Source organism: Azospirillum sp. 11R-A (assembly GCF_049472615.1).
Lineage (GTDB): Bacteria > Pseudomonadota > Alphaproteobacteria > Azospirillales > Azospirillaceae > Azospirillum > Azospirillum palustre.
Window position 1 is genome coordinate 1 of record NZ_JBCEBL010000006.1, and the last position, 115,343, is coordinate 115,343.

General features: G+C 65.8%; 97 protein-coding genes, 1 tRNA gene and 2 pseudogenes (1 of these 100 running past the window's edge). 41 read left to right on the forward strand and 59 right to left on the reverse strand.

The genetic code is table 11. From position 1 onward, the window contains the following. From VH569_RS10870 to VH569_RS10935, 14 genes are all read right to left on the reverse strand, one after another. Positions 1-5,227, reverse strand: a 5,227-nt coding sequence (locus tag VH569_RS10870; RefSeq protein WP_423315344.1) for an amino acid adenylation domain-containing protein, incomplete at its 3' end; no start/stop codon positions are given. Next, positions 5,224-11,997, reverse strand: a complete 6,774-nt coding sequence (locus VH569_RS10875; RefSeq protein WP_423315345.1) for an amino acid adenylation domain-containing protein — start codon at positions 11,995-11,997, stop codon at positions 5,224-5,226. The genes VH569_RS10875 and VH569_RS10870, both read right to left, overlap by 4 nt. Positions 11,998-12,127: 130 nt before the next feature. Next, the gene (locus tag VH569_RS10880) at positions 12,128-13,138 is read right to left on the reverse strand and encodes a TauD/TfdA family dioxygenase (RefSeq protein ID WP_423315346.1); all 1,011 of its coding nucleotides are present in this window, start codon (positions 13,136-13,138) and stop codon (positions 12,128-12,130) included. A 15-nt stretch (positions 13,139-13,153) separates the two neighbouring features. Further along, positions 13,154-13,903, reverse strand: coding sequence for a thioesterase II family protein (locus VH569_RS10885; RefSeq protein ID WP_423315347.1), 750 nt, complete (start codon positions 13,901-13,903; stop codon positions 13,154-13,156). Continuing rightward, entirely contained in the window at positions 13,900-14,115 is a 216-nt protein-coding gene (locus VH569_RS10890; protein WP_423315348.1) for an MbtH family protein, read from the reverse strand. The genes VH569_RS10885 and VH569_RS10890 overlap by 4 nt, the downstream gene beginning before the upstream one ends. Before the next feature lie 164 nt (positions 14,116-14,279). Next, positions 14,280-15,017 (reverse strand): ATP-binding cassette domain-containing protein, encoded by a 738-nt coding sequence (locus VH569_RS10895; RefSeq protein ID WP_395456408.1) that lies wholly within the window; start codon positions 15,015-15,017, stop codon positions 14,280-14,282. A gap of 71 nt (positions 15,018-15,088) precedes the next feature. Beyond that, positions 15,089-16,186, reverse strand: coding sequence for an SIP domain-containing protein (locus VH569_RS10900; protein ID WP_423315349.1), 1,098 nt, complete (start codon positions 16,184-16,186; stop codon positions 15,089-15,091). Continuing rightward, positions 16,186-18,180: a Fe(3+)-hydroxamate ABC transporter permease FhuB gene (gene fhuB, locus VH569_RS10905; protein WP_423315350.1), complete on the reverse strand. Its 1,995-nt coding sequence runs from the start codon at positions 18,178-18,180 to the stop codon at positions 16,186-16,188. Before fhuB ends, VH569_RS10900 begins: the two co-directional genes overlap by 1 nt. Positions 18,181-18,184: 4 nt before the next feature. Further along, the gene (locus VH569_RS10910; protein ID WP_423315351.1) at positions 18,185-19,108 is read right to left on the reverse strand and encodes an ABC transporter substrate-binding protein; all 924 of its coding nucleotides are present in this window, start codon (positions 19,106-19,108) and stop codon (positions 18,185-18,187) included. A gap of 19 nt (positions 19,109-19,127) precedes the next feature. Continuing rightward, a complete protein-coding gene (locus tag VH569_RS10915; protein WP_423315352.1) occupies positions 19,128-21,395 on the reverse strand; it encodes a TonB-dependent siderophore receptor in 2,268 nt (755 codons plus the stop codon). 105 nt (positions 21,396-21,500) lie between these two features. Next, positions 21,501-22,553 carry a GNAT family N-acetyltransferase gene (locus tag VH569_RS10920; protein ID WP_423315353.1) on the reverse strand — a complete coding sequence of 351 codons (1,053 nt, stop codon included), beginning with the start codon at positions 22,551-22,553 and terminating at the stop codon, positions 21,501-21,503. Positions 22,554-22,595: 42 nt separating this feature from the next. Continuing rightward, a complete protein-coding gene (locus tag VH569_RS10925; protein ID WP_423315355.1) occupies positions 22,596-23,903 on the reverse strand; it encodes a lipase family protein in 1,308 nt (435 codons plus the stop codon). Then, the gene (locus tag VH569_RS10930; protein ID WP_423315356.1) at positions 23,903-25,261 is read right to left on the reverse strand and encodes a lysine N(6)-hydroxylase/L-ornithine N(5)-oxygenase family protein; all 1,359 of its coding nucleotides are present in this window, start codon (positions 25,259-25,261) and stop codon (positions 23,903-23,905) included. The genes VH569_RS10925 and VH569_RS10930 overlap by 1 nt, the downstream gene beginning before the upstream one ends. Continuing rightward, positions 25,258-25,584 carry a hypothetical protein gene (locus VH569_RS10935; protein ID WP_423315357.1) on the reverse strand — a complete coding sequence of 109 codons (327 nt, stop codon included), beginning with the start codon at positions 25,582-25,584 and terminating at the stop codon, positions 25,258-25,260. The genes VH569_RS10930 and VH569_RS10935 overlap by 4 nt, the downstream gene beginning before the upstream one ends. A 140-nt stretch (positions 25,585-25,724) precedes the next feature. Between VH569_RS10935 and VH569_RS10940 the strand changes: the two are divergent. Together VH569_RS10940 and VH569_RS10945 are read left to right on the forward strand one after the other, a co-directional pair. Then, a pseudogene (locus tag VH569_RS10940) lies at positions 25,725-25,946 on the forward strand (IS3 family transposase); the annotation flags it as partial. 606 nt (positions 25,947-26,552) lie between these two features. Then, positions 26,553-27,059 (forward strand): MarR family winged helix-turn-helix transcriptional regulator, encoded by a 507-nt coding sequence (locus VH569_RS10945; RefSeq protein ID WP_423315358.1) that lies wholly within the window; start codon positions 26,553-26,555, stop codon positions 27,057-27,059. Between the two features lie 42 nt (positions 27,060-27,101). Here VH569_RS10945 and VH569_RS10950 read toward each other — a convergent pair whose 3' ends face one another. After that, a complete protein-coding gene (locus VH569_RS10950; RefSeq protein ID WP_423315359.1) occupies positions 27,102-28,877 on the reverse strand; it encodes a cytochrome c biogenesis protein DipZ in 1,776 nt (591 codons plus the stop codon). 51 nt (positions 28,878-28,928) lie between these two features. Next, on the reverse strand, positions 28,929-29,699 hold the full coding sequence (locus tag VH569_RS10955) for an alpha/beta fold hydrolase (RefSeq protein WP_423315360.1): 771 nt from the start codon (positions 29,697-29,699) through the stop codon (positions 28,929-28,931). Between the two features lie 226 nt (positions 29,700-29,925). Between VH569_RS10955 and VH569_RS10960 the strand changes: the two genes are divergently transcribed. Beyond that, positions 29,926-30,666: a response regulator gene (locus tag VH569_RS10960; RefSeq protein WP_423315361.1), complete on the forward strand. Its 741-nt coding sequence runs from the start codon at positions 29,926-29,928 to the stop codon at positions 30,664-30,666. Positions 30,667-30,692: 26 nt separating this feature from the next. Next, the gene (locus VH569_RS10965) at positions 30,693-32,015 is read left to right on the forward strand and encodes a sensor histidine kinase (RefSeq protein WP_423315362.1); all 1,323 of its coding nucleotides are present in this window, start codon (positions 30,693-30,695) and stop codon (positions 32,013-32,015) included. A gap of 8 nt (positions 32,016-32,023) precedes the next feature. On the opposite strand, the gene VH569_RS10970 is transcribed toward VH569_RS10965, so the two are convergent. Further along, positions 32,024-32,785, reverse strand: a complete 762-nt coding sequence (locus VH569_RS10970; RefSeq protein ID WP_423315363.1) for a TetR/AcrR family transcriptional regulator — start codon at positions 32,783-32,785, stop codon at positions 32,024-32,026. Here VH569_RS10970 and VH569_RS10975 point away from each other — a divergent pair. Then, complete coding sequence (locus VH569_RS10975) at positions 32,784-34,382, forward strand: ABC-F family ATP-binding cassette domain-containing protein (RefSeq protein WP_423315364.1); 1,599 nt, start codon at positions 32,784-32,786, stop codon at positions 34,380-34,382. The genes VH569_RS10970 and VH569_RS10975 overlap by 2 nt on opposite strands. 186 nt (positions 34,383-34,568) lie before the next feature. Next, positions 34,569-35,642: an alpha/beta fold hydrolase gene (locus VH569_RS10980; RefSeq protein WP_423315366.1), complete on the forward strand. Its 1,074-nt coding sequence runs from the start codon at positions 34,569-34,571 to the stop codon at positions 35,640-35,642. A 488-nt stretch (positions 35,643-36,130) separates the two neighbouring features. Here the strand turns inward: VH569_RS10980 and VH569_RS10985 are convergent, their stop codons facing one another. The 10 genes from VH569_RS10985 to VH569_RS11030 all read right to left on the reverse strand — a co-directional run bounded on the left by VH569_RS10985 (position 36,131) and on the right by VH569_RS11030 (position 46,280). Next, positions 36,131-37,132 carry a zinc-binding dehydrogenase gene (locus VH569_RS10985; RefSeq protein ID WP_423315367.1) on the reverse strand — a complete coding sequence of 334 codons (1,002 nt, stop codon included), beginning with the start codon at positions 37,130-37,132 and terminating at the stop codon, positions 36,131-36,133. Positions 37,133-37,179: 47 nt separating this feature from the next. Beyond that, positions 37,180-37,935, reverse strand: a complete 756-nt coding sequence (locus VH569_RS10990) for an SDR family NAD(P)-dependent oxidoreductase (protein WP_423315369.1) — start codon at positions 37,933-37,935, stop codon at positions 37,180-37,182. A 170-nt stretch (positions 37,936-38,105) separates the two neighbouring features. Continuing rightward, on the reverse strand, positions 38,106-39,047 hold the full coding sequence (locus tag VH569_RS10995; RefSeq protein ID WP_423315370.1) for a LysR substrate-binding domain-containing protein: 942 nt from the start codon (positions 39,045-39,047) through the stop codon (positions 38,106-38,108). Positions 39,048-39,206: 159 nt separating this feature from the next. Then, the gene (locus VH569_RS11000) at positions 39,207-40,661 is read right to left on the reverse strand and encodes a hypothetical protein (RefSeq protein WP_423315371.1); all 1,455 of its coding nucleotides are present in this window, start codon (positions 40,659-40,661) and stop codon (positions 39,207-39,209) included. An 18-nt stretch (positions 40,662-40,679) separates the two neighbouring features. Then, a complete protein-coding gene (locus VH569_RS11005) occupies positions 40,680-41,165 on the reverse strand; it encodes a DUF305 domain-containing protein (protein ID WP_423315372.1) in 486 nt (161 codons plus the stop codon). Between the two features lie 93 nt (positions 41,166-41,258). Further along, positions 41,259-41,702 (reverse strand): nuclear transport factor 2 family protein, encoded by a 444-nt coding sequence (locus tag VH569_RS11010; RefSeq protein WP_423315373.1) that lies wholly within the window; start codon positions 41,700-41,702, stop codon positions 41,259-41,261. 28 nt (positions 41,703-41,730) lie between these two features. Further along, a complete protein-coding gene (locus VH569_RS11015; protein WP_423315374.1) occupies positions 41,731-42,996 on the reverse strand; it encodes an epoxide hydrolase family protein in 1,266 nt (421 codons plus the stop codon). 22 nt (positions 42,997-43,018) lie between these two features. Next, positions 43,019-44,032, reverse strand: a complete 1,014-nt coding sequence (locus VH569_RS11020; RefSeq protein ID WP_423315375.1) for an alpha/beta fold hydrolase — start codon at positions 44,030-44,032, stop codon at positions 43,019-43,021. A gap of 1 nt (position 44,033) precedes the next feature. Continuing rightward, complete coding sequence (locus VH569_RS11025; protein ID WP_423315376.1) at positions 44,034-45,218, reverse strand: MFS transporter; 1,185 nt, start codon at positions 45,216-45,218, stop codon at positions 44,034-44,036. Between the two features lie 219 nt (positions 45,219-45,437). Then, positions 45,438-46,280, reverse strand: a complete 843-nt coding sequence (locus VH569_RS11030; protein ID WP_423315377.1) for an alpha/beta fold hydrolase — start codon at positions 46,278-46,280, stop codon at positions 45,438-45,440. A gap of 365 nt (positions 46,281-46,645) precedes the next feature. Here VH569_RS11030 and VH569_RS11035 point away from each other — a divergent pair, with 365 nt between their 5' ends. Beyond that, positions 46,646-47,515 (forward strand): helix-turn-helix transcriptional regulator, encoded by an 870-nt coding sequence (locus tag VH569_RS11035; protein WP_423315378.1) that lies wholly within the window; start codon positions 46,646-46,648, stop codon positions 47,513-47,515. A 104-nt stretch (positions 47,516-47,619) separates the two neighbouring features. After that, positions 47,620-48,498: a helix-turn-helix domain-containing protein gene (locus VH569_RS11040; RefSeq protein WP_423315379.1), complete on the forward strand. Its 879-nt coding sequence runs from the start codon at positions 47,620-47,622 to the stop codon at positions 48,496-48,498. Between the two features lie 272 nt (positions 48,499-48,770). Here the strand turns inward: VH569_RS11040 and VH569_RS11045 are convergent, their stop codons facing one another. Continuing rightward, positions 48,771-49,847 carry an IS5 family transposase gene (locus VH569_RS11045; protein ID WP_423315576.1) on the reverse strand — a complete coding sequence of 359 codons (1,077 nt, stop codon included), beginning with the start codon at positions 49,845-49,847 and terminating at the stop codon, positions 48,771-48,773. Between the two features lie 472 nt (positions 49,848-50,319). On the opposite strand from VH569_RS11045, the gene VH569_RS11050 reads away from it, so the two are divergent. The 4 genes from VH569_RS11050 to VH569_RS11065 all read left to right on the forward strand — a co-directional run bounded on the left by VH569_RS11050 (position 50,320) and on the right by VH569_RS11065 (position 53,908). Then, positions 50,320-50,889 (forward strand): SLATT domain-containing protein, encoded by a 570-nt coding sequence (locus VH569_RS11050; protein WP_423315380.1) that lies wholly within the window; start codon positions 50,320-50,322, stop codon positions 50,887-50,889. A 3-nt stretch (positions 50,890-50,892) separates the two neighbouring features. Next, positions 50,893-52,233, forward strand: coding sequence for a reverse transcriptase domain-containing protein (locus VH569_RS11055; protein ID WP_423315381.1), 1,341 nt, complete (start codon positions 50,893-50,895; stop codon positions 52,231-52,233). Between the two features lie 29 nt (positions 52,234-52,262). Continuing rightward, positions 52,263-53,159 carry a 3'-5' exonuclease gene (locus VH569_RS11060; protein ID WP_423315382.1) on the forward strand — a complete coding sequence of 299 codons (897 nt, stop codon included), beginning with the start codon at positions 52,263-52,265 and terminating at the stop codon, positions 53,157-53,159. A 191-nt stretch (positions 53,160-53,350) separates the two neighbouring features. Further along, positions 53,351-53,908 (forward strand): recombinase family protein, encoded by a 558-nt coding sequence (locus VH569_RS11065; protein ID WP_111066588.1) that lies wholly within the window; start codon positions 53,351-53,353, stop codon positions 53,906-53,908. 169 nt (positions 53,909-54,077) lie between these two features. Here VH569_RS11065 and VH569_RS11070 read toward each other — a convergent pair whose 3' ends face one another. From VH569_RS11070 to VH569_RS11080, 3 genes and pseudogenes are all read right to left on the reverse strand, one after another. Beyond that, complete coding sequence (locus VH569_RS11070; protein WP_423315383.1) at positions 54,078-54,629, reverse strand: site-specific integrase; 552 nt, start codon at positions 54,627-54,629, stop codon at positions 54,078-54,080. A gap of 100 nt (positions 54,630-54,729) precedes the next feature. Then, a pseudogene (locus VH569_RS11075) lies at positions 54,730-55,535 on the reverse strand (IS5 family transposase). Between the two features lie 699 nt (positions 55,536-56,234). Next, positions 56,235-57,110, reverse strand: coding sequence for an HNH endonuclease (locus tag VH569_RS11080; protein WP_423315578.1), 876 nt, complete (start codon positions 57,108-57,110; stop codon positions 56,235-56,237). Between the two features lie 781 nt (positions 57,111-57,891). On the opposite strand from VH569_RS11080, the gene VH569_RS11085 reads away from it, so the two are divergent. The 7 genes from VH569_RS11085 to VH569_RS11115 all read left to right on the forward strand — a co-directional run bounded on the left by VH569_RS11085 (position 57,892) and on the right by VH569_RS11115 (position 69,337). Then, positions 57,892-60,069, forward strand: coding sequence for an ATP-dependent nuclease (locus tag VH569_RS11085; protein WP_423315384.1), 2,178 nt, complete (start codon positions 57,892-57,894; stop codon positions 60,067-60,069). Further along, on the forward strand, positions 60,066-62,141 hold the full coding sequence (locus VH569_RS11090; protein WP_423315385.1) for a UvrD-helicase domain-containing protein: 2,076 nt from the start codon (positions 60,066-60,068) through the stop codon (positions 62,139-62,141). Before VH569_RS11085 ends, VH569_RS11090 begins: the two co-directional genes overlap by 4 nt. A 378-nt stretch (positions 62,142-62,519) precedes the next feature. Beyond that, positions 62,520-62,912 (forward strand): hypothetical protein, encoded by a 393-nt coding sequence (locus tag VH569_RS11095; protein ID WP_395458784.1) that lies wholly within the window; start codon positions 62,520-62,522, stop codon positions 62,910-62,912. 392 nt (positions 62,913-63,304) lie between these two features. Beyond that, positions 63,305-64,249 carry a hypothetical protein gene (locus tag VH569_RS11100; RefSeq protein WP_423315387.1) on the forward strand — a complete coding sequence of 315 codons (945 nt, stop codon included), beginning with the start codon at positions 63,305-63,307 and terminating at the stop codon, positions 64,247-64,249. Continuing rightward, entirely contained in the window at positions 64,249-66,417 is a 2,169-nt protein-coding gene (locus VH569_RS11105) for a Mu transposase C-terminal domain-containing protein (RefSeq protein WP_423315388.1), read from the forward strand. The genes VH569_RS11100 and VH569_RS11105 overlap by 1 nt, the downstream gene beginning before the upstream one ends. Next, positions 66,414-67,493, forward strand: a complete 1,080-nt coding sequence (locus tag VH569_RS11110) for a TniB family NTP-binding protein (protein WP_423315389.1) — start codon at positions 66,414-66,416, stop codon at positions 67,491-67,493. The genes VH569_RS11105 and VH569_RS11110 overlap by 4 nt, the downstream gene beginning before the upstream one ends. Positions 67,494-67,504: 11 nt before the next feature. Then, positions 67,505-69,337: a TniQ family protein gene (locus tag VH569_RS11115; protein WP_423315390.1), complete on the forward strand. Its 1,833-nt coding sequence runs from the start codon at positions 67,505-67,507 to the stop codon at positions 69,335-69,337. A gap of 196 nt (positions 69,338-69,533) precedes the next feature. On the opposite strand, the gene VH569_RS11120 is transcribed toward VH569_RS11115, so the two are convergent. Both VH569_RS11120 and VH569_RS11125 read right to left on the reverse strand, forming a co-directional pair. Then, a complete protein-coding gene (locus VH569_RS11120) occupies positions 69,534-70,322 on the reverse strand; it encodes a TniQ family protein (protein ID WP_423315391.1) in 789 nt (262 codons plus the stop codon). 333 nt (positions 70,323-70,655) lie between these two features. Beyond that, positions 70,656-71,033 carry a helix-turn-helix domain-containing protein gene (locus tag VH569_RS11125; RefSeq protein ID WP_423315392.1) on the reverse strand — a complete coding sequence of 126 codons (378 nt, stop codon included), beginning with the start codon at positions 71,031-71,033 and terminating at the stop codon, positions 70,656-70,658. 271 nt (positions 71,034-71,304) lie between these two features. Here VH569_RS11125 and VH569_RS11130 point away from each other — a divergent pair, with 271 nt between their 5' ends. Continuing rightward, positions 71,305-71,553, forward strand: a complete 249-nt coding sequence (locus tag VH569_RS11130) for a hypothetical protein (RefSeq protein WP_423315393.1) — start codon at positions 71,305-71,307, stop codon at positions 71,551-71,553. A gap of 612 nt (positions 71,554-72,165) precedes the next feature. On the opposite strand, the gene VH569_RS11135 is transcribed toward VH569_RS11130, so the two are convergent. Next, complete coding sequence (locus VH569_RS11135; protein ID WP_423315394.1) at positions 72,166-72,426, reverse strand: hypothetical protein; 261 nt, start codon at positions 72,424-72,426, stop codon at positions 72,166-72,168. Positions 72,427-72,579: 153 nt separating this feature from the next. On the opposite strand from VH569_RS11135, the gene VH569_RS11140 reads away from it, so the two are divergent. From VH569_RS11140 to VH569_RS11155, 4 genes are all read left to right on the forward strand, one after another. Continuing rightward, entirely contained in the window at positions 72,580-72,933 is a 354-nt protein-coding gene (locus VH569_RS11140) for a helix-turn-helix domain-containing protein (RefSeq protein ID WP_423315395.1), read from the forward strand. Positions 72,934-73,083: 150 nt separating this feature from the next. Continuing rightward, positions 73,084-73,416: a HigA family addiction module antitoxin gene (locus tag VH569_RS11145; RefSeq protein ID WP_423315396.1), complete on the forward strand. Its 333-nt coding sequence runs from the start codon at positions 73,084-73,086 to the stop codon at positions 73,414-73,416. Positions 73,417-74,060: 644 nt separating this feature from the next. Beyond that, entirely contained in the window at positions 74,061-74,534 is a 474-nt protein-coding gene (locus VH569_RS11150) for a YchJ family protein (protein ID WP_423315397.1), read from the forward strand. Positions 74,535-74,550: 16 nt separating this feature from the next. After that, on the forward strand, positions 74,551-75,318 hold the full coding sequence (locus tag VH569_RS11155) for a YkgJ family cysteine cluster protein (protein ID WP_423315398.1): 768 nt from the start codon (positions 74,551-74,553) through the stop codon (positions 75,316-75,318). 78 nt (positions 75,319-75,396) lie between these two features. Here VH569_RS11155 and VH569_RS11160 read toward each other — a convergent pair whose 3' ends face one another. Beyond that, on the reverse strand, positions 75,397-76,167 hold the full coding sequence (locus VH569_RS11160) for an SDR family oxidoreductase (protein WP_423315399.1): 771 nt from the start codon (positions 76,165-76,167) through the stop codon (positions 75,397-75,399). Positions 76,168-76,269: 102 nt separating this feature from the next. Here VH569_RS11160 and VH569_RS11165 point away from each other — a divergent pair, with 102 nt between their 5' ends. From VH569_RS11165 to VH569_RS11175, 3 genes are all read left to right on the forward strand, one after another. After that, positions 76,270-76,713 carry a winged helix-turn-helix transcriptional regulator gene (locus VH569_RS11165; RefSeq protein ID WP_423315400.1) on the forward strand — a complete coding sequence of 148 codons (444 nt, stop codon included), beginning with the start codon at positions 76,270-76,272 and terminating at the stop codon, positions 76,711-76,713. Between the two features lie 569 nt (positions 76,714-77,282). Next, the gene (locus VH569_RS11170) at positions 77,283-77,510 is read left to right on the forward strand and encodes a hypothetical protein (protein WP_423315401.1); all 228 of its coding nucleotides are present in this window, start codon (positions 77,283-77,285) and stop codon (positions 77,508-77,510) included. A gap of 109 nt (positions 77,511-77,619) precedes the next feature. Next, the gene (locus VH569_RS11175; protein WP_423315402.1) at positions 77,620-77,967 is read left to right on the forward strand and encodes a hypothetical protein; all 348 of its coding nucleotides are present in this window, start codon (positions 77,620-77,622) and stop codon (positions 77,965-77,967) included. A gap of 69 nt (positions 77,968-78,036) precedes the next feature. Here the strand turns inward: VH569_RS11175 and VH569_RS11180 are convergent, their stop codons facing one another. From VH569_RS11180 to VH569_RS11195, 4 genes are all read right to left on the reverse strand, one after another. Then, positions 78,037-78,846, reverse strand: a complete 810-nt coding sequence (locus VH569_RS11180) for a transglutaminase-like domain-containing protein (protein WP_423315403.1) — start codon at positions 78,844-78,846, stop codon at positions 78,037-78,039. Positions 78,847-79,078: 232 nt separating this feature from the next. Continuing rightward, positions 79,079-81,397: a phosphoenolpyruvate--protein phosphotransferase gene (gene ptsP, locus VH569_RS11185; protein ID WP_423315404.1), complete on the reverse strand. Its 2,319-nt coding sequence runs from the start codon at positions 81,395-81,397 to the stop codon at positions 79,079-79,081. A 2-nt stretch (positions 81,398-81,399) separates the two neighbouring features. After that, positions 81,400-82,485 carry an NAD(P)H-dependent flavin oxidoreductase gene (locus tag VH569_RS11190; RefSeq protein WP_423315405.1) on the reverse strand — a complete coding sequence of 362 codons (1,086 nt, stop codon included), beginning with the start codon at positions 82,483-82,485 and terminating at the stop codon, positions 81,400-81,402. Between the two features lie 52 nt (positions 82,486-82,537). Next, complete coding sequence (locus tag VH569_RS11195) at positions 82,538-83,773, reverse strand: aspartate kinase (RefSeq protein ID WP_098740796.1); 1,236 nt, start codon at positions 83,771-83,773, stop codon at positions 82,538-82,540. A gap of 183 nt (positions 83,774-83,956) precedes the next feature. Here VH569_RS11195 and ubiG point away from each other — a divergent pair, with 183 nt between their 5' ends. Then, complete coding sequence (gene ubiG / locus VH569_RS11200) at positions 83,957-84,751, forward strand: bifunctional 2-polyprenyl-6-hydroxyphenol methylase/3-demethylubiquinol 3-O-methyltransferase UbiG (protein WP_423315406.1); 795 nt, start codon at positions 83,957-83,959, stop codon at positions 84,749-84,751. A 104-nt stretch (positions 84,752-84,855) separates the two neighbouring features. Here ubiG and VH569_RS11205 read toward each other — a convergent pair whose 3' ends face one another. The 10 genes from VH569_RS11205 to VH569_RS11250 all read right to left on the reverse strand — a co-directional run bounded on the left by VH569_RS11205 (position 84,856) and on the right by VH569_RS11250 (position 93,006). Continuing rightward, complete coding sequence (locus VH569_RS11205; RefSeq protein WP_423315408.1) at positions 84,856-85,398, reverse strand: Uma2 family endonuclease; 543 nt, start codon at positions 85,396-85,398, stop codon at positions 84,856-84,858. 147 nt (positions 85,399-85,545) lie between these two features. Beyond that, positions 85,546-86,004 (reverse strand): PTS IIA-like nitrogen regulatory protein PtsN, encoded by a 459-nt coding sequence (gene ptsN / locus VH569_RS11210; protein WP_109095955.1) that lies wholly within the window; start codon positions 86,002-86,004, stop codon positions 85,546-85,548. Positions 86,005-86,038: 34 nt separating this feature from the next. Further along, positions 86,039-86,629 (reverse strand): ribosome hibernation-promoting factor, HPF/YfiA family, encoded by a 591-nt coding sequence (hpf, locus tag VH569_RS11215; RefSeq protein WP_098740800.1) that lies wholly within the window; start codon positions 86,627-86,629, stop codon positions 86,039-86,041. A gap of 152 nt (positions 86,630-86,781) precedes the next feature. Beyond that, a complete protein-coding gene (rpoN, locus tag VH569_RS11220) occupies positions 86,782-88,398 on the reverse strand; it encodes an RNA polymerase factor sigma-54 (RefSeq protein ID WP_423315409.1) in 1,617 nt (538 codons plus the stop codon). Between the two features lie 33 nt (positions 88,399-88,431). Beyond that, positions 88,432-89,223, reverse strand: a complete 792-nt coding sequence (lptB, locus tag VH569_RS11225; RefSeq protein ID WP_377808187.1) for an LPS export ABC transporter ATP-binding protein — start codon at positions 89,221-89,223, stop codon at positions 88,432-88,434. Further along, complete coding sequence (locus tag VH569_RS11230; RefSeq protein WP_377808188.1) at positions 89,220-89,966, reverse strand: LptA/OstA family protein; 747 nt, start codon at positions 89,964-89,966, stop codon at positions 89,220-89,222. The genes lptB and VH569_RS11230 overlap by 4 nt, the downstream gene beginning before the upstream one ends. 146 nt (positions 89,967-90,112) lie before the next feature. Beyond that, a complete protein-coding gene (lptC, locus tag VH569_RS11235) occupies positions 90,113-90,880 on the reverse strand; it encodes an LPS export ABC transporter periplasmic protein LptC (protein ID WP_423315410.1) in 768 nt (255 codons plus the stop codon). A gap of 52 nt (positions 90,881-90,932) precedes the next feature. Continuing rightward, positions 90,933-91,994 carry a KpsF/GutQ family sugar-phosphate isomerase gene (locus VH569_RS11240; protein WP_423315411.1) on the reverse strand — a complete coding sequence of 354 codons (1,062 nt, stop codon included), beginning with the start codon at positions 91,992-91,994 and terminating at the stop codon, positions 90,933-90,935. A 177-nt stretch (positions 91,995-92,171) separates the two neighbouring features. Continuing rightward, entirely contained in the window at positions 92,172-92,798 is a 627-nt protein-coding gene (locus tag VH569_RS11245) for a ribonuclease D (RefSeq protein ID WP_109490480.1), read from the reverse strand. A 121-nt stretch (positions 92,799-92,919) separates the two neighbouring features. Further along, positions 92,920-93,006: transfer RNA gene (locus VH569_RS11250), tRNA-Leu, on the reverse strand. Positions 93,007-93,294: 288 nt separating this feature from the next. Here VH569_RS11250 and VH569_RS11255 point away from each other — a divergent pair. Together VH569_RS11255 and VH569_RS11260 are read left to right on the forward strand one after the other, a co-directional pair. Next, the gene (locus tag VH569_RS11255) at positions 93,295-94,266 is read left to right on the forward strand and encodes a complex I NDUFA9 subunit family protein (protein ID WP_423315412.1); all 972 of its coding nucleotides are present in this window, start codon (positions 93,295-93,297) and stop codon (positions 94,264-94,266) included. A 187-nt stretch (positions 94,267-94,453) separates the two neighbouring features. After that, positions 94,454-95,641: an MFS transporter gene (locus VH569_RS11260; RefSeq protein ID WP_423315414.1), complete on the forward strand. Its 1,188-nt coding sequence runs from the start codon at positions 94,454-94,456 to the stop codon at positions 95,639-95,641. An 83-nt stretch (positions 95,642-95,724) separates the two neighbouring features. Here VH569_RS11260 and VH569_RS11265 read toward each other — a convergent pair whose 3' ends face one another. After that, positions 95,725-96,525 (reverse strand): undecaprenyl-diphosphate phosphatase, encoded by an 801-nt coding sequence (locus VH569_RS11265; RefSeq protein ID WP_109490477.1) that lies wholly within the window; start codon positions 96,523-96,525, stop codon positions 95,725-95,727. A gap of 385 nt (positions 96,526-96,910) precedes the next feature. Between VH569_RS11265 and VH569_RS11270 the strand changes: the two genes are divergently transcribed. Both VH569_RS11270 and gltB read left to right on the forward strand, forming a co-directional pair. After that, positions 96,911-98,359, forward strand: a complete 1,449-nt coding sequence (locus VH569_RS11270) for an NAD(P)-dependent oxidoreductase (RefSeq protein ID WP_423315415.1) — start codon at positions 96,911-96,913, stop codon at positions 98,357-98,359. A gap of 96 nt (positions 98,360-98,455) precedes the next feature. Further along, the gene (gene gltB / locus VH569_RS11275; protein ID WP_423315416.1) at positions 98,456-103,003 is read left to right on the forward strand and encodes a glutamate synthase large subunit; all 4,548 of its coding nucleotides are present in this window, start codon (positions 98,456-98,458) and stop codon (positions 103,001-103,003) included. A 110-nt stretch (positions 103,004-103,113) separates the two neighbouring features. Here the strand turns inward: gltB and VH569_RS11280 are convergent, their stop codons facing one another. Continuing rightward, positions 103,114-103,620 (reverse strand): GNAT family N-acetyltransferase, encoded by a 507-nt coding sequence (locus VH569_RS11280; protein WP_423315418.1) that lies wholly within the window; start codon positions 103,618-103,620, stop codon positions 103,114-103,116. Beyond that, positions 103,617-104,267, reverse strand: a complete 651-nt coding sequence (locus VH569_RS11285; protein ID WP_423315419.1) for a glutathione S-transferase family protein — start codon at positions 104,265-104,267, stop codon at positions 103,617-103,619. Before VH569_RS11285 ends, VH569_RS11280 begins: the two co-directional genes overlap by 4 nt. A 222-nt stretch (positions 104,268-104,489) precedes the next feature. On the opposite strand from VH569_RS11285, the gene VH569_RS11290 reads away from it, so the two are divergent. Next, positions 104,490-105,167 carry an alanyl-tRNA editing protein gene (locus tag VH569_RS11290; protein ID WP_423315421.1) on the forward strand — a complete coding sequence of 226 codons (678 nt, stop codon included), beginning with the start codon at positions 104,490-104,492 and terminating at the stop codon, positions 105,165-105,167. Between the two features lie 330 nt (positions 105,168-105,497). Here the strand turns inward: VH569_RS11290 and VH569_RS11295 are convergent, their stop codons facing one another. Beyond that, positions 105,498-106,010: a hypothetical protein gene (locus VH569_RS11295; protein ID WP_423315422.1), complete on the reverse strand. Its 513-nt coding sequence runs from the start codon at positions 106,008-106,010 to the stop codon at positions 105,498-105,500. Between the two features lie 29 nt (positions 106,011-106,039). Here VH569_RS11295 and VH569_RS11300 point away from each other — a divergent pair, with 29 nt between their 5' ends. Further along, entirely contained in the window at positions 106,040-106,171 is a 132-nt protein-coding gene (locus VH569_RS11300) for a hypothetical protein (RefSeq protein WP_423315423.1), read from the forward strand. A gap of 122 nt (positions 106,172-106,293) precedes the next feature. Here VH569_RS11300 and VH569_RS11305 read toward each other — a convergent pair whose 3' ends face one another. Further along, the gene (locus VH569_RS11305; RefSeq protein ID WP_423315424.1) at positions 106,294-106,416 is read right to left on the reverse strand and encodes a hypothetical protein; all 123 of its coding nucleotides are present in this window, start codon (positions 106,414-106,416) and stop codon (positions 106,294-106,296) included. Between the two features lie 243 nt (positions 106,417-106,659). Here VH569_RS11305 and VH569_RS11310 point away from each other — a divergent pair, with 243 nt between their 5' ends. From VH569_RS11310 to VH569_RS11320, 3 genes are all read left to right on the forward strand, one after another. Further along, a complete protein-coding gene (locus VH569_RS11310; protein ID WP_423315425.1) occupies positions 106,660-108,039 on the forward strand; it encodes a leucyl aminopeptidase family protein in 1,380 nt (459 codons plus the stop codon). A 78-nt stretch (positions 108,040-108,117) separates the two neighbouring features. Next, entirely contained in the window at positions 108,118-108,984 is an 867-nt protein-coding gene (locus tag VH569_RS11315; RefSeq protein WP_423315426.1) for an AraC family ligand binding domain-containing protein, read from the forward strand. Positions 108,985-109,028: 44 nt separating this feature from the next. Beyond that, a complete protein-coding gene (locus VH569_RS11320; protein WP_423315427.1) occupies positions 109,029-109,499 on the forward strand; it encodes a DUF2000 family protein in 471 nt (156 codons plus the stop codon). Between the two features lie 53 nt (positions 109,500-109,552). On the opposite strand, the gene VH569_RS11325 is transcribed toward VH569_RS11320, so the two are convergent. Further along, the gene (locus VH569_RS11325; protein ID WP_423315428.1) at positions 109,553-110,749 is read right to left on the reverse strand and encodes a sensor histidine kinase; all 1,197 of its coding nucleotides are present in this window, start codon (positions 110,747-110,749) and stop codon (positions 109,553-109,555) included. Positions 110,750-110,818: 69 nt separating this feature from the next. Beyond that, positions 110,819-111,316, reverse strand: coding sequence for a low molecular weight protein-tyrosine-phosphatase (locus tag VH569_RS11330; RefSeq protein ID WP_423315580.1), 498 nt, complete (start codon positions 111,314-111,316; stop codon positions 110,819-110,821). A gap of 109 nt (positions 111,317-111,425) precedes the next feature. Here VH569_RS11330 and cobB point away from each other — a divergent pair, with 109 nt between their 5' ends. Further along, positions 111,426-112,166, forward strand: coding sequence for a Sir2 family NAD+-dependent deacetylase (gene cobB, locus VH569_RS11335; protein WP_423315429.1), 741 nt, complete (start codon positions 111,426-111,428; stop codon positions 112,164-112,166). Beyond that, a complete protein-coding gene (locus VH569_RS11340; RefSeq protein ID WP_423315431.1) occupies positions 112,159-112,770 on the forward strand; it encodes a uracil-DNA glycosylase family protein in 612 nt (203 codons plus the stop codon). The genes cobB and VH569_RS11340 overlap by 8 nt, the downstream gene beginning before the upstream one ends. A gap of 25 nt (positions 112,771-112,795) precedes the next feature. Here VH569_RS11340 and VH569_RS11345 read toward each other — a convergent pair whose 3' ends face one another. After that, the gene (locus VH569_RS11345) at positions 112,796-113,146 is read right to left on the reverse strand and encodes a metallopeptidase family protein (protein WP_423315432.1); all 351 of its coding nucleotides are present in this window, start codon (positions 113,144-113,146) and stop codon (positions 112,796-112,798) included. A 142-nt stretch (positions 113,147-113,288) separates the two neighbouring features. Between VH569_RS11345 and VH569_RS11350 the strand changes: the two genes are divergently transcribed. Both VH569_RS11350 and VH569_RS11355 read left to right on the forward strand, forming a co-directional pair. Further along, entirely contained in the window at positions 113,289-113,591 is a 303-nt protein-coding gene (locus tag VH569_RS11350) for a 4a-hydroxytetrahydrobiopterin dehydratase (RefSeq protein WP_098740824.1), read from the forward strand. Positions 113,592-113,714: 123 nt separating this feature from the next. After that, a complete protein-coding gene (locus VH569_RS11355; protein ID WP_098740825.1) occupies positions 113,715-114,026 on the forward strand; it encodes a polyhydroxyalkanoic acid system family protein in 312 nt (103 codons plus the stop codon). A gap of 66 nt (positions 114,027-114,092) precedes the next feature. Here the strand turns inward: VH569_RS11355 and VH569_RS11360 are convergent, their stop codons facing one another. Both VH569_RS11360 and VH569_RS11365 read right to left on the reverse strand, forming a co-directional pair. Beyond that, positions 114,093-115,115: a site-specific tyrosine recombinase XerD gene (locus VH569_RS11360; protein ID WP_423315433.1), complete on the reverse strand. Its 1,023-nt coding sequence runs from the start codon at positions 115,113-115,115 to the stop codon at positions 114,093-114,095. 43 nt (positions 115,116-115,158) lie between these two features. After that, positions 115,159-115,343: the 3' portion of a hypothetical protein gene (locus VH569_RS11365; RefSeq protein ID WP_423315434.1), read on the reverse strand. The gene runs 1,621 nt beyond the window's last position; the window shows 185 of its 1,806 coding nt (coding positions 1,622-1,806); its start codon lies off the right edge, out of view; its stop codon occupies positions 115,159-115,161.

Sequence of the window (115,343 nt, forward strand, 5' to 3'; positions counted from 1 at the left end):
CGGCCCCCTTGGGCGTGCCGGTGGAGCCGGAGGTGTAGATCAGGTAGGCGAGGTTCTCCGGCCGCAGCCCGGCCGCGGGCGGCGTGTCCGGCAGTCCCCCGATGTTCTCGGCGTCGGTGTCCTCGGCGTCGAGCAGCAGCAGGCGGACAGCCTCGGGCAGCACCTCGCCGCCCAGCCTGCCGGCAAGATGGGACTGGGTGAGCAGCAGGGCGATGCCGCCGTCCGCGGCCATGGCGGCAAGGCGGGCGGGCGGCAGCTCCGGGTCGAGGGGCAGATAGGCGCCGCCCGCCTTCATCACCGCCAGCAGGCCGACGACCAGTTCCAGCGAGCGTTCGGCGGCGACGCCGACCGTCACCTCCGGGCCGACGCCCAGCGCCTGCAGCCGGTGGGCCAGCCGGTTCGCCTGCGCCTCCAGCTCGGCATAGCTCAGCGTCCGGCCGCCGAAGCTCACCGCGGGACACCCGCCATGCAGACCCGCCTGCTCCGAGATAAGCTCCGGCACCAGGGGACCGGCGGGATGGCTGGCACGGGGCAGCACATCCGGCCAGTCGGCGGCGTCGAGGATCGGCAGATAGCCCAGCGTGACCGTGGGCGCCTGCGCCACCCCGTGGAGGATACGTTCCAAATGGCTGCGGAAGCGCTGGACCGTGTCCTCGTCGAACAGGTCGGTGGCATAGATCAGGGTGGCGCGCAGCGAGCCGTCGGCCTGCTCCTCGCTGTGCAGCGACAGGTCAAACTGGGCGGCGTGGTGCAGCCGCGGATGCTCGGCGATGTCCAGGCCGGGCAGGCGGCGCAGCGCGTCGGAGCGCGGACGGCTGTGGCTGGCCATCACCTGGAACAGCGGGTTGCGGTCGAGGCTGCGGTCGGGCTGCAAGGCCTCCACCAGGGCGTCGAAAGGCAGTTCCTGGTTGCCCTGGGCCGCCAGAACCTCGTCACGCACCAGCGCCAGGAAGCGGTCGAAGGGCAGACGCCCATCGGGTTCGATGCGCAGGACCTGGGTGTTGGCGAAGAAGCCGACCAGCCCCTCCAGCTCGACCCGGCCGCGGTTGGCGGTCGGCACGCCGATCCGCAGGTCCCGCTGGCCGCTGTGCCGGTGCAGCAGGGCGGCGAAGGCGGCGAGCAGGACCATGAACAGGCTCGCCCCCTGCTCCCGCCCGACGGCAGCCAGCCCGGCGACCAGCGATGCGTCCAGCTCGAACTCCACCGCCGCACCGCGATGGCTCTGCATCGGCGGGCGCGGACGGTCGGCCGGCAGGTCGAGCGCCGGCTGCTCGCCTCCCAGGCGCCCCTGCCAATAATCGAGCTGCCGGCGCGCCTCGGCCGACTCCATCCACCGCTCCTGCCATGCGGCATAGTCCGCATACTGGAGCGGCAGCGGCGGCAGTGCAGCCGGCAAACCGGCCGACAACAGCGCATAGGCACGGGCGATCTCATCCACCAGGACGTTCATCGACCAGCCGTCGGAGATGATGTGGTGCATCGCCAGGGAAAGCGCGTGCCCGTCCCCGTCCGGCAGACGGAACAGGCGAAGGCGCAGCAACGGCCCCCGCTCCAGGTCGAAGGGGCGGGCGGCCTCGCCGCGCAGCCGGCCATCCAGCAGACCGGCATCCTCCAGCGTCTCGACCGTCCAATCGACGGCGGCATCGGCGTCGATGACCTGCCGGGGTTCGCCGCCCCGCTCGACGAAGCGGGTGCGCAGGGTTTCGTGCCGCCCGGACACCAGCGCGAAGGCCCGCCGCAGGCTTTCGGGTTCGAGCCGGCCGCGCAGGCGGAGCGCCGTGGAGATGGTATAGGCCGTGCTGACGGGATCGAGGCGCCACAGGAACCACAGGCGGCGCTGGGTGGAGGACAAGGGCAGGCTCTCGCCGCTCGGCACTGCGGGAATCGCCGCCTCCTCCGGTCCGGCCTGTGGCCCCGCCACCGATACCGGGAGCGATACCGGGGCCGGCGACAGGACCGGAGCGGTTTCTTGCGGCCGTGCTTGCGGCCGTCCGTCCAGCAGAGCGGCGAGCGCGCGGATGCTCTGGGCCTCGAACAGCTGCTTCGGGGTGAATTTCAGCCCCTGCTTGCGGGCGCGGGCGATCAGCTGGAGGCTGAGGATCGAATCCCCGCCCATGGCGAAGAAACTGGCGCCGGCATCCACCGTCTCGCGCTTCAGGACCTCGGCCCAGATTTGGGCGAGCCGTTGCTCCGTCTCCGTCATCGCCGTCTGGGATGCCGGTTCGGCGGCGGCCGGCACCGGCAGCGCCTTGCGGTCCGGCTTGCCGTTGGCGGTCAGCGGCAGCCGGTCCAGCACCAGCCAATGAGCCGGAACCATATGGTCCGGCAGCAGGCCGGCGGCGGCCTCGCGCAGGGCCGCGATATCGGGCGCGTCGGCGGACGGCACGCAGTAGGCGATCAGTTGCCCGGCGGCCGGACCATGAACGGCGGTGCCGGCGATCACCAGCACGTCCGCCAGTCCGGGCAGGGATTTGAGGACGCGGGCGACCTCTCCCGGCTCGACACGATGGCCGCGGATCTTCACCTGATCGTCGAGGCGGCCGACGAACTCCAGCAGCCCGTCCCGGCGCAGGCGGACCCGGTCGCCGGTACGGTAGAGCCGGTCGCCCGGCCGGCGCGGTTGCGGATCGGGAACGAAGCGGGCCGCCGTCACCGCCGGCTGGCCGAGATAGCCATCGGCCAGGCTGTCGCCACCGACATAAAGCTCGCCGGCGGCACCGGCGAGCACCGGCTCGAGGTCCGGGTCGAGCACGCAGGCGCGCACGTTGGCCAGGGGGGAACCGAGCGGAATGACGGCGGGGAAAGCGGGCGGAACCTCGTGGGTGAGAACGCCGACCGTCGTCTCGGTCGGGCCATAATGGTTGAGCACGCGCAGGCCCGGCCGCAGCCGCCGCAGCCGCTCCACCAGCCCGCCGTCGCAGGCCTCGCCGCCCAGGACCAGCAGGTCCCGAGGCAGAACGTCGGCGGCGCGGGCGGCGTGGAGCAGGCCGCGCAGATGGCTCGGCACGATCTTCAGCACCCCGGCGCCGCAGCCCGCCATCCAGGCGGCGAAGCGGTCGGGATCGCGCGCGGTGGCATCGTCGGCCAGATGCAGGGCGCCGCCATGGCAGAGCGCGCCGAACAGCACCGTATGCCCGAGGTCGGCGGCAACGGTCGAGACCATCGCCATCGAGGTGCCCTTCGGCACCGCCAGCCGCTCCAGAACGCCGCGCAGATAGCTGCCGAGCGCGCCATGGCTGACAACGACGCCCTTGGGTTCGCCGGTGGAGCCGGAGGTGTAGATGACATAGGCCGGAAGCGCCCCGGCCGGGACCGGGCCATCGAAGCCGTCCGGCTGGGATGCGACGTGCGGACCGTCGAGGTCGAGGCAGGACAACCCGGTGGCCCCGGCTGCGGCCAGCGTCGCTCCCGCCGCCACGGTACAGCGGGCGCCACTCGACAGGGCGAGGCGGCGCAACCGCTCCGCCGGCTGAGACGGATCGAGCGGCACATAGGCGGCGCCGGCCTTCATGACGCCGAGCAGCCCCGCGATCAGGCCGCAGGATCGCTCGAAGCCCAGCAGGACCCGGTCGCCCGGCCCGATCCCGGCTTCGCGAAGGGCATTCGCCAGCCGGTTCGCCAACCCGTCCAGCGCACGGACGGTGAGCGTCCGTTCGCCGCCGCACACCGCGACGGCCTCCGGATCGGCTTCGACACGGGCGTTCCACAACTCCAGAACGCCCGGCGCCGGATCGCGCCAGCCGCCGCTTTCGCCGGCCGGTGCCGAACCCGAAGGGCGCAGGCGCCACAGCGGGGCGTCGGGCTGGCGCAGGACGGCGTCCAGCAGACCGCAATAGTCGGCGACCAGCCCCTCGACGCTGGCGGCTTCGAAGAGGTCGCGGGCATAGGTCATCGAGCCGTGCAACTCATCCGGAGCGTCGGCGATATCCAGTGCCAGGTCGAAATGGGCGCCCAGGAACTCGTTCGGCTCGGGCGCCAGCCGCAGCCCCTCCGGTGCCGGCAGGGTGGAGGTGTCGAAACCGTAGTTGAACTTCACCTGGAACAGCGGGTTGTGGCTCAGGCTGCGTTCGGGCTGGAGCGCCTCGACCAGCTGCTCGAAGGGAAGATCCTGGTGGGCCTGGGCCTCCAGCGCGGTGTCGCGCAGCCGGGCCAGCAGGGTGCCGAAGCTCTCGCGGCTGTTCAGCCCGCTGCGCAGGACCAGGGTGTTGACGAAGAAGCCGACCACCCCTTCCGTCTCGATGCGATTGCGGTTGGCGAAGGGCACGCCGACCCGCAGGTCGGTCTCGCCGCTGTGCTTCATCAACAGCAGCTTGAAGGCGGCCAGGAGAAGCACGAAGGGCGTGACGCCGCGGGCCTGGGCCAGCGCCTTCAGGTCGCGGCTGCGCTCTGCGCCGAGCCGGAAGGCCACCGTGCCGCCATGGGCGCCCAACACCGCCGGCCGGGGCCGGTCGAGCGGCAGCGGCAGCACCGGATGCCCGGTACCGAGCCGGTCGCGCCAGTAGGCGAGCTGCCGGTCGCGCTCCCCGGCCTCCAGCCAGTCGCGCTGCCACTGGGCGTAGTCGGCATATTGGATCGGCAGCGCCGGCAGGTCCGGCTGCCGGCCGGCCCGCAGAGCGTCGTAGCTGCGGGCGAATTCCGCCAGGAAGCGCTCCACCGACCAGCCGTCGGCGACGATGTGGTGCAGGGTGACCAGCAGCAGATGCTCCTCCGCCGCCAGCCGCACCAGCGTCAGGCGCATCAGCGGACCGTTGCCGAGATCGAAGGGGGTCAGAGCTTCCACGCGCGCCAGTTCCCGCGCGCGGATCTCGCGGTCGGCAGGGGCAAGCGCCGAAAGGTCGATGCTGGCGAGCACCGGCGTCAGCCGGGGGTGGATGATTTGGACGGGGTGGCCGTCGCGCTCGGCAAAAATGGTGCGCAGCGCCTCGTGCCGGTCGGCCAGATGGGCGAAGACCGCCTCCAGCAGAGCGGGGTCGAGCGGGCCGGTCACCCGGATGGCGCCGGGAATGTTGTAGGCCGCCCCACCGGAATCCATCCGCCAGAGGAACCACAGCCGCTGCTGCGCATAGGAGAGCGGCAGCGGCTGCGAGCGGTCCGCGCGGGGGATCGGGAACCGGGTGTGGATGTCGATGCCCTTGGCAGCCAGGACGGCGGCGAGCGCCCGGCGCTGGCTGCGCGACAGACCGTCGAGCGAGGACGGCAGGGAGGGGGTGGACGGGCTGCTGGTCATCGGGCGATCCCCGTGTTTGCACTGTCTGTTTGGGCGCCGCCGGTCTGGGGACCGCCGGTCTGGGCGGCATCCGCGAGCGCGTTCAGTTCGGCCTCCGACAGGCCTTCGATGGCCTTCAGCGCGGCGGCCAGTTCGTCTTCGATGGCGGATGCGGCGGCGGGCTCGGTGGCGGCGCGCCGCTCCTCCACCCGCCGGGCGAGGCCGCGCAGGCCCGTCGCCTCGAACAGGGTGCGGATATCCAGCGTCACCCCCAGATCGGCCACGATGCGCGAGGCCACCTGGGTCGCCAGCAGCGAATGGCCCCCCAGTTCGAAGAAGTCGTCGTCCAGGCCGACGCGGGTGACACCCAGCACCTCGGCCCAGATGGCGGCCAGCGCCTGCTCCACCGGGCTTTCCGGCGGGACATGGGCGGCGGTCGCCACCTGCATGGGCTGGTCGTGATCGGCCAGCCGGTCGCGGTCCAGCTTGCCGTTGACGGTCAGCGGCAGCCGGTCGACACGCAGCATCTGGGAAGGCACCATATGCGCCGGCAGGCTGCCGCGCAGGGCGGACAGCAGACGCGGCGCGAACTGACGCCGCTGCCGGGCGAGCAGCGGGTCGCTGCACTGGGTGCGCCAGCCATCGGGAACTGCCGGTTCCGGCCCGATGGGGTGACGCTCCAGCCGGGCCGGATCGAAGATCTCCACGTCGAAGCGGCCTTCCGCATCGCCGGCACCGCCCGGACCGACACTCCAGCCGACGCGGGCGCGGTAGCCGTGCGCCTCGGCAAGCGCCCGGTAGGCGTCGGGATCGGCGCCGGCGGGGTCCAGCCGATCGATCCGCTCCCGCAATGCACCCGCTGCGGGCGTGGAGGCGCCGGACATCGCCATCCAGACGGCAAGGTCGCGGGCGAGCCGGCGGTTGGCGATCCCGACGATCCGCAGGCCGGCGGGCCGCTCCTCCGCCAGCAGGCGGTCGAGACGGGTCAAATCCTCCCCGGCCTCGCGCCAGCCGCCGGCCGGACGCAGATCCTCCGCACCGACATGCAGGACCGCGTCGAAGCGGTAGTGGGTCAGCTCATTGTCGGCCCGGCCGCAACGCAGATCGAGGTCGATGCGGCCGATCTCCGGAATCCGGCCGCGCAGCGCCTGGAAGAAGCCGGGAGCGAACAGCAGTTCGCCATCCTCGGCCATGGCGCGGGCAACGCGGGCGCGCAGCTGGGCGGGGCTCGCCTGCGCTTCCGCCCGCCAGAGCGCCACCGACGCATGGAACAGCGGTTGGAGATGCAGCGGCCGCAGGTCACCCAGAAAGATGCGCCCGCCCGGCCGCAGGGCCCGCACCGCACCCTCCAGAACGCGCAGCAGATAGTCTCCGTCGGGGAAATACTGGGCGACGGAGTTGATGACGACGGTGTCGTAGCCGCCCTCCTCCACTCCACCTTCGCCCATCAAGCCCTCGTCCATCCCGCCGAAATCGGTGGCCTCGCGCCGGCTGAGCCGGATATGGGCCAGTTCCGGCTTCCCGGCCGCCCAGGCGCCGAGATCGGCGATGGCCTGTGCTGAGAAGTCGGTCCCGTGATAGACGGCGCAGCGCGGCGCCACCGCCTGGGTCAGCAGACCGACGCCGCAGCCGATCTCAAGCAGCCGTTCCGGCTTCAAGGCCAGGATGCGCGCGACGGTGGCATCCAGCCACTCCCGCATCTGCGGCTCGGGGATCGGCCGGTCGTCGTAGCTGTCGTTCCAGCCGGTGAAGCTCGGCCCCGTCGCCGCTTCGGCGCGGGAATAGGTGCCGTCGAACACCGTGTTCCACTGCCCGACCAGATCGCCCCGCTGCTCCTCGGGCCGGACACGCAGCGCCTCCTCGTCGGCGACGGCATAGGCGACGAGCCGGCGGTCGCCGCCGTCGCCGCGCAGCAGCACGGCGGCATCGGCGACGCCGGGCTGGCGGCGGACCGCCGCCTCGATCTCGCCCGGCTCGATGCGGAAACCACGCAGCTTGATCTGCTGGTCGGCGCGGCCGAGATACTCGACCCGGCCATCCGGCCAATAGCGCGCGAGGTCGCCGCTGCGGTACAGGCGCCCGCCCGGATCGCCCGGATCGCCCGGATCGCCATGGGATCCGCCGAAGGGATCGGCGACGAAGCGCCCGGCGGTCAGGGCGGGACGGTTCAGGTAGGCCCGCGCCAGCCCGGCTCCGCCGACATGGATCTCACCCGCCACGCCGGGCGGAACCGGCTGGAGATGCCGGTCGAGGAAGTACCAGCGCAGGTCGCCGAGCGGCATGCCGACCGGGGCGCCGGCCTCCGGCTGGTCCGTTGCCTGCCCGGACTTCGGCAGGTCGGCCATGGTCAGCGGACGATGGGTGACATGGACGGTGGTTTCGGTGATACCGTACATGTTGACCAGCCGCGGACGGCTGTCGCCGAAATGCTCGAACCAGCCGCGCAGGCTTTCCATCTCCAGCGCTTCGCCACCGAACACCACCAGCCGGAGCGACAGGGCATCGCGCGGCGAACCCAGCGCCACCGGCACCAGCTGCCGGAAGGCGGAAGGCGTCTGGTTCAGGACGGTCACTCCCTCGTCCCGCAGCAGGGCGAAGCAGTCGGCCGGCGACCGGCTGGTGTAGTAGGGCACCACCACCAGCCGCCCGCCATGCAGCAGGGCGCCGAAGATTTCCCAGACCGAGAAGTCGAAGGCATAGGAGTGGAACAGCGCCCAGACGTCGCGCCCGTCGAAGCGCAGGTCCGCCGGACAGGATTCGAACAGCCGCAGCACATTGGCATGGGTGATCGCCACGCCCTTCGGCTGGCCGGTCGATCCCGAGGTGTAGATGCAGTAGGCGAGCGATCCGGCCCGGCCCAGGTCTGGCGGCGGCCCGTCCGGCGCGTCGGGCTCCTCGCCGACGCAGATCGCCCGCACGCCGTCGGCCAGCGGCAGCGCATCGCGCAGATGGGCCTGGGTGACGACCAGCCCGATGCCGCTGTCGGCCTGCATGTAAAGCAGACGGTCGGCGGGATAGGAGGGGTCGAGCGGCAGATAGCCGCCGCCCGCCTTCAGGATGCCGAGCATGCCGACGATCAGGTCGAAGGAGCGGTCGGCCGCCAGCCCGACCAGCCGGTCCGGTCCGACACCCAGTGAGCGCAGCTGCCACGCCAGCCGGTCGCTGCGGCGGTCGAGTTCGCCATAGCTCAGGGTCCGGCCATCGCAGGTCACGGCCGGGGCATCGGGATGCCGGTGCGCCTGGGCCGCGATGCGGGCATGAAGGCCGGGGGCGTCGACCGGAAGCGGTGCCGGCGGATGGGCGGGGTTGCGGGCGGGATCGTTCCAGCCGGCGACCAGCGCCGCCGTCTCTGCCTCGTCCATCAACGGCAGACGGCTGACCGGCAGCGCCGGATCGGCGACGATGCCGCGAAGCAGGGTCAGCCAGTGCCGCGCCATCCGCTCCACGCTCTCCGGCTCGAACAGGTCGAGACTGTAGGTGAAGAAGGCGCCGAGAGGACCGCTTCCACCCGGACCGGCCCGCTCGGTGGTGTGCAGGATCAGGTCGAACTGCGTCGCGAGTTGGAGATGCTCGACGGCCTCCACCCGCAGGCCCGGCAACCGGTCGAGGCCGTCCAGCCGCTGCCACTGATGGTCGTAGGCGGCCTGGAACAGCGGATGATGGGCAAGGTCGCGCTGCGGTTGCAGCTCCTCGACCAGCCGGTCGAAGGGCAGATCCTGGTTGGCCTGGGCATCGAGTGCCGCCTCGCCGACCCGGCGAAGCAGCATGTCGAAGGCCGGATCGTCCGACAGGTCGGCGCACAGCACCGCCATGTTGACGAAGAAGCCGATCAGCCTTTCGCTGTCCACACTGCGCCTGTTGGCCAGCGTGCAGCCGACACGGATGTCGTCCTGGCCGGAATAGCGGTGCAGCAGAGCCGTGTAGCTGGCGAGCAGCAGGGTCGGCAGCGTCACCCCCATCCGCCGTGCCAGCCCACGCAAGGCCGTGGCGAGCCCGTCGTCGATGACGCAATGGACAGCCGCCCCGCGCTGGCTGCCACCGGCGGAACGCGGTCGGTCGGCGGGCAGGTCCAGCACCGGATGGCGGTCGCCCAGCCGGCCAGCCCAATAGGCAAGCTGGCGGGCGCCCTCACCCGACTCCAGCAGGTCGCGCTGCCATTGGGCGACGTCGGCATACTGGACGGTCAGCGCCGGCAGCTCGGGCGCCCTGCCGCCACAGCAGGCGGCATAGGCCTCGCCGAACTCGTCGAGCAGGACAGTCATCGACCAGCCGTCGGCGATGGCGTGATGCAGGCTGACCTGCAGATGATGATCGTCGTCGGCGCAGGCGATCGATTGCACCCGCATCAGCGGGCCTTCCACCAGATCGAAGGGGGCGCGGACCTCCTCCTCCAGCAGGCGGCGCAGCGCGCCGTCGCGGCCGGCATCGCCGGAGAGATCGGCGAAACGGACGGCGACGGGCAACGTCCCGGCGGGGCGGACCACCTGCACCGGGCGGCCGGCCTCCTCGCGGAAGACGGTGCGCAAACTCTCGTGGCGCCCGACCAGCAGGTCCACCGCCGCCTGGACGGCATCGCGGCGCAGCGGCCCGCGCAGTTGGACCCGCCCGGAAATGGTGTAGCCGCAGTCCCGCGGGTCGAGCTTCCAGTTGAACCACATGCGGGCCTGGGCCGCCGACGGTTCGGCGATGCGCTCCTCCCCGCCCATCCGGGGAGCCATCGCCCGGATCGTCGCGGGACCCGCCTCGGACAGCCGGGCGGCGAAGTCCGACAGGGTGGGGTGACGGAACAGGTCGGCGACGTCGGCCGCCAGTCCGCACCGTTCGCGCAGCCGGGCGACCACCTGCACCACCGACACCGAATTGCCGCCCAGCGCGAAGAAATGGGCGCCGGCATCGGTGACGGCGGTTCCCAGAACCTCCGACCAGACCGTGGCGACCTCGCTTTCCCGTCCGGTCAGGCTGCGGGCGGCCCGCAGATTGACCGGGGTGTCCGTCGCCGCAACGGCGTCTCCCCGACGCTGGACGTGGAAGGCCGGCAGTTCGCCGGCGTCGAGCAGGGACCGGCAGGCGGAACGCTGCAGCTTGCCGCTGGAGGTCTTGGGCAGGGCGCCCGGCTCCAGCAGGGCGACCAGCACCGGCGCCTCCTGGCAGGCGTCGGCCACCGCGGCGGCGATGGCGCCGCACAGCGCCTCCGGCGTCACCAGCTTCAGCACCGTCCGGCCGATCTCGGCGGCGATGCCGATCCCCTCACGGCCATCCTGTTCGACGGCGAAGGCGGCGACACGCCCCTTGCGGACGACCTCGACCTCCTCCTCGACGCTGCGCTCCAGATCCTGCGGATAGATGTTCTGGCCGCGCACGATCAGCATGTCCTTGAGACGGCCGGTGACGAACAGCTCGCCATCCTTCAGGAAACCCAGATCGCCGGTGCGCAGCCAGACCGTGCCGTCGCGCTCGACGAAGCTGCGGGCCGTCGCTTCCGCGTTGCGCCAATAGCCGTCGGCGATGCTGGGTCCGCCGGCCCAGATCTCGCCGACCGTCCCCTCGCCGACTTCCGAGCCGCCGGCCGGATCGACCAGCCGCACGGGATGATCGGGCTGCACATGGCCGCAGCCGGCCAGCACGGTCGCCGACGCGGCCTCACCCGGGGGCAAGGCCCGGTTGGCGGCCAATTCCGGCCCATCGAACGGCGCCAGGGTGATGCCCTGCCCGCGCCGGCCGCCGGTGACGAACAGCGTCGCCTCGGCCAGCCCGTAGCAGGCGAAGTAGGAGCGGCGGTCAAAACCCACCGGGGCGAAGCGCTCGGCGAAACGGGCCAGCGTGTCGGGACGGATCGGTTCCGAACCGGAGAAGGCAAGGCGCCAGGACCGCAGGTCCAGCCCTTCCAGCGCCGTGTCGGCGATGCGCTCGCAGCACAGGCGGAAGGCGAAATCCGGCCCGCCGCTGATGGTGCCGCCATAGCGGCCGATCGCCTCCAGCCAGCGCCGCGGCCGTTCCAGGAAATAGCGCGGCGACATCAGCACGCAGGGAATGCCGGCGTGGATCGGTTGCAGCAGACCGCCGATCAGGCCCATGTCATGGAACAGCGGCAGCCAGCTGACGATGCAGTCGTCGGGCCCGATGCCGAAACCGCCGCGGATCAGCCGCTCGTTGGCGATCAGGTTGCCGTGGCTCACCCGCACCCCCTTGGGCGCGGAGGTCGAGCCGGAGGTGTATTGCAGGAAGGCGACATCGTCGCCGGACAGCGGCGGCATCGACCAGTCGCCGGCAAGCCCGCCGTCCACCCTGTCCACGGCCAGCAGTTCAGGCATCCGGTCACCGCCCGCCATGGCCCGGCAAGCCTCCAGCAGCGTGTCGTACAGGATCGAATCCGTCAGGATGAAGCGCGGCTGCGCATCGGCAAGGATGCCCTGGAGCCGGGCCAGATGCTGCGGCCTCACCGATTCGGGCGGATAGGCCGGCACGGCGATGACGCCGGCATACAGGCAGCCGAAGAAGGCCGCGACATAGTCCGGGCCGCTCGGCAGCAGCAGAACGGCGCGGTCGCCAAGCCCGGCCCGCGCGCGCAGGCGGACGGCGATGGCCCGGGCCCGCCGGTCGAGTTCCGCATAGCTGAGCGGATCGTCCGTCCCCTCGGCGATGAAGCGCAGGGCGATGCCGCCGGGCGTCTCTGCGGCCCGCCCGACCAGTGTGTCGACCAGCGTCTCGACCGACCTGTCGACCGACGCCCCTGCGGGCTTGCGCACGGCAGAGACCGTCGAAAGGGGGGCGGCATCGGAACGGTTGTCCATGGGATCACCTGTGCAGGCAGAAGGGCACGCCCCCGGCCAAGCCATGGGGCGGAACGGTCGATGACTGCGATTGCGGCCCGGGCGGAACGTCGGTCCCGGAACACCGGTCCCGGTCCCGCCGGCGATGCCGCTAATCGGCGGAATGGGGTTCGGCCATGGCGACCACGACCTTGCGCGGCCCGCTGAAGGGCGTGCGGGCATGGGCGGCCAGCATGTTGTCGAGCATCATCACGTCCCCGGTCTCCCACGGGAACAGCACCGTCTCGTCGGCCAGGACCGCGCGGATGGCGGCAAGGTCGGCCGGATCGATGGGACCGCCGTCGGCGTGGTAGACGTTGCGCGGCAAATCCTCCTCGTCGAGGATGTCGAGCAACGCCGACCGCGCCTCCTCCGGAAGGTTGGAGACGTGGAAGAGATGGGCCTGGTTGAACCACACCGGCTCCCCGGTCACCGGATGGCGGGCGGTCGCCTGACAGATCTGGCGCGTGCGCAGTTCGCCATCCTCCTTCCAGTCGCAGAGGATGCGGTGGTCGCGGCAATAGGCCTCCACCGTCGCGCGGTCCTCCGTGTTGAAGACCTTCTGCCACGGCACGTCCAGCCCGTTGCCGTAGTTGCGGACATACATCAGGCCGCGCCGTTCGAACCGCTCGCGGATGTCGGCGGGAATCCGGCGGTGGATCGCCCGGCTGTCGGCGATCGGTGTCTCGCCGCCGACCGGCGCCGCCTGGACGCAGCAGAACCAGATGCGCATCGGCCAGTCGCGGGTGTAGGCCTGCTCGTTGTGCAGGGGAATGTGCTGGTCGGCCGGATATTCGGTGGAGGTGTAGACGCCCGACGTCACGTTGGTCCGCGGGGTCGAGCCGAACTCGTAGCTCAGCAACGGATGGCCGAAGGCGGCGGCGAAGGCGCGGAAGCGCTCTACCGAGTTCGCTGCGGAATTCGCTGCGGATTCTGGGGCCGGACCCAGCGCGAAGCCGCGGAAGAGGATGCCGGCACAGCGCGGCAGCCAGTCGCGCACCAGCGGCTCCACGGCGGCGAAGGCGTCGAGCAGATCCACCTGCGGATCGCGCGCCCGCACCAGCAGCGGCAGGCCGCCGCGCGCATGGGGAAAGTCTTCGATCGTGAAACTAGGCTCGGCCATGGGACCCTCATGAATTCAGGCGGTCGCGGCGATTCCGCCCAAGCCTTCCGCCAGCCGGTCGAGGAGCGGACGCTCGTGGGCGCGCAGGAAGAAATGGTCGCCGTCGAACATCTCCAGGGTGAAGCCCCCCCGCGTCTCTACCGACCACGCCTGCAACCGGTCGGCGGCGATGTCGTCCTGCGTGCCGCCGAACACCCGGATCGGGCAGTCCAGCGGCGGCCGGGGACGGTAGGCGTAGCGGCCGCACAGCAGGAAGTCGGCGCGCAGGACCGGAAGGGCCATCTCCAGCAGGTCGCGGTTGCCGAACACCTCCTCGGCCGTGCCGCTGAGGCGGCGCATCTCGGCGATCAGCCCGTCATCGTCCAGCGGCTCGGCCCAACGCCCGTCCTCGCGCCGGCTGGGAGCGGCGGCGGCCGACGCGAACAGCACCCGCGGCTGCCCCCGCCCCCGCCCGCGCAGGGCATGCGCCAGTTCGAAGGCGAGGAGACCGCCCAGGCTGTGTCCGAACAGGGCGAAGGGGCCCTGCGCCTGTGGAGCCAGCTCGTCCGCCAGTTCGGCGGCCAGCGCTGTCAGGTCGGTCCTGGGGGGTTCGTCCATCCGCCGGCCTCGGCCCGGCAATTCGACCGGCACCACCTCCAGCCAGGACGGCACGAGGCGTTTCCAGCGCGCATAGACCATCGCGCTGGCGCCGGAATAGGGAAGGCAGAACAGCCGCATCGCCGGTGGTGCCGCGCGACCGGGGACGGGGGCGGTCGCGGACGTCATCGCGCGGTGGCTTCGTCCATCTGGCGGCGCAGACTGAGCGGCCGCATGTCGGTCCACACCTGCTCGACGTAGGCGAGGCAATCGGCCTTGGGACCGCTCTTGCCCGCCTCGCGCCAGCCGGCCGGAACCGCCTTGTAGTCCGGCCAGATGGAATATTGTTCCTCGTGGTTGACCAGCACCTTGAAGGTGATGTCCTCGCGGTCGAACGCCATCGCTGTCCTCGTTCACTGTCGGGAGTGGGGCGGCATTCCGGTCCGGCCGCTCATGCGGTCCGCGCCCGGCGCCCTCCTGCCCTAATGGACGAAGCAGCGCGGCGAATCGTTAGGAGGATTTTGCGATTCCCTCGCAACAGCCGATGCGAGGGGTGCTGCGGCGGTCAACGGACCAGCCCGACGGGCTCCCCGGACTCCGGATGGGGGATCACCGCCATCGGCAGCCCGTAGATGGCGCCCAGCCGGGCAGAGGTCATGATCTCGGCCGGCGTGCCGCGGTCGATCAGCCGTCCGCCGTGCAGAGCGACGATGTCGTCGCAAAAGCGTGCGGCCATGTTCACGTCGTGCAGCACCGCGATCACCCCGATGCCGCGCTCCCGCGACAGCCGGCGGACCAGCGCCAGCACCTCCACCTGATGGGCGACGTCGAGCGCCGAGATCGGCTCGTCCAGCAGCAGGCACCCGGCATCCTGCGCGATCAGCATGGCCAGCCAAACCCGCTGCCGCTCGCCGCCCGACAGGCTGTCCACCAGACGGTCCGCGAACCGCGCGGTGTCGGTCAGCACCAGCGCCTCCTCCACCTTGCGGGCATCCTCCGCCCGGAAGGCGCCAAGAGCGCCATGCCAGGGATAGCGGCCGAGCGCCACCAGCTCCCGCACCAGCAGCCCGGAGGCCGGCGGCATGTGCTGCGGCAGGTAACCGATCCGGCGCGCGAGCGCCCGCTGTTTCCAGCGGTCCAGAGGCTGGCCGTCGAACAGAACCCGCCCCCCGCTGGGGTGTTGCTGACGGGCGAGGATCTTCAGCAGGGTCGATTTGCCGGAGCCGTTGTGGCCGATCAGTGCGGTCACCCGGCGGGGAAGCAGGTCGCAGGACGGCAGGTCGAGCAGGAGGCGGCCGGGCAAGGCGAAGCTCACCCCTTCGAGACGGAACATCGGTACAGATGGGGGCGCTGTCGGGGACGCAGTCGAAGACGTCATGCGGAAGTCCTGCGGTCTGATGAGGCGGCCGGCGGGGTGCGACGCCAGTAGGCGACGGTCAGCAAGCGGTCGCGGTCGATGCCGCGTCCACGCAGATGGTCGCGCAGGACGGCGAGATCGTCGAACTCGCAGGCCACCCAGGCGAACGGCGCGGCCGGGTCGGACGGCAACGTCAGGGCGCGCACCGCCTCGACCAGCGGCCCCGCAATCCCGGCATTCCGGCGGTGCAGCCAATGGACGGAGACACCGGCGGGCGCCTGAAGCGGCAGTTCGTCCGCCGCGTCCTCCACCTCGATCAGGGCGATGCCGCGGGCGTCGGCCGGCAGTTCCTCCAGGATGCGGGCGATGGCGGGAAGCGCCGTCTCGTCGCCGGCCAGCAGGTACCAGGACGCCGGACGGATGCCGAGCCCGCAGGGACCGGACATGCCGCAGAGGTCGCCGGGCCGGGCCCGCCGGGCGAAGTCGGCCCCCGGAGCGCCATCGGAGTGCGTATCGTCCGCATGAAGAACGAAATCGATGTCCAGTTCGCCGGCAGCGGCATCGATGCGCCGCAGGGTGTAGTAGCGGACCGCCGGACGCCGGTCCGGCTCGGGCCAGAGCGGCCGTCCGTCGGGGCCGGGGCGCGGCCAGGACGGCGTCTCCGATCCGGCCGGCGGCAGATAGAGCCGGACGTGCAGGTTGTCCGCCGTGGCGAAGCGGCCAAGGTCATGGCCACGGAAGGTGACGCGGCGCAGGCGCGGCGTCAGGTCCCGGACGGCGGCGACACGGATCTCGCGGAAATCGGCGAAGAGCGGTCCGGTCTCCACATCGCCGGTCCAGACGATGGCGACGTCCTCCCCCAGCAGACCGACCAGCTGTTCGCCGACGGAGGCGCGCAGGCGCTCCAGAAGGCCGCGGTCGTCCGCCTCCGCCCGCAGATGCAGGGCGTCGGCCCCGACGGTCAGAGCCAGCCGGCCGAATGGACCGCTCGCCACCAGGGTTTCGCCCTCGCGGGTGAAGGTCAGGCCGTAGGGCTCGGCGGCGGCGACCAGCCGGTCCGCGGCAACGGAGGGGCGGTCGTGAGGGATCGCGGTATCGCAGGAGAAGCGGGGCATCAGCGCCGTCCCAGCAGCCAGAGAAGGAAGGGTCCGCCGATCACCGAGGCGAGCAGCCCGGCCGGCACCTGATAGGGAAAGATCACGCTGCGGCCGAGCCAGTCGGCCATCAGCATGATCAGGCCGCCGAGCATGGCGGAACCGGCGAGGTGGGCCGCCGCCCGTTGCAGGCCGAGCATGCGGGCCAGATGCGGCCCCATCAGCCCGACGAAGCTCAGCGGACCGACGATCAGCGTGGCCGCCGCGGTCAGCAGGGCCGAAAGGCTGAACAGCGCGATCCGGCTGAGCGACGGGCTGACCCCCAGCGCGGCGGCCACCCCGCCGCCGAGCGGCAGCAGATCGAGCCAGCGGGCGACGAAGGGAATGGCGCCGATGGCGAGCAGCGCCAGCAGAACCGCCGCCAGCCCGTCGGTCCATCCCACCATGTAGGTCGAACCGGACAACCAGGTGACGAGCGTTTGCAGGCGTGGATCCTGCCCGGCCATCAGGACGGCGACGACGACGCCGGAGATGGAGCTGGTGGCGATTCCGGCCAGCAGCAACCGGTCGGGCGAGAAGCCGTCCTTGCGGCCGAGCGCCAGCATCGCCGCCAGCACCGCGACCGCCCCCGCCCCGCCGGCCGCGATCTGCGCGCCACGCTCCGGCGCATCCGCCGAGAACATCAGCACGATCACGCCGAGGATCGCGCCGGAAGAGACGCCGAGGATTTCCGGTGCCGCCAGCGGATTGCCGGTCATCCGTTGCAGCATGGCACCCGCGACCGCAAGCATGGCCCCGCCGGACAGCGCTGCCAGCGCCCGCGGCAGCCGCCAGGGTGCCAGCGCGGCGAGATCGCCACCGGAACTCCAGCCCCAGCCGTCCGGACCGGGACCGAAGGCGACCGCCATCCACAGGGCCAGGGGCAGCAGCAGGGCAGCGCCGGCAAGCACCAGGGCGGGCCGGGAGGCGCGCGGCGGCTGGGCGGCGGCGGACATGACCGGCGGCGCCGAGGTCCGCAGCCGCGGCAGAAGCCACAGCAGCATCGGCACGCCCAGGACCGCGGTGACGGCGCCGGTCGGCAATTCGCGGTAGGTGACCGGCGCCATCAGCACCAGGGCGTCGGTCGCCCACAGCAGGGCGGCACCGCAGAGCGGCGCCCACAGCATCCGCTGCCCCAGCCGGCGGGCGCCGGCCATGCCGACGATGGTCGGGGCGGCCAGCCCGACGAAACTGACCACGCCGACGGCGGCGACGGTGAGGGCGGCCAGCATCACCGCGATCAGCAATCCGGCCAGACGGGCGCCCACAACCGACAGCCCCAGGCTGCGCGCCCCGCCCTCCCCCAGGCCGAGCAGGACCAGCGGGCGCAGGACCAGCGCCGCGGCGACGGCCAGCACCGCCAGCCGGGGCGCCAGGAAGGCGGCCATGCCCCAATCCTGCTGGTCGAGGAAGCCGGCGCCCCACAGGAAGAGGCCGATCAGCAGGTCGTGGTTGAACAGCACCATCACGCCGCTGACCGATCCGGCATAGAGGCTGAGGACGAGACCGGCCAGCACGACGGTGACCGGCGACAGCCCCTTGCGCCAGGACAGCGCCAGCAGCGCCGCCGCCGACAGTCCGGCACCGGCCAGCGCGACCCATTCCCGGCCCAGCGCCAGCGCGTCCGGCAGCCACAGGGTGGCGACGGCAAGCGACAGGTGCGCGCCGGCGGCGATGCCGAGCGTGGCGGGTTCGGCCAGTGGGTTGCGCAGAACCTGCTGCAGGATGGTGCCGGCAAGCCCCAGCGCCGCCCCGACCATCAGGGCGACCGCGAAGCGCGGGAACAGGACATAGTGGGCGGCAAGCTGGTCGAGGCGCGCCGGATCGGGATCGACCAGCGCCCTCCACCACAGCTCCGGCGGCAGTTGCCGGCCGAGCACCAGAAAGGATGCCAGCCCGGCCAGCAGGAACAGGCCGGTCACCGGCCAGACGGGACCGAACCGGCGGGACGGGGTCGGGATCGCGGTGTCAGCCATGGCGTTAGGCAAGCCTTTCGCCGAGCAGACGGACGAAACGCTCCGCCGTCGGGACGCCGCCATAGAACAGGATGGGCGGCAGGATGGTGACCCGGCCTTCGCGCAGGAAGGGCAGCCCGGCGAACAGCGGCAGGTCGGCCAGCGCCTCCAGCGCCCGCTTTCCCTCGCTGCCGATGTTGACCAGTTCGGCATCGGGACGGCCGGTCAGACGGTCCATGGTCACGGTGGCGTGGCCATAGGGGCCGCTGGGACCGGTCCAGGCATTTTCGATCTCCAACCGGTCGAGGAGATCCTGATACAGGCTGTTGCGCCCATGGATGAGGACGCGGCGCCCGTCGAGGACGCTGAGAACATAGAGAGGGCGCAAGGTCACGCCGGACAGGCGCGCCCGCGCCTCGTCCAGCGCCCGCTCGAACCGCGCGACCGCAAGCTCCGCCGCCTCCGACACCCCCAGTTCGCCGGCCAACCGGCGCAGGGAGGCAATGGCGAAGGCGAGCTGACCGTTCCGCCCATTTTCCGTCCCCTGCCCTTCCCCCGATCCCGTGTCGAAGGACTGATAGAGGGTCAGCGGCGCGATCCACTCCAGCCGGCCGCGCACCGCCGACAGCATGCCATCGGTGACGAAGCGTGCCGGCGCCAGCCGGTCGAGCAGCTCCAGGTTCGGCTCCGCCCTGGCGCCGATGTCCGGAACGCCGTCCGGCACCGCCGGCTCGATCACAGAGCGGCGGTAGCGGTCGATCTCGGGCAAGCCATGCGGAACGATGCCCAGGGACAGCAGCGCCTGCGCACTCGTCCAATCGAGCGCGCAGACCCCGCCGTCCGCCCTCGGCTCCGCCGACCGTGCGCCGCCGGCCAGAAGACCGAGCGGCAACGCGGCGGCGGCATGGAGGAACCGGCGCCGGTCGACGGCGCCGGTCATCTCGGGCATCGGCGGCAACGGTCCCGCCTTACCAGCTGTACTTCAGCGTCGCCAGGACCTGGCGGCGGTTGCCGTAGAGCACCGTGTTGTCGTAGAAGCCCGCCGAATAGTACTTCTTGTCGGTCAGGTTGCTGACGTTGAGCGCCACGCTGGCCCCCTGCAGTTCGGACCGCAGGGCACCCAGGTCGTAGCGGACGGCGGCGTCGGCCAGCGTGTAATCCGGGATGGTCTCGGTGTTGCCGGCATTCTTGGACGAGCCGACATAGCGCGCGCCCACCCCGAAGCCGAGGCCGGTGAGCGGACCGGACTTGAAGGTGTAGTCGCCCCAGGCCGAGGCCATGTGGCGCGGAATCCCCTTCGGACGCAGCCCGACCGAGCTGGCGCTGGAACCGACGGCCGGATTGTCCTTGGTGATCTCGGCATCGACGAAGGCGTAGGAGGCGATCAGGCTGAGCTCCTCCGTCAGCTCCATCTTGCCTTCCAGCTCGATGCCGCGGCTGCGGATCTCGCCGTCCTGCACCGCGAAGCCGCTGTAGACCGGGTCGTTGGTGACCACGTTCTGCTGGGTGATGTGGTAGAGCGAGGCCGAGATGAAGCTGTTCCAGCCGTTCGGCTGGTACTTCACGCCGACCTCGTACTGGGTGCCGGTCGTCGGCTTGAAGGTGCCGCCGCCGCGCTGCGGCGCGTAGGTGCCGGTGGTCGGCTGGAAGGAGGTCGCATAGCTGGCATAGGGCGCGATGCCATTGTCGAAGACATAGCCCAGGCCGACACGGCCGGTGAAATGATGATCGCGCGCGGTCTGGGAGCTGCTGGACAGGTTGTCCGTCTCCTTGTCGACCACCCAATCCTGGCGGCCGCTGAGGGTCAGGATCCAGTTGTCGTAGCGCAGCTGGTCCTGGAGGTAGGCGCCGATCTGGGTCAGGTTGCTCTTGCCGTCCACCCAGGGGTTTCCATAGAGGAAATCGGTCCCCGGATAGCTCGGATTGAGAACGTCGATCACCAGCTCGTTCAGCGAGTTGCGCCGCGTCTCCCGCCCGATGTAGTAGCCGTAGTCGACGCCGGCCAGGATGGTGTGCGACACCGCGCCGGTCTGCACCTTGCCCTGGACGTTGCTGTCGAGCAGGTAGGTCTCGGTCGTCTTCGGACGGTCCTGCACCCCGACCGGATAATCGCGCCCGTTCACCAGCTCCACCGGCCAGGCGGTGCTGAAGGCACTGACGAAGTTGACCTTCGAATGCATGTAGCGGGCATTCTGGTGGAAGGTCCAGTTCGGGCTGATCTCATGCTCCAGCTCGTAACCGACGGTGGTGTTCTGCACCTTCCAGTCGGAATAGCCGGGAATGCCGAAGAAGAGATCGGTGCCGATCTGGCCCATCGCATCGCGGGGAATGCTCTGTTCCGCCCCGCTCATCTTCAGCTTCTGATAGCTGGCGAGCAGGGTCATCTTGGTCTTGTCGGTCGGCTTGAAGGTCACCGCCGGCGCAATGTAGAAGCGATCGTCGGGCGCATGGTCGACCTGGGTGTCGGACAGGCGGCCGAGGCCGGTCAGGCGGTACAGCACCTTGCCGTCGCCATCCACCGGCCCGCCGAAATCGAAGGCGGCCTGACGGCGGTCATAGCTGCCGGTTTGCAGCTCGATCTCGTGCAGCGGCCTGTCGGTCGGCCGCTTGGTGGTGAGATTCACCACGCCGCCGGGCGAGGTCTGGCCGAACAGGACCGACGACGGGCCCTTCACGACGTCCACGCGCTCCAGCCCGTAGGGCTCGAAATTGGTGTCGTAGTTGTTGAAGCCGGCACGCAGGCCGTCGCGGTAGATGCCGAACAGGTTGAAGTCGCGGAAGCCGCGCATCGAGAAATCAGGGGCGCCGGGGCCGCCCGGATAATCGACCACGGCGATGCCGGGCGAGTATGCGACCGCACCCGCGAAATCCTGCACCGCGCGCTGGTCCAGCTCCTTGCGGGTCACGACGGAGATCGTCTGGGGGATTTCGACCAGCGGCGTCTCGACCTTGGTGCCGACGGCGCTGCGGGTGGCGACATAACCCTCCGTGCCACCGACGACTCCCTGAACGGAAATCGGGTCCAGAACAATGCCGGCGCCGGTGGCGGCCTCTCCGCTGGTGGCCTGCCCGCTGCCCTGGCCGCCGTTCGTCGCCTGCTGCGCCAGACCGGCCGGCTGGTTCGCCAGCAGCGCCAGACCGGCCATCGTCGTCGCCAGCAGGAAGGATTTCAAACGCCCGTGCCTGCCCGTCGCCAGACGACCGGCCGATCCGGCCGCGCCAACCTCACTCTCCATCACAGTTCCCCCAACTGAAGCTCTATCCGACGGGTTCCGCTCTCTCGCGAAATCCGTCTCCCGGCTCTAAGACGAAGGGGGTAGGCGAATATTAAGGAGAATCTTTCATACGTACGAATTTTCGTGCGCGGCGGCCGTCGTCGACGGCTCCGACAGGCCGGGGCAGCGGTCGAAGAAGTCACGGCGGTCGAGCACCATCAGCGCGGCGCGCTTGTGCGGGAAGTCGAACTCCCGTTCGCGCAGGAACCCCAGGGACTGCATGTGCCCGATCATGCGGGCGTTGTCGGCCCGCGGCTCCGACACCACGCGGCCGGTGCGGGCATCGTCCAGGAACATCCAGTGCACCAGCGCCGAAAGCCACGAACGGACCTTGTGCGGTCCGCGGTGATGCTCCTCCCCCACCAGCATGTGGATGCCACGGTCATGGTCGCCCGGCGCACAGAAGGGGGCTATGCGGTCCTCCTTCGCCCAATAGGCCTCGAAATAGGCGAAGGGTTCATCGTCGAAGCAGCCGATCAGCGTCTGGACATGCGGGTCCGCCGCCAGCCCCTCCAGATAAGCGCGGTGTCGCAGGAAGTCGCCGCCCTCCTGCCAGAAGGCAAGAACGCGGGGGTTGTTCTGCCAACGGTTGAAGCGCTCCAGATCGGCGTCGATGTCCAGGCTGCGCAGCGAAATCCAGAGGCCGAGCGCCGGATCGAACCGGCGGTACAACTCCCCCGCCGGCTTCGGCGGCCGGTGGAGATGCACGCCATCCCCCCGCGCAATGGCCGGATAGCCGGTCGTGCCCGGACCGCGCAGCCAGGGGCCGGGCAGTTGCCAGAAGGCGTCGCGCCGGCTGACGGTGCCGCCGCTGCCATCGGCGAGCAGCAGGCCAGACCGCAGCGATGCCGGGTCGGGCTCGATGCCGCGCCAGACAAGACGGCGGCAGGCCGGGTCGCCGGTGAACAGCCAGCAGGCCGCCGCCCAGGCGGCGTCCATGGCAAGCGGAACAGGGCGTCCGTCGACGAGGTCGGGCGCGAGGACGAAGCCGTCCTCGACCGGCTCGCAGGCGGCCGACAGCAGCGGACGGCCGTCGATGGACAGGCGCAGACCGCCGGATCCGGTTTCGGCGGTCAGCCGGTGGCCATCGGGCAAAGGCAGGGTATGGGATGATGTCATGGTGGCGGATTCCAGTTCTTGGCGCCCGCTGCCGCCGTCCCGTCATCGGGCGAGGGCAAGCAGCCGGTCGCGGGTCGCCCCGAAGCACAGATAGACGGCGGCGCTGGTGTGGACCGACACCCCATCCAGCTCGGCCGGGATGCGGTCATCCATGTCCAGAACCTCGACAGCCGCCCCGCGGCCGGTGAAGAGCCGCTTGGCGGTGAGGGTGTTGGCGAAGGGCACCACGGCATCCCGCCCGGCTCCGCACAGGACCATCGGCGCGCGCGGTGTCCAGTCCAGCAGGTCGTTGCCGGCGAGGGCGCGACGGAACGGAGCCTGCGGATCGTCGAAGGAGCGTGTGAAGCCGTCCTGGCGAAGCCGCGCGATCTCCGGTCCCGGCGGCAGCACTCCCTGCCGGAGCACATCGAAGATGTCGAGGCGGCCCGGCATGACTCCCTCGACCGTGGCGTCGAAGGGCGACCGGAACACGTCGGCGGGCGAGGCATAGATGTTGGCGTAGACGCGCTGCATCGCCACCACGGCATAGGCGAACAGCGCCGTCGCCAGACCGTTCGGCCCCGCCGGCCCGGTCGCCGACCAGCCGTCGATGAAGGTTTGCTCCAGCGCATAGGGACCGGACATCGGTGCCGTTCCGGCAAGGTGGAACTCGCCGGCATGGTCGCGCTCGATGGTGCGCTGGGCCGCCATCGACGCATGCCCGCCCTGGGAATAGCCGGCCAGCAGCACCTTCCCGGACAGCGGGATCCGCGCCTCCGCCGCCACGCTGCGCGCGGCGCGCAGTGCATCGACGATGGCGGATGCCTCGCTCTCCGCATGCAGATAGGGATGGAACGGATAGTCCGAGCGGCCGAGCCCGAGATAGTCGGTGGCGGCGACCGCGACGCCGCGGGCAGCGTAGAAGGTCAGCAGCGGGCTGTCGCCCGCCGCCAGCGTACCGTCGGCCTGACTGGCGTCCTGCCGCGTCTGGGTGCCCTGTGCCCAGCCCAGCAATTCATGCGGCTCGCCGCAATCCGGGCCGCCGGGCAACAGCAGCATGGCCGAGGCGGTCGCCGGTTCGCCATGCACCCCGATGGTGGCATAGGTCACCCGCGACAGGGTGACGTCGCAGCGCGGCCGGCCGATGAAGCCGGCGTGCGATCCGAGCCCGGCCTCGATCGCATCCCGCCGGTAGGTCGCCAGCGTCGCCACCTCAAGCACCGAGCCCCGTGCGGAGGCGTGGACAGCCAGATCGGAGGCCTTCGCCACGGCATCGTCCGCCGCGGCGGCTGCCGACCCGGCCGCGCAGACGGCGGACAGGATGCACAGCAGCCACAGCCCGGCGCGTCCGCCCCGCATCGTCGCGCCCATCAGCGGTTCAACGCGCCGGCAACCAGCCCGGTCGGCCCCGACTGACGCCGGGACCGGCCGTCGGCCGGCGCCAGATCGCGATAGAGGGCGGCGGCGATTTCCGCCGCCCGGACCGGCAGGACCGACAGCAACGTGTCGCTCAGCCCATGGGTCTCCTCGCAGAAGCCCTGGATGAAGACCGGTGCCGTCAGCTTGGGGTCGGTACTGACGCGATAGTCGCGGTCGACCCGCAGGTCGCCCATCAGGTCGCCCAGCGGCTCCAGCAGCCGACGGTGGGAGTTGCGCTCGTACCCGGTCGCCAGGACCACCGCGTCATAGCGGATTTCCTCCAGGACACCGTTGGACAGGTCGCGCAGGGTGAGCGCGATGCCGGCCCCGTCGGACGCGACCGCTTCGATCTGCCGCCGGCACAGGAAGCCGTGGCGCTGCACGCCGGACACTTTCTGGCGATAGAGGATGCCGTAGATGCGGTCGATCAGCTCGGCATCGACCACCGAATAGTTGGTGTTGTGGTAGTCCCGGATCAACTGCGCCCGTTCGTCCTCCGGCAGGTTGAACATCACATCGGTATAGGCCGGCGCGAAGATCTCGTTGACGAAGGGCGTGTCGTCGGCCGGACGCAGGACCGCCGAGCGCAGGATCATGTCGGCCCGCACCGACGGGAAGCTGTCGTTGAGGTCGATGAAGGCCTCGGCGGCACTCTGCCCGCCACCGACCAGGGCGATCCGCATCGGCGTTCCGGCGACGCAGGGCTGGGTGGCGATCCGCTGCACATAGTCGGCATGGTGGAACACACGGGGATCGTCCTTCAGCCCGGCGAACAGCGCCGGGATGCGTGGCGTTCCGCCGGTGCCGACCACCAGCGAGCGGGTCCGGCGCACGCGTTCGATACCGTCGGGGCCGCGGGTGACGACATCCAGCATGCTGATGACGCCGGACCTGTCGACGACCGGTTCGACGCGCACCACCTCCGTGCCGTAGCGGCAGGCATCGGAGAAGTGGGACGCCACCCAGCAGAGATAGTCGTTGAACTCCATCCGGCAGGGATAGAAGGTGCCGATGTTGATGAAATCGATCAGCCGTTCCTTGCGGTGCAGATAGTTCACGAAGCTGTAGGGGCTCTGCGGATTGCGCAGGGTCACCAGATCCTTGAGGAAGGAGATCTGCAGGTCGCTCTGCTGGACCAGCGTGCCGCCATGCCAGCTGTAGGAGGCCTGCCGGTCGAAATAGGCCGTGTCCAGCGCCCGTCCGGAACGCTCCGCCTGTTCTTCGAGGGCGATCGCCAGCCCGATGTTGGAAGGCCCGAACCCGATCCCGGCAAGGTCCAGGGGCTTTTCGGAGAGGCTGAACTGAGTCATGGAATTGTCGTCCCCTGTTTTGAGAATCCCAAAAACGCCGCCACGGCTGCCGGACGCATGGGCCGGTCCTGCTCCTGCCTGTGCCGGTCGTGCCGGTCGATGGCGTGGCGGGGCTCCAGCCGGATGCCGACCGACATCAGCCGACCGCCGCCTCCTTCCGGATTCTTGAAAGACGACGAACGCACCCCGCTGAAATTTAGGCCCTTTCGCATCCGAGCCGCTTTGGTGCACGAATCGCCATGGTGGCAGCGTCCACCCCGGGGGGCGGCAGTTCCGGGAAACGCCTGGCAGAGCTTCGGCACGGACAGGTCGGATTGCGACATCAGAGCGGTCTCCGACCGAGTTGAATCGGAGAGGCTTGAAGGATTCCCAAGGCGCGCCGGATGGGTGAATCCGAGGTTGTGATAAACTGAACCGCGCCGGGTTTCCCGGAGGCCCCGTTTCTTGAAAGAGTGGGGTCATCATGACGAAGCGGAGATCGGCGAAATGCGCCCCTGAAGTTCGCGAGCGCTCGGTTCGGATGATGTTCGAGCACGAAGGCGATCATGCCCCGCAGTGGGCGGCGATCGGCTCGACCGCGGCGAAGATCGGCTGCACGGCGAAGACGCTGCGGGGCCGGGTCCGGCAGGCCGAGCGCGACCAGGGCAAGCGGCCCGGCCCGACGACGGACGAGCAGGAGCGGATCCCTCCCTTTATTCTAACGGGAAGAATTTTTATTCAATTGTTCGCTCATGTGAAAAGCGCGACAGAGCATAATGGAGCGATCAATCCGAACGCAATATTTGGGAACTTATTTGGGGGACTAGGATCCTAAACCCCCGTCCGCCCGCTTCGTCACGACCGCTCAGAAAGCTAGGTTCACCGAAGATGGAGGTCGGGACGCTTTCAACCTCCAGCCCCTTCAGCGTCGGCACGATCCGCACATGGACAACAGCGGAGCCAATCGGTCTTCAAACAGCGTCATTTCTTCGTCCTCACGGTTTGGGGGGAGGGGGTGTCACCGCTGCTGACGCTTCGGCAGGCCGGTGCGGAATGGGTGCGACAGAGGAAAGCAGGGGCCGTGGTCGCGAGAGCAGCGCCAGGATGGAGGGCGCCTCAAGGGGATTGTCATCCCAGGCGCAGGGTGCGGCAGCGAGCCCAATGGCTGCCACCGCCGCAAGAAGGACACGCATGGTGCTGTCTCCCACAGTGGATGTATGATAATGATTACGATCATAATCACATTGGCGTTCCGCCAAGGTCAGCGGGTGCGGCGATGGTGATCGGGACAACCGAACTTTCCGGTGACGACATGAGCCGCAAGAGCGCCAGCCCAACCACCCCTCCCACCTCCGATACGCCAGCCGCTGCGCTGGCGGGGAAGTCACAAACCGCCCGGCTGGCGGATTTCATGTGCTTCACGATCTATTCGGCCAACCTCGCCTATTCGCGGGTCTATAAGCCGGTGCTGGAGCAGCTTGGCGTCACCTATCCCCAGTACATCACCATCATCGCCCTATGGGAGGAGGATCGGCAGACCGTCAAAAGCCTCAGCGAGAAGCTGTTCCTTGAGCCCAGCACCATGACGCCGATGCTGCAACGGCTGGAGGCGATGGGCTATGTCACGCGCACGCGCGACGACGAGGACGAACGCAGCGTCCGCGTCACCCTGACCGAGGCAGGGCGCCAGCTTCGCGAGAAGGGTCTGGGCTTCGGCGAATTGACGGTGAAGGCTTCCGGGCTTCCGCCCGACGAGTTCCGCGCCCTCCAGAGAGCGGTCGCCCGGCTGCGCGATAACCTCCGGGAGGCCAGCAAGTAAAACAGATTGGATGCGGAGGTCCGGGGCCATGCGGGCCTTTCCTCAACCGAAGGTGAAGGCGTAGGCGTCGACACCGGGATCGAGAAAGCGCACCTCGAACGTCCGTTCCCGCACCGCGCCCGCCTGCCGCACCAACTGATAGAGCCGGGTTTCGGAGACGGTGCCGTTGCCTTCGGCATCGGTGTCCGTTCCATGATCCCGCCCGGGCGCCATGCCGTCGACCGTGACCTGGAAGCGGACCGGCCTGCCGTCCTGGGCGGGACCGAGGATGAGGTGCAGGTCACGCGCCCGGAAGCGGTAGACGATCGCCCCGCCCGCCCGGTTCAGCCGCGCCTGCTCGGCCCCGACCGTCCAGTTGCCGGAGAGCCCCCAGCGGTTGAGCCGCAGCGCGCCGACCGTGTAGTCCTGCGGCCGCTCGATGCCGTCCCGCTCCGGCGACGCGAAGTTAGCCGCCTGCCGATAGCCGACATAGGTTTCGCCGGAGCGGACTTCACCGAGGTCGGCGGGCGCCTGGGCGCCCTTCCCCGCCGGGCTGACCAGCCCGCCGTCACTGGCCGGGCCCTCGGCAGCCCGGCCTCCGGCTGCCTCCGCCAGCAAATCCTGGATGACCCGTTCGGTCTGTTCATACCCGCCCTCGCCGAACCGGTGATGACGGATCCGGCCCGTGGCGTCGGCGATATAGAAGGCCGGCCAATAGCTGTTGCCGAACGCCCGCCAGATGCGGAAGTCATTGTCGATCGCCACCGGGTAGGTGATGGCGAAATCACGCAGCGCCTTCTGCACGTTCCCGATCCGCTTTTCGAAGGCGAACTCCGGAGCATGGACACCGACCACAACCAGCCCCTGGTCCCGGTACTTTTCCGCCCATGCCCGCAGGTAGGGCAGCGTGCGGATGCAGTTGATGCAGGAGTAGGTCCAGAAATCGATCAGCACGACCTTTCCACGCAACTCCTCCGTGGTCAGCGGCTTTGCGTTCAGCCAGTCCGTCGCACCGTCCAGGGAGGGGAGAATGCCCTCGACCGGCAGGCTGCTATGGTAGACCCGCCGGGCATCGGCAAGCTCCAGACCCCTCCCGGACGTCTCCGGCGCACCCGACACAGCGTCATTGGCAACGACAGGAGCGAACCGGTCGATCAGCGATTGTTCGACGCCGGACGTGCCGGCGTAGGACAGGCGGGCCAGCAACCCGGTGTCGAGCCCCAAGGCGATGACGCCGACACCGGCAAGGACGGCGATGCCCAGTCCCTGGCGGAGACGCTCCCCAACACCGAATGACCGCTTCATCGCCGCCAGCATCCGGCCGCCAGCCAGAAGGGCGAACGTCAGGGATGTCGCAGCACCCGCCGCATAGGCCGCCAGCAGCAGTGTGGTTTGCAGGCTGGCACCGTGAAGCGCGGCACCGGTCAGGACCAGCCCGAGGATCGGCCCGGCGCACGGCGTCCAGAGCAGACCGGTGGCGACGCCCAGCAGAAGCGATCCGGCGACACCGGCCCGACCGGACAGCCGGTTGCCGACGGCGACCAGAGGACGGCTGAGCACCGCCGCCGCGCGTGGCGACAGGAGCGTCCATCCGAACACTGCCATCAGCGCAAGGGCGGCGGTCCGCCCGGCGCCATTGGCTTCCACCGCCCAGCCTCCGCCGACCGCGGACAGCGTGGCGACACCGGCGAAGCTGGCCACCATGCCGAACAGCATCGGCAGGACGCTGCGGAACAGCGGCTGCCCCGCCCGGGAGAAGACGAAGGGCACGACCGGCAGGATGCAGGGGCTGACGATGGTCAGGGCGCCCGCCAGGAAGGAGACGAGAAAGAGGATCATGACTGAACCCTTTCGACAGGCCGGGCACGGGTGGGCGCCCGGCCCGGCAAATCAGTGGGAGACCGCCTCGGCCGCCTCGACGATCAGGGCGGCGACTGCCTCGGGCTTGGCAGCGTAGACGGCATGGCTGGCCTCGACCGACCGGGCATGGCTGCCGGCCCGGCGGGCCATTTCCAGTTCCAGCTCGGGGTTGATCGAGCGGTCGGCGGTCGCCACCAGCGCCCAGCTTGGCTTCGACTTCCATGCCGGGTCGCCGGCCGGCGTCGTGAAGGCGCCCTTGGCCGCGAACACCTGGGACCGGGCGAGGAAGGCTGCGTCGGCCGGCGGAAGGTCGGCGGCGAAGGCACCGGCGAAGGCCGGCGGGTCGAGATAGAGGTAGCCGTCGGCGGTGGCCTTGACGGCACCCGGCTCGGCACCGGCCACCGGCTTGCTCTCGGCCAGTTTGGCGAGGCTCTCGCCCTTTTCGGGCTCGAAGGCGGCGACATAGACCAGGGCCGCGACATGGCTGTCGTGCCCGGCCTCGCTGATCACCATTCCGCCATAGCTGTGGCCGACCAGAACGGCCGGACCCGTCTGAAGGGAGAGGACGCGGCGCGTGGCAGCGACATCGTCGCCGAGCGAGGTCAGCGGCTGCTGGACGATCGACACGGCATAGCCCTTGGCGGTCAGGATGTCGGACACCTTGCGCCAGCCTGAGCCGTCGGCAAAGGCGCCATGCACGATGACCACCGACTTCACCGGGGCGGCGGCGGCCGGCGACCAGGGGGCGGCCAGCGACAGGGCCAGACCGAACAGGGCAACCGGAAATTTGTACGGAAGCATGGATGTATCCCGTCATGTAGTTTGTGTCATAATGATTATTTTGATAAATACATCGGCGGAAGGCGGGCTGTCCAGACGGAACGATGCGGACGCCGGCGTACGGCAGGGGGATTTTCGTACCGTCATGTATCGGCCAACCGGGCGGATACAGGCCGACACAAACCGCCGGACGCGGGCAGCGCTCCACCCGTCATAAGACCGCCGAACAGCAGCGAGGTTCGACCGAATGGATCACATCGACCACGTTCTGATCGTCGACGACGACCGGGACATCAGGGAACTGGTGTCCGGCTATCTGAAGAGGAACGGACTGCGCGTGACCCTCGCCGCCGACGGTCGGCAGATGCGATCCTTCCTGGAGCGCGACCGGGTGGACCTCATCGTGCTCGACATCATGATGCCGGGCGACGACGGGCTGGTTCTGTGCCGGGAGCTTCGCGCCGGCCGGCATGCCACGACACCGGTCCTGATGCTGACCGCGCGCAACGACGAGATGGACCGCATCCTCGGCCTGGAGATGGGGGCCGACGACTATCTGGCGAAGCCGTTCGCCGCGCGCGAGCTGCTGGCCCGCATCAAGGCGATCCTGCGCCGGGCGCGCATGCTGCCGCCCAACCTCCAGATCAGCGAGGCTGGGCAGCTGCTGAGCTTCGGCAACTGGCGGCTCGACACTGTCGCCCGGCATCTGCTTGACCAGGACGGCACGGCCATTGCGCTGAGCGGCGCCGAATACCGGCTGCTGCGTGTCTTCCTCGACCACCCGCAACGGGTGCTGTCGCGCGACCAGCTCCTCAACCTGACGCAGGGGCGCGAGGCGGAGCTGTTCGAACGGTCCATCGACCTGCTGGTCAGCCGGCTCCGGCAGCGGCTGCGCGACGACGCGCGCGAGCCCAGCCACATCAAGACCGTCCGCAACGAAGGTTATGTGCTGGCAATGCCGGTGGAGATCACGAGGGCACGGCCATGAGGGACACGGTCATGAGAGGCACGGCCATGACGGGCACAATCCTCCGGTTCAGCCACGTCATGCATCCGCCGCGCACCCTGCGCTGGCGGCTGTTCCTCATCCTCCTGACCGGGCTTGTCCTGGCGCATGGCCTGTCCTTCGGCACGCTGGTCCTGGAGCGCACCAGTGCCGCCAAGGCAATGATGCTCGGCACGCTGGAGCAGGATGTGGCGACCTCGGTCGCCCTGCTCGACCGCCTGCCACCGGAGGAGCGCGGCCGCTGGCTGGCGGTGCTGGAGCGGCGCACCTACCGCTACGAGCTTGGCCCCGGCCTGCCGGGCGTGCCAGACCTGGGCAGCCGCGGTGCGGAGATCGCCCGTGCCATCAACGGCGGCGCCGGTCCGGGTTTCCCGGTGGTGGTCGAGACCATTCCCGGTGACCGCCCGCATCTCCAGGCCCACGTCACGCTTCGCGACGGCTCACCGGTGACGATCGACGTGACACCGGCGCTCATGCCGCTCGCCACCTGGCTCCCACTCCTGCTGGCCGCCCAGCTCGTGCTGCTGGTCCTCTGCACCTGGCTTGCCGTGCGGCAGGCGATCCGCCCGCTGGCGCGCTTCGCCAAGGCGGCCGAGACGCTCGATCCCGGCGGCACGTCGGCACGGCTGGCGGAGGACGGCCCGAGCGAGGTTGCCCATGCCGCGACCGCCTTCAACGCCATGCGGGACAGGATCGCCCATTATCTGGAGGAGCGGGTGCGGATTCTCGCCGCCATTTCCCACGACCTCCAGACGCCGATCACCCGCATGGCGCTGCGGGTCGAGATGGCGGAGGACAGTCCGGAGAAGGAGCGGCTGCTCCGCGATCTCTCGCAGATCGAACGGCTGGTGCGCGAAGGGGTGACCTATGCGCGCAGCACCCATGGGAATGTCGAGCCCCCGGCCCGCGTCGATGTCGGATCCTTCGTCGAAAGCCTCGCCTTCGACTATCAGGACATGGGCAAGCCGGTGACCGTCCGCGGCCTCTCCGGTGCGGTCCTGACCACCCGGCCGCACGCGCTGCGCCGCATCCTGACCAACCTGATCGACAACGCCCTGAAATTCGCCGGAGAGGTCGAGATCACGGTGACCCGGGACGGCGCCGGCCGGATCGGCATCGCGGTCCGCGACACCGGCCCCGGCATTCCGGAGCATCAGCTCACCGCCGTCCTCCAGCCCTTCTACCGGCTGGAACAGTCGCGCAACCGCGATTCCGGAGGAACCGGCCTGGGACTGGCCATCGCCCACCAGCTGACGCTGGCAATCGGCGGGTCGCTGACGCTACGGAACCGGCGCACCGGAGGCCTCTGTGCCGAGGTGACGCTCGGCTGACGGGCGGGCTAACCGTTTCCGAAGGCAGTGGCGAAGACCGCCCAGCGCTCCTCGAACAGCCGCAAGAGAGACGGCGCGTCTGCCGCTGCGTCGTCGCCGAGCCGCAGCCGGTTGTTGACGCCCTCCAGCAGGTCGACCAGGATCCCGCAGATTGAAGCCGGATCGCCCGGCCGCAGTTCGGCCGCACCTTGGGCGGCGGCGACAAACCCGACCAGAGGTTCCAGCGCATCGCGCGACCAGGATGCCAGCCGCTCCCGGAGAGCCGGCGAAACCGCGGCCTCGGCGCTGACGGACAGGTAGAAGGCGGCATAGTCGCGCGACGATCCGATCTCGACATAACGGAACGCGGCGCAGCGCAACGCTTCGAGCGCTCCCACCCCACCCTCGCCAGCGGCGGACAGCAGAGCGTCGCGGAACCGCCCGACATCGCGCCCGACCACGGCTTCGAGAAGGGCGGCTTTGTTGGAGTAACGGCGGTAAAGCGTGTGCTTGGAGACACCGAGTTCGGTCGCAATCTCTTCCAAACCGCTGTTGGCAACGCCCTTGCGGCAGAAGACAGCCCGGGCGCCGTCCAAGATGCGGGCATCGATGGCTGCGGCCTGTTCCCTGGTCGGCCTTCCCCCTGGCTTGCGCCCGCCAGCGTCCATGATCCCGTCCCTTCCGCTCTCCATCCACCGACAAAACAGCACAGATCCGTTGCGTTTTCCATCGCCGCCTGATATCAGCACGATTGCGTGCCGATATCCTGAAATCAACAAGGGGCGACGCATGGCCTCCATCTCCCTGTCCCGGATCGGTTGGGCGACGCCTGATGGCCACAGCGTCCTGTCCGGTGTCGACCTGAATTTCGGGCAAGAGCGCACCGGCCTCGTCGGACGGAACGGCGTCGGAAAATCGACCCTGCTGAAACTCGTCGCCGGAGAGCTTCAGCCGCTCGCCGGCAGCGTCCGGGTCACCGGCACGTTCGGCCTGCTGAAACAGACGGTCCGGCCCACCGAGCGGGAAACGGTGGCGGACCTGTTCGGCGTGACCGAGGCGCTCACCCTTCTGCACCGCGCCGAGGCCGGGACAGCAAGCGCAGAGGAACTGGCGGACGCCGATTGGACGCTGGCAGAGCGCGTCGCCGCCGCACTGGCCCGCGTCGGGCTCGATGCTGGCCCCGATGCCCGGCTGGCGGAACTCTCCGGCGGCCAGCGCACACGTGCCAGCCTTGCCGCGGCGGTCTTCGCCGCACCGGATTTCCTGCTGCTCGACGAGCCGACCAACAACCTCGACCGCTCCGGCCGCGAGGCGGTGATCGCCCTCCTCGCCGGCTGGCGGGCCGGAGCGATCGTGGTCAGCCACGACCGCGAACTCCTCGACCGGATGGACGCCATCGTCGAGTTGACCTCGCTGGGTGCCACCCGCTATGGCGGCAACTGGACGCGCTACCGCGAGCGCAAGGCGACCGAACTGGAAGCCGCTCAACAGGATCTGGCCCACGCGGAAAAGCAGGCGGCCGAGGGCCGGCGCAAAGCGCAACGCGCGGCGGAACGGCAGGACCGGCGCGATGCGGCCGGATCACGGAAGGCCGCGCAAGGCGACATGCCCCGCATCCTGCTGGGCGCGCGCAAAAGCAATGCCGAGGCCAGCCGGGGGTCCGGCGCCAAGCTGGCCGACCGCCAGCGCGCGGAGGCCGAGATGGCGCTCACGTCGGCACGGTCCCGCATCGAGATCCTGCAGGACTTCTCGCTGGCGCTGCCACCCACCGGGCTTCCAGCCAACAAAATCGTCCTGCGGTTGGACGACGTCACCGCTGGCCACGACCCGGACCATCCGATCGTCCGCGATCTCTCCTTCACCATGGAGGGGCCGGAACGGGTCGGCATCGTCGGGCCCAACGGGTCGGGCAAGACGACCCTGCTAATGCTCGTCGCTGGTGGGCTCGCCCCGATCCGGGGCACGGTGTCGGTCGCCGTCGACTTCGCCATGCTCGACCAGAGTGTCGGCATCCTCGATCCCGCCATGTCGATCCTCGACAATTTCAAGCGCCTCAATCCCGGTGCAACCGACAATGCCTGCCGGGCGGCCCTCGCCCGCTTCCTGTTCCGGGCGGACGCAGCCCTGCAGCAGGTCGGAACGCTGAGCGGCGGACAGATGCTGCGCGCCGGCCTCGCCTGCACGCTGGGCGGACCGCGGCCACCGGCGCTGCTGATCCTGGACGAGCCGACCAACCATCTGGACATCGACTCTGTCGAAGCCATCGAGGCGGGGTTGAGAGCCTATGACGGCGCCATCCTGCTGGTCAGCCATGACGAGGCCTTCATGGCCAACATCGGCATCGAACGACGGCTGAGCCTCGATCCACAGGACGGCGGGAGCCCATAGCCTCCGCCTGGCATCGCCGATCCGGGACAGGGTCGGGTCGGTTACCCCCATCGGGACTTTGTATCCCACTGTATCGGTTGGGTCGGCAGGTACAGACGCTTTCACCATGTCCGAAGGCCGGACATGCGGGGGATACATCGGCATCTCATGTTGCGGCCACGGATAAACGCATGTCGGGAGAGATAAATGGCACGGAAACTGGAGACGGAAGCCGCCGGCACGGCCCTGGTCGACCACGGGCGGCGGCGCTTCATCGGCACGGCGACCCTCGCAGCGGCGGCCGCCGGCCTTGGGCTGGGAACGGGACGGGCGCAGGCGGCCCCCCCTGCGGCACGGCCGGCGGCGGACTCCCCCTCGCCCACCGGCTTCAAATCGCTGAAGCAGATCGATGCCGGACCGCTCAACATCGGCTACGCCGAGGATGGCCCCGCCGACGGGCCGGTGGTTCTCCTCCTGCACGGCTGGCCCTATGACATCCACAGCTATGTGGAGGTGGCCCCGATCCTGGCGGGGGCCGGTTACCGCGTCATCGTTCCTCATCTGCGCGGCTACGGCACGACGCGCTTCCTGTCCGCCGCGACGCCGCGCAACGGCCAGCAGGCGGCGATTGCCGCCGACATGATCGCCCTGATGGATGCACTGAAGATCCAGACCGCGATTCTCGCCGGCTACGACTGGGGCGCCAGGACGGCGAACATCATGGCCGCACTCTGGCCGGAGCGCTGCAAGGCCATGGTGTCGGTCAGCGGCTATCTGATCGGCAGCCAGGAGCTCAACCGGGCACCGCTGCCTCCCAAGGCGGAGCTGCAATGGTGGTATCAGTATTACTTCGCCACCGAACGCGGCAGGGCCGGCTACGCAAAGTATACGCACGACTTCGCGAAGCTCATCTGGCAGCTCGCCTCCCCGAACTGGGCCTTCGACGACGCCACCTTCAACCGGTCAGCAGCTTCCCTCGACAATCCCGACCATGTCGACATCAGCATCCACAACTACCGCTGGCGGCTCGGCCTTGCGGAGGGGGAGACGCACTATGACGCGCTCGAACGGGCGCTGGCGGCCTTCCCGACCATCAAGGTTCCCACCATCACCATGGAAGGCGACGCCAACGGCGCTCCGCACCCGGAACCGGAGATGTATCGGGCGAAATTCACCAGCCGCTACGAGCATCGGCTGATCACCGGCGGCATCGGTCACAATCTGCCGCAGGAGGCGCCGAAAGCCTTCGCGCAGGCCGTATTGGACATCGGCAAGAATTGACCGGGACCTGACCGCTTTCGCGTGGACAGACCACGAGTCCGGATGTTGCGCCCGATCGGTTGCTTGTAGCGCATCATCGCCACCTCACCCAAGGAGCGGCGGCCGTACTGGGCCGCCCGCTGCCCCCGCGGCGGCCAGGTGCACTTACGCGACGATCAAGGGCTTTGAGGTGATGCGGGCGCTCCGCAAAGGCCAACCGTCCAGATTCAACATCACCCGCGACTGCGGAGCGAGGCGCGCCTCGTCGAACGCGACTTCGATCTTGGACCCGGTGTGCTCGCCGAGGCCGCGCAGTTCATCAGCCAGCAGTTCGAACTCCAGGACACATAGCCTCGGTGGTGACGCCCGTAACCATCATTTCGCGCCTGCCGGCAAACTTTGCAACAGAGCCACCGCAAAAGTGATCACACCGCTCGGGTCGGATCGTTGATCGACGAAGTTCGCGGAGCGATCTCTTAACCCTCCTCGCCTCCTTGCAACACGGTTTTTCAACGAGAGGAAAGGAGGACAGTGCCCGTCTTGCCCGGCGTTTCGACGAAGGCCGCGGCCTTACCAACCTCCGCGAGATCGAAGGTTTTTTGTACCGGGAAGAGCTCCGGTTTCCCAGCCGCCAATTCGAGTGCCAACTTGATATCGGATTTACGTGTTTCCGGAGACAGCTCCGCCCAACGGCCAACGGTGACCCCGGAGATGCGGATATCGCGCGTCGAGAAGTGAAGTGCCGGAATGGAGATCGGCTGCCCCGAAAGGTCGCCGTAGGAGATGAGGCTGCCGCCATGGGAGAGAAGGCCTGCTGCCATGCTGGCCGTTTCGCCTCCAACCGGGTCGAGAACAACGCCTACCGGCCGGCCGTCCGCGGCCGAGAGCACCCGCTTCTGCCAGTCGGATTCGTTTGTCGAAACGACGGGAAGGTCCGGGAAGACGACGTTGAGTTCGTTCACGCCTGCCTCGCGTCGAACAACGCCGACAACGTCGTATCCACGGTCAAGAAGAAGCCCGATCGTCAGTCGCGCGACGGCTGACCCCGCCGCAGTCAGAACCACGGCGTCGCGGCCGGGTTTCGCACCGGAAGCCTCGACCGCCCGCACGAGAAGAGCGGTGGTCAGCGGGTTCACGTGGAGCTGTGCCGCAGCTTCGTCGGTAACGCTGTCGGGGATTTCCGTGACAAAGTCGGCTGGCACGACGACCTTTTCGCTCCAGGCGCCGCGGCCGGGGAAGAAGGCGATCCGAGTGCCTGGAGCCAGGGCCACACCGTCTCCGGCCTGCTCGACGATGCCATAGCCCTCAAAGCCAACGCGAACACCGTCTTCCGGCGGGACAGTGCCGGGCTGGTAGCGCCCGGCCACGCCAAGAAGATCGCCATGGTGAACGGGACGAAGAAGGACACGGACGAGGACCTCGCCGCGACCGGGTCCGCCGGGCTCGGCGACGTCCACTGCCTGAAGAACGTCTTCCGGCTTGCCATGCTTGAAATAGACTGCTGCACGCATTTCCAGGTCTCCTGTGGGGGAGCAGCCCGTGGCCGCTCCCATTGCTGTCAGACCTGGGCCTGTCCGCCGTCGGCGAAGAGTTCGGCTCCGTTGACGAAACTTGCATCGTCTGATGCGAGGAAGAGCGTCGCCTTGGCGATCTCCTCGGATTCGCCGACACGGCCGAGCGGGATGCGCGAAGCGAGGTAGTCGAGCAGCCCCTGCTGCTGGTCCTTGTCGTCACCGGCCAGTCCAACGAGGCCCGGTGTCCGGGTGGCGCCCGGCGAGACGACGTTGACGCGGATGCCGGTGCCCTTCAGGTCGAGCGCCCACGAGCGGGCAAGGTTTCGCACGGCGGCCTTCGAGGCCGAGTAGACCGAGAAGGCGGCCGTGCCTTCCGTGCCCGCGGTCGACCCGGTGAGCACCACCGAGGACCCCTTGCCGAGCAGCGGCAGCGCCTTCTGGACCGTGAAGATCACGGCTTTGACGTTGCGGCCGAAGGTGTCGTCGATCTGTTCCTCGGTAATCTGGCCAAGCGGAAGCATGCTGCCACCGCCGGCGTTGACGACGAGCACATCGAGACGACCCTGTTCCGCCTTTACCTGGGCGAAGAGTCTATCGAGATCGTCGTTGCTGCTGGAGTTGGCCTGAACGCCGACGGCGGCGTGACCGATTTCCGCAACGGCCTTTTCCAGGGCGTCCTTACGGCGACCGGTGATGTAGACGCGGGCGCCTTCAGCGGCGAAGAGCTTGGCGGTCGAAAGGCCGATGCCGCTGGTGGCGCCGGTGACGATTGCGATCTTGTTCGCGAGTCTGTCGGTCATGATGGTTTCCTGTTGAGGGCGTGGGGAAGGGATCGGCCCGGGTTCGCCGGGACCGTCGGAACTTGAAACTGCTTCGGGAAGTGGCGCCGGCGTTTGGTTTTTCGTCGCCGTCCGATGAGATGAACCTAAGCCGTTATCCTGCCGTCGAGAAGCTACCCGCGATGGAGGCATTATCCATGGGGATGGATGATGTCGGTCGCCCTTGTGCCTCGTCGGGCATCGGCAGCCTCGAACACGGTCGCCGCCCAATCGGCGAATGCGCGAAGCCGGGGGTTTGGAAACCGATCCGCCGGATAGACGAGATGCAGGGCATGATCCTCCGGCTTCCACTCCGGCAGCAGTTCGACAAGCGTCCCCGCCTGGAAATGCGGCCTTGCGAAGAAACCGAAGCTTTGCCCGATGCCGAGACCGGCCAGCAGAGCGGTCAGATGTGCCGTGCTTTCGTTGACCGCAATGCCGATCGAAGCCGGACGCTCGATCTTCTCATCGCCACGCTGGAAACGAAGGGGAAAGCGCTTGCCGGAAGACGCCGAGAAATAACTCACGATCCGGTGGCCATCCATCTCGTCCGGATGCGTCGGCACCTGCTTTCCGGCCAGATAGCCCGGTGCGGCGCAGACGACGTAGTCGAGCTCGCACAGCTTTCTCGCTTTCAGCGATGAGTCCGGCAGAGCGCCGCCACGGATGACGCAATCGATACCCTCGCCGACGAGATCGGCCGACCGGTCGCTGACACCCAGCAGCAGATCGATGTCGGGGTATTGCCGCTGGAAATCATCCAGTTTGGGAATGAGTATCCGGTTCGCCAGGACGGAGCCGATGTCGACCCTGAGCCTTCCTTTCGGGGTGCTGCGGGAACCGGCGACCGTTCCATCCATATCGTCGAGATCCGCCAGGAGCCGAAGCGCCCGTTCGTGATAGGCCAAGCCCTCGTTCGTCATGGTCACCGAACGGGTCGTCCGCTCAACCAGCTTCGTTCCGAGATGCGCCTCAAGGTCCTGCACCAGCTTGCTGGCCGACGATCGCGGCAGGTTCATCGAGTCCGCAGCTTTCGCAAAAGAGCCGGCTTCAGCAACACGGACGAATGTGCGGATCGCGAGTATCTGGTCCAAACGCAAGCTCCATGATTTCTGGATCGGGACGCGCAAAACCGGGCTCGATTTGCGGCGCGAATCCGATCGCCGGACAAAGGCTACAGCTTTGGGGGAAGCCCCACCATATCCTGGCCTCCCGACGGACGGCCCGCCGTTCCGCAGGCCGCCCAGCCGCGTTCACTCCGAAACTTGAACCTGCAGGACCTGGCCCGGCTGGCCGTTTTCAACCGAGGCAACCACGAGATAGCGCCGCTCGTCCTTGTGCCTGGCCTCCACGATCTGCCGGATCGGCCCGACGGCGTTGACGATCGCCGAGCCCGCAGGGTTGGTCATGAAGTTCGAGAGCCCCTCCAGCGGACCGCTGCCGTCCACCTTGCGCGACAAGGCCAGAACATAAGCCTTCTTCGGCTCAAGTCCCGTGACCGAAGCCTGCAGGACCTGCGTCAGGCCCTGATCGAACAGTGAGACGGTGGAGGGGGTCTTGCCCTTCCCGCCCGCCGCCGCCAGCCTCAGATGCGCGGCCTCGCCGGCCTTGCCGAGCGGCACGAGGTTCTGCAGGCCGTCCCCTTCCGGAACGGCATTCGGAACATAGGCGACCGCCTGCGGCGCCTGACCGATCGGGATGGTGGCGATAACCTTGTTCGTCAGGGTGTCGATCACGGCGAACTGGTCGGCATTCTCAAGGCCGACATAGACGCGCGTGCCGTCGCCCGAGGGCCAGATGCCGTGCGGCAGATTGCCGACCGGGATCGTCGCCACCTGTTCGAAATCATCGGTGCGGAACACCTTTACCTCGTTCAACCCGCCGACGGTCACGAAGGCGAAGCTGCCGTTCCTGTTGGTGACCAGGTTGACGTGGTTGGTGATCGGTCCGGTGTCGATCGTCCTGATCAGGTCGAACGGCGCTTCGGCGCTGAAGACCTGCGTCTTGCCGATGTCTTTCAGGGTGAACCAGACCTGCTTGCCATCGGGCGAAGCCGCGATGTTGGGGCAGAACGGGCTTTCCTGCTTCACATGACCGAGGATCCGGTGATCGGCAACCGAGACGATGACCGTCTCCGGATTGAAGGACGAGCAGATATAGCCGTAGCGTCCGTCAGGCGAGAAGATCTGCATGCCGGGGCCGGCCGGCACCTTAATCCGCGTCTTTTCCTCGAAGCTGGTGGTGTCGAGAACGGAGATGTAGTCCTCGCCGCGCACGGTGACCCAGACTTCCTTGCCGTCCGGGGTGAAGAAGGCTTCGTGGGGCGAGCGGCCGACATAGGTCGTGTGCCTGACCATATTGGTGGCCGTGTCGATGAAGGTGACCGAGTTTGAGCCGATCGAGACGACGGCCAGGGTCTTGTGGTCGGGCGAAAAGCCCATGCCATGGACGAGTACCTGACCCTTGTAGAGCGGCGACAGGTTGCCGGGCTGCGGATCGCCGAGTTTGATGACCCCCAGCAGCCTGTTGGTCGATGGATCGCTGACCGAGACGGTGTTGGAGAACTGCTCGGCGGCATAGACACGGTCCCTGCCGCTGATCGGGATGTCAGGATCGGAAGCGGCAGCCGGAGCCTGTCCGGCGAAAGCGGCGAATGGGAAGAGTATGCTGCCGGCGAGAAGCGCCGCAGCGACAGACAGACGGGTCATTCGGGCAGGCCCTTTCAGTCACATCTTCATGTTCGGATCCATGCGCTGCATGGAACCCGCGGGATTTTTGTCCGGAGAAACCTGTGTCGGCGCGGGAGCGGAGGGCGGAAGGGTGTCGCCGATCGCAAGCTTCATGGCTGCGATCTCCTGTTGCTGCTCGACGATGATCTCCTGAGCCAGCCGCTTGAGCTGCTCGTTCCTGCCGTATTTCAGGATGGTGAGCGCCATGTCGATGGCGCCCTGATGATGCGGCGTCATCATCGCCACGAAGTCGCGGTCAATATCGCCGGTCGGCTTGGCCGCCATGTCAGCCATCATCCTGTCCATCGCCGCATCGTTGGCGGCGAGATAGGCGGCTTCCGGTCCATCCGAGATGGATGCGGAATGGTCATGCCGCGAGGACTCATGCTGTGCTTGGTCATCGGCCAGGGCGGCATGGGGAACCAAGCTCGCCGCCAGGATCGCGGCGAAAGCGGTTGCCTTTCCAGTCGACCAAATCGTCATTGGCTTCTTCCTTTTGGGTTCACAGCGCTGGACGACCGGATGGGGGGCGGGAGCCGAAAATTGGCCTCCCCCGCGGGCGAGCACGAATGATCCTCAGCTTTGCTGGAAGGAGGCTGCAAGATTGCCGAGGACACCAAGCTGGCCGAGAATGGTCGTCGCGGCCGTGTAGCAATGGAACGAGGTCACCTTGCCGTCGTTCAGGCGGAAGACGTCGCAACAGGGGGCATGCATTTCTTTGCCGGTCGGCGGGATCGTTCCGGCCGGGAGAGCAAGCGGCCCGGTCTGGGTGCCGTTGAGCGTCAGCTCGACGATGACAACATTTTCGTTGACGTAGAAATTTCCAAGTTCGCGGTGCATATCATGGAAAGCGCTGGCATAAATCTCCACCGTCTTTCCAATGTCTTCTCCGTAATATTTCGCATCCGCCGAGACATCCCAGAAATAGCCGTTCTCGGCGAAGAGAGCAGCAAATCCTTCGATATCCTTGACTTCAGCGGTACGATAAAGTTCGCGGATAATTTCTTCATTGGTGGGCATGTCATTTCCTTTATAGCGATGAGGGGATTCAGCGGATGGTCCGGAACGCCTTGCGCATCTCGTCGGCGAAGAGAGCGGGCTGTTCGAAAGCGGCGAAATGGCCGCCCTTGCTGACTTCGCTCCAGTAGAAGAGGTTCGGCCAGTGGGCTTCGGCCCATGCCTTCGGTGCGCGATAGATTTCCTTCGGGAAGATCGTCGTCGCCATCGGCAATTCGATGCGGCCGGCATCGAAACCACCGCCGTTGCGGGCGTTCTCCCAATAGATCCTTGCCGAGGATGCGGCGGTGTCGGTGAACCAGTACAGCGAGATGTTGTCCAGCATCTCGTCGACCGTCAGCGCATCCTCCGGTTCGCCGCGATTGTCGGTCCAGGCCTGGAATTTCTCGTAAATCCAGGTCGCCTGTCCCACCGGCGAATCAGCAAGCGCATAGCCGATCGTCTGCGGCCGCGTCGCCTGTTCCTTGAAGTAGCCGAACTGATCGTTGGCAAACGTCATCGCCGCGTCCATGGCGGTCTTTTCTTCCGGTGTCGGATTGTCCGGAAACTTCTCCGGGAAGACGAGCGGCCAATTGACATGCGCGGCGATGAGGCCCTCCGGACGGATGTGGCCAAGCGCATGGGTGACGCCGGAGCCCCAGTCACCACCCTGGGCGACCCATGTGCCGTAGCCAAGGCGCTTCATCAACTCGCCCCAGGCTTTCGCCGTGCGGACCACGGTCCATCCTTCCGCCTGCGGCTTGTCGGAGAATCCGAAGCCCGGTTGGGACGGAATGACGACATGGAAGGCATCTTCCGCCTTGCCGCCATGCTTGGTCGGGTTGGTGAGAGGATCGATGATTTTGAGGAATTCGACGACCGACCCTGGCCAACCATGCGTCAGGATGATCGGCAGTGCCTGCTCGTGCTTCGACTTCACATGGATGAAATGGATGCCGAGTCCGTCGATCTCGGTGCGGAACTGCGGGTAGCCATTGATGCGCGTCTCGAAAGCCCGCCAGTCGTACTTGGTTTCCCAATAGGAGATCAGCGACTTGGCCTTATGGAGCGGCACGCCCTGGGACCAGCCGGAGGCCGTTTCCCTCTCGGGCCAGCGGGTGTTCCTGAGGCGGCGCTTGAGATCGTCGATGGCGGCCTGTGGCACAGAGACCTTGAACGGTTTTACGTCTTTGGTAGCTGGGGGAAGGGTCGGCATCGCCGCCGCCACGGCTTGCGAAGCCAAAGCGGTCGCCACGGGCAGGGCCACGGCGAGTTCCAGCATGCGCCGGCGCGACGTGCCGGTCGATTGAACCGTCATATCGATTTCCTTGATTGATGATCTACTTGAGGAAGCCGGTGATGTATTTCAGAGTTTCTTCCGGCTGTTCCTCGGCGATGAAATGACCGCTGTCTGCGATCTTGTAGGCCGTGAGATTGACGGCCTTTCGCTCAAGCGTCGTCTTCAGCCAGACATAGCCAGGGCCGCCGAGGGCGAGAACCGGCATCTCAAGCCGGGAGTAGGTGCCGTCATCGATGATGTCCTGTGGAAAAGCCTGGTACCATGCGTTCCCGGCGCGGATCGCATCCCGGCCCGCATAGGCTGCGGCATAGACGGCACGGTCCCGGGCGTCGATCTTGCTTTCGTCCTTCATCAGGTAGCGGAAGAACCACCTCTGCTCGATGTCCTGCCGACCCGCCAGAAGGTCTTCCGGAAGGCCCTTGACCTGATGGAAAGCGAACCACCAGGCATAGGCATGATCCTCATCGATCCTGTCGCCAAAGGTTCCGGCTGTCGGAAGCAGCGGCCATTTGGCAAGTTCCGCGTCCGGATGCGGAACGTCGAGCATCACGACCTTGCCGGTGGCGTCGGGGTAATTGGCGGCATAGGCGAAGGCGACCATCGACCCGATGTCGTGGCCGACCACATCCGCCTTGGCATAGCCGAGCGCCTCGACCAGTTCATGAACGTCGCTGGCGAGTCTCTTCTTCTCGTAGCCATCGGCAGGCTTATCGGATTGGCCCATACCGCGGATGTCGAGCGCGATCACCGTGTGGGTCCTGGCAAGTTCCGGCATGATCTTGTGCCAGGACCACCAAGTCTCCGGCCAGCCCGGAAGGAGGATCACCGGTGAACCTTCACCACCGATCACGTAGTGGAGCTTGACGCCATTCACGGTGACATCGGCATTGCGAAACCCCGGAAGCGAGGCGACAAGCTCGGCGTCGGTCGTTGCCTGGGTAGCAACGGTTGCGGCCGCGGGTTGAGCGGCGGCGGGAGCGGCCGTCGAGACGATCGCGACGAATGCCGCAGCCGCGAGCTTGGCCGCCGTGAGGTTTGGAAAGGGAAAGGTCACGTCAGATTTCCTTCGTCCCGGCATCGGGGAGAAACAGGCTTCTGGCCACCAGGACCGCGGCCAGGAGGTTGAGGCAGGCACCAGCCAGAAAGGCACCGATGAGTCCTTGAGCGTCGGCAATGAGCCCGCCACCGAACGCGCCAATCGCAAGGGCGATCTGAAAGACGCTGACGGTGATGGCCGAGCTGGCTTCGAATCTTTCGGGATCGGCAGCATAGGTCCAGATCTGCAGGCAAACGGGAACCGCACCGAAGGCGGCACCCCACAGCGCGACGGAAATGGCTTGTGCAGGCGCGCTGGCGGGCGAAAGAGCGGTCATGACGATGAAGATCGCCATGGCAAGTGCGACCATCATGAAGCCGGATGCCGGGTTTCGGCGGCTCAAGCGCTCGCCGAGGAACGTGCCGGCAACCCCGAACAGGCCGTAGATGGCAAGCACGAAGCCCAATCGCGTCGGATCCGCTTTGGCATTTTCGACCAGATGGGGTTCGAGATAGGTGTAGGCCGCGAACTGGCCGGCCGCAGTCAGGGCGGTCGCGACGAACGCCAGCGCAAGGCTGCGACTGCCGGCCGTTTCAACGAGGCTCTTCACCGACTGCCCGGTGGCAATCACGATTTTCGGCAGGAACAGACTCTGCGCGGCCATCACCAAAAGGCAGAGCGAGGCGACGGTGAAAAACGATAGCCGCCAGCCCATGACGCTTCCAAGAGCCGAGCCCAATGGAACGCCAACCACGGTGCCGATCGATATTCCCGCCATGATGATCGACGTCGCCCGATCGCCGTGCTCGGCGGTCACCAGCTTGCGTCCGGTGGCCGCCGCGAACGTCCAAAAGCCGCCGACACTGACGCCGAGCAGGGCCCGTCCGATGAGTGCGACCGCGAAACCGGAAGCGGTCGCGACGATCAGGTTGGAAACCAGGACGAGGAGCGTGAATCCGATCAGCAGGAGCCTGCGGTCCAGCGTCCGGGCCGTGATCGTGCAAACCGGGGCGGCGATGGCCGCAACGATGCCAGGCATCGTCACCAGCAGGCCGGCCTGACCGGCGGGAATGCCGAACTGGTCCGCGATATGCGACAGCAAGCCGATCGGAAGGAACTCGCTGGTCACCAGCGCGAAGGTGCCGACCGCGATCGTGAAGACCGCAGGCCAGGAAGAGGTCACAGTCGCGCTGTTCGCCGTCATGGTGGCTCCTCGAGATTTTGGAGTTGCAGGAAGCTCCCCCGCCTGGGGTTTCGGGCAGCCGGCGTGGTGAAGAGGTTGGAAACGGCCAGGTCCGTTCGACGCACAGCAAGGTAGAGAGGCGGGGCGGCGGCCGGGAAGAGCATCGGTTTGGAAACATCATCCATGGTGATGGATGACGCCGCGACCGCTCTGCCGCGACCGCTGCCCCGCCTTGGTCCCTCAAGTCTTCACAAAGGCGAGGAGATCGGCGTTGAGGACATCGGCGTTGATCGTCAGCATACCGTGCGAGAAACCGGGATAGGTCTTGAGCTGGCCATTCTTCAGAAGCTTGGCAGACTTTACAGCCGAGCCGGCGATTGGCACGATCTGGTCGTCTTCGCCATGCAGCACCAACGTCGGGACTGTGATCGCGGTCAAGTCTTCCGTCTGGTCGGTCTCGGAGAATGCCTTGATGCCCGCGTAGTGGGCAATGGCGCCGCCCATCATGCCCTGCCGCCACCAATTCTGAATCACACCCTCCAGGACTTTCGCGCCTTCACGATTGAAGCCATAGAATGGGCCCGCCGGGACGTCGCGGAAGAACTGCGCACGATTGGCGGCGAGTGCCGAGCGGAAGCCGTTAAAGTCCTCGATCGGCAGGCCTTCCGGGTTATCATCAGTCTTGACCATCAACGGCGGCACGGCGGACACCAGCACCGCCTTGGCAACACGTCCGGCCGGCTGGCCATATTTCGCGACATAGCGGGCCACCTCCCCACCGCCGGTGGAGTGGCCGATATGGATGGCGTTCTTCAGGTTCAGATGCTCGACCACGGCAAAGGCGTCGGCAGCGTAATGGTCCATGTCGTGCCCGTCCGAAACCTGCGCCGAGCGCCCATGGCCGCGGCGGTCGTGGGCGACGACGCGATAGCCCTGCTGCAGGAAGAACAGCATCTGCGCATCCCAGTCGTCGGAGGAAAGCGGCCAGCCATGGTGGAAGACGATCGGTTGCGCATCATTGCGCCCCCAGTCCTTGAAGAAGATATCGACGCCGTCTTCGGTCTTGATGTGACTCTCGGTCATGGGGAGGGTTCCGTCGTCGAAAATGGTTGTCACTTGCCAGCCGCGAGGCTTGGCGCCGCCTGCAGCCACAGGGAGCGCGGCCGGCGGCGCGCCGGTGATGAGATCGAGGCATCGCACGGTCTCAGGGTCAGGCTCTGGTCGTCGATTGACGTCACGGCATTGACATCCGCAGGAAGCTCTCGGGTGGAGCGAGTTGACCCTATTCCCCACCGGACCGCCAAACGATGGGCGTTCTTGCGCTAGCTGCACGTTCTTGCTTCAAAATGAGCAGGGGCGGGATTTTGCTGTTTGTCTCTCGGTATGGATGGCTAGGTTCGGCGATGCGCTGCTGCGGTACGCATCCAATTCCAGCACCGGGAGGCATCATGAGCGCCGACGACGCCACGGCTCTTCACGAGAACGTCGTCCGGATCGAAAGGCGCATGCACTCCTGGAACGGTGTGACGGTCGTCGATGTTCATGAACACACCCGTGGCGAAGTCCTTCATTCCCTGGTCAATGACGAGGACACCGGTGTCGCCCTGGCGCTGAACGAGGTCGGCGGCGTCACAGAGCCGCGTCTCAAACCCGATCAGGCCTGCCCGCTCGATCACCGGCCGAACCACATGACACTGGTGCCGAAGGGGATGCCGCTATGGGGGTACGCGACCAGGGATCTGCATTACAGCCGATATGCGCTGCTGCTGTTCGATCTCGATGCGCTCGAAATGCGGTTCGAGGAGGGTTTCGATGTCGGGATGTTCGCCCGTCCGCGCCTGCGGTTCACGGACGACAGGCTCCACGCACTCATCCGGATGCTGGTAGATATTCCTGAAGAGGATGCATCGATGACCCTGCTGGGCGACAGCCTGACCTCGGCGGTCTTCGCACTGTTGTCCAACGAAAATGAGCAGCTTACCGCCGGCCCGAAGCTGTCCTGCCATGCATTGTATCTTGTCGAGAGCTACATCCAGGACCAGTTGCCGCGGCGGATCGAACTTCGCGAACTGGCAGAGCTCGCACAAATGTCTCAATGGCATTTCTCCAGGGGATTCAAGGAGTCCACGGGACTCTCACCCTATCAGTGGCAACTGACCAAGCGACTGGAGATGGTTAAGGAGTTGCTTTTGCAAAACGATGCGCCTTTGAACGCCATCGCGACGGCGACGGGTTTCCGTGATACCGCGCATCTTGTTCAGACCTTCAAACGCCGCATCGGTGAAGCCCCCGCGGTTTGGAGGCGGGACAGACGGTGAACCCGGCCGTCGGATTCGCCAGTCTACCCATACCTAAGTTTACATGCCTCACGGCAGGAAGCGCTGTAAATATTCCGTTCGGAGCGTCAGTATGGGGCCTGCCGATGGACACCCGAGAAGCAGAGCTTCTAGGTCTGCCGTATAATATCCGCAGCATCGTGACACGTAGCCAGAGCTGGAATGGCGTACGCGTCGACATCACGAAGGCCCATTATGACGAGGGGGAGATACTCCACCCGCTTGGCTATGAGAACAAGACCCGCTTGTCGGTCAATCTCGATGAAGTGGGCGGTATTACCGAACCTCGCCTGAGCAGGACCGTGCCATGCCCGGTGGGACACAAGCCACGCTACATGGCTTTTGCGCCGGCCGGGACCGCGCTTTGGGGTTACGCGTCGACGCTCGGCTTCTGCTACGACGCGACGGTGATGTTTGATCTGGAGGCCCTTGAAGAGCGCCTGCAGCATGGTGTTTCCCGAAGCAATGGCGAAGCTCCAAGATTGCGCTACGCGGAACCCAGGATCTGGACGCTGGTCAACATGCTGGTCGCCATTCCGGAAGGCGACAGTTCCTATCAACTCTACGGCGACAGCCTGACGGCCGCCATTTTCGCCATCGCTTTCGAATCCCAGGAGACGCACAGACGCTCCGGAGCTTTGGCGCCTTGGCAGCTGAACCGGGTGGTCGAGTACATGACGCGACGGCTTCCCCGCCAAGTCGAACTCCAGGAACTGGCTTCCCTGGTAAACCTGTCCCAATGGCATTTTGCGCGGGCATTCAAGGCATCGACCGGAATGTCGCCTTACCAATGGCAGTTGGATGCCCGTCTGAAAGAAGCGCGCAACCTGCTTCTGGCAACCGACCTGACGATCGAGGACATTGCAATCGCGACAGGTTTTTCCGACCATATGCACCTGATCCGTCAATTCCGTAACAAGATCGGCATGCCCCCTGCCGCTTGGCGCCGCATGCACAAGTCCTGAACCAAGGCTCCTCCGGCGATCTGGCAGATCACGCCTGTCAGCATCCAACCGATCGCCCGCGGCCTCGGTAGTGAGGTGGTCCCCGGCCGTGGTGTAGGAGCGGAAAGGCGSKCAWGGTCTMTAGCAGGCCGCGGAAAAACGAACATATTTTGGCTTTTTGCCTCTGCTGAGGCTTGGAAATGGCGTTTCCGCCGCCCGTTTTAGTCAGAATGGAGCGCCTTTTCGCGCTCCGAGMCGCCCGGAGCCGCCGTTSAGGCGGASTYCGGGCGTGATTATGCCGCCGCCARCAGYTTKGGCAGGCGGATCAGGTTGTAGGCRGYRGCGGTCAGSRTGAACATCCARCCGACGCGGGCCGTRCCGCGATGACGCGTTTTGCGCAAGCCAGCTCCCTTGATCCAGCCGAACAGCTCCTCAATCCGTTTGCGGATGCGCAAGGACACGGCATAGCCAGRGTGGCGGGTGGTCCGGCCGTCGATCGCCGAGCGGCGGTTGCKCGTGTTCTGCGCGACRTGCGCAGCGGCGCCCAACTCGCGCATGTTCGCCACGAAATCCYTGGTGTCGTAAGCCTTGTCGGCGCCCACCGTGATGCGGTGGCGGCCGGGAATGGCCTCGACCATGGACACCGCCGCCTCGCRTTCGGCCAAGCCGGTGGCYGCCGTCAGCCGGACATCCACCACCAGGGCGTTCCGGTTCTCCATCAGGGCGTGGCCCATGAAGGCCAGCTTCGCCGGCTGCCCGTTGCCCTTGCGGTACAGYCGSGCCTCGGGATCGCTGGTCGACGCATGGGTCTCGTTGGACCGCTTCTCACCATGGAARTCSCGKTCGCCGTTGCGWCCCGGCCCMGGCGGCTCGCCGCTGCCRTCYTTGGGCCGGAAGCTCTTCACSSWSGCCCAGGCTTCGATCARCGTYCCGTCCACCGAGAAATGCTCGTCCGACAGCAGCGCCTTGACCTTCGGCTGGCMCAGCACRGTGGCCAGGAACTTGGYYGCCACATCGCCGGCCAGCAGGCGCTCACGGTTCTTGGTGAACACSGTMACGTCCCACACCGGGRCGTCCATCGACAAGCCGACGAACCAGCGGAACAGCAGGTTGTAGTCRAGCTGCTCCATAAGCTGGCGTTCCGAGCGCACCGAGTAGAAGGCCTGGAGCARCAGYGCCCGCAGCAGCTTCTCCGGCGGGATCGACGGCCGCCCGATCTTGGAGTACAGCCCCTCGAACGCCGGCGACATCACCTCCAGCGCCTCGTCCACGATGGCCCGGATCGGTCGTAGAGGATGGCTCGCCGGAACACGGGCCTCACAGCTCACATAGCTGAACAGCCCCTCGCTGTGGTCGTCCGATCCCCGCATCATCCCCCCAACGGCCGCTTTCTCTTCAACCGGAGAGAATCACGACTGGTCAGCACAGCACAGCCTTTTTCCGCGGCCTGTTAGAGGCGCTACACATTCGAGAAATTGGTGGTGAAAAGAGGAAGCACTCTTTTTCCTTCATACAACCTGCGTACGAGTCTTGTATTGCCGAGCGATCTAGGTAGACTTAATGCGGCTTGCGAGGAAAGGACATCCTTCTTATGCAGCAAATTTAGTGACTGAACATATCTAGATGTGCTTCGTAGTTGCATAAGTCGTAAGCCTCTTGTATATCCACAAACGGTGCGGGCGGAGTGGTCGTATTACGGCCGCTGGCCTCCAGCGATGGCGGCTACCCTTACGGTGCATGTCTAATCGTAGCTCCGGCTTTCCTGATATCAGGCTCTCCTGAATTCAGGAACTAGTATTCAGTCCAATGCGCCCGCACCAAAATTAACATACGAGGGCCAAAATGAACGATACTATCGCGGACAACATATGGATAACAGCAAAAACCAGAATGTTTACGGAAGCCAGATATAGATCATACAATCTTCTGGCTAATGTGTGGATCACGACTTGCTCTCTCCTTCTTATCTTTTTTTCATTGTTTACTGACGAAATATCGGCCGTAATTCATCACGCAGACAGGCTTAATATTGCACTAAGCATCGCGGTTCTTGCTTTGTCTTTGGTACTGTCTGGCTTCCGCTTCTTGGAAACGGCTGCCCAGCACCGAGAGTGTTATATCAAGCTTCAAGCGCTTTACGAGACCAGGGGTTGCAATCAAAACCTCGCAAAAGAATACAACGCAATATTGGATGCATATCCAAATCACGACGATCAAGATTACGACAATTTGGTAATTGATAGAGCTATTTTTCGCGACAAGCCGATCACTGACCCCAAGACTAAAGAGCCAATTAAACCCACAACCTATATGATCGTAAGGAAATCTATTCGCACCGCAATCTTGCTCATTGCATCTTATCTTCTGCCAGCAATGTCTCTTATTGCGCTTGTTAAGATAATTTGGAGATAAATTATGACTGACATCGCAACGCCAGTAGTCCCGTATAGAATATTCCGCAAAACGTTTAATCCCAAGAAACTGATATCCCTGTTCAATGACAAAATCTCGTCAACGAAGGCAGTAGGAAGAGATGGCGTCCGCGTGGAAAAGTTCGCTGAAAAATTAAATGACGAAGTAGCGTTGATCGTTAGAAAGGCAAGCGATGGGAAATACAAGTTCACAAAGTACAAGCTGAAGCTGGTTTCCAAAGGCGTTGGGAAAATACCTAGAGTCTTGTCTATCCCAACTGTGCGCGACCGTCTTGCGTTGAGGGCAATGTGTGAGTTTCTTTCTACTATATTTCCCGATGCGGTCACAAAAAAGCCACACAGCTACATCAAAGCAATCCGGGAGTCTCTGAATTCTTTAGATGATAGCGCTGTTTTCCTTAGAATAGATGTTAAGGATTACTACCCGTCAATCGACAGGACAGTTCTGGAAAGCATAATAAGGAAAAGAATAAGAAAAAGGCAAGCTAGAGATATCATTATGGCGGCCGTCTCAACAACTACAACGGGAGGGGACGACTCCGGCATCCCACAAGGTTTAAGTATTTCTAACATACTTGCTGGAATATATCTCCGTGATTTCGATATCTATGCAGAGGGGCGTTGGAAATATTTCCGCTACGTCGATGATATTCTTATAATTTGTAAGGACACTAACGAGGCAGACAAGGCTTACCAAGAGATATCAAAGAAGCTGCTCGCAGAAAAGAAACTACAGTGCCACCCAATTTCAGAGAATGGAAAGTCCTGTATAAAAAAGGTTACCGACGGAGTAGATTACCTGGGATACACAGTATCGAAGAATATGATCTCTGTAAGAGAAGCATCATATAAAAATATATTCCCAAAAATACTTTCTGTCTTGACCTATCATCGGCATCACAAGGACGAAGCAAAGCTGATATGGCGCCTCAATCTTAAGATATCAGGATGCATTTTCAACGGAAAAAACTTCGGGTGGATGTTCTTTTTTATGCAGACGAAGAATACCAGCCAGTTGGTAAATTTGGATAGGTTCGTAAAATCCCAACTGTCAAAGAGGGGTTTGGATCATGTCACACCCAAGATAAAAACGTTTGTAAAATCATACCATGAAATGAGATACAAATACATGACTACAAAGTACATTATAAATTTTGACAAGTTCAACATTGAGGACAAGGTCGAGGCCATAATTTTGCTAAGCGGCGAACCACTGTCTGTATTTGACAATATGACCGACAAAGAAATCTCGCAGAGATTTTACAAGGTCATTGGCAAGGAGGTAAGCGAGCTTGAAAAAGATGTAATGGAGTTCTTCTCTTAGCGATGATGTCTGTAAATAGTGGAAGCATCATGATGTCAGGGTCTAAAATTTATGAGGAAATGGCGAAAACGCTTGAGCTAAGTGGAGAATACAAAGTTCTGAGAAAAATAAAAAGAAGAGAAAGATACAGCCCAGATGATGGTTCCCCAAAGAAAATTGGGGTGGTTATTGACTTGGAAACTACCGGGCTGGATCCGATCAACGACGAGATTATTGAGATCGGAATGATTGCATTTGAGTTCAGCTCCGAGGGGGCTGTCTTCTCTATAATAGACACAGTCGAATCTTTTCGAGATCCGAAGCGGCCATTAACCTCGGAAGTATCAGAAATAACCGGCATAACAGATGAGATGATTAAGAATAAAAAACTACCAAGAAAGAGGATCTCTGAAATTATTTTAAAGGCTGATGTCATCATCGCCCATAACGCTGCATTTGATAGAAAGTTTTTTGAACGACAGTTTCCAAAGCTACCCAAAAAAGCTTGGGCATGCTCTTTGTCCGAGATCGCATGGAAAAATGAAGGTGTCGAGAGCCCTAAGCTCTCCTTTATTCTAAACGCATATGGCCTCTTCCATGATGGACACAGAGCGGCTGAGGATTGCCTCGCATTGCTAGAGCTCATGTCACTTAACTTGAAAAGGACTGGAAGGCCAATATTGAAAGTGCTGCTGGATCAGGCAAGGGAACGCACATTTCGCATATGGGGAAAGGAAGTTCCATTTTCACTGAGAAACGAACTGAAGTCGAATGGATATCGATGGAGTGATGGCGAAAATGGAAAGCAGAAAGGTTGGTGGAAGGACGTATCCCAAGATGATATTGAAAAAGAGATAAATTATATAAGCTTAAGATCGCGCAATTTCAATAGCTCTATAGATGTTTATTCTTTTAATGCTTTTGATAGATATTCGGAAAGAGCCTAGTATTTCAGAGTTCATTCATGAAACTATCCAGATATCCACGAGCCTGATCGAAGCGCCCCAATAGACCGTGCCCTAGCGAGCCGTCTCACGCCCACGCCTAAGCTGCCCCAATAAAGTACCCTCTTGCCTTTTTGAGACAATGAGACGATAACGTCTAAGGGTTTATTGAGACACTTGGGACGGAACAGGCCATGTTGATCGGATACGCTCGCACCAGCACCCTCGACCAGAAGGCCGGCATTGAGGCACAGGTCCGTGACCTTCAGGCCGTAGGGTGCGAGCGGCTGTTTCAGGAACAGGTGTCGTCGGTGGACGTGGCGAACCGGGAACAGCTTGCTATTGCCCTCGACTTCATCCGGGAAGGGGATGCCCTGGTGGTGACGAAGCTCGACCGCTTGGCCCGCTCCGTCGCCCACCTGATGACGATCCTAGACGCCCTGAAGGCCAAGGGCGCATCCCTGCGCATCCTGAACATGGGCATCGACACCAGCACCCCCACGGGCAAGCTGATGCTGACCGTCCTTAGCGGCGTGGCGGAGTTTGAGCGGGACATCATGCTTGAACGCCAGCGGGAGGGCATCGCCAAGGCCAAGGCTGAGGGAAAATACAAGGGCAGGAAGCCCACGGCACAGGCCAAGGCCGAAGACGTAATGGCCCTGAAGGCGCAAGGTGTGGGTGCCAGTGAGATAGCCAAGCGGCTCGGGATTGGCCGTGCCAGCGTCTACCGCATCCTTGGGGCCGATGCGTGATCCAGGGACGGCAGGGGGGATAGGAGTCCCAAGGGACCGGAAGACACTCTCGCCCTCCCCTGCCCCCTCTGGAAATCACACTTCGCAGAATGGGGTTAAAGCACCGTTATTTGGTTGTTGTTCCGCCCTTCCTTCACGTAGCACCGCTGTAGATTTCTCCCTGCCCTTGTCACCCGGCGGGTTCCAGATGCGAGAGGTCAACACCGAAATCCAGCCTCTCGATCAGGGCCAAGCGTTCGGGTGCCGAGAGTAGCTTTCCGCCATAGACGCCGTAGGTGATGCCGACATTGACCACATGGCCGGCAAGCTGCCCGCTGAGTGTTTCCGGCACCCCGGCAACCTGCAAACTGGATATGAAGGTGTGGCGGAAGCTGTGGAACTTCAGACCGGAGCGGCCAAGCCCGACCAAGTGCCTGAAGTGCGACCACCACGCACAGAACTTCTCGCTATAGCGCCCATCGGCACTCGGCTTTATCTCAGGCCAGAGGGGACCGGCGCCCTTCTTGGACACCTGTTCGTGGTAGGACAACAGGCCGAGCCGGATCAGCCGCGGATGCACCGGGACGATGCGCGTCCCTGCCGCCGTCTTCGTGTCTTCCACTGAGAAGCACCAGATGCCCTCGATCTGCCGCAGGTCCGTCACCTTCAGCTTTGCCGCCTCTTCAGCCCGCAAGCCCGAATGCAGGGCAATCAGGGGCAGCCAGAACTTGTGGTCCTTCACCAGAACGCCGCCGGGCCTCTCTCGCCGATCCGCCCGCCAATGGCCGGTGTAGAGCGGGCAATGAAACAGCACCTTCAGGTCGGCGGGGGTATAAGAGCGCCTAACAGAACCATCTCTGGACGAAACGCCAGCAGATGAGGCTGGCGGCGATGTGGTGGAAAGCGGTGAAGATGTCGGCGCGCCGTTCGTAGCGGACGGCGATGCGACGGAAACGGGCAAACCAAGCGAGTGTCCGCTCGACCACCCATCGGTGTCGGCCAAGGCGCTCGCTGCTCTCGATGCCACGCCGGGCGATGCGTGGAACGATCCCCCGCCGGCGTAGCGCCTGCCGGCAGTGGGCGAAGTCGTAGCCCTTGTCGGCGTGCAGTTTGGCTGGTCGACGCCGTGGCCGTCCCGCACACTGGCGGATTGCCGGCACGGCATCGACCAACGCCTCCAGGAACTTGCTGTCATGCCGGTTGGCCGGCGAAATCCTCAAGGCGAGGGGGATGCCATTGGCATCGACGAGGATGTGGCGCTTGGAGCCCGGTTTGCCGCGGTCCGTTGGGTTCGGCCCGGTCTCTTCGCCCCCCTTTTTGCTGGAACGCTGGCGCTGTCCACCGCCGCGCGATCCCAGTTGATGGCGTTGGCGTAGCCAAGCCGATCAAGCAGCACGAGGTGCAGCCGCTCCCAGACGCCGGCTTGCTGCCATTCGTGCAGCCGGCGCCAACAGGTCATGCCCGAGCCGCACCCCATCTCCACCGGCAGCAACTCCCAGGGAATGCCCGAACGCAACACGAACAGGATACCGGTTAGCGCAGCGCGGTTGTCCAGCCGAGGCCGCCCGCCCTTCGGCTTGGGCGCCTCCGGTGGGAGCAACGGTTCAATCAGCGCCCAAAGGGCGTCGGATACAAGAGGGGAAGCCATACCCCTCTCAACCGCCCAAATGCCGTTTTGTTAGGTGCTCTAAAGCTGTCGCTCTCTGGCAAGTGGTTTCTTGTCACGGGCAGCGCGTCGCGATTGGGTCCTCGAACGGACACCTTTGGGTGCCGCATCGTGTGGCGGACGGTAGCGTATCACTGGCTGGTACCTGCGCGCGGTGCATTCGCTGCCTTGGATGCTGGTTCATCAACCATCACGACCCGCATGCCCAATGTTGTCCGCATTGCGGGGCAGATGACGGCGGCGCAGGGGCCGTCGCTGCAGCCGCCGCCGCTTATACCGCCGGGCTGTCGCCGGGGTGGCCGGGCGGGTTCGACCCCAGCGGTTTTCGTTTTGCGGTCACAGACGCGTAATCGAGGAGTCCGGGGGAGCGATGCACCGGTGAGGCCGACCCCACTTGCCGTCGGCTTCAGCGACCACGTGGACCTACCCGGGCTGATGCAGGCGGGACGCTGGTTCTCACCAGTGATGCTGACTTGTTGCACCGAGCGCCTGCGGGCGACGCGAGGTGCGGTGGCTCGGGTGCGGCGGGGAAAGGACGAGGAAAACAGCGGAGGGCTCAAATAGGCTGACAACGAAAAACCTCAGGAGAAAGCGACAGTAGGGCTATCGCGTACCGTCCTCGCCTCAATGCAACACGCCCGTAAGGGTCGAAAAGCGCCGACTGGCCGTACCGGATGAGCGTTAACGCAGATTTCGGAGTCGGTCCCGCAGGGCCTCGGGATTCGGCGCATGGGCTGGGTTCTTAGGTGAGCGCAGTCTCAGCTTTTTCAGCCCGTCCGCGAATTTAGTCCCGGCGATGACGGCTGAGACCATCAGCACGCCTCCTTTGTCGGGGTTGAAAGCGATCAGGTTCTGATCGAACAGCGTATGGATGTCGGCGCGAAGCAGCAGACCGTTGGCGACATGGTCGGTATGTTTACCAAGGTGCGGAGCAATGTGAGCAGCCTCTAATGTCTCTACCAAGTCGCAGCCGGTTACAGCACAACGCTCGCTATAGGCGGCCAGCAGCGCCTTTCGGAATGCCCGTTGGCCTTGGCGTTGTACAATCGCACGCAGGGCTCGGGTGCGAGCATCCGTCGTGTCGGACGGATCAAACGCGCCGTCTCGTTCGGCAGCCTCGCAAACTGCATCTAAGATGGAGCCGTCGTCCTCCGCTCTGTGGACGCCGAGGGAGGCCAATCCATCAAGGAACGTGAGCGAATTGATGCGCTGGGGATCCAGTATTTCACCGGTCGCGAGCCTCTTGGTGATCAGCCCGAAGATCTTAGCTGGATACCGTCGCCCGTTCACCAGCACGAAGTGGGCCGTCGCCCACCGATTAGTGCCGGCGAACGACTTTACCTGTTCGGCCGAGTTCTCATCGATGAATGCGGCGGCGGCCAGGATGTGCTCATCCCGCACCCCCTTTGCAACCTGCGCCGCCAGCGTTTCCCCCGCGTTGTCCTGCGGGACCGGAGGGGGAGCCGAACTGTCCGCCGACGCCTTTGCCCTCAACACGAGGTATTCGATCCGCTGATCGGATGGTGGTTCGCGGAAGACCTGTCTACGCACGGCCATGCGCACGCAGCCTCGATCCAGCTGAAAGACTTCGCCGTCGGAGAACTCGAAAGCCCAAGGCACCCGGTCCTCACCTACATGTTCCGCTATCCGGCGGGCCTGATCCTCAAACCATAGTTGACGACCACTGTTTGGCTTTCCCTCTGACCGCAACTCTCCGAAAGTGGGAGGCGGCTTTCGGGTCCATTGGGAGAAGGGCGGCTTTTCGCCTACCTCCTTGCCTGGGTAGACGTAGTCAGGGGTCGGATACGGCAACTTGAAGGGGGGCATAGGCGTCCAGGATCGAAGCGGATCATCTCCGTATCATACCGTATTTTGAGAAAGGCAGCCCAGGACCGGCTGACGGCCGACGTCGACCTTCCCGGGCCGATGCAGGCGGGAGAGTAGGCAGCACGCTCTCACGACTGAGCTGCCAGATGCGAGCTGAGCACTTCAGCTGTTTGCAAATGGTGATTCGCTTCGTGTGCGGTTTCCCGTATCGGCCGCCAGCTGGAGCGTCAGGGCATCCCAACGAAAACCGGCGCAAGGACTTGGGCGCCTTCGAGCGTCAAGGCTTTGCTCGACCGGGCATGCGAGTAGGGCTTGCTTCACCACACCGAGGACTAGACCTGACACTTGTCCAACCCGTAGAGCGTCCCGCCCCCCGACGTAGCGGGGAAGGGCGATGCAGAGTTTGAGATGAGCGGAGTATCTCTGTTTCTCGGACGTAACGATCGCTGGATTGCTGCGCATGTTGCGAGGGTGTAGAAGATAGCAATACACCAGCGACGTGTGGCTGCGGATGCATCTGGCAGAACTCCATCTGGAGAATTTTCGGCTCTTCGCGCGTTTGACGCTTACATTGAGTCCCGGGCTGAACGTCCTTGTGGGTGAGAACGACGCCGGGAAATCGGCGATCATTGATGCGGTTCGTTTGGTTGTCGGTGTGGCCGGACATGACACTGTTCGGGTCGATGCGGATCGCGATTTCCACTGGAGGAATGATCAGTTGGAGCCGGAAGCTCGGCTATCGATCACCTGCAAGTTTGCCGGTATCTCCGAGGCCGACGCCGCCGGCTTTATCGAGCATCTCACTTACGAGGGCGATCTCGGATCACCGCAGACGCCCGTTCTGTACCTGACGCTGGTGGCACACCGTCCCACCAGAGAGGGATCGGCCAAGGTCAAGCACGCTTCTCGCTGGCGTGTCTCCGTGGAACTGCGATCGGGAAAGGATGGTCAGGGGCCCTGGTTCGAAGGACCCGCCCGGGCGCTTCTGGAAGCCACCTATTTGAAACCTCTACGTGATGCCGAACGTGAATTGTCATCCGGGCGGAACTCGCGTTTGTCGCAGATCCTCCGTCACACGCTGGCCATTGCAGGGGAAGATGACGAGGCGTTTGACGTCCAAGCCTTCGTCAGCGCCCTGGCCGCTGGGAAGTCTGACGTGTCGCTGCCGCAGACGCTTTTGCGGCGCGGTGAACTAGCCGATCATTTGATTGAAACCCACGCCGGGGTGAGCAAGGCACGCGCCCGCCTGAACGAGGACTATCTGCACCATCTCGCCTTGGGCTCCGACCGGATGTCCAGCCACATCGGCGTTGCGTGCGGCGCCGATGAGTTGCGGCTGCGGCTGTTGCTGGAGAAGTTGGAACTGCTGTTGCTTCCCAGCGGACCTCCAGCCGCCGATCCTGAGGCGGCGGGTGCGGCGATGACGCGCCCTCCCCGTCTGCATCCGCGTGGGCTCGGCTACCAGAACCTGCTGTTCATGGCCTGTGAGCTGCTGCTTCTGGGGCAGGATGAGGAGAAGATGCCGCTTCTTCTCATTGAGGAGCCGGAGGCGCATCTGCACCCCCAACTTCAGCTTCGCCTCATTGATTTTCTGCTGAGTCGTACCGAGCCAGGGCTTCGCTCCGCCGCCAAGGCGGAGACCGAGGAGGAGGCAGCGGATGCGGAACGGGGGGACAGCGACCGGAGCATCGGGAAGGGGGCTCCGTCGGGAGCAGGCCATGGGGCGGCACGGCCGGACACCCGATCGGAGCGCCCGGTGCAGGTGCTGATGTCCACCCACAGCCCGGTCCTTGCGTCGAAGCTGCCGCTTGGCAGCCTGATCGTTCTCGCGGGTGGTCAGGGCTTCTCCTTGGCGGAAGGCCGGACCCGGCTAGTTGCTGGAGACTACCGGTTCCTGCAGCGTTTTCTGGACGCGACCAAGGCCAATCTGTTCTTTGCGCGCGGCGTCATCGTCGTCGAAGGGACGGCGGAGGCGTTGCTTTTGCCGACCATCGCGGTCCTGCTCGGCATTGATCTGGCCAAGCATGGGGTGTCGATTGTCAATGTCGGCGGGACCGGCTTGCACCGCTACGCCCGGATCTTGATGCGCAGCGATGACGTTCCGGGCCCCTGTCCCGTTGCCTGCGTGACCGATCGTGACGTGCTGCCGGATTGCGCGCGAGAAATTCTCAAGCTGAAGCCTGGAAGCCGGCAGAAGACCGAATCCCAGATCGATGCCGATGCGTGGATGAAGGCGAAGGTCAAAGCGGACGGGCAACGCGTGAAAACGTTCGTCTCGGATCACTGGACCTTGGAGTACGATCTGGCACGCGCCGGACTGGAGCGCGAGGTCTACATCGCCGGTCGTCTGGCGGCACGCGGCGATGAGCCCAATGGCCCGGGCGAAACGACTGGAGCGGCTTGGACAGAGTGGGAAACCGAGGCCGAACAAGCCTACGAGCGATTGCGGGCAGCCTGCACTGACCCGATCGAGCGTGCGGTCCACGTCTACAAGGTGGTGGCGGCCGGCTCGAAAGCGGCGGCGGCTCAAATCCTGGCCCGTATCCTGGAGGAGCGCTACAGCACGGCCGCCGAGCGGCGGACCTTCGCCGGCAAGGTGCCACGCTACCTGAGCGAGGCCTTGCGGCATGCCACGGCCACCGACCAGCCGATGCCCGTTGCCAGAGCCGAGGTGCTTGTCGACGAATGAGCGAGTTTTTTTCGCTGCCCGTCATCAATGACGCCGATATTTTCTGGATCGAAGAGGCGCTGGGATTGCGCTTCGCGGGCGAGCGCCGGGATGTTCTGCAGGCTTTGGACTCCGGCGATGTCGAAGCCTGCCCGGGAAGCGGCAAGACGACGCTTCTGGTCGCCAAGCTGGCCATTCTTGCGCGCAAGTGGACGGCGCGGAGTCGTGGCATCTGCGTGCTCTCCTACACGACCGTCGCGCGCGATGAACTGGAAAAGGGAGTGCAGCGGGTACCGGAAGCGGCGCGTCTGCTGACCTATCCGCATTATGTCGGGACTATCCACGGCTTCGTGAACAGCTTCCTGGCCTTGCCTTATCTCCGATCATACCATATGGGGCCGATTGGCGTCCGCTTCATCGACGATGACCGATGCCGGGCTGTCGCACGCCGGATCGTTTGGGAGGATGATCGGTTCGAACCAATCCGCAAGTTTGCCATCATGCGCGCCCAGAGTTCATCACGGAAGGCTACGGCCGGTGCTCCGAAGAAGACCGCCATGGAGGTCGTGTCTGAACTGTGCGATGCGCTGGAGTACCGGGGGGCCGAGTTGGGCTTGGACCTCTCAGCCTTTCAGTTGAAAGATCCGAAGCTGCCCACCTACGAGGCTATGACGGAACTGCGACGCCGTCTCCGCCGACTCGGGTATTTCTTCCACAACGACATGTTCGCATTTGGAGAGCGGCTGGTTGCCGAGGCGCCCCAGTATCCCGCTCTGATACGGCACCGCTTCCCCTGTGTTTTCATGGACGAGATGCAGGACACCCAACCTTTGCACGCCGCCATGCTGTCACGGCTTTTCCCCAAGGATGCCTGTGCGCTGCGGCAGCGCTTCGGAGACAGCGATCAGGCCATCTATGACGGAGACCGCGGCGAGCCCGAAGCCGTTCCGGTGGTGGATGCCTTTCCGGACGCGCAGGCGCGCAGCCTGCCGCGCAGCAATCGGTTCGGGGGCTGGATCGCCGCGCGGGCGTCCGCCGTGGCGCCGAGCCGGCGTGTGATGGAAGGCGATGCCTTGCATCGCTGGGGGACCTTGAGGGGTGAACCGACCAGCAGCCGCGGCCACACCATTTTCCTCTTCGGCCCCGAGGCCATGCATGAACGTCCGCTGCAAGCCTTTGGCGCGCTACTGTGCCGAGAGTTCGACGGCGATACCCTTCACCATGGGGTGTTCACGGCCATCGGCCGGGTTCACGCCCCTCCAGGTCAGCGCGCGCGCAAGGCGGACCAGTTGCCGCACTCCGTCCGTGACTATTGGAACCGGTACGAGCCAGACACCTCCCGCCGCACAGCGCGGCCGCGTGTTCTTGCCGATTACCTGTGTCTGGCTCACCACCGACGAACCGAGAGCGGAGAATTGGGGCCAGCCATCACGGAACTGGCGTTGGGTCTGATCCATCTGCTGGAAGCGTGCGGAGCACCTGAATTCGGAACGCGCCATAACCCGCTTCGTCAACTCCGGGCGTATGCGTCCGAACGACCGGCCTTGTGGCTGGCGATACACAAATGGCTGTGGGACTGTGCAACCATGAGCACGCCTCCCAATCCAGCCACTTGGCCTGTCATCCGAGTCGCGACGGAAGCGCTCGTTAGAAGCCATCAGGAAGGAGGATGGCATCGTTCGCGCCAAATGGAACCGATCGATGCGTTTCTAGCGTGGCCGGAGGAGGCGATTGTCCGGGCGCCCGAACAGCCTCCCCGCCACCTCTATGTCCACCAGGGCGAGGACGGGAGGTCAGTGAACATCCGGCTTGGCTCGATCCACAGCGTTAAAGGGCAAACCCACACCGCCACCCTGATCCTCGACACGTTTTTTCACTCTTGCCACATTGGGCGACATTTTCGGCTGCTGGCTGGCCGTAAGAGCCCCATGGCCCTTGATGCGCAGCGATTGCTTTACGTTGCCATGACACGGCCAAGCCATCTGCTGTGCGTGGCGCTGAGAGCCAGCCATCTCGGTGAGGGCAAAGCCGCGCTTGGTTGGGAGCGTCGGCTACAAGATGTCGGGTGGCGGATTGAGCATATTGCCCCCTAATTGTCAGGATGGGTGACCTCCTCCCCAACCACATCGATCACCGTCCACCCGGTGAGATCCCTCCCAATACGGCATCGTGTCTGCATTCCTGTTTATCGCGCTGCAACAGAGTGATGACAATCCGGAGCTTCCCTATCGACAAGGATGCGTGGCTATAGACGGCTCCAGAGAACAAGGTGCTGCGGTCGGCAGACGGAGTGAGTGCAACTGCGAGCCTCGAGAGATGGGCGCACGGAAATGACCCCGTGACCGGGCTGTCTGAGGTATGCTGAGGGAGCCCAATGCTTGGCAGGGACAGGGCTGCAACTGCCGCCGATGGCGCACCGGCGAGGTGGAGCTTCGATGAGGATGAGTACCGTTCGGACGAGGATCAGCGAGTTGCGGGCCGAACTCGAGACAGCGCGTGCACTCGAATTCGAGGCGATCGTGCGTCGACGTGCGGTCGAGGCGCGCTTGGAGGAGTTGGAAAATCTGGTCGGAAGAGACGGGTGGCTGGGACCGACGCTTGACGGCTTGCCGGCGTTTGTAACGTCCGAAGCGCGTGGTCGGCGCATGATTGCGATCCTTGAGTGCTTGGCCGAGGTGTTTCCCGGCGGCCTCACCACTCCAGAGATCATTGACCGTGCACGCCGTCGCACCATCGAACTCAATCCGGGATCCACGCGTGCGCAGTTGTCGCAGGCCCAGCGTCGGGGATGGGTTCAGCGCGACGGCCGCCGCTACATCCTGACGGTCGCCGAGCAACCAGCCCGCCTAGGCCCGAACTCCTGACCATGCTGCGGATGATGCCAAAGCGCAGCATATGACTCCACAAACCCGAATTTCCGGCGGTGGGCGCCGCATCTGAGACCGCGGCGCCCACCCATATTGGAGGGCTCCGCAAGGCCGTCATGGGGCATGCGAAGTAGTGTTTTTCCAGCCTCTTTCCAGCTGTGGGGCTGTTTGACATGCTGAGCTGTCCACCGCAACGAATGATGCGCGAGAAGGCCGACCGGCCATCCTCGCTTTGCAAGCTGCAGCGCTGTACGGCCGGGCATCCCAGGCAAATGGCGGGCCTGTCCGGCACGGCTGCAACCTGATCGTCGGACCGGAGGAGGATTGTCAGGTTCCCGAACACGAGTACGGGCTTTGGCGAATTCATCGCACCGAAGGGGAAAAGCCGTATGCCTTCGCTCACAGACTGCCGTACCGACCAGCCACAACCGGAAAGCTCGGTTCCGCAGCGCCTGAGCCAGCCGGAGGGTGTGGATTGGCCAGACAACGATCAAGAGCGAACTTTGGCCGACTTTTTCCTGGAGCTTGTGCATTCAGGACCACCGGCGCCCTTGCCGAGACCGTCTCCTCCTTCGGTCGACCGGGTCTGGACACCGCAATGCCTTGGCGGTCCTCCACCGGATGACGGACGGTTTACCGCGCGCCACCCCGAATTCACCTTCGGCGACATCGACTGCCCGGCGCGGGTGATCGGCCGGGCACCGCGCAATTCCATGCGCGGGCGGCAAGGCCGGTTTCACAGCCGGAAAATGAAGCGGACGCTGCGGGCGCGCTCGGACCTGGAGTTCGACATGTTCCTGCTGTGCGAACTCGACCCTGCCGTCGACGCCTACATCGAACAGCCCCTTCGGCTTCGCTATCCCCTGGACGGGCGGACCCGCTGGCACATGCCGGACCTGTTCGTGCGTCGCGCCGGCGTCGGCACCTTCATGGCGATCACTCCGGAGGCAGAGGCCGCACTGCCGGACCGGGAGCGGCGTTGGCCGGCGATCGGCGCGACGCTGGCACGGTCCGGGTTCGGGTATTGCGTCCAGACGGAGCGACACATCCGCCGACAGCCACGCTTCTCGACCCTTCGCGCCCTGTTCGCGGACCGCCATGCCCCGCTTCCCGACGGCGCCATGTGGCGCCAGCTTGCGCTCGCTGTGCCGGCGGGGGCAACGATCGCCATCAGTACCCTCCTGGCCGGGTTTCCGCAGCTTGCGGCCAAGCACATCCACAGCCTGATCGTGAACGGGGATTTGGCAACCGACCTCGACACGCCGCTGGGGCCAGCCAGTCTCGTCTGGCGAAGCCACCAGTCGTTGAATGGTCCTGGCTCGGAGCCGCCGTGATGCGGAGCTTCTGCTACGCCCCCAACACGTGCGTACGCATCGACGGCATCCCCATGCGGTTCGTGACCATGCAAGGCGATGGCGAGTGGCAGCTGGTGGAAACCCTCACGAACCGGCTGGTGACCAAAACCACGTCACAGCTGGACACCCTGTATGTCTCGGGAGCCCTGGTGCTTGATGCCGAACGGGCTGATGATACCCGCAAGCCGGACGATACCAAGAGGCGCCGTGCAGCGACCTCGATCACCGATCGGACGGAAGCCGAACAGCAGCGGATTTCCCTTCGGTCGGCCGTCCTGGGAGCCGTGGACGCTCGAGCAGCCGCGGGTGTCCATCTGAACTCCGTGGTCGTATTGGAAGGCGGGCAGAAGACGACGGCGCTTGAGAAGATCCTCGCGGAGATTAGCAAGGAACTCGGCCGTTCCAGGCCGGTGTCCACGCCCACCTACTACCGCTGGAAGGCTGATCTCGCTGCTGCCGAGGACAGATTAGACCTCGCTGGGCGGTGCGCCTGCTGCGGACGCCACAATCAGCTGCATCCCCGGGTTCGGAAGATCATCCTGGACACCATGCGGGCAAAGCTTGATGACGCCCGCGAGAACAAGGGGGCCGCCGGTCACTCCCCGACCTGCACGATGCGCTCCATCCGCAACACCGTCGACGATCTCCTCCGCCTGGAGAACAGGCGCGACCCTGCGGCGAGATTGACGATGCCGTCGCTGCCGACCTTCTATCGCCTGTGGAACGAGTTTCCGGCATACGACCGGGATGTTGCCAAATACGGCAAAGCAAAGGCCCGCCGCATGTATCGGGGGAGGTCTGACCACGAAGGACCTGAGGCCTGTCTCGACCTTGTGGAGTATGACGAGACCAAGTTGCCCTTCTACTTCTTCGATGAAACATTTGGCGTTCCGCTTGGGCGGGCTTGGCTGAACTGGTACCTTGACGATTATTCCAACCTTCCGGTTGGTTTCTATCTCGGTTTCGAACCACCAAGTGATCTGACGATCGCGAGCGCTTTGCGCCACGCCTGTCTTCCCAAAGCCTATGTTCAGACCACCTATCCGGATATCCAGAACACCCTGCCTGCGGCTGGAATCCCGCGCCTTCTCATCTTCGATAATGGCTTGTCCCAATATGGCGAGAGTATTCGGACCATCACGTATGATCTCAACACTCCATACAAGTTCACAAAGATTTATACTCCCTGGTTCAAATCGGCTGTTGAGAATGCCTTCAACCTTCTGAATAAACTTCTTCTCCAGGAAATGCCCGGGTTCGTTCTTGGCAACATCGTCGATAAACAGGATTACGATCCAACCCAAAATGGCTGTATCGGGCTCCGGCACTTTCTCTACATTTTCCATAAGTGGCTGATCGATATTTACTGCAACCGGCCTATGGGAACATGGAAGATCACGCCGAGAGATCGCTGGAACGAAGGTGTCCGAGCACGGCCACCGGAGTTCCTGGAGCGGGCGACCGACCTGGACCTGCTGTTCGGGATTGTCCGAACCGCCACCGTCGATCACCGCGGCGTAACGTTCAGGGGCCTGTCCTACTACTCGGACGGTCTGCATGCATTCCGCCGCCAGTATGGCCGTCGGACCAAGGTGCGGGTGAAGATCAACCCGAGCAACCTATCCGTCATCCACGTGTTCGAACCGAAGGAACGCTTCTGGATCCGCGTGGAGGCACTCAACAAGCATTACACGCAAGGCCTCAGTCTCCACCGTCATGAGTTGAACCTGAAATGGGCCAATGAACGGTACGGGCGCGAGGACATCGACGCCCTGCAACAGGCGCAATGGGATTTGCAGCAACTCATCTCGGATGCCCTTCCGATGGCCTTGAGCATCCGCACCAACACTCTGATCGCCCGCACGTTCGGGATCGGAACACAGCACATCTTCAACAATCTCGATATCGATGGTGCCCTCGGCCCGTTGAGCGGTCCCTTCGCCGGACAGTCACTCAACCCGTTCCAGGAACAGGCTTCGACATCCGCTCTGCCAACACCTGCGGCACGTCCGCCAGAGGGTGGCGTGAGGGCCGACGCGCCTCTCGCGCCGATCCTTGCGGAGCGGCCAAAACGCACAATCCCGGTTTATGACGCCGACCTCTCCCTTGGGGGCCTCACTGAGCGCACAGAGGAGCAACGCCCATGACCGTCCAAGACCTGCTGGAAGTGCCACCACGCACCCTATACCGTCAAATGGCGAGCATCTTCGTACCGCACCCACGGTTCATGCGCATCATGGAGGAGGTTCGACTGATCCTGAGCCTTCAGGACTGCGATGACGAAGCCCCCTGTCTACAGGTGAGTGGCCCCCCCGGAGTCGGCAAGTCGACGTTGCGCAAGAAGCTGGCGCAGGAATACCAAGCCGTTCCCGATGGCCGTTTGATTGACGAGCCGCCCCATCCGGTCATGACGGCGGACCGCATCCCGCTGCTCCAGTTCGTCATGCCGCCAGCCCCCACGGTCAAATCGGTCGGCATGGAGATGCTGCGGACGTTCGGTGATCCGGCTTGGCATCGTGGCGACAAATATTCCTTCGGCAAAAGGGTCGACAGACTGGTCGCGGCATGCGGCACGGTCGGTATCCTCATCGACGAAGCTCAGCGCGCGGTTGACCGCAACGGTGTGGTGGTGACCGAAGAATTGGCGGACTGGTTCAAGTCCCGCCACGACGAAAACAACGTGAGCTTGATCTTCCTTGGTCTCGGTCGCCTGAGTTACCTGTTCGAGCAGGACGGCCAGCATGAGCGGCGTTGCGATGCCGAACTTCGCATGCCCGCCTACCGGTGGCGGACGGGTGACGGCATGGACGACCTTGAGGATCAGGCGCAGTTCATTGGAACCTTGCTGGCGTTTCAGAAACTGTCGCCCATTCCGTTCGACTTCGACGTCACGGAGGATCGGATTGCGCTTCGCTTCTATTACGCCAGCCGTGGCGTGATCGGCGCGTTGAAGAAGCTGCTGAAGATGTGCATGAGGATCATTGCGCAGAACCCGGCGGTGCCACGGCACATCACCCTGGAACTCTTGGAGGAAGCCTTCGACCGGGCCTTCCGCAAGGAAGCGCACAGAATGATCAACCCGTTCTCCTCAACCTACGCCGGGCAGTTGCCCCCGCCGATCGAGGACGATTCGCTCTCGCGTCCGGACGTCGCAACACGGCGAAGCGCCAAGAAGCGTCGCCTGCGCAAGGAGAACGTGAACCAGGCGCTGACCAAACGGTGACGCCCTTGCCAATGGAAAACCGCCTTACCGTCCGCAGCACGCCCCTGGCTGATGAAAACCTGAAGGGATACGTTCTGCGTCTGGCCCAAGCCAATGGCCACCCGGACATCCGCTGGCTGCTGGATGCGGCCGGTTTGCGTCTTGCGATCGCCGGAACACGCTGCGATCTGACAACCCTGTCCAACCTCACCGGTGTCGGCCCCATCGATCTGGAGGCTTTGGCCAACTGGCCCGTTGCGGGACGGACGGGCTTGGTGCGCTTCGGCAATGGGTCGCTGCCGGCCACGGCGCTCGACCTCATCCACCCCCGCGCCTGTCCAAGTTGCGTCCGCGAACGCGGCAGCGTGCGGCGCATATGGGATGTGACCGCTTATGTCGCGTGCCGGACACACGGCTGCTGGCTGGTCGACAGTTGCCCTCACTGCTTGAGCCGCCTGAGTTGGATGCGCCCGGGCCTCGAGCTTTGCCGGTGCCGACGCGCCTGGACCGCTGCGTCCTCCGGCCCGGCGTCCGAGTCGGCACTCGAAGTTGCGGCATTGCTGGAGGAGCGTACGGCGCAGCCGATGCCGACACCGGCGTCGCAGACTCTGCCGGTCGGTGCCCTGCAGACCCTCGACATGGCGGTGCGCTTCATCGCCTTCTTCGGCTCCGATCACACCGACCCCAACTGGCGCGTTTCAACCATGACCAAGGCCGGGTTGGCAGCAGATCGCAAGACGGTGGAGACAGCGGCCCATCTCCTGCAGGACTGGCCACAGAGCCTCTATGAATGGCTCGAACGGAGTGCCCGGTCCTCCGAACACCGGGTCGGGCTGGCGGCCGAATACGGACACTGCCTTCCACGCCTCCGGGCTTTCTTCGGCGACGAGACCTTCGCCTTCCTGTTCTCCGAGGTGAGGCGCTACTTCGCCGACCATTGGGGAAACGGACTCATCAAGCGCAAGTCGATCTTCTATGCCCCACCCGATGCCCCACTTCGCGTGTCGGGCTCGCAAGCGGCAAAGAGCCTGGGGATCACGAGCGCAAGCATTGCCCGCATGGTCGGAAATGGAATTTTGAAGGGTGAACTCCGGGACATGGGGCGGCGGCGCCAGATATTGGTCGACCCGACCAGCCTGCAGGAATTCCAAGAACGCGCAGAGCAAGCGCTGTCCTGTTCGGAAGCAGCCGAAGGCCTCGGTACATCCTGCTCCCAGATCGAGAAGCTTCGGCGCGGTGGGATTCTGGACGGTGTGATCAAGGTAGGTGGCGCTTACAGGTACGAGCGCGCGTCCCTGGAAGGCCTTGTCGCTGCCTTGCTCCAAAAGGCCACCGTCATGACAGGGGCCGGCGTCGACATGGTGTCTCTCGCTGGCCTGCCGCTCCACCGGCGGCTCTCCCTGCCAAGTGTCTTGCAGGAAGCGCTCGGCGACCGATTGCCACTCTGGCGCATTGCAGCATCTCCGCTCGAGAGCGGTCTGCGCAGCCTGTATGCCCGGAAAAGTGATGTGTTCGGCCACACGGTTCGCCTGTCGGGAGAGCGTTGCCTGGGAGTGCGGGAAGCCGCGAAGTCTCTCGGCGTCTCCGTGCGCATGGTGCATGCGTTGGCGGTGGCCGGCTGCTTTCAGACCAACCGTCCTCAAACAGGCCGCATGGTAAAATGTGGACTCTCAGAGCATTCCATCGCTGAGTTTCACCGGAGCTTCTGCTTTTCGCGCGACTTGTTGCATTTCAAAGGGAGAAGCTCCCGAACCGTCATCTCTACGTTAACATCCCTGTCAATATTCCCAATTCTTTACCCGGATAAAAGAAAGGGAATTTCTGCGGTGTGGAACAGGTCGGAAGTAGATCAATACATAAAATAACATTACACGAATTTAGGGAAGTGACGCTTCGCGATCACATCACCCCACTTCTTACACCATATTTTTTCATCTCCATCAACATTTCTTGCAATCTCCTTCATTTTGTCTATAAAACTTACGCATAAAAATATTCTAAACGTTAAATATTTCTCTTCTTCTCTATTACGGAAATACAATAGCGCCTCAACAACTCTTTCTACATGTTCATAAAAACCATCCGCCAATTCATTATTATTCCCATCGAATGAATCAAGCAATCTTCGTAATCTTTATATATGCTTCCATAGATGAATTTCCTGATTCTTGTTTCTATAAGCGGAACCATGTATAGATCAACAATTAGATCTAGAAAATTTTCCAAGGAAAATACTCGCACCTTATCAGCTATTTTTGTGTTTTCATCCTCTTTTCTATTCCACAGAAGGAAGGAAATATGTTTTGAGCAGAAAATTACGTTCTCATGAGAATTACCCTTGAAGCAATCGTCATACTCAAAGGCACCACATTCACACATGTATGTTGCTTGGCTCCATGACAGAGACCTACCGCATTCTGGACATCGATCAATTATATGAATTTCATGAATTGGGCAGGCAATCCAGGCTCTAATATCCCATACAGACTGGAATATTGGCTTCTCATAAAAACACATTGGGCATATCTTCTGTGAAGCTAATATGAAGTGCTTCTTTCTTATCTCAAATCCGTAGAAATTGGTGATCCGGTCGTTTTTATCCCGAGGTATGTAGCCGCAGCCCTTTATGGTTTCGTAATCACAACCCGTGATACAATGCACTTGGTACATTATATCTTCATAATACGTTTCCTCTTTCGATGATAAGTTATTTTTGAACATCCACTGCAGGCTATCGAACCCATTAGCAATACTAAGCCGCCGAAGATAACCAACCACGCTTTCACCAGGAACCAGATCGCTCCGGATGACAAGACGGTTGGGGATCGAAAAATTGTTGCGGATTGCCATTCTTCCGCTCCCGCCTGTTTCGCCTGTTTATCCTTGAAGCGCCAATTTGAACCGCACCGAAATTTCAGTGTCTCTAGCTAGTCATCAGACTGGTTCATCTGAGATACAGACGGGACGTGCGGTACTGTCCAGTATCGTCAGAGCATAGACCGTGTCTTCAATCATGTGGCTGTGCAGGGGACGATGATGCCACCATCGCAGTTAGAAGCGGACAAACCAGATGGCTATAGTGGAATAAACCAGACATAGAATTTCGTTTTGTATAGGTAACGGTCCGTCTGGTGCATACCACCAGCAGACGTCCATGCCGCTCCTGTACAGAACAGCCGGTTATTAGCGCACCAGCAGGTCCAGTGGAACGCGCAGCGCAGTGGCAATCTTAGCAATCGCGTCACGGCTGCCGGGCTGGCAAACACTCTCGATCGCCGACAGGCATGATGGCGCGACGCCGGCCGCTTCTGCGAGCTGGCGCGCAGTGAGGCTCCGGTACTCGCGGAAAACGGTGGCAGAATGGTCACCGTCTAGGAGCCGTTCAGCGAGCTCAAAGGGGAATGCCTCCGTCTCGCCAACAGTCAGACAAATCTTCACCACGTCGGCGTCAGCGAGACCCCGGACGTCGACAACCAACTCAGCCAAGGCCTCATAGTCGGCCCGGCTCAGCGTCACCGTGTCCGCTGTTTCGGCAATCGGCGTAATGGGCAGGACGTTCATGGGAATACCTTGTTCAACTCACAACCTTCAGCATCGTGATCGGCAACGCATCGCCGCCGATCAGGTAGATGCCCCCTCAGTCACCGAGTCGGCCGGGCTCCACCCGTTGCCGAACGCCTTTGCCTTGTTCTTGCCAAATCGCCTGATCGCAGCACAGTCAGAGGTTTTGGCAAGATACAAGGTTACTTCCCTTACTCAACCGGGCAGCGTACCATCCATGTTGCCAGACGCGGCATGAAGGTGCGGAATGACCGGTACAGCGGTGTAAGTCATGCATGATTCGGATCGCCGAGACGACCTTCGGGCAGTCATTGATCTCTTGCCGTGGGGCAAGCGCCAGAAAGCTCTTGCCGTGGAAAGCATCGACGGCATGTCAGAGGTCGAGAAGGATGACATGCTCGCACTTTATGAACAAGTGGTCACCCAACTGCCGGCGGCCCTGGAAGCAGTCAAGCAAATACGGGGCATCAATTCAGCGATCGAAACAGAACGTGCTTCGCCGTTCGACTCCGAGCAGTGACATATCCCTCTCAGTTCGCCGACATTGTGAATGGGCAACGAGCCCGTTTGGCGGTGGAATTCACGGAAACCACCACAGCTTTTGCTCCAGATGGTGACCGTCACGGCGCAGACGATCACAGTGAACGTCGGTGATGTGGCAGCGGCGGGATCGGCAGAAGAAGATAACAGTCGCGGAAGCGCGGCTGGAACCGGGTGAGCCGGTAGCCTCGAATGCGCCGGCCAATGCCTGGGTTGGGCGAGCCGCAGAAAAGAATGGGACGGCGTTGCACCTGGGCCAAGTCCAGTATGCGCCCAAGGCAACGGCGTGGTTGGCGGCCACGTAGTCTGACGACGAACCGGTTCGCCGGAAGCGCTGAGATGGTCGCTGACGCAGCGGTGCGTATTCCAATCAACTTAGGTATTCTGGCAAGGACAAACCGTGCCGCCGGGCGTGCGGGAGCCAGCGAGCGCGCTCGGCGGGAGTGGGCTTGATCGTTGCCAAACGGTGGATGACCGGGCGCGTGGGCGATCGGGGCATTTGTGCTGTACCTTGGAACTGAAGCCCAATGGTAACGCCGCCCACTAAGAGCGTCGTCTCAATATCAGAGCTATGGTCCCGGCAGCAATCACCTCACTCTACCGCACGGACGGTTGCGAGCAAGCTTTCCGGAGCACCGAGGTCCGATAGTTTACTTGCCCACGCCATTTGGACCTCACGCCACTCACGTTCACCTGTGCCGTCCGTCTGAGTGAGCAGGCGCCAGTTGTATTTGAGCCCGACCCGCTGCAGGAGTTGTCCAACCTCATACCCGTCCCAAGCCTGCCGGTCGCTGCCCTTCAGCCACGCCAGCGTCTGATCCCATGCCGCCAGGAACTCTTCCGTCACAATCATACCGATCCGAGCCTCCTCTATACGGGCAAGCGGGATCGTCCGGCGAGTGACGCACGCAGGAGCCGCTTACCCGACCTTATTTTACGGGTGACGGAGATAAGCCGAAAAATGAGCCTATGGTCAAGTGCTGTGCCCGAAAGGACAGTTCGGGTTATGGTGCGAGACCTGAAGCAACTTCTTGGCGCGCGGCTACGGGCCCGCCGCTTAGCCCTCAATCTGACCCAGGAGCAGGTTGCCGAAGCTATCGCACGCACCGTCGAGACAGTGTCGAACCTTGAACGTGGCAGAGCCTTTCCGGGCCTCGATACGTTGGAGCAATTGGGCCGAGTGCTCGACCTGCCGCTCGGTAGCTTGTTCGAGGAGGTGGGCACGACGGCGGTGTCGTCCCGGCGCGCAGAACTGCGCGCCCGGCTACTCGCCCTTGCCGATGGGCTCGCCGACGCCGACCTGGAAATCGCGGTCCGACAGGTCGAGGCTTTAGCGCAGGGGAGACTGCGGCGGCCGTGAGGTTCCGCTTTGACTTCTCCTTGACGCTTTCGCCGCCGCACGTATGTAGAACGACACGTCCCGTCTGGCACAGTCCTCGGGTAACTGGGGCATCACGGTTACCTTCTGCGGGACCGATGTCACCGCTTTGGACTTGGAGGTTTCTCACTGATGGCTGCGCTTCGCCAAAACCGCCGTCCCACCATGCCCGGAGCGATCCTCAAGGCCCACTACATGGAGCCACGCCGTATCAGCGTGACCGCCATGGCAGATGCGTTGGGTTTGAGCCGGAAGCACGTCAGCCAGATCGTGAACGGCCACAAAAGGCTCGATCCGACCACCGCGGCCCGTTTGGCAATCGTACTTGGAACCACGCCGCGCTTCTGGATGAACCTCCAAGCCGCCGTCGATGAATGGGACGCCTCTATAGAAATCGCTGACTGGACGCCCGGCGCAACTTTCGCGCCGCCGGCCAACAACGACTCGGCCGCAACGGCGACGTAGGAGCGTCCGCCAATGGCGCCGGCTAGCAGCAGGATCGTCGGCGTTCCATCCGGTCCGACACTACGATAGTCGAGTTGTGCGAAGAGCGCCGCCCCGCGCGATCTGCGGGACCGGGCTAAACCCCACGGGGTCGCGTGGAACGGCGCCAGTGGCTAATGTTCGTCCCGCTTATCAAACTTTGCGCAAAAGCCTGTGCGATTTCTCATCTTTTGCTTAACGCTCTATCAGATTCTGTTTAACAGCGGCACATAACACACTGATCTCATTGTTCAGGCTTTCTCATTTTTTGCGATATGGACCAGCCATAAAGGCTCCGCCCTATCCGTTTGCGCTACCGGGTCATCACGACCTCATGCGGATGGGCGCGCAATTCCCATGTCGGTCCTTGGGTCGCTTGCGTCGCGACGGCTTCCGGTCGAGGCATCCCCGATTGACCGCGCAGCCGCCCGGTACCAGAAATGGGGGGTGTGGCTCCTGCTGGCCTGGGCCTCCCGTCATCGGCGATCCGCTGCCCCCGGTCGCCGGCATCCTGTTGGAGAATTTCCGGGTTTTCCTGCTGTTGGTGACCGTCGGCAAGGCTGCCCGTTCCGTGGCGCTGGCGGTCGCCGTCCAAGACCCTTACTGCATGCAACCGAGGACCGATCATGTCGTCTTGCCCCTGCGGCTCCGGCCGCTCCTTCGAAGAGTGCTGCGGCCCCATCCTGGCCGGGGAACCGGCGCCGACGGCCGAAGCGCTGATGCGGTCGCGCTACACCGCCTTCGTCCGCCACGACCTCGATCACGTCGAGCGCACCCATGCGCCGGAAATCCGCGAGGACTTCAACCGCGGCGAGGCCGAGCGGGTGGCCGATGAGTCCGAATGGCAGCGGCTCGACATCCTGCGCGCCAGCGAGGAAGGCGACAGTGGGATGGTCGAGTTCCTGATCCATTTCCGCCGGGACGGCAACGACATGCGCCACCACGAGCGGGGGAGCTTCCGCCGCGAGAACGGCCACTGGTTCTATGTCAGCGGCGAGGTCAACCCGAAGGGCGAGCCGCGCCGCGTGGTCAAGGTCGGGCGCAACGAGCCCTGCCCCTGCGGGTCGGGCAAGAAATACAAAGCCTGCTGCGGCAAGTGAGCGGAGGGACGCCGCCATGGAACCGCGCTTCTCCTGCACCGCCTGCGGCAAGTGCTGTCACGGCTGGCTGCCGCTGACGCTGACGGACGCCGTCGCCCATGCCGGCCGCTTCCCGCTGGCCATGGTGTGGACGCCGGTGCGCTCCAACGCCCGCTCCTACGAGCTGGCGACCCGGCTGGGCGCGTCGGTGCGCCTGCCCAACCGCAAGACGGTGGCGGTGCTGATCGTGCCGACCGCCTATCTGCCGACCGCCTATCCCTGTCCGGAACTGAGGGACGACGGGCTGTGCGGCATCCATGAGGACAAGCCGTCGCGCTGCCGCACCATGCCCTTCTACCCCTACCGCGAGGAGAAGGATCAGGCCGACCTGCTGATCCCGCGCAAGGGCTGGCAATGCGACACCTCGGTGGCGGCGCCGGTCGTCTACAGCGATCACGCGATCCTCGACCGTGCCGATTTCGACCGCGAGCGGGACGACCTGCTCGACCAGGCGCCGGCGATCCAGCGCTATGCCGATTACATGCTGAAATACATGCCGTGGATCGTCGACGAGCTGGCGAAGATGGCGGCCAAGCCGACCGGCGGCAATCTGGTCACTAGCCTGTCCTCCTTCCTCACCGCCACCCGCCGGCCGGACGCCGCGGAGATCGCCGCGGCCCAGGCCCCGCTGTTCCAGGCGATGGCGGAGCGGACGAAGGGCGATCCGGCGCTGCGCGACTACCACCGCAACTACGTCGGGTGGGCCAAGGAGATGGAGAGTTTGGCACGGCGCAAGCCCGTCTGAGAGCATCGGCCGCCGCTCACCCGCCGATCTCACCACGGTCACCTCAACCGGCAGCGCACGCCTCCCCGTGTGGCGTCCTTACTGCTGCGCCTCGCGCGCCTTGCGGGCCATCTCGTTGAGCGTCGTCACCGCCTCGTCGAAGCGGTGCTCCGCCTCGGCCTGGCGCTGGAAGGCGACGCGCTGCACCAGGATCTCGCGCGGGGTCGGCTGCTGCTGGAACAGCGCCATCACCTCGTCGATGAAGTCGGCCAGCGGCAGATAGCCCGGGCGGGTGGCTTGCCCCGGGGTGAGGTCGGTCTGGACCGCCGGCGGCACCAGCTCGATGACCTCGATCTTGCCCTTCAGCGCCTCGCGCAGGGCGACCGTGTAGAGATGCATGGCCGCCTTGGTCGCCGAGTAGGTCGGGGCGGAAACCAGCGGCACGAAGGCCAGGCCGGAGGTGACGTTGACCAGGGCCGCGTCGGGCTGGCGGTCCAGATGCTCGACCAGGGCGTCGGTCAGCCGGATGGGGCCGAGCAGGTTGGTGGCGACGGTCGCCTCCGCATCGCCAAGGTCGCGCTGCCGGTCGAGCGCCTCGAAGCGCATGACTCCGGCATTGTTGATGAGCACGTTGAGAGCCGGATGCTCGGCCGTCAGCCGCCGGGCGAAATCGGCAATGCCCGCGGCGCTGTCGGCATCGAAGCTCATGGCATGCATGTTCGGACGGCCGGAGATCGCCTGTTGCAGCACATCGTCCCGGCGGCCGGCGACGATCACTCTGTTGCCGAGATCATGAAAACGGTGGGCCAGAGCCTTGCCGATCCCTGAGCCGCCGCCCGTGATCAGGATGGTGTTTCCTTCGGTCTTCATGAGCGTGACTTTCGCTGTTGTCCGCCCGAAAGCTATCGCCCACACTCTCCAGACAAAAGTAGGCACCGGAAAGATTTATACGCACCAAAAGGAGAGCGTAGGATGCGCAAGGCTTTGCCCGACCCGCAGATCGAGGCACGGCGCCGGCAGCCGCCTCCCGAGACGGTCGATCCGGCCATCGAGGCGCTGGTTCACGACATCATCGGCAAGGTGGCCGACAAATGGACCATGCTGATTCTCGAAGCCCTGCATGAGCACGGCACCTTGCGCTTCACCCAGCTCGGCAAGGTCGTCGGTCGGATCAGCCAGAAGATGCTGACCCAGACCGTGCGCCAGATGGAGAGGGATGGTCTGGTGCGGCGGACGGTGCATCCGGTCATCCCGCCGCATGTGGATTACACGCTGACGCCGCTTGGCGAGAGTTTGGGAGCGGCGTTCTGCGGCGTGTGGATCTGGGCGGAGACGCACCACGCCGAGATCGAGCGGGCGCGGGCCTCCTTCGCCGAGCGTGAGGCGCCGACATCCAACACCACGGCGGGCGATTGATTTTCCGACATTCCGACCAGTTAAGCAAAAGATGAATTGCCGGGAAAATCGCCTGATCCTACGCCGAAATTCAAACCCGCGGTATTTTCCACGAGAAACAAGACGCTGAATTCATGGAACAATCTGGATAAAAATCTCGGTCATATCGATTTCATAAATCTCCATAAGATAAATTCTTCGCAATACACATTGTAAATATTCGATCAAATCACCACTTAGACTATATCGAAGGCCACCCCAGGCTCGCTTGTGTTCTGACCTCGCTTGTGATCTGACAAGGCTCTCTCATCCGAGGCCCTTCCTGGCGTGACTCGATCCGGACGGTATCGCCATCGCCTGCGGCGATACCGGTCAGCGCCGAAGAACAGCCACGGAGAACAGCCATGAATGCCGGGACGGGCACTGCCTTCCTCATGTCCAGCCGCCACCCGAGCCGCCGGGACGATTGGATCGTCCGGACGAACAGGGTCGCCTTTCCGCCCTGCTCCGGTCCCTGGGCCGGTCGAACCGGTACGATTCCGGCACAGACGGGCATCCTGCCCTCGATTTCCTGATCGGAGGGGCCCGCCATGACATCGCTGTTCCAGTCCATCACGGGGCAACGCCCCGTTGGCGCCGACATGTTGCGCGAACAACTGCGCTGGACGGATGCCGAGCGCCGCTGGCATCCGGCCCCGCACGCCGCGCCGGCCGACCGGCCTCCCCACGGCTTTCCGCCGCCGGGCAACGCCAGCCTGCCGCAGGGCGCCCTGTTGACCCGCCTCACCATGGCCGGCGCGGCCGCCATCAGAGCGTGATCGGTTCGGACGCACCCGTCCGAGCCGGGGATTGCGTGAAAAATCCAGAGACCGGACTCCATCGGACGCTTTAGCAGGCCTCCGATGGACGTCGAAGAGGAGTGGCATCATGAGCCTTGCAGCCCATTACATCGTGTCGTGCCGAACGGACGGCTGGTTCGTCGGACTGGAAGGGGAACTCTACGGCCCCTTCCCCAACGGCAAGACCGGGGCGCTGATCGCCGCGGTGCAGAACGCCAACCATGCCGGAAAGGACGGTCATGACGCCCGCGTGCTGCTCCGCGCGCCGGACGGCGGCGTCAGCACCGTCTGGGTCTTCGGCACCGACAGCTACCCGTCACCCTGGGTGGAGGATTTGCACCGGATCGCGCAGCAACCCCGCCGCCAACGCGCCCGCGCCTCCACCGTTCCCGACCTTGCCGCTGCCCCTGTCCCACAGCCTTCCCTGGCGCTGTGAAGACCCTGGCGCCGGACACCGGGCGGAGTCCCCACCCCGGCCCGGCTTGACCGAAGGGACCGGCGTCGATTAGGCGCCCACCTCGTCCGTCCAGACCCGGAACTCCGTCAGCGTGTTGGGGCCGAAGGTGTGGGTGAGCGGCACATCGGCCGCATCGCGCCCCTGCGCGATCAGGATGCGCCCGATCCGGGGCGCATTGTTGCGCGGATCGAAGACATGCCAGCGGCCGCCCAGATAGACCTCCATCCACGCCGCGAAATCCATCGGCCCATAGGGCGGCGGCTGGCCGATATCGCTGATGTAGCCGGTGCAGTAGCGCGCGGGAATGTTCATCGCCCGGCAGAAAGCGACGGCAAGGTGGGCGAAGTCGCGGCAGACCCCGCGCTTCTCGGCATAGGTCTGGGCGGCGGTCCGCGTCGGGCGCGAATGCTCGTAGCCGAATGTCACGTGGTTGTGGACGAAGTCGCAGATCGCCTGCACCCGCGCCCAGCCCGGCGCCGTGCCGGAGAACAGCCGCCACGCCTCGTCCGACAGAACGTCGGTCTCGCAATAGCGGCTTCCCAGCAGGAACAGCAGGGTGTCGGCCGGCAATTCGTCGACGCGGTGCTGGACGGCGCCGTAATCGACCGGGTCCTGCGCCCCGCTGTCCCGGATAATGCTGTCGGCGCTGATCGTCACGGCACCGGCTGGCGCGACCAGCCGGCTGCACCAGTTGCCGAAGCTGTCGCGATAGCCCTGGATCGGCGCCGGAACGCTGGTGACGATATGGTCTGGCCGCTCCAGGTCGCCGACGCGGGAGTAATGCACGTTCAGCATCACGATCATGGGGGTGGGGGCGGGAAAGCTGAAATTCAGCTGGTAGCCCAGGCGTATGCGCATGAATGCCCTCCGATGAAAAAGCGTGCTGGTGCTGGCGGATACAGGTATCGCCCCTGAGGCTGAAGAAGATCGAGGGAAAAGGATACATATTTTATGGTATCGGCCGGCCATCTTGGCAGGAATGGCAAATAAAAAAGGGCGGGCCACAGCGGCTCCGCCCGTTCTTTTCGCGACCTGCCTGAAAAAAGAGCAAACTACCCGCAACGGCGGCCCTGCACGCCGCCGGCCGTCATCAGAAGATCACGCCGTGATCCTTGCCGAAGGTCTTCAGCTTGTCGCGCAGGCTGTGGTCGGCCCCGGTGTAGAGACCGCTCATATACTGCCGCAGGGCAGCGACGTCGAGCGAACGCAGCATGGTCTTCACCGGGCCGACGGACGGCGGCGACATCGACAGGGTGCGGAAGCCGACGCCGATCAGCGCCATGGCATCCAGCGGCCGCCCCGCCATCTCGCCGCAGATACTGAGCGACACCTTGTGCCGGCTGCATTCGTCGACCAGACGGCGCAGCACGCACAGCATCGACGGCGACAGCGGGTCGTAGCGGGTCGAGGTGCGCGGGTTGCCACGGTCGGCGGCGAACAGATACTGGGTCAGGTCGTTGGAGCCGACCGACAGGAAGTCCAGCTTCGGCAGCAGGGCCGGGAGTTGCCACAACAGCGAGGGCACCTCCAGCATCGTGCCGACGCGCAGGCTGCTGGGCGCCTCGATCCCCTGGGCGGCAAGGCGCTTCAGCTCCAGCTCCAGCAGGCGGCGGGCGCCGTCGAACTCGGCGACCTCGGCGATCATCGGGAACATCACCGACAGCGGCCGGCCGGCGGCGGCCAGCAGCAGGGCCCGCAGTTGCTGGCGCAGCAGCGACGGGTGGTCCAGCCCGATGCGCACGGCACGCCAGCCCAGCGCCGGGTTCTCCTCCTCGCCGCCGGTCATGTAGGGCAGCATCTTGTCGCCGCCGACATCCAGAGTGCGGAAGATGATCGGCTTGTGGCCGACCTCGTCCATGATGCGGGAATAGAGGGTCGTCTGCGCCGTCACGTCGGGATATGACGCCCGGACCATGAAGGGGATTTCGGTGCGGTAGAGCCCGACGCCCTCCGCCCCGCTGGCGGTCAGGTGCGGCAGGTCGATCAGCAGGCCGCAGTTCAGCTGGATGGAGATCGGCACGCCGTCGCGCGTCACCGAGGGCAGGTTGCGGATCTCCGCATACATCAGCTCCTTGCGGTGCTGCAACGCCACCGCCTCGCCGAAGGCCATCTGGATGTCTTCGGCCGGGCGGATGAAGACCGAGCCATGGTCGCCGTCGACGATCAGCTGGTCGAGCGGCTCGATCCGGTTCAGCGCGTCGGCCGCCTGAACCACCGGGATATTGAGCGCGCGGGCGACGATGCAGACATGGCTGGCCGGCGACCCTTCCTCCAGCAGCAGGCCGCGCAGGCGGGTGCGGTCGTAATCCAGCAGTTCCGCCGGCCCCATCGAGCGGGCGACCAGGATCATGTCGTCCGGCAGGGTGGCGCCATCGGTGGTGCCGGTCTTGCCGGCCAGATGTTGCAGCAACCTGTTGGTCAGATCCTCGAAATCCATCAACCGTTCCCGGATGTAGGGATCGGTCAGATGGCTCATGCGGGCGCGGGTGTCGTTCTGGACCTGCTGCACCGCCGCTTCCGCCGTCAGGCCGACGCGGATCGCCTCGCGGATGCGCGACAGCCAGCCGCGGTCCTCGGCGAACATCCGGTAGGTCTCCAGGATATCGCGCGGTTCGCTGAGCCCCGCCAGCGACGCCGCCTCCAGCAGATCGTCGATGGCGCTGTGCATGGTCTGCAACGCGGCGTTGAAGCGCTCCAGCTCGGCATCGGCATCCTCCGCCACCATCTGGCGGACGGTCAGCTGCGGCCGGTGGATGACGGCGAGGCCCATGGCCAGCCCGGCGCTCATCGCCGTGCCCGACAGGCGGGCCGGCGCCAGCACGGGATCGCCGGTGGTGGTGACCTCCACCGGGTTGACCAGCTCGCTCTGCGCCACCAGCTCGGCGACGACCATGGCGATGGTCTGGAGGGTCTCGACCTCCTCCTCGACATAGCGGCGGCGGTCCTTGTGCTGGATCACCAGCACGCCGCGCACCTTGCTGCCGCGCAGGATCGGCACGCCGGCCAGCGACTGGAACGGGTCTTCCCCCGTTTCCGGACGGTAGGCGAAGCTGGGGTGGGAGGGCGCGTTGTCCAGCGCCACCGGGCGGGCGTGGCCGGCGATGTAGCCGACGATGCCCTCGCCGACGCGCAGGCGGGTGTTGTGGACGGCGGTCTTGTTGAGACCCTCGGTGGAGAACAGCTCCAGCACCTCGCCGGCGCGCATGACGTAGCAGGAGCAGACGTCCGCCTTCATCTCCGCCGCGATCAGCGTGACGATCTTGTCCAGCCGATCCTGCCCCGACCCCGACCCGGCCATGATGTCGCGCAGCCGGGCGAGCAGCCGGCGCGACGAGGTGCCGTCGAAGCGGGGATGCACACCCCCGCCCATACCGCCGTCACCGGCTGCCGTGTCGAGGGTGTCGGTCATCGCTACAGCGCTCCCACCGTCGGCTCCGTCATCACGCTTAACGATGCCTCATCCATCGCCCGCCGTGCCAGCGCCGATTCGGCCTGGGCGATCAATTCGGCCAGGATTTCGGCCACCGGCTGTTCGCGGGTGACCAGCCCGACGCTCTGCCCGGCCATCAGCGAGCCGCTTTCCACGTCGCCCTCGATCACCGCGCGGCGCAGCGCGCCGGCCCAGAAATGCTCGATCTCCAGCATGCCTTCGTCGCGGCTCATGGCGCCGGAATCGACCCTGGCGATGACGTCGCGCTGGAACTCGGTGAAGCGCTTCGACGCCTCGTTTGCCAGCGCGCGTACCGGGATCACCGGGAAACGCGGGTCGATCTGCACCGACGGCTGGGCGTCGCGGGCCGAGGCCCGGATGAAGGCCTGCTTGAAATTGGCATGGGCCACGCATTCGGTGGCGCAGACGAAGCGGGTGCCGACCTGCACGCCGGCGGCCCCCAGCTCCAGATAGGAGAGGATCGTCTCGCCCCGGCCGATGCCGCCGGCGACGAACACCGGCACGTCGCGCAGGTCGGGCAGGATTTCCTGGGCGAGAACGGTGGTGGAGACCGGGCCGATGTGGCCGCCGGCCTCGGTTCCCTCGATCACCAGCGCGTCGGCGCCCTGCTTCACCAGCCGCCGGCCGGCCCCCAGCGTGGGGGCGAAGGCCATCGCCCTGGCGCCGCCGTCCTTGATGCGGCGCAGGGTGGCGCCGGTCGGCAGGCCGCCGGCGATGACCACATGGCCGACCTTCTGCTCGCGGCAGACGTCGATCAGCCGGTCCAGCGCCGGGTGCATGTTGATCAGGTTGACGCCGAACGGCTTGGTCGTAAGCGCGCGGGTGCCGGCGATCTCCACCGCCAGCTGGTCCGGCGCCATCGAGCCGCAGGCCAGCACGCCGAAGCCGCCGGCATTGGAGATGGCGGAGACCAGATGCCGTTCCGACACCCAGCTCATCGCACCGCCCATCACAGCGGTGCGGGTGCCGAGGAAGTCCCGGCCCCGCTGCCAGAGCCGGTCGAGCCGGGCCGATGCTGCCGCCGCGTATGATGTGGCGTCGGTCATGGCCGGCCCTCTCCTGATGTTCCCGTCCCCGGCACCCGGGTCCCGCCTGCGATCAGGCGGCGTCCAGGCCGTAGGCGGTGTGCAGGGCACGCAGCGCCAGCTCCGCATACTCTTCGGCGATCAGGACCGAGATCTTGATCTCCGAGGTCGAGATGACCTGGATGTTGATGCCCTTGTCGGCCAGCGCCTTGAACATGCGCTGGGCGACGCCGGCATGGCTGCGCATGCCGACGCCGATGACCGACACCTTGACCACGTTGGCATCGGAAATGATGCGCTTGTAGTTCAGGGTGGACTGCGCATCCTCCAGCACCTTCACGGCGCGGGCGATGTCCGCCTTGCCGACGGTGAAGGTCATGTCGGTCGACTTGCCGTCTTCCGACACGTTCTGGACGATCATGTCGACGTTGACGGCGTTGTCGGTCAGCGGACCGAAGATGGCGGCAGCGACGCCCGGCTGGTCGGCGACGCCCACCAGGGTGATCTTCGCCTCGTCGCGGCTGTAGGCGATGCCGCTAACAACTTCCTTTTCCACGATCTCGTCCTCGTCAACAACCAGGGTTCCGGGAAGCGAACTGCCCGCAGCGGCTTCGAAGCTCGACAGCACCTGCACGCGCACGCGGTGGTTCATCGCCATCTCGACCGAGCGGGTCTGAAGCACCTTGGCCCCCTGCGAGGCCATCTCCAGCATTTCCTCGTAGGTGATCTTGTCGAGCTTGCGCGCCTTGGTGACGATGCGCGGGTCGGTGGTGTAGACGCCGTCCACGTCGGTGTAGATGTCGCAGCGGTCGGCCTTCACCGCCGCCGCCAGCGCCACCGCCGAGGTGTCCGAGCCGCCGCGGCCCAGCGTGGTGATGCGGCCATGCTCCGACACGCCCTGGAAGCCCGCGACCACGGCGACTTCGCCGGTCTGCAGGGACTTTTCCATCTCGGTGGTGTCGATGGAGACGATGCGCGCCTTGCCGTGCGTGTCGTCGGTGCGGATGGGAATCTGCCAGCCGGCCCAGGAGCGGGCGGGAATGCCGAGCGACTGCAGGGCGACGGCCAGGAGACCGGAGGTCACCTGCTCGCCCGATGCCACGACCGCGTCATATTCGCGGGCGTCGTGCAGCTTGTCGATTTCGTTGCAGTATTTGACGAGCTGGTTGGTCACGCCGGACATCGCCGACACGACGACGGCGACCTGATGCCCCGCCTTCACCTCTTGCTCGACCTTCCGGGCCACGTTCTTGATGCGGTCGATGTCGCCGACCGACGTGCCTCCGAACTTCAGGACGATCCGCGCCATACCTCACACCATGTCTGGCCGCCCGGTCATGCCGTCTGGATCTCGCCATCTGGGTCATGCGGGTCGGCTGTGCGCACCCCCGCTCCACCGTTGCCGGCGCGGGGCGGCGTATCCATACTCCGTCGCTGGAAGCGAGGCAAGTTGCCCGCACCCGTCCCGCCTCACAGTTTACGGATTTTCACCATGACCGCCTCATCCTCCGCCTTCCCGCACGCGTCCGCAACCGCTGCCAATGGGGGAATGGCAGGCGGAACCGTGGATCCGGAGGATGTCGCCCGCTTCTCCGCCATCGCCGCCGAATGGTGGGACCCGGCCGGAAAGTTCAAGCCGCTGCACCGGCTGAACCCGCTGCGCCTGACCTACATCCGCGATGCGGTGTGCAAGCGGCTGGGCCGCGACCCGCTGGCGCCGAACCCGCTGGCGGGCCTGCGCATCGTCGACATCGGCTGCGGCGGCGGCCTGCTGGCCGAACCGCTGGCGCGGATGGGCGCCACGGTGGTCGGGGTGGACGCGTCGGAGAAGAACATCAAGACCGCCGCCACCCACGCCGCCGAGACCGGCACGACGGTGGACTACCGCGCCACCACCGCCGAGGCGCTCGCCGCCAGCGGCGAGACGTTCGACGTGGTGCTGGCGATGGAGGTGATCGAGCATGTCGCCGACGTGCCGCTGTTCGTGAAGTCGCTGTCCGACCTGCTGGCGCCCGGTGGCGCGTTGTTCCTGGCGACGCTGAACCGTACGCCGAAGTCCTTCGCGCTCGCCATCGTCGGGGCGGAGTACATCCTGCGCTGGCTGCCGCGCGGCACCCACAACTGGCGCCAGTTCCTGCGCCCGTCCGAACTGAACGCCATCGTACGCCCGTACGGCCTGAGCGTACGCGACCTGACCGGCATCACGTACAACCCGCTGAGCGACGAATTCCGCCTGAACGCGCGCGATCTGGACGTGAACTACATGGGCTGGGCGGAGCGGGGGTGAGGGCACCATCCGCCCGACTCTGACGACTCTTCATCTCGACCGTCATTCCCGCGCAGGCGGGTATGACGGTCGAAGAATTTTCGGTTTTGAAAAGCCGCTTGCCCTCAGTCCTCGTACACCGCGTCCAACGGCAGAGAGAGGTCCAACGCCGCCAGCATGACCGGACCGTCGCGCACGACATCGACGGTCCAGCCACTGCCGTCGCGGCGGTAGATCTCGACCAGACGCTCGCTCTGGGACACCAGCACGATTTCGCGCAGGGACGGGATCTTCTGGTAGTTGGTCCGCTTCTCGCGGCGGTCGATGGCCTCGGTGCTGTCCGACAGCACCTCAACGACCAGCACCGGGTCCTTGACCACATAGGGGTCGTCGTCAGCGGCACAGGTCGCCACGATGTCGGGATAGTAGTAGGCGTTCGCCGCCTCCACCCTGACCTTCACGTCGTTGGTGAAAGCGTCGCATCCACGACGCAGCGCTGCCTGCCGGATCGCATACCCGAGACGCGCCACGATCCGTGCATGGTTCAGGCTCGCCCCGACCATGGCGAAGATCTCGCCGTCGACATACTCGTGGCGGACCTCGGCGCTGCGTTCGGTGGCGAGGTAATCCTGCGGCGAAATCCAGGGCTTGCGCTGTGCGTTTCCCATGGCCTTGGCCCCCGTCAAACAAGTCGGCTCGGCCCAGTGTACCAGCCCGGCCGTCGCGACACTAATTGGTGTTCAAGCGCCAAAGAAAAAGGGCCGCGCACGGACGTGCGGCGGCCCTTTGGCTGTCTGCCCCTCACCGGCGGCCCGTCAGTTGGACGGGCTCGGCTCGTGCTGGGTCAGGAGCGCGTACATCGCGTCGCCCGACTGGGCTCCGCGCAGCTTCTCGCACATGGACTGGTCCCGCAGAAGGCGTGAGACGCGGGCAAGGGCCTTCAGATGATCGGCTCCCGCCTGTTCCGGGGCGAGAAGGAGGAAGATCAGGTCGACCGGCTGCTCATCGATCGCATCGAAATCGATGGGCCGCTCCACACGGGCGAAGACGCCATGGACGCGGTCCAGGCTGGACAGCTTGCCGTGCGGGATGGCGATGCCATGGCCCACGCCGGTCGTGCCCAGCCTTTCGCGCTCCAGAAGCACGTCGAAGATCGCCCGCTCGTGCTGACCGGTCAGCTCGGACGCTTTGCGCGCCATCTCCTGCAGGGCCTGCTTCTTGTTGCCGGCCTTCAGGTTCGGGAGGATGGCGTGCGGAGAAATGAGGTCGAGCATGACGCTTCTTGACCAGCGAGACGGGTCGGCGCCGTCAGGCGCCGGCCTTCTCCGCCGGATCGACCCAGCCGATGTTCCCGTCGGCGCGGCGGTAGACCATGTTCAGACGGCCATGCGCACCGTTGTGGAACATCAGCGCCGGAGCCTGCGCCAGCTCCAGGCGCATCACCGCCTCGCTGACCGACAGGGTGGCGATGCTCGTCTCCATCTCGGCGACGACCATCGGGTTCGCGGCGCCGTCGGCGGCAGCCTCGACCTCCTCGTGATGCTCCTCGGTCTCGGCTTCCAGCACCCGGTAGCTCGCCGGGAGGGCGGCGCCGTTCTCGGCTGCGTGGTGGTCGCGCAGGCGGCGCTTGTAGCGGCGCAGGCGCTTGGCCAGCTTCTCGCAGGCGATGTCGAAGGCCGGATAGGGTTCGGTGGCGTCGCCGGCGCTCTGCAGGACGATCCCGCGGCCGACATGGGCCTGGATGTCGGCCTTGTAGAGGTGCGCGTCCTTGGTCAGGATCACGTTCGCCTCGATCGGCTTGTCGAAGTACTTGCCGACCACGGCGTTCAGGCTGTCGGCCACATGGGTGCGCAGAGCGTCACCCACATCGAGCTGCTTGCCTTTGACGGAGAGTTGCATGGTGGAACGTTTCCAATATTGGTCCGCTGGGGACGGTGTAGACACGACGTCCGAAGATGTCGGGCTCATAGATGCTGATCCGCCGCTTGCGGGCCGGGACGATAGGCAAGGGTCACCGGACTGTCAATCGAGCCCTCCCCCGCCCAAACCGCTTACATGCGTGACATCTTGGCACGGCGTCGCTGCACCGATGACGGTATTTTCATCGCTTCACGATACTTCGCGACCGTCCTTCGCGCAATGTCGATCCCTTCCGCACGGAGAATCTCCACCAGTTTGTCGTCGGACAGCACATCGTCCGGCTTCTCCGCATCGATCATGGTTTTGATGCGGTGCCGAACCGCTTCTGCGGAATGGGACGCCTGCCCGTCCGCACCCTGGATTGCGGAGGTGAAGAAGTATTTCAGCTCGAAGACGCCGCGCGGGGTCGCCATGAACTTGTTGGTGGTGACGCGGCTGACTGTGCTTTCATGCATGCCGATGGCCTCCGCGATGTCACGCAGGATCAGCGGTCGCAGGTGCGAGACGCCATGGATGAAGAACGCATCCTGCTGGCGGATGATCTCGCTCGCCACCTTCAAAATGGTGGTGGCGCGCTGGTGCAGCGACTTGACCAGCCAGTTGGCCGACTGGAACCGCTCGGAGATGTATTCCTTGTCGGCCTTGTTGCGGGCACCGTCGGAGATGCGGGCGAAATAGCGGTGGTTGACCAGCACCCGCGGCAGCGTGTCCGGGTTCAGGTCGATCAGCCAGCCGCCGCCGGGATTGGCGCGCATCAGGATGTCGGGGGTGACCAGCTGGGCCGGGGTGTGGTCGAAGGCCAGCGCCGGCTTCGGGTTCAGCTTGCGGATGTCGACGACCATGTCGGCGACGTCCTCGGCATCGACACCGCAGACCTTCATGATGGCCGGCAGGTTGCGTGCGGCCAGAAGCTCCAGATTGTCGAGCAGCGCCGCCATCGCCGGGTCGAGCCGGTTCTTCTCGCGCAGCTGGATGGCGAGGCATTCCTTCAGCGAGCGGGCGAAGATGCCGGGCGGATCGAAGCGCTGGCAGGCGGTCAGCACCCGCTCCACCCGCTCCGCGCCGCAGCCGAGCTGCTCGGCCATCGCCTGGGCATCGAAGCCGATCAGCCAGCCTGCCTCGTCCAGCATGTCGATCAGGGCCAGCCCGATCAGCTGGTCGCCCAGGTCGGGCAGGTCGATCTTCAGCTGTTCGGTCAGATGGTCGCGGAGGTTCTTCTCGCTGGTCAGCGTCGCTTCGAGGTTGCTGTCGTCATCCTCGAAGCCACTGCGGCCGCCGCGCTCGCCATAGGAGCCGTAGACCTCGCTGCCGCCGTCCGAGCCGTCGGAGAAGCGGTCGTCGCCATAGACATTCTCGAAATCGGTGTCGAGCGGCGACTCCGACGAGGACGTCATCGTGTCAGACGATGTCATCTCCACCGTGTCACGGGTGCGCCCATCGCCCGTCGGCAGGGCCGGCCCGTCGTCGCGGCCGTTCAGCCCGTCGGCGCTGAGGCCGTTGGCCGCCATGCCGCCGGGGCCGTCCAGCCCGCCCGGCGCATCGCTGCCGTCCGCCGGTCCCACCGGATCGCTGCCGCCGTCGGCCGATCCGCCGTCACGCTCCAGCAGCGGGTTCTGCTCGATCTCGCGGTCGACGAAGTCCGACAGTTCGATGTTCGACAGTTGCAGCAGCTTGATGGCCTGCTGCAACTGCGGCGTCATCACCAGGGTCTGGGCTTGTCGAAGGTCGAGACGTTGAGCAAGCGCCATGGCTGTGGAACCGGGACCAGTGGGAACGGAGGGCTACAGACTGAAGCGGTCGCCGAGATAGACCCGACGCACGCCCTCGTGCGCCACGATCTCGTCCGGCCGTCCCTCCATTAGTACCACACCATCGTGCAAAATGTATGCCCGATCGACGAGATCCAATGTTTCACGCACATTGTGGTCGGTGATCAGCACGCCGATGCCACGGTCGCGCAGATGGCCGACCAGCTCGCGGATGTCGTTCACCGCGATGGGGTCGATGCCGGCCAGCGGTTCGTCCAGCAGGATGAAGTGCGGCTGTCCGGCCAGCGCGCGGGCGATCTCCACGCGCCGCCGCTCGCCGCCCGACAGCGCCAGGGCGGGGGAACGGCGCAGATGCGTGACCGAGAATTCGGCCAGCAACTCGTCCAGCATCGCTTCGCGGGCGTCGCGGTCGCTCTCGACCACCTCCAGCACCGAGCGGATGTTGTTCTCCACCGTCATGCCGCGGAAGATCGAGGCCTCCTGCGGCAGATAGCCGATGCCGAGCCGGGCGCGGCGGTACATCGGCAGCGCGGTGATGTCCTGGCCATCCAGCGTGATCGTGCCGGAGTCGGCGGCGATCAGGCCGGTGATCATGTAGAAGCAGGTGGTCTTGCCAGCGCCGTTGGGGCCGAGCAGCCCGACCGCCTCGCCGCGCTGGACGCTGATCGAGACGTCGCGCACCACCGGCCGCTTCTTGAACGACTTGCCGAGATGCTGGGCCACCAGCCCTTCGGTCGGGACGGCAGCGGAAGCGATGTTTCCGGCGGGAGCGGCGCCGGGCCCGTTCGCGGTCAGCACGGTCACGGCTTCTTGCCCGCAGGCGCGCCGGGCCCGTTCTTCTCGCCGGGAATCAGCAGGCCGCTGACCCGGCCGCCGGCGTCGCGGCCGGCGATGACGCGGTTGATCTTGGTGTTCATGTTCATCTCGGCGGCTTCGCCGTTCAGCTGGTTGTCGCCGCGGGTGATCTTCACGTTGCCGATCAGCACCGCGACATTGTCGGCGACCGAATAGACCAGCTTGTCGGACAGCGCCACGTCGGTGGGGGTGGTGACGACGATGTTGCCGGAGCCGTCGATCCGCTCCATCTGGGTGGTGCCGTCCGGCATCTTCTTCAGCCGGCCGATCAGCACGTCGGCGCGCAGCCGGTCGTTGCCGCGCACCGCCACCGCGTCGCCGCGCGCCACGGTCAGGTCCTGCGCCTCGTAATATTCCAGGCTGTCGCGGGCGGTGACCACGTCCTTGGTGGTGATCAGCTTCAGATCCCGGCCGGTGACGACGGCGACCTGCTTGTCGACGTCATAGACGCCGTGGTCGCCATAGACCTGCTGGGTCGGGCTGACGATGCGGACGTTGCCGTCGGCCACCAGCTGGAACACCTCGTTGCCCTTGCCGGGAACCTCGCGGTAATAGGCGGTCAGCACGTCGGCGAAGACGGTCGAGTCGTTGCGCTTGGCCGATGCGTTGCCGCGCGCCACATAGGCGCGGACGTCCTGGTGCCATTCGATCGCCTGATCGGCGTTGATCTCCACCGGCTGCTTGCCGCCCATGCCGGGCAGCCCCTGGGCGAAGGCCGGCCCTGAAACCAGGGATCCGAAAGAGAAAAACCCGCCGGCCAGGATGGCCGACAGGGTCAGGGCAATACGGAATGGGGCAATACGGAGTGTGGGGGGACGGAATGGCGACCGTTTGGACGTCACGGCTTCTTGCTCCCGGGGCGCTCGGCGGCCTGGACCTCGGCCTTCGACTGGTTGAGGAAGACGACATTCTTGCCGCGGTCCGTCATGCGGAAGCCGATGGCGTTGATCTCGCCCTGCGGACCCTGGCCGGTCACCGCCTTGTCGCCCCAGGCGTTGCCCTTGCGGATGTCGGCCTCGGCCTCGCTGGTGGTGAACTCGTTGCCGTCGTCGCGCAGCACATGGACGTTGCCGCGCATCAGCAGGATGCCGGTGTTCTGGTTGTACCAGCCCTTGTCGGACCGCATGGTCACCCAGGTGCCGGTGGTCTCCGTCATCTCCGCCTGCGGGTCGTCCAGCAGGACGATGTCGGGCTGGTCGGTCGACTTGTCGGCCTTGGCCGCCACCAGCGAGAAGGGCTGGTTGTGTTCGTCCAGGCTGAAATAGCGCGGCTTCAGCATCTCGCTCTGCCCGGCGTCGGCGCTGACGCGGGCGCTCTGCGGGCTGTTCAGCGACGGCCAGGCGGCCAGCAGGGCCACCATCGCCAGCGCCGCCGCCGGCAGCACGAACTTCATTGCGGAAACGAAACGGCTGTAGACCCGGCTGACCGGACGGGTGTCGCGCCGCCGGTGCGCCCGCAGCGCCGCCGGCGGTTCGGGGGCGGCCGGCGCGCGAAGGTCCGGCGCGCCGGCGGACAGGCCGCCGAAGGTGGATTGCCCGGCGCTCGGGGCGGGGGCGGGGCGGCCGGCTGTCGTACGGTCGGGGCTGCGCAGGTCGTCCAGGCTCAAATCTTCGTCCCTCCGGCTCGGCGCTTCGCTTCCATCATGGACAGAACAATCGTCAGGCCGCACCGGCGCGCAGGACATCGTGGATGTGCACGATGCCGAGCGGCCGGTCGGCCTCGATCACGAACAGGGTGGTGATCTTCTTGTCGTTCATCTCGCGCAGCGCCTCGACGATCAACGCCTTGGGGCGGATGGTCTTGGGCCGCGGCGACATGATGCTGTCCGCGCGTTCCGCCAGAAGCTCCGGCGTCAGATGACGGCGCAGGTCGCCGTCGGTGATGATCCCGACCAGCGCCCCGGCATCGTCGGTCACCCCGACGCAGCCCAGCCGCTTGGCCGTCATCTCGAAGATGACGTCGGACAGCGGCGAGTCAAGACGGCACAGGGGCAAATCCTCGCCCTTATGCATGATGTCGGTGACCTTCAGCAATGCGCGGCCCAACTGGCCGCCGGGGTGGAACTCGCGGAAATCGGCGGCGGAGAAGCCGCGCCGTTCCAGCAGGGCCACCGCCAGCGCGTCGCCCAGCGCCAGCATCATGGTGGTGGAGGTGGTGGGCGCCAGCCCCAGCGGGCAGGCTTCCGGCTCCGGCGGGATGACCAGCGCCACGTCGGACTGCTCGGCCAGGGATGACGCGGCGCGCCGCGTCATGCCGATCAGCGGAATGCCGAAGCGGCGGGTGTAGGCGATGATGTCCGCCAGCTCGTGCGTCTCGCCGGAGTTGGACAGCGCCACCACCGCGTCGATCTTGGCGATCATGCCGAGGTCGCCGTGGCTCGCCTCGCCCGGATGGACGAAGAAGGCCGGCGTGCCGGTGGAGGCCATGGTGGCGGCGATCTTGCGGGCGACATGGCCCGACTTGCCCATGCCGGTGACGATCACGCGGCCTTCGATGCCCTGCAGGATGTCGAGCGCCCGCAGGAACTTGCCGTCGAGGCTGCCGGCCAGCGCCAGCAGCGCATCGGCCTCGGTCCGCAGGACGCGGGTGGCGCAGGCGAGATCGCGGTTCTCCACCGGGCTGGACCCGGCCAGAGTGGATCCGGTCGAGGCGGCACCGTCGGTCAGGCTGCCGCTCAGGCTGGACGTGATAACACTGGTCAAGGCTGTGATGCCTTCCATTCGCAAGGCCCGGCGATGGGCCGTTCACAAACACGGCGCCTGCCCGGAGGACTCCCGGCAGGCGCATCGAGCAGTATGCCCACCGGGGGACGCCCGGTCAAATCCACGCCCGGCCAGGGGGCGGTTGGTCGCAGATCGCTCCCTCTCCCGCCCCGGGAGAGGGCAGCGGTCGCAGTGTCAGTGCGCCAGAATGTCCGGGGTTTCCCAGCCGCCGAGGTCCAGCTCGCCGCGGGCGGGCAGGAAGTCGAAGCAGGCCCGGGCCAGATGGGTACGGCCCTCGCGCGCCAGCATGACGTCCAGCTTCGCCTTCAGGTCGTGCAGGTGCAGCACGTCCGACGCGGCGTACTTCATCTGGTCGGTGGTCAGCTCGGGCGCGCCCCAGTCGGAGGACTGCTGCTGCTTGGAGATTTCCACGCCCAGCAGGTCCTTGCACAGATCCTTCAGGCCATGGCGGTCGGTGAAGGTGCGGACCAGCTTGGAGGCCACCTTGGTGCAGTAGACCGGCTGGCAGCCGACGCCCAGATAGGCCTTCATCACCGCCACGTCGAAACGGGCGAAGTGGAACAGCTTGGTCACGGTGGGATCGGTGAGCAGGCGCTTCAGGTTCGGCGCCTCGTACTGGCCGGGGCGGAACTGCACCAGATGGACGGCACCGTCGCCGGCCGACAGCTGCACCAGGCAGAGGCGGTCGCGGTGGGGGTTCAGCCCCATGGTCTCGGTGTCGATGGCGACGCAGTTGTCGCGGGCGCCGGCGCCGAGGTCGAGGCCGTCGGGGAGGTCGCCGTCATGAAGGTCGATGGGCATGGTCGCGTCCCGGGGTGGTCAGGCCCCCGGCCATGGACCCTAGAAACGACGAACGCCGCTCTGCACGTCCTCCTTCTCAATCGAAGGAGCTGTGCATGCGGCGCAGCCGGGTAGAAAGAAATGGTGCCCAGGAGAAGACTCGAACTTCCACGACATTTCTGCCACAGGTACCTGAAACCTGCGCGTCTACCAATTCCGCCACCTGGGCTCGGTGCTCGGTGTGTGGGCGGTTGTTTAATGATCCGGCCGGGGGGCGTCAACAGCTTTTTTCCGAGCCTTCCATTTTTTTGCCGCATCGCGGGTTTTCTCCGGATTTTCCCGGGGCGGCCCCGGCCGCGACGATGCAGTCCCTAGATTGGGGGCGGTCCATTCGCTATAAGCATGGCCGCAGTTCCAGCAGTCCTCTATGGCGACACACAGTCGGACGACGCGCGGGGGCGCGCGCTAGAAGCGCGAAGACCCCGGTTTCGGCGCGCAACGACACGGGAGACGGTCGATGTCCTATCGCACTCAGGTTATCACGGTGTTCGGCGGTTCGGGCTTCATCGGCCGCCACCTGATCCGGCGCCTTGCCAAGTCGGGCGCCCTCATCCGCATCGCCACCCGCAATCCGGGCAAGGCCGGCTTCCTGAAGACGGGCGGCGCCGTTGGCCAGATCGTGCCGTTCGCCACCGACTGCACCGACGACGTGTCGGTCGCCCGCGCCCTCCAGGGGGCGGATGTCGCCATCAACCTGCTGGGCGTGCTGTACGAGCGCGGGAGCCAGAGCTTCCAGGGCGTGCATGTCGACGCCGCGTCGCGCATCGCCCGGCTGGCCGCCGCGGCGGGCGTCAACCGGCTGATCCAGATCTCCGCCATCGGCGCCGACGCCTCCTCGCCGTCGGTCTATGCCCGCTCCAAGGCGGCCGGCGAGCAGGCAGTGCTGTCCGCCTTCCCGGCGGCGACCATCCTGCGCCCCAGCATCGTCTTCGGGCCGGAGGACAATTTCTTCAACAAGTTCGCCGCGATGGCGCAGAAGGCCCCGGTCCTGCCGCTGATCGGCGGCGGCAAGACCCTGTTCCAGCCGGTCTATGTCGGCGATCTGGCCGACGCGGTGATCGCGGCGCTGGACAGCGACGCCAGCCGCGGCAAGACCTATGAGCTGGGCGGCCCGCGCATCTACACCTTCCGCGAATTGCTGGAGCTGACCCAGAAGGACATCCAGCGCCACCGTCCGCTGGTGACCATTCCCTGGAGCGCCGCCGAGTCGCTGGCCGGCATCCTGGAGAAGGTGCCGGTGCTGGCCCCGGCCCTGACCCGCGATCAGGTGGCATTGCTGAAGCAGGACAACGTCGTCTCGCCGAGCGCGCTGGGCTTCAAGGATCTGGGCATCACCGAGCTGGCGGCCTGCGAGGTGATCCTGCCGACCTACCTGTCGCGCTTCATCGTCGGCGGCAAGTACAGCGGCATGACCAACAACGCCCATTGAGGCAACGCCCGCCCGCGGGCGGGTTTGCTCTGATACTTCCGAAAGCCCCGGCCGCCGCGCCGGGGCTTTCGCGTTGAGGGGACCGGGGGGGGGGCGCTGCCGCGGGCATGGCACGCCTGCCCCATCGCCGCTTGAATTCCCCCGCCGCCGCCGTCATGTGGGCGGTTCAATTACGACGGGAACGGCGATGACGGGAGCAGAGGATATCCGGGGCGTGTCGGGCCGGATGGCGGAACAGGCATCGGCCGCGCGCTGGGCGACCGTCGCCGCCTTCTTCCTGAACGGCACCGTCTTCGGCGTGTGGGCGACGCAGATCCCGCTGCTGAAGAACCGGCTCGACCTCAGCCCGGCGGTGCTGGGTGCCGCCCTGCTCTGCCTTGCCGTCGGCGCCCTGACGGCGATGATCGCCAGCGGGCCGCTGCTGGGCCGGCTGGGCAGCGCGCCGGTGACGCGGGTGACCGCCCTGCTGTTCGCCGGGCTGCTTCCCCTGCCCTCCCTGGTGCCGGACGTGGCGACGCTGTGCATCGTGCTGGCGCTGTTCGGCGCGTCGGGCGGCACCATGGACGTTGCGATGAATGCCCAGGGCGCTCTGGTCGAGCGGCGGATGGGCCGGCCGATCATGTCGTCGCTGCACGGGATGTGGAGTCTGGGCGGGCTGGCCGGAGCGGGCCTGGGTGGGCTGCTGCTGCCGCTGATGGCGCCGGCGGCGCAGGCCGCGCTGGTGTCGGCCGGGCTTCTGGCGCTGTTCCTGGCCTTGCAGGGACGTTTCCTGCCCGACCGCAACGCCGGCGGCGGCGGGCTGGTGCTGCCCGACCGCAAGACCCTGCTGCTCGGCCTGCTCGCCGCCATGGCCTTCATGGGCGAAGGCGCCATCCTGGATTGGAGCGCCATCCATCTGCGCGACGATCTGGGCGCGCCGGCCTCCATCGCCGGCATGGGGTTCGGCGTGTTCTGCGCCGCCATGGCGGCCGGGCGGTTCAGCGGCGACCGGCTGCGCCACCGCTTCGGCGGGGCGACGCTGATGCGTGCCGGCGGCCTGCTGGCCACGGCCGGGCTGGGCTGCGTGCTGGCCGGGGGGATTGTCGCGGGGGGAGCGCCGGTTCTGGCAATGGTCGGCTTCGGACTGACCGGGATCGGCCTGTCGAACATCGTCCCGGTGCTGTTCAGCACGGCGGGGTCGGTGGACAGCGGTCATCCCGACCATGCGGTCGCCGCGGTGTCCACCATGGGCTATGCCGGCGTGCTGGCCGGTCCGCCGCTGGTCGGCTTCATCGCCGAGGCCACCAGCCTCGCCACCGCCTTCGCGATGATCGCGCTGCTGGCGCTGGGCATGGCCGCCGCCGCGGCCCGTGCGGTGCCGCGGCGTGTGGTTTAGCTTTTTTGCCCTCAATCGGCGGGCGCGGCCATCCGGCCGCTTGCCTTCGAGAGGCATGGGCCTGCGGGGCCGCAGTCGCGGCCCTACAGATAGAGGAACGCCAGCATGCCGGTGCCGACGGCGATGCGGTACCAGCCGAACGGGGTGAAGCCGTAGCGGCCGACGAAGTCGACCAGCGTCTTCACCACCAATGCTGCTGCGATGAAGGCGGTGACGAAGCCGACCAGGATCAGCAGACCGCTGTCCAGGCTCATCACCGACCAGTTCTTGTAAAGGTCGTAGACGGTGGCGCCGGCCATGGTCGGCACCGCCAGGAAGAAGGAGAACTCGGCCGCCGCCTTGCGGTCGACGCCCATCAGCAGCGCCCCCAGGATGCTGGCGCCCGACCGCGACACACCCGGCACCAGGGCCAGGCACTGGCAGAAGCCGATCTTCAGCGCCAGCGGGGCGGAGAAATTCTCGATCTTGTGGTAGCGCGCCACCGGGATCAGCCGTTCCACCAGCAGGATGGCGATGCCCCCGACGATCAGCGCGATGCTGACCACGGTGGGGTTGAACAGCACCGACTTGATGATGCCGTGCAGGCCGGCGCCCAGCACCATCGCCGGCAGGAAGGCGATGACCACCGCCATCACGAAACGGCGGGCGCCGGGATCGTCCTTCAGCCCTGTGGCGACATGCCACAGCCGCTGGAAATAGACCACGCAGATCGCCAGGATGGCACCGAGCTGGATCACCACTTCGAACACCTTGCCGGGCGGGCCTTCGAAGCCCAGCAGTTCGTCCAGCATGATCAGGTGGCCGGTGGAGGAGACGGGCAGGAACTCGGTCAGCCCCTCAATCAACCCCAGGAGGGTGGCGTCCAGATATTGATCGATCATCATCGCGGCACGCAGCCTTCGGCACGGTGAATGTTGCAGCGCTTATAGCAGGCCGTGGCCGGGCTTGGCGATGGCGTGGGGTCGGTACCCCTATTCGGGCGATAGTCCTGAATTGGGACTAATTTTCTGTCGCGTTTTTATGACACCCCACCGCCACGCCCACGCATTACAGCCTTGCGGAGGAAAAGGTCAACAAACCGGACCTATCGGTGTTTTTGTGCTTCCGCGGGGTGGGCGCATGCGTTATATGACGAGCGTCCGCCACTTCGCGGACGTTCGATTTCAACCCAGCCGGTCGGTGTAGGCCACAGCCGCAGCCCCCGGTCAGGCCCAGCAAGGCGATGCCCCCGCGACAGCGGGCGGGGCCGCGAAGCAAGGAGCAGACGTCATGGCGAACCAGAAAATGTTGGGCTTCGTGCACACCGCGCAGAAGATGCCCGACAAGCGGTCTGCCGCCGACCGCCGCCAGGACTTCGCCGAGATCTACGCCCGCTTCAGCAACGAGCGCGCCGGCGAGCAGGCCAACCGCTGCTCGCAGTGCGGCGTTCCCTTCTGCCAGGTGCACTGCCCGGTCTCCAACAACATCCCGGACTGGCTGAAGCTGACCGCCGAGGGCCGTCTGGAGGAGGCTTACGAGGTCTCCCAGGCCACCAACAACTTCCCCGAAATCTGCGGCCGCATCTGCCCGCAGGACCGGCTGTGCGAGGGCAACTGCGTCATCGAGCAGTCGACCCACGGCGCCGTCACCATCGGCTCGGTCGAGAAGTACATCAACGACACCGCCTGGGAAAACGGCTGGGTCAAGCCGCGCAAGCCGGTCCGCGAGCTGGGCCTGTCGGTCGGCGTGATCGGCGCCGGCCCGGCTGGCCTCGCCGCCGCCGAGGAGCTGCGCGCCAAGGGCTACGAGGTCCATGTCTATGACCGCCACGACCGCATGGGCGGCCTGCTGGTCTACGGCATCCCCGGCTTCAAGCTGGAGAAGGACGTCGTCGCCCGCCGGGTCCAGCGTCTGGCCGATGCCGGCGTCATCTTCCATTCCAATTTCGAGGTCGGCCGCGACGCCTCGCTGGCCGAGCTGCGCGAGCGCCACGTCACCATCCTGATCGCCACCGGCGTCTACAAGGCCCGCGACATCAAGGCCCCCGGCTCGGGGCTGAAGAACATCGTCCCGGCGCTGGAATACCTGACCACCTCCAACAAGGTCGGGCTCGGCGACTCCATGGAGGCCTATGAGGACGGCTCGCTGAACGCCGCCGGCAAGAAGGTCGTGGTGCTCGGCGGCGGCGACACCGCGATGGACTGCGTCCGCACGGCGATCCGCCAGGGTGCGACCTCGGTCAAGTGCCTGTACCGCCGCGACCGCAAGAACATGCCGGGCTCGCAGCGCGAAGTGGCGCATGCCGAGGAAGAGGGCGTCGAGTTCGTCTGGCAGGCGGCTCCCGAAGCCTTCACCGGCAACGACGTGGTGACCGGCGTCCGCGCCGTGCGCATCCATCTGGGTGTCGCCGACGCCACCGGCCGCCAGACCCCGCAGGTGATCGAGGGCTCCGACTTCACCGAGCCGGCCGACCTCGTCATCAAGGCGCTGGGCTTCGAGCCGGAGGATCTGCCGGGCATGTTCGGCTCGCCCGACCTGACCGTCACCCGCTGGGGCACGCTGCTGGTCGACCACCGCACCAAGATGACCAGCCTGGACGGCGTCTTCGCCGCCGGCGACATCGTCCGCGGCGCCTCGCTGGTGGTGTGGGCCATCCGCGACGGCCGCGACGCCGCCGACGCCATGCACGCCTACGCCCAGACCGTCGGCGCACCCAAGCTGGCCGTCGCGGCCGAGTAAGCCGCTCCTTCTTTCCGCTATCAGAACACCGTCTACCCCAGGGGGCCTTTCCTTCGGCCCCCCAGGTCAACGTCCAGACTGTGAAAGGGTCGTTCCATGACCACCGAATTGAACCAGGGTGAGCAGTTCGTCGCCGATTTCCGCGCCAACGCCGCGGCGCTGACCACTGCCCACGCCTACAATCCGGCCGACGAGCACGACGCCTGCGGCGTCGGTTTCATCGCCGCGATCGACGGCAAGCCCCGCCGCTCGGTGGTCGAAAAAGGCATCGAAGCCCTGAAGGCGGTCTGGCACCGCGGTGCGGTGGACGCCGACGGCAAGACCGGCGACGGCGCCGGCATCCATGTCCAGGTGCCGCAGAAGTTCTTCAAGGACCACGTCAAGATCATCGGCCACCTGCCGCCGGAGAACAATCTGGCGGTCGGTCAGGTCTTCCTGCCGCGCATCAGCCTGGACGCCCAGGAAGCCTGCCGCTGCATCGTCGAGACCGAGATCCTGGCCTTCGGCTACTACATCTACGGCTGGCGCCAGGTGCCGATCAACGTCGACATCATCGGCGAGAAGGCCAACGCCACCCGGCCCGAGATCGAACAGATCATCATCGGCAACGCCAAGGGCGTGTCGGACGAGCAGTTCGAACTCGACCTCTACATCATCCGCCGCCGGATCGAGAAGGCGGTGCAGAACGAGCGCATCAACGACTTCTACATCTGCTCGCTGTCGGCGCGCTCGATCATCTACAAGGGCATGTTCCTCGCCGAACAGCTGTCCACCTTCTATCCGGACCTGACCGACGACCGCTTCGAGTCGTCCTTCGCCATCTACCACCAGCGCTATTCGACCAACACCTTCCCGACCTGGCCGCTGGCCCAGCCCTTCCGCATGCTCGCCCACAACGGCGAGATCAACACGCTGAAGGGCAACGTCAACTGGATGAAGGCGCACGAGACCCGGATGGAGCATCCGGTGTTCGGTGCCAACATGGGCGACCTGAAGCCGGTGATCGGCGTCGGCCTGTCAGACTCGGGCGCGCTCGACAGCGTGTTCGAGGTGATGGTCCGCGCCGGCCGCACGGCCCCCATGGTCAAGATGATGCTGGTGCCGCAGGCGCTGACCAGCTCGCAGACCACGCCGGACAACCACAAGGCGCTGATCGCCTACTGCAACTCGGTGATGGAGCCGTGGGACGGCCCGGCCGCGCTCGCCATGACCGACGGCCGCTGGGTCGTCGGCGGCATGGACCGCAACGGCCTGCGCCCGATGCGCTACACCATCACCACCGACGGCCTGATCATCGGCGGCTCCGAGACCGGCATGGTCAAGATCGAGGAGAACCAAGTGGTCGAGAAGGGCCGCCTCGGGCCGGGCGAGATGATCGCCGTCGATCTCCAGGCCGGCAAGCTGTTCAACGACCGTGAGCTGAAGGACCATCTGGCCAGCCAGAAGCCCTGGGGCCAGTGGGTCAAGAACACCACGCACCTGGACGAGCTGGTGAAGACCGCCGCGCTGAAGGGCGAGCCGTCGGAGATGGAGAAGGAGGAACTGCGCCGTCGCCAGATGGCCTTCGGCCTCGCCATGGAAGACATGGAGCTGATCCTCCACCCGATGGCGGAGGACGGCAAGGAGGCCATCGGCTCGATGGGCGACGACAGCCCCATCGCCGTGCTGTCCGACAAGTACCGCGGCCTGCACCACTTCTTCCGCCAGAACTTCTCCCAGGTCACCAATCCGCCCATCGACTCGCTTCGCGAGCGCCGGGTGATGAGCCTGAAGACGCGTCTGGGCAATCTCGGCAACATCCTGGACGAGGATGAGAGCCAGACCCGCTTGCTGCAACTCGACAGCCCGGTGCTGACCACCGCCGAATTCCACGCCATGCGGGACTATATGGCCGACACCGCGGCGGTGATCGACGCCACCTTCCCGGTGGATGGCGGCCCCGACGCGCTGCGCGACGCGCTGCGCCGCATCCGCCAGGAGGCGGAGGACGCCGTGCGCGGCGGCGCCAACCACGTCACCCTGACCGACGAGGCGATGGGCCCGGCCCGCGCCGCCATCCCGGCGATCCTGGCGACCGGCGCGGTCCACACCCACCTGATCCGCTCCAACCTGCGCACCTTCACCTCGCTGAACCTGCGCACGGCGGAGTGCCTGGACACCCATTACTTCGCGGTGCTGATCGGCGTCGGCGCCACCACCGTCAACGCCTATCTGGCGCAGGAGGCGGTGGCCGAGCGCCAGCGCCGCGGCCTGCTCGGTTCGCTGTCGCTGGAAAAGGCGATGACGAACTACAAGAAGGCCATCGACGACGGCCTGCTGAAGATCATGTCCAAGATGGGCATCTCGGTCATCAGCAGCTACCGCGGCGGCGGCAACTTCGAGGCCATCGGCCTCAGCCGCGCCCTGGTCGCCGAGCATTTCCCGGCGATGGTCAGCCGCATCTCCGGCATCGGCCTGAACGGCATCCAGAAGAAGGTGCTGGAGCAGCATGCGCTGGCTTATGCCTGCGAGGCGCTGCCGCTGCCGGTCGGCGGCTTCTACCGCTTCCGCAAGTCGGGCGACCGCCATGGCTGGGAGGGTGGGATCATCCACACCCTGCAGCAGGCCGTCACCAACGACAGCTACACCACCTTCAAGAAGTATTCCGAGCAGGTGAACAAGCGGCCGCCGATGCAGCTGCGCGACCTGCTGGAGTTCCGCACCACCAAGGCCGCCGTTCCGGTGGACGAGGTCGAGAGCATCACCTCGATCCGCAAGCGCTTCATCACGCCGGGCATGTCGATGGGCGCGCTGTCGCCCGAGGCGCACGGCACGCTGAACGTCGCCATGAACCGCATCGGCGCCAAGTCCGACTCGGGCGAGGGCGGCGAGGATCCGGCGCGCTTCCGTCCCGACAAGAACGGCGACAACTGGAACTCCGCCATCAAGCAGGTGGCGTCGGGCCGCTTCGGCGTCACCGCCGAGTACCTGAACCAGTGCCGCGAGCTGGAGATCAAGGTCGCCCAGGGCGCCAAGCCCGGCGAGGGCGGCCAGCTGCCCGGCTTCAAGGTGACGGAGATGATCGCGCGGCTGCGTCACTCGACGCCGGGCGTCATGCTGATCAGCCCGCCGCCGCACCACGACATCTATTCGATCGAGGATCTGGCGCAGCTCATCTATGACCTGAAGCAGATCAACCCGGACGCCAAGGTCACGGTGAAGCTGGTCAGCCGGTCGGGCATCGGCACCATCGCCGCCGGCGTGGCGAAGGCCAATGCCGACATCATCCTGATCTCCGGCAACTCCGGCGGCACCGGTGCCTCGCCGCAGACCTCGATCAAGTTCGCCGGCCTGCCCTGGGAGATGGGCCTCTCGGAGGTCCATCAGGTCCTGACGCTGAACAAGCTGCGCCACCGCGTGCGGCTGCGCACCGACGGCGGCCTGAAGACCGGCCGCGACATCGTCATCGCCGCCATGCTGGGCGCGGAAGAGTTCGGCATCGGCACTGCCAGCCTGATCGCCATGGGCTGCATCATGGTCCGGCAGTGCCATTCCAACACCTGCCCGGTCGGCGTCTGCGTCCAGGACGAGAAGCTGCGCGAGAAGTTCGTCGGCTCGCCGGAGAAGGTCGTCAACCTCTTCACCTTCCTGGCCGAAGAGGTCCGCGAGATCCTGGCCAAGCTGGGCTTCCGCTCGCTGACCGAGGTGATCGGCCGCACCGACCTGCTGCATCAGGTCAGCCGCGGCGGCGCCCACCTCGACGACCTCGACCTCAACCCGCTGCTGGCCCAGGTCGATCCCGGCGAGAACGCGCGCTACTGCACGCTCCAGGGCCGCAACGAGGTTCCGGACACGCTGGACGCCCGCATCGTCGCCGATGCCCGTCCGCTGTTCGAGGAAGGCGAGAAGATGCAGCTCGCCTACAACGCCCGCAACACGCAGCGCGCCATCGGCACGCGGTTGTCCTCGATGGTGACGCGGAAGTTCGGCATGTTCGGGCTTCAGCCCGGCCACATCACCGTCCGCCTGCGCGGCACCGCCGGCCAGTCCTTGGGCGCCTTCGCGGTCCAGGGCATCAAGCTGGAGGTGATGGGCGACGCCAACGACTATGTCGGCAAGGGCCTGTCGGGCGGCACCATCGTCGTCCGTCCGGCGACCAGCAGCCCGCTGCTGTCGAACAAGAACACCATCATCGGCAACACGGTGCTGTACGGCGCCACCGCCGGCAAGCTGTTCGCCGCCGGTCAGGCCGGCGAGCGGTTCGCGGTGCGCAACTCCGGCGCCACCGTGGTGGTGGAGGGCTGCGGCTCCAACGGCTGCGAGTACATGACCGGCGGCACGGCGGTCATCCTCGGCAAGGTCGGCGACAATTTCGGCGCCGGCATGACCGGGGGCATGGCCTACATCTACGACCCGGAGGACTCGCTGCCGCTCTTCATCAACGAGGAGAGCGTCATCTTCCAGCGGATCGAGGTGCCCCATTACGAGGCCCAGCTCCGCGCGCTGATCGAGGAGCACGTCGCCGAGACGCAAAGCCGTTTCGCCGCCGAGATCCTCAACGACTGGCAGCGTGAACTCGGCCACTTCTGGCAGGTGGTCCCGAAGGAGATGCTGCACCGTCTGGCCGTGCCGGTGACCCTGCCGCGTGCCATCCCGGCGGAGTGACGACACCCCCCTGCCCCGCCCTAACCGGCGGGGCGGCGGGCGGATAGGGGAACGGCGCGCCATCCGGCAGGACGGCGCGCCGTTTCCCGTTTCAGCGGATCGAAGCCAAGCTACAGATCCCGCTCCATCACGATGCTGTCGAAGCGGTTTCCCGGCGGAAACTCCATTGAATTCCAGCCAGTTACCAAGAAGCCGGCCGAGGCATAGAACTCTTCCGCCACCAGACTGGCGTAGCACATCATCCGCAATGCGCCCGCCTCGGCGGCATCGGCGAAGCAGCGGTCGAGCAGCGCCCGTCCGACGCCGCGGCGCAGCCAACCGGGATGGGTGGCGAAGTGCCGGACATGGGCCAGCCCGGCTTGCTGTGGACGCGCCGGCTCGCCCGGCCAGTCGAAGCTCCAGCCGCCGCAGCCCGCCGGTGTGCCGTCCGCGGCCTCCGCCAGATAATAGGTGCCGGCGCCCAGCAGCGCCGGATTAGAGCGGGTGATGATGGGCAGCACCCGTTCCATCACCTCGGGCGGATAGCCGGCCGGCATCAGGGTCGGGTAGCAGGCCGACAGCACCGAGTTCACCGCCGGGGCGTCCTCCGGCCTTGCGGTGCGGATGGTGAAGCTCACGGCTGCAGGTCCCACGGCTCGTCCTTGGCCGCCGCGGTCCACTCCCGCATCGCCGGCAGAGCCAGCACGGCGTCCATATAGGCGCGCGACACCGGCGACACCGCGACGCCATAGGTCTCCAGCCGCGTCACCACCGGGGCGAACATGGCGTCGGCGATGGTGAAGGCGCCGAACAGGAAGGGTTCGCCGGCCGGGCCGCCGAAGCGGGTGCGGGCATCGTCCCACAGCGCCTCGATCCGGGCGATGTCGGCGGCGGTCGCCTCGGTCATGCCCTGGCCCTTGCGGTCGCGCTTGAGGTCCATCGACATGGTGGTGCGCAGCGAGACGAAGCCGGAATGCATCTCCGCCGACACCGAGCGCGCCACCGCCCGCGCCGCCCGGTCCGCCGGCCACAGCCCGGCCTCCGGCGCCAGTTCCGCCACATACTCGCAGATCGCCAGCGAATCCCAGACGGTCAGCCCGTCATGGATCAGGGCGGGCACGCGGCCCGACGGCGACCGTTCGGCGATGCGCGCGGCGGTGTCCGGCTGGCGCAGGACGATCACCGTCTCGGCAAAGGCGACCCCGGCCTGCCTGAGGGCCAGCCATGGGCGCAGCGACCAGGACGAATAGGCCTTGTTCCCAATCACCAGGGTCGGATCGGACATCGGACGGCACCTTTCAGGACACGCAATCTGCGGGGGCGTGAGCATGACCTGCCACCGGGACCGTAGCAAGCCATCCGGTTGCACCGGGGCAAGCATCTGCCCCGTGCGCGCGACAATGCTTTTCCGGGCATGTCATCGGAGCGGGTATAATGTTCGGCCGGATGGACCGGGGGAACCGTCCATCCGCGACACAAACCGATCTCTTACATTCCACGAGGCCTCATGACCCGGAAACTGTTCTGGGACGACCCCTACCGCACCCGCCTGGAAACCCACATAGCCGCGGTGGACGGCGACGAGGTTACGCTGGAGGCCACCATCCTCTACGCGCTTTCCGGCGGACAGGAGAGCGACGCCGGCACAATCGGCGGCTTCGACGTGCTCGAAGCCCGCAAGGACGGCCGCGAGATTCGCTACAGGCTTTCGTCGGGCCACGGGCTCACCCCCGGCGACGCCGTCGCGGTGGCGATCGACTGGGAGCGCCGCTACCGGCTAATGCGCCTGCACTTTGCGGCCGAGATCGTGCTTGAACTGGTGGTGGCCCGCCTGCCAAGCATCCACAAGGTCGGCGCCCATATCGCGGCCGACAAGGCCCGCATCGACTTCGCCTGGAACGAGCCGCTGACCCCGCTGCTGCCCGAATTCGCCGAACAGGCGGCGCGCGTCGTCACCGCCGATACTCCCATCCTGAGCGGCTTCAGCGACGAGGCCGCCGAACGCCGCTTTTGGGAGATCCCCGGCTTCGCCCTGGTTCCCTGCGGCGGCACGCACCTGCGCCGAACGGGCGAGATCGGCACGCTGACGCTCAAGCGTCGCAACACAGGCAAGGGCAAGGAGCGGATCGAAATCGCTCTGGCCAACACTCCGCCGTCACCCATGCCTCAAGCGGGAAGCGACTAAGTCCCTGGCCGGCAGGGGACGCTCGGAGCTTGCTCGGCATCGGCACGCCCGCCCTCCTGCGCCATCCCGGTTCATTCAACCGCTGCCGGCTTCCCCTCCCTGTGATAGGATAATTTGCTCATTTATATACTTTAGAAAGCAAGTCCGCTGGACCGTTGACTGCCAACGGCCTGAGGCTCATTCTCAGGGGTATGAACGCACATGCTGACAACCACATCGGCCGCGAAGAGGACTTTGATCCTATTAACGCCATGACGGAAGAGACGTTGGCGGCAGTTCGCCCGCTATTGGCGTCATACGATCCGGACTTCGACAGGCCGGATGATCTCCTCAAGGATTTTTATCTGGAAATGGATAGGGTTCGTCGGAAGACGGCGTCAGGTACCCATACGTGATAGCCCATTGGTACAGCGAAGAGCGCGCATCTATAATCCGTTGGGCCATAGTCGTGATGCTGTCATCGGTTATGGGGTTCTTTTTCCCGGCGTTGCGCCCACGGAGGGTTAGTAGGTGAACCTCTCTGCTCCCCTCCTCTCGGCAAATCACCGCGTGCGTTAACAGGTTTCTGTCCGCGCTCGCATCGGCGATGGCCTTCAAGGTTATATTCAGATCAGAAATCGCCTCTGGAGCGAGCGCCCTGGTATACGCGATGATTTTCAACATTTCGCACTTTGGCCGCGAGTCGAGACGAGCTGTCACGACGAAGCCTTCTTCCGGGGTGATGTTGAGGAGCTTCCACAGCACCAGATCAAGAAGGAACTCCAAGTAGGTCCAGTGGACGGTTGCGCGCCCTATATCTTTGAGCATTTGATCTGAAACGGGAATGATAAGGCCGTCAGACATGAAGTGTTACCATGGCTAAGGAGCGGAGCGTGGTTGAGGAGTTGGCTGAAGCTGAGAAGCTGGCCCGCACAGCTGAGGTGGTGAAGCGGATGCTGGCGACTCCAGCGAAGCCCAAGCAAGAGCGCAAGCCGAAAGCTTGCAGCGGCGAAGGCAAAGCCTAAGCCGCCGCGCAGTGTCGGATAGGTTGTCGCTGGAGTCGAGTTAGTTCGCGTCGCGGGCGCGGAGCATAGTCTTCACGACGCGCATCAGCGCGTGATACTCAACGCTGCTTATGGGCTCCGGTTTAGGCGGTTGCCCACTTACCAGTACGCCGATAGGTCAGGCGCTTGCCGGTGATGCCCTTCAAGGCCTCCACAGTGCGCTCCGTATCGGTGGACATTGGAACATCGCTGGAAAACTGTTTCACGGTGGTTCATCCGTTCCATCCATCCCACCGTAACGGCGGGACGGGCGTATATGGCGGCCGGATGGAACAGTGGAACATGCCTGGAAAACCGTTCCACTCTGTTCCATCCGCCGGCTTTCACAGCCCGCCCATGCCTGCCCGGCGCATCGCCCCCCTTTCCAGCCGGGGCCGGCCGCGCCATCCTTGGGGGATGGGCATCCGCATCGGATGCGTGACGTGATCTCGTGAAAAGGATTCCCCGTCTTGCTCGCCACCCTGCTTGCCGTCGACGGTCCCGACACCGTCGCCCTCACCCCCGTGACCAAGGCCGGGCTGGCCGACTGGCTGGCGGCGCAGTCGCCGGCCACAGCCTCCTGGGTCAAGGCCGTGGGCTTCACCGGCGAGGCCGGATCGACCGTCTTCCTGCCCGGACCGGACGGTGCCGTCGCCCACGTGCTGGCCGGCGTGTCGGCGGTCGACGATCTGTGGGCCTTCGCCGGCCTGCCCGCCTCGCTGCCCGCCGGCTCCTACCGCATCGACGCGGCGCTGGATGCGCGGGCGGCGACGCGGGCGGCGCTGGGCTGGGCGCTCGGCAGCTACCGCTTCACCCGCTACAAGAAGCCGCCCGAGAAGGGCTTCGCCACCCTGGTCTGGCCGGCGGAGGCCGACCACGGCGAGGTGGAGCGGGCGGCGACCGCCACCTGGCTGGTGCGCGATCTGGTGAACACCCCGGCCTGCGACATGGGTCCGGCCGAGCTGGCCCAGGCGGCGCAGGATCTGGCCGCCGAGTTCGACGCCGCGGTCGAGGTCATCGTCGGCCAGGACCTGCTCGACCGCGACTATCCGGCCATCCATGCCGTCGGCCGCGCCAGCCCGCGGGCGCCGCGGCTGGTCGACCTGCGCTGGGGCAACCCGATCCATCCGAAGGTGACCATCGTCGGCAAGGGCGTCTGCTTCGACACCGGCGGGCTGGACCTGAAGCCGTCCTCGGCCATGCTGATCATGAAGAAGGACATGGGCGGTGCCGCGCATGCGCTGGCGCTCGGCCGGATGATCATGATGGCCGGGCTGCCGGTGCGGCTGCGCGTGCTGGTGCCGGCGGTGGAGAATGTCGTCGCCGGCGACAGCTTCAAGCCGCAGGACGTGCTGAAGACCCGCAAGGGCCTGACCATCGAGGTCGGCAACACCGACGCCGAAGGCCGCCTGATCCTGTGCGACGCGCTGGCCGAGGCGGATTCGGAGAAGCCGGAGCTGCTGATCGACTTCGCCACCCTGACCGGTGCGGCCCGCGTGGCGCTCGGCCCCGACCTGCCGGCGCTGATGTCGAACAACGACGCGCTGGCCAACGACCTGACCGAGGCCGGGACCGCGGTCGACGACCCGATGTGGCGGCTGCCGCTGTGGGCGCCCTACCGCAAGGGGCTGGACAGCAAGGTGGCCGACATCAACAACGTCACCGCCAACGGCTTTGCCGGCGCCATCACCGCCGGGCTGTTCCTTCAGGAATTCGTGTCGAAGGAGACGCCCTGGGCGCATCTGGACACCTATGCCTGGAACGGCGCCAATCGTCCCGGCCGTCCGGAGGGTGGCGAGGCGCTGGGCCTGCGCGCCGCCTATGCGGTGATCGCCAAGCGGTTCGGCTGACCGTCCACGGCGGTGGAGACTGGGGGAAAGGACGGCGGGATGCCTCGCCGTCCGTCGATCCGGTGACGGAGGTGCCGCATGGCCGGAAGCAGGGCCGAAAGGACGGGCGGACAGGACGACTGGGTGGCGGTGCGCCGTGATGCGGAGACCGGCATCGAGACCATCCGCGCCCATTTCCGCGGCCATGCCTATGACCTGCACGACCATGACGAGCTGCTGGTCGGCGTCACCGAGCAGGGGGTGCAGGCGTTCCGCTGCCGGCGGCGGCTGCACACCAGCGTTCCCGGCCGCGTCATCCTGATCGAACCCGGCGAGGCCCATGACGGCCACAGCCCGGGGGAGGATGGCTTCACCTACGCCATGCTCTATCTGCCGGTGCCGCTGCTGACCGCCCGCAGCGAGGCGCTGCGCAGCCTGACGCCACGGGGAACCGGCCTGCCGCTGGGCTTCCGCGACACGCTGGCCGACGATCCCGGCCTTGCGGCGACGATCCGCTCCGCCTTCCTGGCCCTGCACCAGCGCGAGGGGCGGCTGGCCCGCGACCTGTCGCTGGACCGGCTGGCGGCGAGGCTGGTCGGCCATCTGGCACCGCCGGAGGAACGCCGGCCGCAGCGCCCCGACCGCGCCGCCCTCCTGGTGCGCGACCTGCTGCATGCCCGGATGGCCGAGGATGTCGGGCTGGACGCGCTGTCCGCCGCGGCCGGAGTCGACCGGTTCCGGCTGAACCGCGGCTTCCGTGCTGCCTTCGGCCTGTCGCCGCATGCCTATCTGGTCCGGCTGCGCCTGCGCACCGCCCGGCGCCGGCTGGCCGACGGCGAGGCGCCGGCCCTGGTGGCGGCGGAGGTCGGGTTCGCCGACCAGAGCCATCTCGGCCGCTGGTTCCGCCGCGCCTATGGCCTGACACCGGCCGCCTACCGCGATCTGTGCACGAACGTTCCAGACTGACGCGCCGCCATCGGGCATCTGAAGGGGCAAAGGAGATGATTGCCATGCCCGATAGCCTGATACCCGATAGCTCGATGCCCGAAACCGATCCCGCGGACGCGCCCGTCCGCTTCGACACCAAGGTCGCGCTGGTCGTCCGCACCGATCTGGCGGTCTGGCAGAAGCTGAACGTCGCCGCCTTCCTCGCCACCGGGATCGCCGCCGCGGCGCCGGACGCGCTGGGCGGGGACTATGTCGACGGCGCCGGACGCCGCTATGGCCGCATGCTGGGCCAGCCGATGCTGATCTTCGCCGCCGACCGCGACCGGCTGCGCGCCGTCCGCGATGCGGCGCTGGAACGGGGGCTGACGCTGGTGCCCTATGTCGCCGCCATGTTCGCCACCGGCCACGACGCCGCCAACCGCGCCGCCTTCCAGGCTGAGAACCCGGATGCCCCCGATCTGGTCGGGCTGGCCCTGCGCGGGCCGAAGAAGGCGGTGGACAAGACGGTGAAGGGCCTCGCCCTGCATGGGTAAAGGGCATGGGTGAGGGCGGCGGATGAACGCCACGGGTAGCGTCAACCCGCCCGTCACAGCTCCTGCGGAACGGTGATCGTCACGCTGGTGCCGTTGCCCGGCACGCTGTCGATGGCGAGCCGGCCGCCGAGAGGGCCGGTCACCGTGTTGAACACCACCGCCAGCCCCAACCCCTTGTGGCCGCGGTTGCGCGCGGTGGTGAAGAAGGCGTCGGTCAGGGTCGGCAGGTTGTTGGCCGGAATGCCAGCGCCGCGGTCGCGGACGATCAGGTTCCAGGCCGGGACCGCATCCAGCGTCGCCGGCTCCACCGTCACCTCGGCCTCGCCCGGACCGCCGCCATAGCCATGGGCGGCGGCGTTGGCGAACAGGTGGTGCAGCACCCGCTCCAGATGCGGGGCATAGCCGATCCAGGGGCAGGCGGCGCCGGGCACGATCCGGACGACCAGCGGCAGGTCGGGATGCTGGACCGCGAACAGGCTCGCCGCGTCCTCCGCCATGCGGCGCAGGTCCAGCGCCTCCAGCGGTTCGGCGGTCTGGCAGGCGGCGATGGCGGAAAAGGCCTCCACCAGCTCCACCGCGCGGGCAAGGTTGGCGTCGAGCAGGGCCGCCGGTTCCCGAAGTTCTTCGGTGGACAGCGGGCCGTTGCCGGGGCGGGCCAGATCCTGCAAATGGCTGGCCGCGGTGACGCAGACGCCGAGCGGCGTGTTCAGCTCATGCGCCAGCCCGGTCACCGCCTGGGTGATGGCGCGCTGGCGGGCCAGCGCCGATTCGGCGATGCGGGCGCGCCGCTCCAGATCCTCGCGCACCACCCGCTCCGATACCTCGCGGATCATGCGGCTGAGTTCGCGCAGCAGCTTCGCCAGCAGGTCGGGCGAGGGGGAGATCAGCGACAGGAACAGGTCGCGCTCCAGTTCGAACACCGTGACCGGCGTGGCGGCGATGACCGAGGCGGAGCGGGAGCCGCCGTCGATCAGCGCCATTTCGCCGAAACAGTCGCCGGCACGGCGGAACCCGACCTCCACCTGATCGCCGAAGGGATCGTCGCGCACCACGCGCACCGTGCCGTCCAGCAGGACGTAGAGCGAGCTGGCGCTGTCGCCCTCGCGCATCAGGACGGTGCCGGCCGCGGCGTCGAACACCCGCCCGCGCGAGGCCACGGCCGCGCGCTCCTCCGGCGAGAAGGCCTCGAACAGGACGATGCCGTCGAGGATTCCGCCGGGCGCGGTTGTGCCGGTGGTGGCGCTGGTCATGGTGACGGGATGCTCCGAATGGGCCTTGTCCCGACAGCATAGATCAAGCAGCCGGGAAACCGCGAGACGTTACCCGAGGCTTTCGCGAATCGGAAACCGGCTTTCGCGCGACAGGCGGTCCAACAGGCCGCGCGACCCGGCCTCGCATAGGTCCAGCACCTGCTCGAACCCGTCGGGGCCGCCATAATAGGGATCGGGCACCTCCCGCCCTTCCACCCCCGCCGCATCGTCCAGGAACAGGCGCAGCGCCGCGGTGGCGCCGGCCGGGGCGATGCGGCGCAGCTGGGCCAGATGGCCGTGGTCCATCGCCAGGATATGGTCGAAGCGGGTGAAGTCGTCCGCCACCACCTTGCGGGCGCGCAAGGCCGACAGGTCGACGCCGCGGGCCAGAGCCGCGCGCACCGTGCGCGGATCGGGCGGCTCGCCGACGTGATAGCCGTGGGTGCCGGCGGAGTCGGCGCTCACCAGGGCGCCGAGCCCGGCGCGTTCGGCCAGATGGCGGAACACCCCCTCGGCGGTGGGCGAGCGGCAGATGTTGCCCGTGCAGACGAACAGGACCTTGAGCACCCCTGGCATTCCTCTTCCTCGTTTCCTGCGGCTTTACTTCCGGGCGTGACGAGCGTACGCCGCAACAGTTTTCCACATGACCGGTTTCCGAACCGCTAAGGGGGATCCCATGCCCGCTCCCGCCCTGACCAACCGCCTGCGTCCGACCGACCGGATCGTCATCCTGACCGGGGCCGGGATTTCCAAGGAGTCGGGGCTGGACACCTTCCGTTGCGCCGGCGGCATCTGGAGCCAGGTCGATCTGGAGGATGTGGCGACGCCGGAAGGGTTCGCCCGCGACCCCGATCTGGTCCACCGCTTCTACAACGACCGCCGCCGCGGCCTCGCCGATCCGGCGGTGCAGCCCAACGCCGCGCACAGGGCGCTGGCGGAGCTGGAGCGGCGCTGGAAGGGCAACGTCCTGCTGGTGACGCAGAACATCGACGACCTGCACGAGCGCGGCGGGTCGAAAGCGCCGCTGCACATGCATGGCGAACTGCTGAAGGCCTTCTGCCTGCACTGCCGCACGGTGGTGGAGGTGCAGGGCGACCTGTCGGTGCACGACCATTGCCTGACCTGCGGCCGCAAGGGCGGCATGCGGCCCGACGTGGTGTGGTTCGGCGAGATGCCCTATCAGATGGAGCGCATCCAGCGGGCGCTGGAGGAATGCGACCTGTTCGTGTCGGTCGGCACCTCCGGCCATGTCTATCCCGCCGCCGGCTTCGTGGCGGAAGCACGCTCGGCCGGCGCCTATACGGTCGAGCTGAACCTGGAACCGTCGGAGGGCGCCTCCTATTTCCACAGCTCGATCCACGGCCCGGCGACCCAGGTGGTGCCGGCCTTCGTCCAGGATTTGCTGACGCTTGTCTGATGAAATCGTTGAAGGCGGTTCGGATCTCGACCGCCTGTTCGCAAAGGCGCGCGCCTGCACGCTGTGTGCGGGGGTGCTGCCCCATGGCTGCCGCCCGGTGCTGCGCGGCAGCCCCACCGCCCGCCTGCTGATCGTCGGGCAGGCGCCGGGTGCGCGGGTGCATGCCAGTGGCATCCCCTGGGACGACGCCTCCGGCGACCGGCTGCGCAAGTGGCTGGCGATGGACCGTCCCGCCTTCTACGACGAATCCCGCATCGCCGTGGTGCCGATGGGGCTGTGCTATCCCGGCACCATGCCCAAGGGCGGCGATTACCCGCCGCGTCCGGAATGCGCGCCGTTGTGGCACCCGCCGCTGCTGGAATCGCTGTCCGGCGTGCGGCTGACCCTGCTGATCGGGCAGTACGCCCAGGCGCGCTACCTAGGCGGCCGCCGCAAGGCGACGATGACGGAAACGGTGGCGAACTGGCGGGAGTACGGCCCGGCCTTCCTGCCTCTGCCGCACCCGAGCTGGCGCAACACCGCCTGGCTGAACCGCAACCCGTGGTTCGATGAGGATCTGGTGCCGGCCCTGCGCCGCCGGGTGGCGGACGCGCTGGGCGACTGAACCGCCCTCCCCTCGCCTGCTCCCCCTACTCCATCGTCTCGATCCGCTCCATGTCCTCGTCGGAGAAGCCGAAATGGTGGCCGATCTCGTGGATCAGGACATGGCGGACGATGGCCGGCAGCTCCTCCCCCGTCTCGCACCAGTAATCGAGGATCGGGCGGCGGTAGAGGAAGATCATGTCCGGCCCGCCGCGCAGGTCGGCGACGCTTTGCCGCGTCAGATCCACGCCCCGATAGAGGCCCAGCAGGTTGAATGGGCTTTCCAGCTCCATCTCCCGCTCGGTATCCTCATCGGGGAAATCCTCGACATGGATCACGAGGTTCCCGACCGGGGCGAGCAGCTCCGCCGGGATTGTGTCGAGCGCCTCTTCGGCCATGCGCTCCAGGTCTTCGACCGTGGGCGGAACCGTATGGGGACCTGAAGGTTTCCGTATCATGCCGCAGAAGGTAGCGAACCGCCGCCCGTTCGCCAAGAAGCTGCGGGCGGCAAAAGAGAGACTTAAGGAAAGGGAGGTCATCATGTCGGATCGTCTTGTCGGCGCGCATCGCCAGACGGCGCTGAAGGAACTGCACGGCTGGGCGGAGGTGCTGGAACGCGACGCCATCCGCAAGACCTACCATTTCGCCGATTTCCCCGCCGCCTGGGGATTCATGAACCAGGTCGCCCTGCTGGCCGAGAAGACCGGCCACCATCCCGAATGGTTCAACGACCTGGGCCGGGTCGAGGTGATCCTCTACACCCGCAAAAGCGACGCCGTGACCCAGGCCGACGTTGACTTCGCCCATCGCCTGGACCAGATGGCGCCCCTGCACGACCGCTGAGTGATTGCCAAGTGACCGCTAAGTGACCGCCGGGGCGGGACCCATCGCCCGCCCCCGGCGTTACTCCTGTTCCGCCGCCGACCGGGCGGCGGGACAACACCGTGCAGTGCGGAGCCGCCGACCATGCCGAAACCCCTGACCCTGTCCATCCCCCATTCGCTCGGCCGGGCGGAGGCCAAGCGCCGGCTGGTCGACGGCATGGGCGAGGTGCGGGCGCGCCTGAGCGCCGTGTCGGCCAGCGTCGACGACAGCTGGACCGACGACCGCCTGAACTTCCACGTCGTGGCGCTGGCCCAGACCATCGCCGGCCACATCGACGTGCTGGACGACCGGGTCGAGATGGAGGTGCAACTGCCCTGGGCGCTCGCCCTGCTGGCCGACAAGATCAAGAACAAGGTCTCGCGCCAGGGCACGCTGATGCTGGAGAAGAAGTAAGGATAGTGGGGGAGGTGCGGGCTTCGATTGCCCCCGCCCTGCCCCTCCCGCCTATCCTTACCTGCCCTACCCCTCCGACGCCTCTTCCACCTTGCGGCGCGCCAGCGGGTGGTGGTCGTGCATGACCCTCTTCAGCCGTTCCGTCACCACATGGGTGTAGATCTGCGTCGTCGCGATGTCGGCATGGCCGAGCATCTTCTGGACGGAGCGCAGGTCGGCGCCATGGTCGAGCAGATGGGTGGCGAAGGCGTGGCGCAGGACGTGGGGGCTGACCTTTTCCGGGTCGATGCCGGCGTCGATGGCCAGTTGCTTCAACAGCTGGGCGAAGCGCTGGCGCGTCAGGTGCCCCTCGGCGGAGATGCGTGATGGGAACAGGAAGGGGCTGTGCCCGGCCTCGCCCCCTGCCCCGGCGGCCGGCGGGATGAAGTGCCCGCGGAACGGGATGTAGCCGGCCAGCGCCGCCAGCGCCGGGTCGGACAGCGGCACCATCCGCTCCTTGCCGCCCTTGCCGCGCACCAGCAGGCCGCGGCCGTCGCGCATGATCGCGGTCATCGGCAGCCCGACCAGTTCCGACACGCGCAGGCCGGTGGCGTAGAGCACCTCCAGCAGCGCCACCAGCCGCAAGCCCTCCGGCCCGCCGCGCGCCTCGGCGGTGGACAGCATGGCGCCGACCTCCGCCTCCGTCAGGATCTTGGGCAGCGGACGGCCCTGCTTGGGGCTGTCGAGCGGCGAGGCGGGATCGTCGGTGCGGCGGCCTTCCGACAGCAGGAAGCGGTAGAACTGCCGCATCGCCGACAGCCGCCGCGCCACGGTGCGGGGGGCGCCGTCCTTGCTCTGCACCGCCAGATAGGCCCGCAGATCCTCGGTGCCCGCCGCCTCCAGCGCCACGCTGCGCTGGGCCAGCCAGCGGCCGAGGTCGGCAAGGTCGCGCTCATAGGCCAGCCGTGTGTTCACCGCCGCCCCGCGCTCCGCCGTCAGCATGTCGAGGAAGGCGTCCAGATGCGGCGAGGTGGCGAGCGGGCGCGGCTTGCACGGCCGGCCGCGCCGCTTGGCACCGGCTTTGGCGGCGGTCTTTTTGCTGCCGGTCATGGTGTCGGCGTCATGGTGGTGGCGGGCTCCACGGGGCGGAAGGTCATTCGGCGGTTGGATTCGGGGCCTGGGCGGTGGGACCGGCGATGGCGGCCATCGCCTCGCGAACCAGCGCGCGGGCGTCCGGTTCCAGCCCGACCGCCTTCAGGTTGGCCGCCACGCGGGCGGTGACGACGGGCGGCAGGGTGGCGGGTCCGGCCTCCCCAAGCAGGATCAGGGCGACGGCCA

What these genes read in the sequence shown, in the direction of transcription:
- fhuB (WP_423315350.1), bottom strand. Translation starts at nt 18,180, where the DNA reads ATGGCTGACACCGCGATCCCGACCCCGTCCCGCCGGTTCGGTCCCGTC.
- VH569_RS11245 (WP_109490480.1), bottom strand. Translation starts at nt 92,798, where the DNA reads ATGCCCATCGACCTTCATGACGGCGACCTCCCCGACGGCCTCGACCTC.
- VH569_RS11090 (WP_423315385.1), top strand. Translation starts at nt 60,066, where the DNA reads ATGAGCGAGTTTTTTTCGCTGCCCGTCATCAATGACGCCGATATTTTC.
- VH569_RS11010 (WP_423315373.1), bottom strand. Translation starts at nt 41,702, where the DNA reads ATGCCCACCAATGAAGAAATTATCCGCGAACTTTATCGTACCGCTGAA.
- VH569_RS11290 (WP_423315421.1), top strand. Translation starts at nt 104,490, where the DNA reads ATGACCCGGAAACTGTTCTGGGACGACCCCTACCGCACCCGCCTGGAA.
- VH569_RS11325 (WP_423315428.1), bottom strand. Translation starts at nt 110,749, where the DNA reads ATGACCAGCGCCACCACCGGCACAACCGCGCCCGGCGGAATCCTCGAC.
- VH569_RS11240 (WP_423315411.1), bottom strand. Translation starts at nt 91,994, where the DNA reads ATGGAAGGCATCACAGCCTTGACCAGTGTTATCACGTCCAGCCTGAGC.
- VH569_RS10900 (WP_423315349.1), bottom strand. Translation starts at nt 16,186, where the DNA reads ATGCCCCGCTTCTCCTGCGATACCGCGATCCCTCACGACCGCCCCTCC.
- hpf (WP_098740800.1), bottom strand. Translation starts at nt 86,629, where the DNA reads ATGCAACTCTCCGTCAAAGGCAAGCAGCTCGATGTGGGTGACGCTCTG.
- VH569_RS11035 (WP_423315378.1), top strand. Translation starts at nt 46,646, where the DNA reads ATGAGCGCCGACGACGCCACGGCTCTTCACGAGAACGTCGTCCGGATC.
- VH569_RS11105 (WP_423315388.1), top strand. Translation starts at nt 64,249, where the DNA reads ATGCGGAGCTTCTGCTACGCCCCCAACACGTGCGTACGCATCGACGGC.
- VH569_RS10925 (WP_423315355.1), bottom strand. Translation starts at nt 23,903, where the DNA reads ATGGGCGCGACGATGCGGGGCGGACGCGCCGGGCTGTGGCTGCTGTGC.
- VH569_RS11345 (WP_423315432.1), bottom strand. Translation starts at nt 113,146, where the DNA reads ATGGCCGAAGAGGCGCTCGACACAATCCCGGCGGAGCTGCTCGCCCCG.
- VH569_RS10930 (WP_423315356.1), bottom strand. Translation starts at nt 25,261, where the DNA reads ATGACTCAGTTCAGCCTCTCCGAAAAGCCCCTGGACCTTGCCGGGATC.
- VH569_RS11100 (WP_423315387.1), top strand. Translation starts at nt 63,305, where the DNA reads ATGCCTTCGCTCACAGACTGCCGTACCGACCAGCCACAACCGGAAAGC.
- VH569_RS10920 (WP_423315353.1), bottom strand. Translation starts at nt 22,553, where the DNA reads ATGACATCATCCCATACCCTGCCTTTGCCCGATGGCCACCGGCTGACC.
- VH569_RS11195 (WP_098740796.1), bottom strand. Translation starts at nt 83,773, where the DNA reads ATGGCGCGGATCGTCCTGAAGTTCGGAGGCACGTCGGTCGGCGACATC.
- VH569_RS11160 (WP_423315399.1), bottom strand. Translation starts at nt 76,167, where the DNA reads ATGAAGACCGAAGGAAACACCATCCTGATCACGGGCGGCGGCTCAGGG.
- VH569_RS10990 (WP_423315369.1), bottom strand. Translation starts at nt 37,935, where the DNA reads ATGACCGACAGACTCGCGAACAAGATCGCAATCGTCACCGGCGCCACC.
- VH569_RS11015 (WP_423315374.1), bottom strand. Translation starts at nt 42,996, where the DNA reads ATGACGGTTCAATCGACCGGCACGTCGCGCCGGCGCATGCTGGAACTC.
- VH569_RS11080 (WP_423315578.1), bottom strand. Translation starts at nt 57,110, where the DNA reads ATGGCCGTGCGTAGACAGGTCTTCCGCGAACCACCATCCGATCAGCGG.
- ubiG (WP_423315406.1), top strand. Translation starts at nt 83,957, where the DNA reads ATGACCGCCTCATCCTCCGCCTTCCCGCACGCGTCCGCAACCGCTGCC.
- ptsN (WP_109095955.1), bottom strand. Translation starts at nt 86,004, where the DNA reads ATGCTCGACCTCATTTCTCCGCACGCCATCCTCCCGAACCTGAAGGCC.
- VH569_RS11085 (WP_423315384.1), top strand. Translation starts at nt 57,892, where the DNA reads ATGCATCTGGCAGAACTCCATCTGGAGAATTTTCGGCTCTTCGCGCGT.
- VH569_RS11175 (WP_423315402.1), top strand. Translation starts at nt 77,620, where the DNA reads ATGAGCCTTGCAGCCCATTACATCGTGTCGTGCCGAACGGACGGCTGG.
- ptsP (WP_423315404.1), bottom strand. Translation starts at nt 81,397, where the DNA reads ATGACCGACACCCTCGACACGGCAGCCGGTGACGGCGGTATGGGCGGG.
- VH569_RS11205 (WP_423315408.1), bottom strand. Translation starts at nt 85,398, where the DNA reads ATGGGAAACGCACAGCGCAAGCCCTGGATTTCGCCGCAGGATTACCTC.
- VH569_RS10885 (WP_423315347.1), bottom strand. Translation starts at nt 13,903, where the DNA reads ATGACGTCCGCGACCGCCCCCGTCCCCGGTCGCGCGGCACCACCGGCG.
- VH569_RS11165 (WP_423315400.1), top strand. Translation starts at nt 76,270, where the DNA reads ATGCGCAAGGCTTTGCCCGACCCGCAGATCGAGGCACGGCGCCGGCAG.
- VH569_RS10970 (WP_423315363.1), bottom strand. Translation starts at nt 32,785, where the DNA reads ATGCGTCGCCCCTTGTTGATTTCAGGATATCGGCACGCAATCGTGCTG.
- VH569_RS11120 (WP_423315391.1), bottom strand. Translation starts at nt 70,322, where the DNA reads ATGGCAATCCGCAACAATTTTTCGATCCCCAACCGTCTTGTCATCCGG.
- VH569_RS11265 (WP_109490477.1), bottom strand. Translation starts at nt 96,525, where the DNA reads ATGATGATCGATCAATATCTGGACGCCACCCTCCTGGGGTTGATTGAG.
- VH569_RS11130 (WP_423315393.1), top strand. Translation starts at nt 71,305, where the DNA reads ATGCATGATTCGGATCGCCGAGACGACCTTCGGGCAGTCATTGATCTC.
- VH569_RS10875 (WP_423315345.1), bottom strand. Translation starts at nt 11,997, where the DNA reads ATGGACAACCGTTCCGATGCCGCCCCCCTTTCGACGGTCTCTGCCGTG.
- VH569_RS10980 (WP_423315366.1), top strand. Translation starts at nt 34,569, where the DNA reads ATGGCACGGAAACTGGAGACGGAAGCCGCCGGCACGGCCCTGGTCGAC.
- VH569_RS11025 (WP_423315376.1), bottom strand. Translation starts at nt 45,218, where the DNA reads ATGACGGCGAACAGCGCGACTGTGACCTCTTCCTGGCCTGCGGTCTTC.
- VH569_RS11000 (WP_423315371.1), bottom strand. Translation starts at nt 40,661, where the DNA reads ATGACCCGTCTGTCTGTCGCTGCGGCGCTTCTCGCCGGCAGCATACTC.
- VH569_RS10910 (WP_423315351.1), bottom strand. Translation starts at nt 19,108, where the DNA reads ATGCCCGAGATGACCGGCGCCGTCGACCGGCGCCGGTTCCTCCATGCC.
- VH569_RS11005 (WP_423315372.1), bottom strand. Translation starts at nt 41,165, where the DNA reads ATGACGATTTGGTCGACTGGAAAGGCAACCGCTTTCGCCGCGATCCTG.
- VH569_RS11050 (WP_423315380.1), top strand. Translation starts at nt 50,320, where the DNA reads ATGAACGATACTATCGCGGACAACATATGGATAACAGCAAAAACCAGA.
- VH569_RS11285 (WP_423315419.1), bottom strand. Translation starts at nt 104,267, where the DNA reads ATGTCCGATCCGACCCTGGTGATTGGGAACAAGGCCTATTCGTCCTGG.
- VH569_RS11260 (WP_423315414.1), top strand. Translation starts at nt 94,454, where the DNA reads ATGACGGGAGCAGAGGATATCCGGGGCGTGTCGGGCCGGATGGCGGAA.
- VH569_RS10955 (WP_423315360.1), bottom strand. Translation starts at nt 29,699, where the DNA reads ATGCTTCCGTACAAATTTCCGGTTGCCCTGTTCGGTCTGGCCCTGTCG.
- VH569_RS11065 (WP_111066588.1), top strand. Translation starts at nt 53,351, where the DNA reads ATGTTGATCGGATACGCTCGCACCAGCACCCTCGACCAGAAGGCCGGC.
- VH569_RS11110 (WP_423315389.1), top strand. Translation starts at nt 66,414, where the DNA reads ATGACCGTCCAAGACCTGCTGGAAGTGCCACCACGCACCCTATACCGT.
- VH569_RS11030 (WP_423315377.1), bottom strand. Translation starts at nt 46,280, where the DNA reads ATGACCGAGAGTCACATCAAGACCGAAGACGGCGTCGATATCTTCTTC.
- VH569_RS10945 (WP_423315358.1), top strand. Translation starts at nt 26,553, where the DNA reads ATGAGCCGCAAGAGCGCCAGCCCAACCACCCCTCCCACCTCCGATACG.
- cobB (WP_423315429.1), top strand. Translation starts at nt 111,426, where the DNA reads ATGCCCGCTCCCGCCCTGACCAACCGCCTGCGTCCGACCGACCGGATC.
- VH569_RS11320 (WP_423315427.1), top strand. Translation starts at nt 109,029, where the DNA reads ATGCCCGATAGCCTGATACCCGATAGCTCGATGCCCGAAACCGATCCC.
- VH569_RS10985 (WP_423315367.1), bottom strand. Translation starts at nt 37,132, where the DNA reads ATGCGTGCAGCAGTCTATTTCAAGCATGGCAAGCCGGAAGACGTTCTT.
- VH569_RS11040 (WP_423315379.1), top strand. Translation starts at nt 47,620, where the DNA reads ATGGACACCCGAGAAGCAGAGCTTCTAGGTCTGCCGTATAATATCCGC.
- VH569_RS11190 (WP_423315405.1), bottom strand. Translation starts at nt 82,485, where the DNA reads ATGACCGACGCCACATCATACGCGGCGGCAGCATCGGCCCGGCTCGAC.
- VH569_RS11180 (WP_423315403.1), bottom strand. Translation starts at nt 78,846, where the DNA reads ATGCGCATACGCCTGGGCTACCAGCTGAATTTCAGCTTTCCCGCCCCC.
- VH569_RS10890 (WP_423315348.1), bottom strand. Translation starts at nt 14,115, where the DNA reads ATGGCGTTCGACCGCGAGGACATCACCTTCAAGGTGCTGGTCAACCAC.
- VH569_RS11115 (WP_423315390.1), top strand. Translation starts at nt 67,505, where the DNA reads ATGGAAAACCGCCTTACCGTCCGCAGCACGCCCCTGGCTGATGAAAAC.
- rpoN (WP_423315409.1), bottom strand. Translation starts at nt 88,398, where the DNA reads ATGGCGCTTGCTCAACGTCTCGACCTTCGACAAGCCCAGACCCTGGTG.
- VH569_RS11230 (WP_377808188.1), bottom strand. Translation starts at nt 89,966, where the DNA reads ATGGGCGGCAAGCAGCCGGTGGAGATCAACGCCGATCAGGCGATCGAA.
- VH569_RS11270 (WP_423315415.1), top strand. Translation starts at nt 96,911, where the DNA reads ATGGCGAACCAGAAAATGTTGGGCTTCGTGCACACCGCGCAGAAGATG.
- VH569_RS10950 (WP_423315359.1), bottom strand. Translation starts at nt 28,877, where the DNA reads ATGATCCTCTTTCTCGTCTCCTTCCTGGCGGGCGCCCTGACCATCGTC.
- VH569_RS11140 (WP_423315395.1), top strand. Translation starts at nt 72,580, where the DNA reads ATGGTGCGAGACCTGAAGCAACTTCTTGGCGCGCGGCTACGGGCCCGC.
- VH569_RS10960 (WP_423315361.1), top strand. Translation starts at nt 29,926, where the DNA reads ATGGATCACATCGACCACGTTCTGATCGTCGACGACGACCGGGACATC.
- VH569_RS10880 (WP_423315346.1), bottom strand. Translation starts at nt 13,138, where the DNA reads ATGGCCGAGCCTAGTTTCACGATCGAAGACTTTCCCCATGCGCGCGGC.
- VH569_RS11055 (WP_423315381.1), top strand. Translation starts at nt 50,893, where the DNA reads ATGACTGACATCGCAACGCCAGTAGTCCCGTATAGAATATTCCGCAAA.
- VH569_RS11125 (WP_423315392.1), bottom strand. Translation starts at nt 71,033, where the DNA reads ATGAACGTCCTGCCCATTACGCCGATTGCCGAAACAGCGGACACGGTG.
- VH569_RS11145 (WP_423315396.1), top strand. Translation starts at nt 73,084, where the DNA reads ATGGCTGCGCTTCGCCAAAACCGCCGTCCCACCATGCCCGGAGCGATC.
- VH569_RS11350 (WP_098740824.1), top strand. Translation starts at nt 113,289, where the DNA reads ATGTCGGATCGTCTTGTCGGCGCGCATCGCCAGACGGCGCTGAAGGAA.
- VH569_RS10935 (WP_423315357.1), bottom strand. Translation starts at nt 25,584, where the DNA reads ATGTCGCAATCCGACCTGTCCGTGCCGAAGCTCTGCCAGGCGTTTCCC.
- VH569_RS10975 (WP_423315364.1), top strand. Translation starts at nt 32,784, where the DNA reads ATGGCCTCCATCTCCCTGTCCCGGATCGGTTGGGCGACGCCTGATGGC.
- VH569_RS11060 (WP_423315382.1), top strand. Translation starts at nt 52,263, where the DNA reads ATGATGTCAGGGTCTAAAATTTATGAGGAAATGGCGAAAACGCTTGAG.
- VH569_RS11355 (WP_098740825.1), top strand. Translation starts at nt 113,715, where the DNA reads ATGCCGAAACCCCTGACCCTGTCCATCCCCCATTCGCTCGGCCGGGCG.
- VH569_RS11295 (WP_423315422.1), bottom strand. Translation starts at nt 106,010, where the DNA reads ATGTCTGACGGCCTTATCATTCCCGTTTCAGATCAAATGCTCAAAGAT.
- VH569_RS11255 (WP_423315412.1), top strand. Translation starts at nt 93,295, where the DNA reads ATGTCCTATCGCACTCAGGTTATCACGGTGTTCGGCGGTTCGGGCTTC.
- VH569_RS10915 (WP_423315352.1), bottom strand. Translation starts at nt 21,395, where the DNA reads ATGGAGAGTGAGGTTGGCGCGGCCGGATCGGCCGGTCGTCTGGCGACG.
- VH569_RS11155 (WP_423315398.1), top strand. Translation starts at nt 74,551, where the DNA reads ATGGAACCGCGCTTCTCCTGCACCGCCTGCGGCAAGTGCTGTCACGGC.
- VH569_RS11315 (WP_423315426.1), top strand. Translation starts at nt 108,118, where the DNA reads ATGGCCGGAAGCAGGGCCGAAAGGACGGGCGGACAGGACGACTGGGTG.
- VH569_RS10965 (WP_423315362.1), top strand. Translation starts at nt 30,693, where the DNA reads ATGACGGGCACAATCCTCCGGTTCAGCCACGTCATGCATCCGCCGCGC.
- gltB (WP_423315416.1), top strand. Translation starts at nt 98,456, where the DNA reads ATGACCACCGAATTGAACCAGGGTGAGCAGTTCGTCGCCGATTTCCGC.
- VH569_RS11135 (WP_423315394.1), bottom strand. Translation starts at nt 72,426, where the DNA reads ATGATTGTGACGGAAGAGTTCCTGGCGGCATGGGATCAGACGCTGGCG.
- VH569_RS11360 (WP_423315433.1), bottom strand. Translation starts at nt 115,115, where the DNA reads ATGACCGGCAGCAAAAAGACCGCCGCCAAAGCCGGTGCCAAGCGGCGC.
- VH569_RS11150 (WP_423315397.1), top strand. Translation starts at nt 74,061, where the DNA reads ATGTCGTCTTGCCCCTGCGGCTCCGGCCGCTCCTTCGAAGAGTGCTGC.
- VH569_RS11170 (WP_423315401.1), top strand. Translation starts at nt 77,283, where the DNA reads ATGACATCGCTGTTCCAGTCCATCACGGGGCAACGCCCCGTTGGCGCC.